At 35.9% G+C, this 94,123-nt stretch carries 91 protein-coding genes and 5 pseudogenes; 64 read left to right on the top strand and 32 right to left on the bottom strand.

Annotated features, from left to right (window positions below):
- Positions 1–216: 216 nt before the first annotated feature.
- From JEM65_RS00985 to JEM65_RS22295, 10 genes and pseudogenes are all read right to left on the bottom strand, one after another.
- Positions 217–1,419, bottom strand: coding sequence for an IS4 family transposase (locus JEM65_RS00985; protein ID WP_199596671.1), 1,203 nt, complete (start codon positions 1,417–1,419; stop codon positions 217–219).
- A gap of 103 nt (positions 1,420–1,522) precedes the next feature.
- A complete protein-coding gene (locus JEM65_RS00980; RefSeq protein WP_199596670.1) occupies positions 1,523–3,925 on the bottom strand; it encodes a DUF4874 domain-containing protein in 2,403 nt (800 codons plus the stop codon).
- An 18-nt stretch (positions 3,926–3,943) separates the two neighbouring features.
- Positions 3,944–5,617: a glycoside hydrolase family 31 protein gene (locus JEM65_RS00975; protein ID WP_233530463.1), complete on the bottom strand. Its 1,674-nt coding sequence runs from the start codon at positions 5,615–5,617 to the stop codon at positions 3,944–3,946.
- 60 nt (positions 5,618–5,677) lie between these two features.
- Positions 5,678–7,159 (bottom strand): hypothetical protein, encoded by a 1,482-nt coding sequence (locus JEM65_RS00970; RefSeq protein ID WP_199596669.1) that lies wholly within the window; start codon positions 7,157–7,159, stop codon positions 5,678–5,680.
- 51 nt (positions 7,160–7,210) lie between these two features.
- Positions 7,211–8,671: a hypothetical protein gene (locus tag JEM65_RS00965; protein ID WP_199596668.1), complete on the bottom strand. Its 1,461-nt coding sequence runs from the start codon at positions 8,669–8,671 to the stop codon at positions 7,211–7,213.
- A 497-nt stretch (positions 8,672–9,168) separates the two neighbouring features.
- Complete coding sequence (locus tag JEM65_RS00960; RefSeq protein ID WP_199596667.1) at positions 9,169–10,800, bottom strand: RagB/SusD family nutrient uptake outer membrane protein; 1,632 nt, start codon at positions 10,798–10,800, stop codon at positions 9,169–9,171.
- 12 nt (positions 10,801–10,812) lie between these two features.
- Complete coding sequence (locus JEM65_RS00955) at positions 10,813–14,286, bottom strand: SusC/RagA family TonB-linked outer membrane protein (protein ID WP_199596666.1); 3,474 nt, start codon at positions 14,284–14,286, stop codon at positions 10,813–10,815.
- 101 nt (positions 14,287–14,387) lie between these two features.
- The gene (locus tag JEM65_RS00950) at positions 14,388–15,548 is read right to left on the bottom strand and encodes a FecR family protein (protein ID WP_199596665.1); all 1,161 of its coding nucleotides are present in this window, start codon (positions 15,546–15,548) and stop codon (positions 14,388–14,390) included.
- A 363-nt stretch (positions 15,549–15,911) separates the two neighbouring features.
- Complete coding sequence (locus JEM65_RS00945; RefSeq protein ID WP_199596664.1) at positions 15,912–16,511, bottom strand: RNA polymerase sigma factor; 600 nt, start codon at positions 16,509–16,511, stop codon at positions 15,912–15,914.
- A 184-nt stretch (positions 16,512–16,695) separates the two neighbouring features.
- Positions 16,696–16,885: pseudogene (locus tag JEM65_RS22295) on the bottom strand (IS1595 family transposase); the annotation flags it as partial.
- A gap of 387 nt (positions 16,886–17,272) precedes the next feature.
- Here JEM65_RS22295 and tnpA point away from each other — a divergent pair.
- Positions 17,273–17,705: pseudogene (tnpA, locus tag JEM65_RS00935) on the top strand (IS200/IS605 family transposase).
- 59 nt (positions 17,706–17,764) lie between these two features.
- On the opposite strand, the gene JEM65_RS00930 reads toward tnpA, so the two are convergent.
- Positions 17,765–19,876 (bottom strand): thioredoxin domain-containing protein, encoded by a 2,112-nt coding sequence (locus tag JEM65_RS00930; RefSeq protein ID WP_199596663.1) that lies wholly within the window; start codon positions 19,874–19,876, stop codon positions 17,765–17,767.
- Between the two features lie 1,014 nt (positions 19,877–20,890).
- Here JEM65_RS00930 and JEM65_RS00925 point away from each other — a divergent pair.
- Positions 20,891–22,387 (top strand): acyl-CoA dehydrogenase family protein, encoded by a 1,497-nt coding sequence (locus tag JEM65_RS00925; RefSeq protein ID WP_199596662.1) that lies wholly within the window; start codon positions 20,891–20,893, stop codon positions 22,385–22,387.
- 646 nt (positions 22,388–23,033) lie between these two features.
- On the opposite strand, the gene JEM65_RS22815 is transcribed toward JEM65_RS00925, so the two are convergent.
- Positions 23,034–23,168, bottom strand: a complete 135-nt coding sequence (locus tag JEM65_RS22815; RefSeq protein ID WP_262895208.1) for a hypothetical protein — start codon at positions 23,166–23,168, stop codon at positions 23,034–23,036.
- A gap of 156 nt (positions 23,169–23,324) precedes the next feature.
- On the opposite strand from JEM65_RS22815, the gene JEM65_RS00920 reads away from it, so the two are divergent.
- The 6 genes and pseudogenes from JEM65_RS00920 to JEM65_RS00900 all read left to right on the top strand — a co-directional run.
- A complete protein-coding gene (locus JEM65_RS00920) occupies positions 23,325–23,492 on the top strand; it encodes a hypothetical protein (RefSeq protein WP_233530462.1) in 168 nt (55 codons plus the stop codon).
- A 10-nt stretch (positions 23,493–23,502) separates the two neighbouring features.
- Positions 23,503–23,856 (top strand): single-stranded DNA-binding protein, encoded by a 354-nt coding sequence (locus JEM65_RS00915; RefSeq protein ID WP_199596660.1) that lies wholly within the window; start codon positions 23,503–23,505, stop codon positions 23,854–23,856.
- A gap of 76 nt (positions 23,857–23,932) precedes the next feature.
- Positions 23,933–24,088, top strand: coding sequence for a hypothetical protein (locus JEM65_RS22290; protein WP_233530461.1), 156 nt, complete (start codon positions 23,933–23,935; stop codon positions 24,086–24,088).
- Positions 24,089–24,118: 30 nt separating this feature from the next.
- Positions 24,119–24,358: a DUF6876 family protein gene (locus JEM65_RS22285; RefSeq protein WP_368856055.1), complete on the top strand. Its 240-nt coding sequence runs from the start codon at positions 24,119–24,121 to the stop codon at positions 24,356–24,358.
- 11 nt (positions 24,359–24,369) lie between these two features.
- Entirely contained in the window at positions 24,370–24,567 is a 198-nt protein-coding gene (locus JEM65_RS00905; RefSeq protein ID WP_199596659.1) for a hypothetical protein, read from the top strand.
- Positions 24,568–25,020: 453 nt separating this feature from the next.
- Positions 25,021–25,197: pseudogene (locus tag JEM65_RS00900) on the top strand (BfmA/BtgA family mobilization protein); the annotation flags it as partial.
- A 123-nt stretch (positions 25,198–25,320) separates the two neighbouring features.
- Here the strand turns inward: JEM65_RS00900 and JEM65_RS00895 are convergent.
- Positions 25,321–25,779: pseudogene (locus JEM65_RS00895) on the bottom strand (DJ-1/PfpI family protein); the annotation flags it as partial.
- A 50-nt stretch (positions 25,780–25,829) separates the two neighbouring features.
- On the opposite strand from JEM65_RS00895, the gene JEM65_RS00890 reads away from it, so the two are divergent.
- The 10 genes and pseudogenes from JEM65_RS00890 (at position 25,830) to JEM65_RS00850 (ending at position 31,020) form a co-directional block, all read left to right on the top strand.
- The gene (locus JEM65_RS00890; RefSeq protein ID WP_199596658.1) at positions 25,830–26,204 is read left to right on the top strand and encodes an ArsR/SmtB family transcription factor; all 375 of its coding nucleotides are present in this window, start codon (positions 25,830–25,832) and stop codon (positions 26,202–26,204) included.
- Positions 26,205–26,290: 86 nt separating this feature from the next.
- A complete protein-coding gene (gene merTP / locus JEM65_RS00885; protein ID WP_199596657.1) occupies positions 26,291–26,920 on the top strand; it encodes a mercuric transport protein MerTP in 630 nt (209 codons plus the stop codon).
- A 1-nt stretch (position 26,921) separates the two neighbouring features.
- Positions 26,922–28,268 (top strand): dihydrolipoyl dehydrogenase family protein, encoded by a 1,347-nt coding sequence (locus JEM65_RS00880; RefSeq protein ID WP_199596656.1) that lies wholly within the window; start codon positions 26,922–26,924, stop codon positions 28,266–28,268.
- 13 nt (positions 28,269–28,281) lie between these two features.
- Complete coding sequence (locus JEM65_RS22280) at positions 28,282–28,488, top strand: GDCCVxC domain-containing (seleno)protein (protein ID WP_233530459.1); 207 nt, start codon at positions 28,282–28,284, stop codon at positions 28,486–28,488.
- A 302-nt stretch (positions 28,489–28,790) separates the two neighbouring features.
- Positions 28,791–29,111, top strand: coding sequence for an ArsR/SmtB family transcription factor (locus JEM65_RS00875; RefSeq protein ID WP_199596655.1), 321 nt, complete (start codon positions 28,791–28,793; stop codon positions 29,109–29,111).
- A 1-nt stretch (position 29,112) separates the two neighbouring features.
- On the top strand, positions 29,113–29,589 hold the full coding sequence (locus tag JEM65_RS00870) for an SRPBCC domain-containing protein (protein ID WP_199596654.1): 477 nt from the start codon (positions 29,113–29,115) through the stop codon (positions 29,587–29,589).
- Positions 29,586–29,981: a DoxX family protein gene (locus tag JEM65_RS00865; protein WP_199596653.1), complete on the top strand. Its 396-nt coding sequence runs from the start codon at positions 29,586–29,588 to the stop codon at positions 29,979–29,981. The genes JEM65_RS00870 and JEM65_RS00865 overlap by 4 nt, the downstream gene beginning before the upstream one ends.
- Positions 29,978–30,343 (top strand): iron chaperone, encoded by a 366-nt coding sequence (locus tag JEM65_RS00860; protein ID WP_199596652.1) that lies wholly within the window; start codon positions 29,978–29,980, stop codon positions 30,341–30,343. The genes JEM65_RS00865 and JEM65_RS00860 overlap by 4 nt, the downstream gene beginning before the upstream one ends.
- Positions 30,344–30,394: 51 nt before the next feature.
- A pseudogene (locus JEM65_RS00855) lies at positions 30,395–30,604 on the top strand (DUF1801 domain-containing protein); the annotation flags it as partial.
- 173 nt (positions 30,605–30,777) lie between these two features.
- Positions 30,778–31,020: a hypothetical protein gene (locus JEM65_RS00850; RefSeq protein WP_199596651.1), complete on the top strand. Its 243-nt coding sequence runs from the start codon at positions 30,778–30,780 to the stop codon at positions 31,018–31,020.
- Between the two features lie 507 nt (positions 31,021–31,527).
- On the opposite strand, the gene JEM65_RS00845 is transcribed toward JEM65_RS00850, so the two are convergent.
- Positions 31,528–31,953, bottom strand: a complete 426-nt coding sequence (locus tag JEM65_RS00845; RefSeq protein WP_199596650.1) for a response regulator — start codon at positions 31,951–31,953, stop codon at positions 31,528–31,530.
- Positions 31,954–32,427: 474 nt separating this feature from the next.
- Positions 32,428–32,712 (bottom strand): hypothetical protein, encoded by a 285-nt coding sequence (locus JEM65_RS00840; RefSeq protein WP_199596649.1) that lies wholly within the window; start codon positions 32,710–32,712, stop codon positions 32,428–32,430.
- A gap of 207 nt (positions 32,713–32,919) precedes the next feature.
- Here JEM65_RS00840 and JEM65_RS00835 point away from each other — a divergent pair, with 207 nt between their 5' ends.
- The gene (locus JEM65_RS00835; protein ID WP_199596648.1) at positions 32,920–33,489 is read left to right on the top strand and encodes an RNA polymerase sigma factor; all 570 of its coding nucleotides are present in this window, start codon (positions 32,920–32,922) and stop codon (positions 33,487–33,489) included.
- Positions 33,490–33,553: 64 nt separating this feature from the next.
- Here the strand turns inward: JEM65_RS00835 and JEM65_RS00830 are convergent, their stop codons facing one another.
- Positions 33,554–34,144: an RteC domain-containing protein gene (locus JEM65_RS00830; protein ID WP_307810536.1), complete on the bottom strand. Its 591-nt coding sequence runs from the start codon at positions 34,142–34,144 to the stop codon at positions 33,554–33,556.
- A gap of 5 nt (positions 34,145–34,149) precedes the next feature.
- Between JEM65_RS00830 and JEM65_RS22810 the strand changes: the two genes are divergently transcribed.
- Positions 34,150–34,275, top strand: coding sequence for a hypothetical protein (locus JEM65_RS22810; protein WP_262895207.1), 126 nt, complete (start codon positions 34,150–34,152; stop codon positions 34,273–34,275).
- A gap of 249 nt (positions 34,276–34,524) precedes the next feature.
- On the opposite strand, the gene JEM65_RS00825 is transcribed toward JEM65_RS22810, so the two are convergent.
- The 5 genes from JEM65_RS00825 to JEM65_RS00805 all read right to left on the bottom strand — a co-directional run bounded on the left by JEM65_RS00825 (position 34,525) and on the right by JEM65_RS00805 (position 36,742).
- Positions 34,525–35,007, bottom strand: a complete 483-nt coding sequence (locus JEM65_RS00825; protein WP_199596647.1) for a hypothetical protein — start codon at positions 35,005–35,007, stop codon at positions 34,525–34,527.
- Positions 35,008–35,009: 2 nt separating this feature from the next.
- Positions 35,010–35,408 carry a hypothetical protein gene (locus JEM65_RS00820; protein ID WP_199596646.1) on the bottom strand — a complete coding sequence of 133 codons (399 nt, stop codon included), beginning with the start codon at positions 35,406–35,408 and terminating at the stop codon, positions 35,010–35,012.
- Positions 35,409–35,642: 234 nt separating this feature from the next.
- Complete coding sequence (locus JEM65_RS00815) at positions 35,643–35,819, bottom strand: hypothetical protein (protein ID WP_199596645.1); 177 nt, start codon at positions 35,817–35,819, stop codon at positions 35,643–35,645.
- Between the two features lie 6 nt (positions 35,820–35,825).
- Positions 35,826–36,467, bottom strand: coding sequence for a hypothetical protein (locus tag JEM65_RS00810; RefSeq protein WP_199596644.1), 642 nt, complete (start codon positions 36,465–36,467; stop codon positions 35,826–35,828).
- Between the two features lie 71 nt (positions 36,468–36,538).
- A complete protein-coding gene (locus JEM65_RS00805) occupies positions 36,539–36,742 on the bottom strand; it encodes a hypothetical protein (protein WP_199596643.1) in 204 nt (67 codons plus the stop codon).
- Between the two features lie 410 nt (positions 36,743–37,152).
- Here JEM65_RS00805 and JEM65_RS00800 point away from each other — a divergent pair, with 410 nt between their 5' ends.
- The gene (locus JEM65_RS00800) at positions 37,153–37,455 is read left to right on the top strand and encodes a PIN domain-containing protein (RefSeq protein WP_199596642.1); all 303 of its coding nucleotides are present in this window, start codon (positions 37,153–37,155) and stop codon (positions 37,453–37,455) included.
- A 379-nt stretch (positions 37,456–37,834) separates the two neighbouring features.
- On the opposite strand, the gene JEM65_RS00795 is transcribed toward JEM65_RS00800, so the two are convergent.
- The 8 genes from JEM65_RS00795 to JEM65_RS00760 form a co-directional block, all read right to left on the bottom strand.
- Positions 37,835–38,053, bottom strand: coding sequence for a hypothetical protein (locus JEM65_RS00795; protein ID WP_199596641.1), 219 nt, complete (start codon positions 38,051–38,053; stop codon positions 37,835–37,837).
- A gap of 7 nt (positions 38,054–38,060) precedes the next feature.
- Positions 38,061–38,375: a rhodanese-like domain-containing protein gene (locus tag JEM65_RS00790; RefSeq protein ID WP_199596640.1), complete on the bottom strand. Its 315-nt coding sequence runs from the start codon at positions 38,373–38,375 to the stop codon at positions 38,061–38,063.
- Position 38,376: 1 nt separating this feature from the next.
- Complete coding sequence (locus JEM65_RS00785) at positions 38,377–38,661, bottom strand: rhodanese-like domain-containing protein (RefSeq protein ID WP_199596639.1); 285 nt, start codon at positions 38,659–38,661, stop codon at positions 38,377–38,379.
- A 284-nt stretch (positions 38,662–38,945) separates the two neighbouring features.
- A complete protein-coding gene (locus JEM65_RS00780; protein WP_199596638.1) occupies positions 38,946–39,335 on the bottom strand; it encodes a DUF302 domain-containing protein in 390 nt (129 codons plus the stop codon).
- 417 nt (positions 39,336–39,752) lie between these two features.
- The gene (locus tag JEM65_RS00775; protein ID WP_199596637.1) at positions 39,753–40,310 is read right to left on the bottom strand and encodes a hypothetical protein; all 558 of its coding nucleotides are present in this window, start codon (positions 40,308–40,310) and stop codon (positions 39,753–39,755) included.
- 69 nt (positions 40,311–40,379) lie between these two features.
- Entirely contained in the window at positions 40,380–41,423 is a 1,044-nt protein-coding gene (locus tag JEM65_RS00770) for a nucleotidyltransferase family protein (RefSeq protein ID WP_199596636.1), read from the bottom strand.
- A gap of 53 nt (positions 41,424–41,476) precedes the next feature.
- The gene (locus tag JEM65_RS00765; protein ID WP_199596635.1) at positions 41,477–42,601 is read right to left on the bottom strand and encodes a hypothetical protein; all 1,125 of its coding nucleotides are present in this window, start codon (positions 42,599–42,601) and stop codon (positions 41,477–41,479) included.
- 59 nt (positions 42,602–42,660) lie between these two features.
- Positions 42,661–42,948 (bottom strand): hypothetical protein, encoded by a 288-nt coding sequence (locus tag JEM65_RS00760; protein WP_199596681.1) that lies wholly within the window; start codon positions 42,946–42,948, stop codon positions 42,661–42,663.
- 640 nt (positions 42,949–43,588) lie between these two features.
- Between JEM65_RS00760 and JEM65_RS00755 the strand changes: the two genes are divergently transcribed.
- The 43 genes from JEM65_RS00755 to JEM65_RS00545 all read left to right on the top strand — a co-directional run bounded on the left by JEM65_RS00755 (position 43,589) and on the right by JEM65_RS00545 (position 90,478).
- Positions 43,589–44,050, top strand: a complete 462-nt coding sequence (locus JEM65_RS00755) for a UpxY family transcription antiterminator (RefSeq protein WP_199596634.1) — start codon at positions 43,589–43,591, stop codon at positions 44,048–44,050.
- Between the two features lie 170 nt (positions 44,051–44,220).
- Positions 44,221–45,336 carry a GDP-mannose 4,6-dehydratase gene (gene gmd, locus JEM65_RS00750; protein ID WP_199596633.1) on the top strand — a complete coding sequence of 372 codons (1,116 nt, stop codon included), beginning with the start codon at positions 44,221–44,223 and terminating at the stop codon, positions 45,334–45,336.
- Positions 45,337–45,338: 2 nt separating this feature from the next.
- Positions 45,339–46,289, top strand: coding sequence for a GDP-L-fucose synthase family protein (locus tag JEM65_RS00745; RefSeq protein WP_199596632.1), 951 nt, complete (start codon positions 45,339–45,341; stop codon positions 46,287–46,289).
- 57 nt (positions 46,290–46,346) lie between these two features.
- Positions 46,347–47,738, top strand: a complete 1,392-nt coding sequence (locus JEM65_RS00740) for a UDP-glucose 6-dehydrogenase (protein WP_199596631.1) — start codon at positions 46,347–46,349, stop codon at positions 47,736–47,738.
- Positions 47,722–48,765, top strand: coding sequence for an NAD-dependent epimerase (locus JEM65_RS00735; RefSeq protein WP_199596630.1), 1,044 nt, complete (start codon positions 47,722–47,724; stop codon positions 48,763–48,765). The genes JEM65_RS00740 and JEM65_RS00735 overlap by 17 nt, the downstream gene beginning before the upstream one ends.
- A 463-nt stretch (positions 48,766–49,228) precedes the next feature.
- Complete coding sequence (locus JEM65_RS00730; RefSeq protein ID WP_199596629.1) at positions 49,229–50,185, top strand: Gfo/Idh/MocA family oxidoreductase; 957 nt, start codon at positions 49,229–49,231, stop codon at positions 50,183–50,185.
- Between the two features lie 56 nt (positions 50,186–50,241).
- Positions 50,242–50,817, top strand: coding sequence for an acyltransferase (locus tag JEM65_RS00725; RefSeq protein ID WP_199596628.1), 576 nt, complete (start codon positions 50,242–50,244; stop codon positions 50,815–50,817).
- A gap of 69 nt (positions 50,818–50,886) precedes the next feature.
- Positions 50,887–51,936, top strand: a complete 1,050-nt coding sequence (gene rfbB, locus JEM65_RS00720) for a dTDP-glucose 4,6-dehydratase (protein WP_199596627.1) — start codon at positions 50,887–50,889, stop codon at positions 51,934–51,936.
- Positions 51,937–52,485, top strand: coding sequence for a dTDP-4-dehydrorhamnose 3,5-epimerase (gene rfbC / locus JEM65_RS00715; RefSeq protein WP_199596626.1), 549 nt, complete (start codon positions 51,937–51,939; stop codon positions 52,483–52,485).
- Position 52,486: 1 nt separating this feature from the next.
- The gene (gene rfbD, locus JEM65_RS00710; protein ID WP_199596625.1) at positions 52,487–53,341 is read left to right on the top strand and encodes a dTDP-4-dehydrorhamnose reductase; all 855 of its coding nucleotides are present in this window, start codon (positions 52,487–52,489) and stop codon (positions 53,339–53,341) included.
- Between the two features lie 213 nt (positions 53,342–53,554).
- A complete protein-coding gene (gene rfbA, locus JEM65_RS00705) occupies positions 53,555–54,427 on the top strand; it encodes a glucose-1-phosphate thymidylyltransferase RfbA (RefSeq protein WP_199596624.1) in 873 nt (290 codons plus the stop codon).
- 393 nt (positions 54,428–54,820) lie between these two features.
- Entirely contained in the window at positions 54,821–55,684 is an 864-nt protein-coding gene (locus tag JEM65_RS00700) for an ABC transporter permease (RefSeq protein ID WP_199596623.1), read from the top strand.
- A 29-nt stretch (positions 55,685–55,713) separates the two neighbouring features.
- A complete protein-coding gene (locus tag JEM65_RS00695) occupies positions 55,714–56,976 on the top strand; it encodes an ABC transporter ATP-binding protein (RefSeq protein WP_199596622.1) in 1,263 nt (420 codons plus the stop codon).
- 83 nt (positions 56,977–57,059) lie between these two features.
- Positions 57,060–58,013, top strand: a complete 954-nt coding sequence (locus tag JEM65_RS00690; protein ID WP_199596621.1) for a glycosyltransferase family 10 domain-containing protein — start codon at positions 57,060–57,062, stop codon at positions 58,011–58,013.
- The gene (locus JEM65_RS00685; RefSeq protein WP_199596620.1) at positions 58,006–59,166 is read left to right on the top strand and encodes a glycosyltransferase family 2 protein; all 1,161 of its coding nucleotides are present in this window, start codon (positions 58,006–58,008) and stop codon (positions 59,164–59,166) included. Before JEM65_RS00690 ends, JEM65_RS00685 begins: the two co-directional genes overlap by 8 nt.
- A gap of 6 nt (positions 59,167–59,172) precedes the next feature.
- Positions 59,173–59,994, top strand: coding sequence for a hypothetical protein (locus JEM65_RS00680; RefSeq protein WP_199596619.1), 822 nt, complete (start codon positions 59,173–59,175; stop codon positions 59,992–59,994).
- Positions 59,994–60,938: a glycosyltransferase family A protein gene (locus JEM65_RS00675; RefSeq protein ID WP_199596618.1), complete on the top strand. Its 945-nt coding sequence runs from the start codon at positions 59,994–59,996 to the stop codon at positions 60,936–60,938. The genes JEM65_RS00680 and JEM65_RS00675 overlap by 1 nt, the downstream gene beginning before the upstream one ends.
- Positions 60,935–62,176 carry a glycosyltransferase gene (locus tag JEM65_RS00670; protein ID WP_199596617.1) on the top strand — a complete coding sequence of 414 codons (1,242 nt, stop codon included), beginning with the start codon at positions 60,935–60,937 and terminating at the stop codon, positions 62,174–62,176. Before JEM65_RS00675 ends, JEM65_RS00670 begins: the two co-directional genes overlap by 4 nt.
- A gap of 14 nt (positions 62,177–62,190) precedes the next feature.
- Complete coding sequence (locus JEM65_RS00665; RefSeq protein WP_199596616.1) at positions 62,191–62,928, top strand: glycosyltransferase family 2 protein; 738 nt, start codon at positions 62,191–62,193, stop codon at positions 62,926–62,928.
- The gene (locus JEM65_RS00660) at positions 62,921–63,892 is read left to right on the top strand and encodes a glycosyltransferase family 2 protein (RefSeq protein ID WP_199596615.1); all 972 of its coding nucleotides are present in this window, start codon (positions 62,921–62,923) and stop codon (positions 63,890–63,892) included. Before JEM65_RS00665 ends, JEM65_RS00660 begins: the two co-directional genes overlap by 8 nt.
- Positions 63,892–65,049, top strand: a complete 1,158-nt coding sequence (locus tag JEM65_RS00655) for a glycosyltransferase family 4 protein (protein ID WP_199596614.1) — start codon at positions 63,892–63,894, stop codon at positions 65,047–65,049. The genes JEM65_RS00660 and JEM65_RS00655 overlap by 1 nt, the downstream gene beginning before the upstream one ends.
- Complete coding sequence (locus JEM65_RS00650) at positions 65,046–65,870, top strand: glycosyltransferase (RefSeq protein WP_199596613.1); 825 nt, start codon at positions 65,046–65,048, stop codon at positions 65,868–65,870. The genes JEM65_RS00655 and JEM65_RS00650 overlap by 4 nt, the downstream gene beginning before the upstream one ends.
- The gene (locus JEM65_RS00645; protein WP_199596612.1) at positions 65,867–67,027 is read left to right on the top strand and encodes a glycosyltransferase family 4 protein; all 1,161 of its coding nucleotides are present in this window, start codon (positions 65,867–65,869) and stop codon (positions 67,025–67,027) included. The genes JEM65_RS00650 and JEM65_RS00645 overlap by 4 nt, the downstream gene beginning before the upstream one ends.
- Before the next feature lie 8 nt (positions 67,028–67,035).
- A complete protein-coding gene (locus JEM65_RS00640) occupies positions 67,036–67,908 on the top strand; it encodes a glycosyltransferase family 2 protein (protein WP_199596611.1) in 873 nt (290 codons plus the stop codon).
- A 152-nt stretch (positions 67,909–68,060) separates the two neighbouring features.
- Positions 68,061–68,711: an acyltransferase gene (locus JEM65_RS22935; protein ID WP_199596610.1), complete on the top strand. Its 651-nt coding sequence runs from the start codon at positions 68,061–68,063 to the stop codon at positions 68,709–68,711.
- The gene (locus tag JEM65_RS00630) at positions 68,711–69,682 is read left to right on the top strand and encodes a glycosyltransferase family 2 protein (RefSeq protein WP_199596609.1); all 972 of its coding nucleotides are present in this window, start codon (positions 68,711–68,713) and stop codon (positions 69,680–69,682) included. The genes JEM65_RS22935 and JEM65_RS00630 overlap by 1 nt, the downstream gene beginning before the upstream one ends.
- A 99-nt stretch (positions 69,683–69,781) precedes the next feature.
- Positions 69,782–70,702: a glycosyltransferase family 2 protein gene (locus tag JEM65_RS00625; protein ID WP_199596608.1), complete on the top strand. Its 921-nt coding sequence runs from the start codon at positions 69,782–69,784 to the stop codon at positions 70,700–70,702.
- The gene (locus tag JEM65_RS00620; RefSeq protein WP_199596607.1) at positions 70,703–72,004 is read left to right on the top strand and encodes a glycosyltransferase family 4 protein; all 1,302 of its coding nucleotides are present in this window, start codon (positions 70,703–70,705) and stop codon (positions 72,002–72,004) included. It begins immediately after the preceding gene.
- Positions 72,004–73,212, top strand: a complete 1,209-nt coding sequence (locus tag JEM65_RS00615; RefSeq protein WP_199596606.1) for a hypothetical protein — start codon at positions 72,004–72,006, stop codon at positions 73,210–73,212. Before JEM65_RS00620 ends, JEM65_RS00615 begins: the two co-directional genes overlap by 1 nt.
- 303 nt (positions 73,213–73,515) lie before the next feature.
- Positions 73,516–74,760, top strand: a complete 1,245-nt coding sequence (locus tag JEM65_RS00610) for a hypothetical protein (RefSeq protein WP_199596605.1) — start codon at positions 73,516–73,518, stop codon at positions 74,758–74,760.
- A gap of 21 nt (positions 74,761–74,781) precedes the next feature.
- Positions 74,782–75,969, top strand: a complete 1,188-nt coding sequence (locus tag JEM65_RS00605; protein WP_199596604.1) for a glycosyltransferase family 4 protein — start codon at positions 74,782–74,784, stop codon at positions 75,967–75,969.
- Positions 75,970–76,413: 444 nt separating this feature from the next.
- Entirely contained in the window at positions 76,414–77,685 is a 1,272-nt protein-coding gene (locus JEM65_RS00600) for a hypothetical protein (RefSeq protein WP_199596603.1), read from the top strand.
- The gene (locus JEM65_RS00595; protein WP_199596602.1) at positions 77,682–78,674 is read left to right on the top strand and encodes a glycosyltransferase family 4 protein; all 993 of its coding nucleotides are present in this window, start codon (positions 77,682–77,684) and stop codon (positions 78,672–78,674) included. The genes JEM65_RS00600 and JEM65_RS00595 overlap by 4 nt, the downstream gene beginning before the upstream one ends.
- Positions 78,671–79,807 carry a glycosyltransferase family 4 protein gene (locus tag JEM65_RS00590; protein WP_199596601.1) on the top strand — a complete coding sequence of 379 codons (1,137 nt, stop codon included), beginning with the start codon at positions 78,671–78,673 and terminating at the stop codon, positions 79,805–79,807. Before JEM65_RS00595 ends, JEM65_RS00590 begins: the two co-directional genes overlap by 4 nt.
- A 366-nt stretch (positions 79,808–80,173) precedes the next feature.
- Positions 80,174–81,121 carry a UDP-glucuronic acid decarboxylase family protein gene (locus JEM65_RS00585; protein ID WP_199596600.1) on the top strand — a complete coding sequence of 316 codons (948 nt, stop codon included), beginning with the start codon at positions 80,174–80,176 and terminating at the stop codon, positions 81,119–81,121.
- A gap of 296 nt (positions 81,122–81,417) precedes the next feature.
- Complete coding sequence (locus JEM65_RS00580; RefSeq protein ID WP_233530457.1) at positions 81,418–81,966, top strand: WcaF family extracellular polysaccharide biosynthesis acetyltransferase; 549 nt, start codon at positions 81,418–81,420, stop codon at positions 81,964–81,966.
- Entirely contained in the window at positions 81,967–82,722 is a 756-nt protein-coding gene (locus tag JEM65_RS00575) for a glycosyltransferase family 2 protein (RefSeq protein ID WP_199596599.1), read from the top strand.
- A gap of 200 nt (positions 82,723–82,922) precedes the next feature.
- Positions 82,923–84,047 carry an MraY family glycosyltransferase gene (locus JEM65_RS00570; protein ID WP_199596598.1) on the top strand — a complete coding sequence of 375 codons (1,125 nt, stop codon included), beginning with the start codon at positions 82,923–82,925 and terminating at the stop codon, positions 84,045–84,047.
- An 82-nt stretch (positions 84,048–84,129) separates the two neighbouring features.
- Positions 84,130–84,891 carry a polysaccharide biosynthesis/export family protein gene (locus JEM65_RS00565; RefSeq protein WP_199596597.1) on the top strand — a complete coding sequence of 254 codons (762 nt, stop codon included), beginning with the start codon at positions 84,130–84,132 and terminating at the stop codon, positions 84,889–84,891.
- Positions 84,892–84,893: 2 nt separating this feature from the next.
- Complete coding sequence (locus tag JEM65_RS00560; RefSeq protein ID WP_199596596.1) at positions 84,894–87,233, top strand: GumC family protein; 2,340 nt, start codon at positions 84,894–84,896, stop codon at positions 87,231–87,233.
- 309 nt (positions 87,234–87,542) lie between these two features.
- Positions 87,543–88,979 (top strand): MBOAT family O-acyltransferase, encoded by a 1,437-nt coding sequence (locus JEM65_RS00555; RefSeq protein ID WP_199596595.1) that lies wholly within the window; start codon positions 87,543–87,545, stop codon positions 88,977–88,979.
- Positions 88,980–88,981: 2 nt separating this feature from the next.
- Positions 88,982–89,941: a hypothetical protein gene (locus JEM65_RS00550; RefSeq protein ID WP_199596594.1), complete on the top strand. Its 960-nt coding sequence runs from the start codon at positions 88,982–88,984 to the stop codon at positions 89,939–89,941.
- 117 nt (positions 89,942–90,058) lie between these two features.
- Complete coding sequence (locus JEM65_RS00545; protein ID WP_199596593.1) at positions 90,059–90,478, top strand: CBS domain-containing protein; 420 nt, start codon at positions 90,059–90,061, stop codon at positions 90,476–90,478.
- A 166-nt stretch (positions 90,479–90,644) separates the two neighbouring features.
- On the opposite strand, the gene rpe is transcribed toward JEM65_RS00545, so the two are convergent.
- The 3 genes from rpe to JEM65_RS00530 form a co-directional block, all read right to left on the bottom strand.
- Positions 90,645–91,307, bottom strand: a complete 663-nt coding sequence (rpe, locus tag JEM65_RS00540; protein WP_199596592.1) for a ribulose-phosphate 3-epimerase — start codon at positions 91,305–91,307, stop codon at positions 90,645–90,647.
- 410 nt (positions 91,308–91,717) lie between these two features.
- The gene (locus JEM65_RS00535; RefSeq protein WP_066433750.1) at positions 91,718–92,581 is read right to left on the bottom strand and encodes a sigma-70 family RNA polymerase sigma factor; all 864 of its coding nucleotides are present in this window, start codon (positions 92,579–92,581) and stop codon (positions 91,718–91,720) included.
- Between the two features lie 101 nt (positions 92,582–92,682).
- The gene (locus tag JEM65_RS00530) at positions 92,683–93,057 is read right to left on the bottom strand and encodes a hypothetical protein (RefSeq protein WP_199596591.1); all 375 of its coding nucleotides are present in this window, start codon (positions 93,055–93,057) and stop codon (positions 92,683–92,685) included.
- Between the last annotated feature and the right edge of the window lie 1,066 nt (positions 93,058–94,123).

Here is a 94,123-nt window from a genome sequence, read left to right as displayed (position 1 = left end):
AGCCCCTTTTTAAGGGTCGACGAATTAGGAGAGTTGGGAAAATTCATGTTATAGAACCTGAAATAATTTATTTTGATTATTTATGTCATTTTTTAAACAGATATGAAATTCATTATCATTAATGTCCGATAAAAGATAAAACCATTTGGTTTTGATTTTTATCTATTTGATTATTAGTGTTTTAATTTTCGTTTTTTATACTTTTTCAAAAGCAGGCTACCAATTGAATGATAATTGTTCTTGTTCTGCTTTATCAATGATCCAGTCTTTTTCTGGATTTTCTAGAAATCTTATCAAATTGATGTAATTGAAAAGATGTATTTTACAGAAGCTGACTAAATTTGAAAATGCCCAACTGCGCTTTAGTTTCTTCTTTATCACAGCTAACAAAAGATTGACTATCAAAACGCAATAGATCTGTATTTTAATCGCATTTTCATTGTCTCCCAGAAAATATTTCAATGGAAAATTCTGTTTTAACTGTTTGAACAATAACTCTATTTGCCATCTTATTTTGTACAGGGCCGCAATCAAATCGGCGCGCAAGTCAAATAAATTAGTTATAAACTCGAATTCCCGTTTGTTTGCTCGGTCATAAAATGTTACTTTTCTCAATCTTAATTTTGATATTTCATTACCTTTTTTCACATCTATTTCAATGATTTCATCTTCTAAAACCCCATTATGAATTCGTTCTCCAACATCCAGTTTTTCAATACTTAGATAAGATGCATTATCTTTTATTCGGGTTACAAATCCTGTTTTTTGAATTGTAAAATGCTCAAAAGCCCTGTAATCATTATATCCTTTGTCAAAAACATAAATGGTGTTTTCATCGCATTTTAATTTTTCTAAAAAATTATGATCATGTGTTTTGGCTTCGCTGAACCAAACCAAACTAGGTACCATTTCATCCGCATTGACAACAGTATGAACTTTAATTCCTCCTTTTCTTTGTCCGCTCTTTGGATTTCTTCCTACGCAACCCATAATGTCTTTAAACAGGCTAATTGTTGAACTATCAAAAATTTTTACCTGCTTTTTTATGATATCCTTAATTCGGCTGTCCGATAAAAAACCACCATATTGTTTTAATAACTGATGATAAATATTTTCAAAAACCAGAACATCTCTTTTTTTGTTTGCATCCGATAATGTACTCCTTTTAGGGATGTGATTTAACTGAAAACTACTAGTTTTTCCTGATAAACCAAGCATTGCACCTGATGTTTCCCGAAGCGATGTACACTTTGAAAATGAACAAAAAAGCATACTTATCAAATGGTCTTTTGTTTTAAATCGCTTAGTGTAACGGTCTGAATCACATTTTTTGACTTCTTTTTTTATAATCGAATCGTCAATTAAAGAAATCAACTGTCCGAAAACAGATTTACTGGAAAAATAATTACTTTTACTCATCGTATTTTGAATTTTGCAACTCTAATTTACGATTCTTATCTAAGAAGCCATTTTTATGGCTTCTTTTTTATCGGACAACAATGAAACTAAATATGTAAACGTCTTATTTTTTAACGGCATTTAATAGAATGTTGAATTTTAAAATATTGATTTTTTGATTATCATTTTCAATGATTTTCATATCAGTTCTATTTGCTAGTTGTATGTCATACATTTTATTGTTTTTCAGAATAGGGTCAGCCAGCCAAATGCCAATTTTATAATCGGTTGATGTGGTTAGGTCTTTTGGAAGCATTAAACTTCCAGAAATAGTATGGGTCAATGTGGCATAGTTCTCATCTCCTGGTGCATAAGGTTGCCATGTTGACGGATTTGATGACGATAAATCAGAAGTAACAATATTATCATTTACATCTAATAATACGACGTGTACTTGTCTTGGATTATGTAATGCTGAAAACCCATAATTCTGGATGTCTATGACATAATTTAATTGATTAGAATTTTGACTAAAACTTTCATTTCCAGGTTTGAAATACAATCGGTAACCTAAATGGTCTCTGATAAATTCATAAGCTGTTCTGTTGGTTAGATTTCCCTTGTTATCATTAAAATATTCTGGATGATATGGAATATTCAAAGCGTCTAAATTTTCTTTACTTAATAAAAGACGTTTCCAGTAAGCGTTATTGGCATAATAGCCATGCGCCAAACTATAACTAGTATAATGATGGTCTAAAAACTGCTTTAAAATCTCATAAACGTCAAAAAGCTCACTCACTTGCCAGATGCAGCCATCCTCCGTATTGCAATCTCTTGACCAACCAGATTCGCCATCAATCATTAAAAGATGTGATTTGTGTTTTACAATTTCATAATCGTTGCCACCATAATATCCTGAACTGTTAGCAGCATAGGTGTTACGATCTCCAAAAAAATCATTGTGAAAACCAATGCGGGTGTCTTTAACAGCATCTGAAACCGATCTAATCGCAGCGCGATCGCTCACAAGTCGCATATGTGTTTGTCTGCTAGGAGGGAGGACTTCCAATACTTTGGTCACTAAATTATCTTTATCTTTTTGATTGTAAGCGTTACCGAAAGAATGCCACTCACCCCAAGCACCGATAAGTCCCATTTGATACACATGGATCACATCTACGTTAGCTGCTATCAATGGTTTCAATTGATCTAAATGCTCTAATATTCTGGAGGCAGTTGGAATAACATTCGTGTAAGGTGCTTGTGCTTCTGGTGCTTGATAGGTAAAACGCAATAACATTTTGTAGCCATTATTTCGGAAGGCATCAAAGCATTTTTGAATCGCATCTAAAGCTTCTTGAGAAAGCGGCGTGTCATTAAATTCTGACAAATAAATATACCATTGCGCCAGTCGAACATGGCCATCTGTGGCATCCATTTCTTTTTCCCAATCACTTAGGATCGTATCCATATCAAAATGTTTACTCAGGTTCCAAGGATCATTCAAGTCTGGCACTTGTACAATTTGTTCAAACCTAAAACCACGTTCAGGATTGCTCAACATGGTTTCTGTCGACACATGGCTTTCGTTAAGCGGTCCTAAATGTGATACTTCCGTAATGGTAAACGAATCAAAAAAAGCGGTGCCTGAAGCGAGCTCGAAAAATAGAGTCGCTTCATTTGGGAAAACTCCGGTTGTAAAAGGAACAGAGAGCTCTTTATAGGTGTTGCTCGAGGTATCGGCGCTTAATGTAGAAGACATAATGCCACCCGTAAAATTCTTAATCCCAATCGTAGCCACATGATCCGCATCCGTTTTAGCCCATGCTTTTAATACATAACTGGTGCCTGCTTTCAGATTTAACTGGGATTGCTCCAAAATGCCAGTTCCTGACGCCTTTACTGCATATTTGCCACTATGAACCTCCGACGCTTTCTTTGTGATTTCAATTGAATTGAAAGCTACCGTAGCGTTTAGCCAATGTTCTAAAGAACGCTCTTCAAAACCACCATTGGTTATAAAAATATTAGGTTTTATTGGAAGTGCTTCAAGAGCGAAATCATCACCATAAACGGCATCTTTCTGGTTTGTTGAAAAGATCACTTTAGCAGAGGTTGCCTTTTTCCCCGTTGTGAAATTTACGGTTAGAAATTCATAGCCTGAGGAGCTGTTTGCAGTAGTCACTTCGCCCGTAGTCGTGGTAAGAAAATCTTTAACCGCTAAATGTGCTTTATTAACACCCTTGGTATAAACCCAGCCAGAAAAGCGATATTCTGTATTTGGTTTTAAACCAGTAATCAATTGCTCTACAGATGCTGCACCGTCCATTAATTTAACCGCTTTTGGTTTTGAAACGGAATGTTCTGTTTCCCAGACGCCGGCATTACCAGAAGCTCTCCATGGTGCCAATGTGAAGGTCTTATCGCCTCCAGTATCAAAACTCGAATTGATTAATAGGTTCTGCGAGGTGCTGAAAGCACTCTGTAATATCACAGCTAAAAAAATTAAAAGTGTTCTTGTCATTATTCAATGATTTACTAATTAAATTTTTTCAAAATAAGGCAGCGTCGTTAGACTGGTTTCTACAGTAATGGTTCTTCCTCCTTTATAGGTTTTACCAGAAGCATCTTTCCATTTTCCATTAGGTAATTGGATCTCTTTTTTTGTGATATTTTTATTTAAAACGGGAGCGACTAGTAAATTGTCGCCAAGCATAAATTGATGTTTCATGGTTTCAAAGCTTTGATCAGGAAATACATATTCCATAGTGCGGACAATTGGTCTGCCAGTTTTTGCGGCTTCTTTTGTCAAGGACATAATGTATGGTGTGAACTTTTTTCGAAGTTCTACAGTTTCCTTTACAGCATCAAGGTGTTCGGTATCTAAAATACGCCATGGTGCCACTGAAAATTGCATCATCGGCATTAAGGCATGTACTTGCGCCGATCTGACAATAAGCTCTTGATCAATAGTTTTAGTATTTAAGAATGAAGAAAATTCACCGCCACCTATCATATCTGGACAGGAAAAGGCATAGCCCATAAGCCCTTGACCGGTAATGTTTGGAATAAGTGTTTGAAGATCTTTCCAATTATGACCTTTATCACTCAATCGTTGTGCTAGAGGTTTTCCAGCCATTTTCCACATAGCACGGTATTCATTTAAAGGAAAATCAAGTCCTATTTCACCAAACAAAGCAGATTGGTCGTTTGGACTTGTGCCTTCTTTATAGCTGATTAAATGGTCAGGGTAGAAATAAAAATCTCCTGCATCTAATTTGAAACCGTCCACTTTATATTCAGTGACCAATCTGTTCAATTCATCTTTAAACCAGGTTTCTGCTTTCGGATTTGATAAATCGAGTACGGCGCTTGCTCCATTCCACCAATAGATCATCGCTGGTTGGCTAGGTTCTATCCAAGGTGCTGCGGCGATTTTAGCATCTTTTGGATTCCTTAAGAACAGGTCGTCTTTAGCTAATTCCCGATACTCATCAGAGTCTGGACTTACAAAAGGGCAAACCCAAAGCATCACTTTAAAACCAAGACCATGCAATTCCGTCATCATCGCTTTTGGATCTGGAAAGCGTTCTGGATGAAAATTCCATTTTCCATAGTTTTCTTGCCAAGTGTCGTCAATCATCAATACACCAGGAGGGAAACCATTATCTATAATCGCATGGGCATACGCTAAAATGTCTTTTTGATTTTGATTGTACATGAGCTCAATCCAAGTGTTGTATTGAGGTGCTGTAAAAAGTAGCTCATGTGGTATTTTACCATCGGCAGGGAAGTAGTTGGAAGACGCAAAATCGAAGGCTTCCTTCAATGTTTTTCCTGCTGTAGATTGCAGAATCTCACCTTTTGCATCTTGTATCGCAATAGCGTTCTCTAAAAATGTAAATTGAAAGGGCTCTTCTGACCAAATCACTCTTCCTTTATTTGAAATCAATAGAGGCTGCACTTGATTTCCTTTGTTGTCCCCATACATATTGTATGAAAAACCTTCTTGGTACGGCATGGAATAGCCGTCATTAACGGCGCCTCCCCACCAAAGTTCATCTGGTAAAATAGGGATGGTTCTTGTTGGGCTTTTGTTTTCCATCTTCTCAGCAAGTAGAACTTTACTGGATTGAGAAATAACAGAAGAAGGGGTAGTCTGCCCAATTAAAAATAATGGCATTAATAGAATGAGGAAAATGTTTAACTGCTTCATTTGTTTGTGCATTTTGATGTTAATAGTTTTTAATCGGAACAAGTATTTGTGAAGTTATATCTATTTGATCTCTACTGTATTTATGATCGCCCAATCATTGATGATTGAATTATTCTTGATTGCTAATTTAATTGCAGGTTTTCCAGTTGTTGTGTCAATTATTGTTACTGCAAGTTGATAGTTACCGCGATTTACAGATTTAGGAATTGTAAAATTTAAATCAGGATAACCATAAAGCTCTCCCTGTATCCATTTTCCTGGATTGGCAATAGGATCTACATAGCTGTAAGCAACTTTTCCAGAATTTGGGTTTATTAAGGCAAATGCTACTTTGTATTTATTATTCCAATTGGGATGGTTGTTGGGCAGGACGCCGACACCAAAATTCCTCCAATAATGATCTATAGTCAACTGTCGATCATTTTGATGAACTGAAATGGAATCTGGATAAAGTCGATACCCACCATAAGTGATGAATTCTTGTACTTTATGGGGTAGTTTTTCTATCCAAGTTTTAGTTTCAAAAGGTGTCCTTAAATCGAAGGTGTTTGATCGGGAAGCTATAGCATCATCTACTGCTACTGAAAGTGCATCGTTCCAAGTTCGCATTCTTGGGAATCGTTTGTCATCAAAAAAAGCTGTTTTTGTTTGATAGGTTGTGTCTTTATCTCTTGCGCCAAACCAGTAACAACCTTCACCAATAAAAGCTTTTGAAGGAAATAAATCGGCCATGTACGCTCTTTCTGTATCATCATACCAGTGACTACCTACGCCGTCACGACGCGGTAAAAAACCTAATTTATCAAAAACTGCTGATTTACTGATATGCCAGTCACCACGGGATAGATTGTAAACGGTTAAAACGTTTTTGAAATGTCGGGCATAATCACCTGTGACTTTTTCAATAACTTTTTTATAATTTTTTTGATTTTTTAATGTCACTCCATGGCCCTCACCCCAACGCCCCAAACCATATGCATCAATAAAGTCAACCCTGTCTGGATTGTCATATTCTTCAGCAAACGCTTTGATAAAATTTTCTAATTTTGATAGAAAAATTGGATCGTCATAGTAAGGTTGTTTGTCATTTTTTAAGCTTAATGGTGGATCTAATGTAGATTCACTACCAGCTCCATACACCCAATCAGGAGTGCCATTATCAAAAAAAATCCGAAACGCTAATTTGAGACCTCTATCTTCAGCTTTCTTTATATACTCCTGATAGGCTTTATTATATTTCCATACATATTTACCTTCCTCGGGTTCCATGACTTTCCAGTGCACGCGGATGTATAATATGTTGGCATATTCCGCTGCATTCACTTCATCCATCTCTTCCCAAAATATAATGGGATCATAGTTTTTGTGTTCATCTTGAAATGAGGCTCCCTCCTCATAAAGCACCCATCCCATTGCTGGGTTTCGAAGATGGGAAACAGAATCCAGTTCAAAAGTCTTGTTATAGAGATTTGGACCATTACTTTGACCGCTAAGTTCTATAAAGCTTAAAAATAATATTATAAAAGTATAAAATGGTTTCATTATTTTGAGTTTTTGTTAGAGACTATCAAAAGATTTTTAGTGGCATCTTCCTTATTTAATGCTTATAAAATATATGTCATTCGCAGTGGCTTCCGGAATGGTTTTCTTATTGGTCTCTTGTGCTTTAAGACGGAGATTTTGATTGGATAACATTTTTCCGTCCTTAAATACTTGTATTGTATAAGTGCCAGTGGTGTTCGATTTAAAACTTAATGGTAAATCGAATTTGATCAACCCATCAGCTTTGTCGGCTTTGTCGGCTTTGTCGGCTTTGTCAATATCTGGAAAATAGATCATTGCCAGTGTTTTTTCGCCATTAACATTCAAATGGCTGACTTTGGCCGAAGCGTTTTGTGTGCTGCATTGTATATTTCCTGGACCAGGAAGCCCAGCATAAATCATATCTTCAACGGCACTTATGTTTTTGAACAAATCAACCATTGTTTTTCTAGCACTTAAAGTATCTGATAATTCTTTGCGTACCTCGCCATAGGCATAAACACCAAAGCCTTGAGCACCTCTTTCTAATGTATGCATGACAAAATTTTGATAATCGCGAGCTGAGTTGAATCTTCCGATTCCGATCTCTGAGGGAATAAGTATCGGTAAACTATAATTATAACTTCCTTCATTATATGCTTTATCAAGTCCTAATAATGCTTTATATCCCCAGTTTTTATAAAACATGGTTCCAATAGCATCCAGATTACCATCTCCGTAAGTTGCCGCACTTGTGCCTGACATGTTTTCTCGCTCTAGATCTCCGCCTTCTGCCTGACCTGCATCAAGATTAAAAGACACTAACTTATAGGGATCACCTTCGTGATAAGCCGAAGTAAATTGTTTCCACCACCAATTAATAGCCTCTCTTTTAAACTGTGAATAGTTGGTTTTGTTTGTCTTTAATTTCCATTCCTCATACAAAGCAATTGTTATAGGATTATAATCACTTTCGTCTAGAAAACTGAAACCTTCTTCGTTGCCTATCTGAACACCGATTACTGTAGTGCTTTCTTTATAGTGTACCGCCAAATTGTATAGCATGCGACGGATTCGAAAAAAAACTTCAGGATGACCATAAACGTGCAATGGGCGTATGCCTCCCTTAGAAACGACATCTTTGATTGTTTTATAAATTTCGTTGTTTTGTTTAGGCCATTGCATGGCATAATTTAGCGAATCCCTGTCGTCTAAATGGAAGGTCCAAGCTGTTTCAGGAGTGTGAGAGGGAACACCATTGTACTGTGCGTGTAAAAACAATATCCATTTCAATTTTATATCTTGACGCTTAGCGGCTGCCACTACAGAATCAGCAAATGTGAAATCAAATTTATTATCGGATGTTTCTATATCCTCCCAATGTAACATTACATACGCTGTATTGGCACCCATATGTTTCATGTCACCAAAAACAGAATCATAATTAGTGTTTGGTTCATAGCGGGTATCCCAATAGCCAGTTTCTATAGCTTTTATAAAAAAGGGTTGCATCACGCCGTCTTCTTTGTTCATGTAGGCTATCTTTTTATTAGGTAACCGGATAAGTGCAGCATGAGAACCAATGGTGTCTTTATATAAATAATCCGTTATGAGGGCAGACTGAGGTTCAGAATATTCTAAAAAGGGGAGAGGAGGGCTTAATTGAGCATTCGCTCCGCAAACAGAAAATAAAATAGATAATAGTGAAATGAATTTAAATCTATTCATGAGTTACTAAATTAAAAAATGCCTTGTAGGTAAAGTTTGTTGACAGATCCTATTATTGAATGGCTTCTGGTTAATAAATAAAGATATGATACATCAGTATTTTAGGACCTTAAGCTGTTACCTAAGACCACCCTGAAATTTTGATATATAATTAGACCGTTTACGTTTAGAAATCTGAAGACTGCCGTTATTAACGTATTGGGAATTCTTGTAATATCTTGTTTCAAATGGGATATAAAAACGAAGAGTGTAACCTTTGAACTTTACACTCTTTGTTAATTATTATATATATTTTTTATTAGTTAGTAACCAGGGTTTTGTTGTAAGTTTCCTTTGTACTCGTTAATATAGCCTACCGGAATTGGGAAAAGAAACTTGTTAGGATCAGCATTAAACTTTGCGTAGCCACCACCATTGGTCATTCTTTGGTAGCGTATTAGATCTGCTCTTCTAACACCTTCACAATACATTTCATGACCACGTTCTCTGAGTATGGCATCACGAAGTTGTGATTGTCCTAAGCCTTGCAAAGGTTGCAATCCTGATCTTGCTCTAATGGCATTCACAAAAGAGAACGCAGTAGTGCCACCATCGCTCGTTACAATTTGATTATCATTTGTTATTTGCGAGATTGCAGGTGCGCTAACAGTTGCAGATTCACCAATTTCGTTAAGTATTTCTGCCATTGCCAATATAACCTCGGCATAGCGATAGGCAATAAAATCGTGTTCTTGAAAATTACCTACCTGAGTATCATCAGTATCATATTTTACTGGTATAGCACCATCGCCAACACCATGACGATCGTCATTAGGGTGTGCTCTATCAATTAAAAGTCCGCCATCTGTGGTATATGAAGCAGCAATTGTTGATAAGCGTTGGTCATTCGCCTCGTAAGTATCATAAAATGACCAAAGCATTTTGTAGCCACCCCAAGATCCCGCACCACGATTTAATTCGCTAGGATAGTTGTTTGGTAAAGACTCAGAGTGCCACATGTTGACGTTGAAAGAGTAATCTGAAGGCGTGGCAAATACGATTTCATTGTTTTTTTGGTTACTCTTTTTAAATACATCGCTGTAATTGTCTTGTAATTCATATGCACCAGAAGCAATAATGGCCTCAGCACTTGTTTTTGCTTTTTTCCAGAAATTAGCATCTCCTGTTCTTGCGGCTTCAAGCATATACACACGCATCAAAATAAAATTGGCAATACCTTTATTCATCCTTCCAAAATTGTTGCCAAAATCAGTATCCGGTAATTTATCTTTTTTCGCAAATAAAGATTCTATAATTTCTACAAATGCTTCGTTGGATGGACGCTCTGGGTACTCAAGACTACCTGGGTTTGCTAACATCTCATCAGTTGGGTAAGGTACTGGTCCATAAAGATCATATAGAATGGCTGCTTTCCATCCTCCAACAGCCATTGCTTCTGCTTGTAATTGTTCTTTCATTTCTTCAGAAACGGTGGTCATTTGTCCAATTTGATTAGCAACAAGCCGTGCGTTGGAAATGTGATTGTAATAATGGAAAAAATTATTGGTGGCATACCCATTGCTCTCGGTCCATTCTTGATTTTTAAGAAAATCCCAAGGCTGAGCACCATAAGAACACATCATCATATCACCTGCAGAAATATCAGTAATTATTTGTACTGAATTTATACTTTGGACAAATAGACCAGGAGACCAAGTGCCTACTTTAGTTATAGAGTTATAGTATAAAGCTGCAATGGCTAAACGCGCATCTTTTTCTGTTTTATAGAAATTTTCGGGTGTTATTTTATTAAATTCTTCTTTCTCAAGCGTACACGCCTGTAGTAAGAAAAGAATTATCAAAATTGGTATAAACTTAATTTTCATAATATTATTTTTTAAGATGTTTAGAGTTCTTTCCACTTTAGTTTCGAGATTATAAATTATATTCTTCATGACTCTATGTTTTTAGAATTGAAGTTGAAGTCCTAATGAAAAAGTACGTTGGTTTGGATAAGCAGCAACATAACTGTCGGTCTCTGGATCCATTCCAGTATATGGTGTAAACAAGAACGGATTTAACAAATTACCGTAAACTCTCAATTTGCTTATTTTTAAATTATTGGTAAGGCTATTTGGGAAGTTATATCCAAGAGAGATATTTCTAACACGGATAAACCACGCTTTTTCTAAGAAGTAATCGCCTGTTCCGTATTTTGCATAATTTTGAAGTGCGGAAACTCCAGAGCTTTCTTGATTGTCGCTATTCCATCGGTCTTTTGTTTCTTCCAAAAGATTGGTTCCTATGGATACAATACCAAAAACATTAGCCCCTCCTAAGGAAGTTTTTGTTTCGTTAACTTTCCATCTGTTAAAAACACCATAAGTATCAATGGATAAATCAAAATTTTTGTACTTAAATGTATTGCTAAAACCAACTGTATATGGCGTGTTAACACCAACCTTCACTAAATCGGCAGCATCAATTTTTCCGTCAGGAGTACCTGAATACTGAGGTCGACCCTTCGCATCTACTACCCGGTCGCCGTTTCCATCTAATAAATATCCGTTGACATCATTAATTTTCACGGTTCCAGGAATGATATTTAGTGGATCTGTGCTACCTGGTTGAACTAACCCATCAGACTGATAAGCCCATATTTCACCGAAAAATTGTTTTTCAGATTGATTGATACCTAATACGGTACTAGGATCACGTTTCAACCATCTATCTCTGTAATAGGAGTAGGTAATTAAGGAATTCCATGTAAAATCTTTGCTGACAATATTTTTTGTTTTAAGAGTCACTTCAGCACCATAAGTTTGCTTTTCTGCATCTAGATTATAAAATATTCTATTGACAGGATTTGAACTAATCAGGTTTCGCTCTCCAAGAATACGACTAACCACACGATTAAAATATTCAACAGAGCCTACAACTCTATAATTGAGCAATGAGAAATCAACCCCAACGTTAACATCCACTTGTTTCTCCCATTTTAGATTTGGATTTCCTAATCCCGCTAATCGCACTCCTGAAATAACTGAACCGCCCCACATAGTATTGGCTCCAGGAGCATACCAATCAGAAAAAGCTGAACCAATATTATCATTTCCTGTTTCTCCGTAACCCGCTCTTAATTTTAATTGGTCTAACCAGTTTTCAGTATTTGTCATGAAGCCTTCTTTTGAAATATCCCAACCAATTGAAATCCCTGGAAAGAACCCATACTGAGCGTCAGGAGAGAAATTGGCAGATCCATCTAATCTAAAGTTTGCTGCTATAAAATACTTATAATCATAATCATAGCTTAGTTGTGAGAAATATGATGACGTTTCACTAGAGCCTCCGTTCGAATATACCGAAGGTCTGTTAGCTCCTAATGCTAAATTATTCCAAAGCACGCCGTCATAAGGGAAATTAGTTGCAGTGATATTTGTCCCTTCCCATTTATATTTCATGTACTCTGTCCCTAATAACGCAGAGACATTATGTTTATCGTTAAATGTTTTATTGTAATTGACTAAAAACTGAAACTGATAATTGGAATTCATATTTTCACCTCTGTCTGCACGTCCGTTATAGCTTTTTCCTGCAATGGTAGATGTTGGTAAGTAACCATAACTTCTGCTTTGACTTCTGTCAAAACCCACTTGAGTTTTGACATATAATTCTGGTAAAATATCATATTTTAAATGTGCTGTATTTAAAAATCGCTCAACGGTTGTCTCATTGCTGATATCAAGATACGATACTGGGTTAGGGAAATTGGATTGTCTCGTATTTACTTGAAATTCGCCGTCTGCATTACGTACAGGTAAAGTCGGATCAAATTGTAAAGCACTTAATAGGATTCCACTGTTTTCATACAAACCACCGTTTCCAATTTGGACGTTATTAGAGTTAATTTGGCTAAAGCTGAGGTTGATGCCACCACTAAGTTTATCACCAAAGTTTTGGTTGATATTTATACGACCGTTGAATTTACTTAAATCATTGTTTTTTATAATCCCTTTTTGGTCATAAGCACTGAAAGAAGAATAAAAGCGTGTGCTTTTACTGTTACCACTGATGGCTAGATTGACGTCCTTAATAGATCCAGCTCTAGTAACTTCATTAACAAAATCTGTTCCTTTCCGAGTGCCATTTTTAAATTCATTAATGTCAGTTTCACTATAATAAGGAGTAAACGCGCCAGGTGAAGTCCAGTTACCTGGTTTAGGAACTGTGCTATAAACACCATCTCTACTTTCGTACAACCATTGTTCTTTTCTTACTCGATTCGTTTCTGTCATATAATCGACAGCGTTTAACATATTTGGAATTTCATAAAATTTTTGTAAGCCAGTGCTTACGTTAAGATCGATACTATAGTCTTTTTCACCGTATTTTTTACCTTGTTTTGTTGTGATAAGAATTACACCACCTGCAGCTTTAGAACCGTAAATTGCAGTTGCAGAAGCATCTTTTAAGATGTCGATTGACTCAATGTCAGAAGGGTTCAATGTTCCTAAATTAGCATCAATGGAGCCATTACCAAATGTCCCTACAGACCCAGCATTAAAATCTGAAGTAGGCATCCCATCTATTACAATAAGGGGTTGACGACCTGTAGCCGACCCACGTATTTGAAAGGTGATATCACCTCCTGGTTGTGCGGAATTGAAATTCACGTTCAAACCAGCGGCTTTACCACTTAATGTTTGAGAAATTGATGACGCAGGTATTTCTTCCGTATTAGACATGTCAATTGAAGAAATGGCAGAAGTAACACTTCTTTTAGATCTTGTTCCATATCCAACTAAAACAACCTCGTCCAATGCAGATGCAGCTTCAGCTAAGGAAATGTTGAAATTTATTTGCCCATTCACGGCCACTTCCTTGGTTGTGAAACCAACATACGATATGATAAGAGTAGCAGCTTTATTGGATAATGAAAGCGTAAAGTTTCCATCAAAATCTGTTTGCGCTCCGTTGGTTGTGCCTTTCTCTAGAATATTAGCTCCTAACATTGGTGCTCCATTACTGTCAGTAACATTACCTTTTATTTCGTGTTGCTGACTGTCAATTGTTGTGATTTCTCTTATTATAACAGTGTTATTGTTCCGAAGTTCGAAATCAAAGTTTTTCGTAGAAAGAATTTTATTTAATAATTCATTCGCGCCAATTGTTCCTTTTTTTAGGTGAACCTTAGGTAGATTTTTAAATGCATCTTCTTGATAGATAAATGCAAAATTGGTTTGTTTTCTTAATATATCGAAAACTTCGTCGATCATCACAGTTTTATCTTTATCGATAACAACCTTTACGTTTTGCGAGAAAACACTCCCAGTAGAAAAACTAAAAACGGATGTGCAAAATAATAGTATAAACGTTCTCATGATAAATTGGATGAGCCTTTTCCGGTTAAAGAAAAGATTGTTGGTAGTCTTAAATTTCATAAATTTGCGTATTGATTGATTAAGTATTTAATTAATTAATAATATAATGGGGGAGAAAAGCACTATACTTCTCACGGTTAAGCTTTTTCTTCCCTTCTTTTTTATTTTATGATGATTATTTTGTCTGTTATTTCATAGGCGTTAATAAATTTGGTTTCTTTTATAATTATTAAAATTTCTTCTATACTTTGTTTTTTTAGCAATACACCATTAAACTTGACGTTTTCCAAATTCTCATTATCAAATTCAAATTCAATATCATACCATCTTGATAGCACGGTCACGATTTCTTTAAGAGGTTTTCCTTTAAAACTAAAAAGTCCATCTTTCCAGGATATTTCATTATAAACATCGATGTTGATTATAGCTAGTTCATTATCATCGCGGTTGAGTATGGATTGTTGATTTGGAGATAAATGTTGTACTTTATCCATCCTATTTATGGCCACCTTTCCTTCAACTAATGTGGTATAAATATTAGTGTCATTTTGATATGCTTTAATATTAAATTCCGTCCCCAAAACTTCTACATCCTGTAATTTTGTTTTCACATTAAACTTACTTCCGTTATGATTAGAGCTTGGAGAAACCTCAAAATAGGCTTCGCCATATAATAATTCTACTTGGCGCGTCTGTCCTTCTATAAATGCGATTGGATATTTTAATTTTGTTTCTGAGTTTAGCCACACTTTAGTGCCATCTGCCAATTTAAGCTGAAATTGGCCTCCTCTCGGAATGGTTAAATAGTTGTATGCTATTTCTGATGTTGTATTCTTTTGAGTATCGTAGATTAATTCTTCGCCATTACTGCTTGCATGAGCGGCCACATAGCTTTGTTCCTTTTCTAATGGAACCTCAATACCATTTTCTAAAGTAAGTATTGCTTTATCTGATCCTGTTTGGATGCTATTAATTACAATAATAGGTGGTATTTCTGACTGAGAATTAACCACGTTGTTAGTTAAGAAATAACTAGAAGCTAACGCAAGCAAAATTATTGATGCGGCCGCATATTTCCAGAAAGGAGATTTCTCTTTGGATGGTGTAGCAATCTCTAATATATTCTTAAAGATGATATCAGCTTGAGCAGCTTTCATATCTGGATATTCATCTAGCATGTCGTAAACTTCGGCAACTGTTGGAACTTCTTTTAAGTTTTTTGAATTTTTGACATAGCTCAAAATTCGTTGCACCTCTTCAGGTGAACATTTGCGCTCCATAAATTTTATAAATAAGTCTTTTATTTCTGTTGATTTATGCATTTCTCGAGTGATCTGTATATATAGTACCCCTGAGAATGCTTTTAGTACTACTCCAAATTGATTTTTTCTTAAATATTTCTTAAAACAAAAGATAATATGCCACAATCACTTGAAAATATGGCTATTAATAATATGTAAGGTGTTAAAAATTTTAAAATCATGAAGGTTGGAAAACGAATCCCACGATTAAATTAAACATCAAACATTAATATTTCTAAGTCTTAGTATGATTTTTATATCGTAACCTGCTAAAAGTGAATCGAAATTATGGTGTTTAAAAGTATGTATTGAGGAGTAAACTTGTTGAAACCTTAAGTTTTATGGTGTGATGACAAGAGATGTAGTTTTCGAAAAGTTTAATGATTACAGATAATTATTAAAAAAGAGAATAATAATAATGAAGGCGATGTCCTTGTTTTCTATTAGAGTAGTACGTAGAGTTTCTAAGGCTTTACTCATTTGATTTCTGACGGTATGAGGAGATATTCTTAATTCTTCAGCAATGGTGTCATAGCTTTTACCTTCATTTCGAGACATCTCAAAAATCAAGAGTCTTCTGGGAGGAAGTTTATTTAAGGCTTCGTTTTTTATAATTTCCAACTCAGATTCACGTATAGAATGTTCCGTGATATTTGTAATTTTTTGACTCGCATAATATACTTCCTCACGCAATTTTTGGTTATTGGCTGCTTTTTTGAGGAACTTTAAAGTTTTGTTTCTGGTGATGGTAAAAAGATAAGCTCTAAAGGACATGTCGGGGTTTAGAGATTCCCGCTTCAGCCAAACTTTCAAGAAAACATCTTGCACAATTTCTTCTGCATAAGGTGTTGAATGAACCATACTTAAACTGAATTTGTACAAATCGTTTCTATAAGTGTCAAAAAGTTTACGGAACGCTTTATGATTGCCAATCATAAGTTGATTGACTAATAATTTGTCGCTATGTAATTCTTTTTCCTCCATTGATTGAGAAACGATATTTTAAACAAACGTTTTATCTTTGGTTTTGTAGTAATGGATCAGCCTTTTTGAATTACTGCTAATTCACAATTACTAATAAAATATTTAAAAAATTGAGTGATATTAAGCAATAGTACAAAACAATATGGTTATTTACCAATAATTGAATATTTATTTGTATATCCCCTTAGTGTCCACCTTCTGAGATGCTTGCAACTACTAAACTATCGAATATTCTTTTTTCAATGTCGCTTTTGTTTAGATTTTTAGTTTGTATAGAGGTAATGTTGGAGGTATTTGGTTTTTATCTTTTGGTTTGATCCAAGAAAATTTCGCTTTAAATTACTTATCGCAATATGGAACCATTTGAAATTTTTAGGTAAAACAAGGATAGTGATGTGGAACGTTAAAACTTGTCTTCAAAAATTACTCAGCCCATTCCTCTCCATTTCGCGAAAAGCTCCATTACTGGCAAAGCGCTTCATTAAAAAAGTCTTGGACCCAATTCCAAAGTTTGGGATTTATCGTATAAATAGGTCGTAATAATATGTGCATTTTTTCGAGATTAACCATTGGTCTACTTTGGAATAGCGTCCGCTTAAACAAGGCATCACCCATTCCATTTCTTCACAAAGTTTAAAATTTAGCTCGAGACAGACTGCATAACTGGTCGTGCCTCCCTTTTATTGGTCTCAGAAATAGTTAAAACTATGCACTTTAGTGCATCTCGCTTTAGCTCCTAAAAATACCTACCTTTTTGTTTTATGACAGATCAAAGTGTAAATGGTCATACAGTCTCTAGGTTGACCGTACATATAGTTTGGAGCACGAAATATCGTTATCCTGTTCTGCTTGGTGATGTCCAGACGGGGGTGCCGTAAGCTTTTGATACAGGTTTGTGATGCCGAGGGCGTGAATATTTCGAAGGGTGTTGTCAGCAAGGATCACGTTCATATGCACATAGAATACCGTCCTTCCCAAGATATAAGCAGTCTTGTGAAAAAGTTAAAAGGGAGAAGCTCAAGAAGGTTACAGCAAGAATTTCCTAAGTTGAACAAGCGCTATTGGGGACGCCATTTTTGGGCGATTGGGTTTGGATGTTGGAGTACAGGAAACATTACTGACAAAATGGTGAATGAGTATTTGGAGCATCACAGAAAATCCGACAACGACACAGACGCTTTTATACTTGAGTAATCACGTACTGCTGACTTTAGTCAGATTTAAAAACCTATGGCACTTTAGTCCATAGTGATTTATTTTTTAAGTTGGCGGATGGCCTTTGTTACATCTGTTTCCGGTAGTTTACAGGATCCATTTACACAGACGTAACTATAGGTTTCGTCTGAGTCATATCTGTTTTTTAATAATGGCATCTCACTATCCTTAACAGATCCTGCAATTAATATATTGGGTAAATAGTAACTATTTAAAATCTTTAAATCCTGTTTTGCATTTTTTCCAGAAATGACAAACTCATAATACTTAAACGTATAGTTTGCCATCAGATCGAGCCAATTTGAATAAGCGGATGGTGATTCCAATATGTTCGGTTTTAAATTGTTCATCATTTGATACGCCATCTTTTTGTAGTCAAGATCATCATAATAATGACTTAATTTAAACAGGTTTTTTGCTAAAACAGAATTTGAAGATGGGGTTGCATTATCAATGGTCTCAGTTTTTCTCATGATTAAAGCATCATCCTGATCAGATGTAAAAAAGAACATCCCGCTCTCTTTGTTATAAAAATGATCTATCGTGTAATCCATTAACGCTTTCGCCGAATTCAGCCACTTTTCATCCAATGTTACTTGATATAAGGATATAAAGGCTTCAATAACATATGCGTAATCCTCGGAATAGCCATTGATCATACTTTGGCTGTCAATATGTGTTCGGTAAAGACTACCATCGGTTTTTAATTGCTGTTTTTTTAAAAATTGTGCATTTTTAATCGCGGCTTTCAGATACTCTGGATTATTAAAAACTCTATAAGCATCAACATATCCCTTTAACATTAAAGCATTCCATGACGTTAAGGCTTTTTTGTCCACCGTTGGCTTATGCCTTGCTTCTCTTGCGGTTAACAAGGTCTTATGCCAATCTCTAATTTGTAATTGCAAATCCTGAATCGTGATGTCGTTTGACTTCGCAAATAGAGAATCAGATTGATTCCTCAAAAGGACATAGTTGTCATTTTCCCAATAACCTGTGCTGTTGATGTTGTAATATTTTTCAAATAAATTATAATTGTTTGTAATGAGTTGCCTTAGTCCAGCTTTGGTCCAAATGTAATAATTCCCTTCTCCCAATTTGCCATTTTCATTCTCGCTAACAGCATTAAGGGATGAATAAAAGGCGCCATTTTCATGGGTTAAATAGCCCGCAACAAAATTTAGGGTTTCGCTTACAACGCGTTTGTACGCCTCATTTTTTGTGATGAGATAAGCGTCCGAATATACGCTAACTAGTTGTGCATTATCATAAAGCATTTTCTCGAAGTGAGGAATGTGCCAATCTCTATCCACAACATACCTAGAAAAACCCCCTCCAATTTGGTCATAAAGACCGCCATAGGACATTTTATTTAAACTGTTATTAATGTAGTTTTTTAGTACGGTATCATTTGTTTCATGGCTAAATCTTAGTAAGAAATTTAAATTATTCGATCTGGGGAATTTTTCAGTGCCCATATCGCCTCCATCCTGATAATCCAATAGCGTTTTCCAAAGGTTAACGGAGTTGTTGAGTTCAGAAAATTTAAGAGGTTCTAATTCCTTATTTACTTTGATGAGATCGGCATTTTTCATGCCTTCTTCCAGTTTGTCGGCATAGGCAATCATTTTTTCTGGATCTTCTCTATACAAACTTGAAAGCTTTTCTATAACCTGCATCCACTCGTCTTTAGTGAAATAGGTGCCTCCAAAAATTGGTCGTCCATCTGGCAAGCAAATGCAATTTAAAGGCCACCCACCACTACCAGTCATAAGTTCTAAAGCACCCATATAAATTTGATCAATATCTGGCCGTTCTTCACGATCAACTTTTATACTGACAAAGTTTTCATTCATAACTTTTGCAACGTCCTCATCTTGAAAACTTTCTTCTTCCATAACGTGGCACCAATGGCAAGAGGAATACCCAACAGAGACAATAATTAGTTTATTCTGTGCTTTAGCCTGTTCAAGAGACTCAGTATTCCAGGCCTTCCAATTTACAGGATTGTGTGCGTGTTGTAGAAGATATGGGCTTGTTTCATGAATTAAGGCGTTAGTGAATTCGAAATTCTCAGATGAAGATTCGTTTTTGCAATTAAATAAAAGAATTGAAATAAGAAAGAATAAAGAATTAAAACAATGTTTCATGATTTATTAAATGTTGTGAACTTCAATTTATAATAATGGCTAGGCCAGCCTGATTATCAGATTGAATGTGATACCCTCCCGATATTCGTGATATTCCGGCCATTTAAAATTAATGTTTATTTTTTAATTCTTTGCGCAAACATTCGCCCTTAATTTTATTCTATGTGGAGTATATACAAGACGTTCTAAAATGGCATCGGCAATAGTTTGTTCCCTTATAATTTCAAGTCATGCTTCCACAGGTAATTGAGAGACTATAATCATACTGTATTAACCGTGTCTGTCTTCAATGGTTTCTATAAAATCATGTCTGTTAATACTGTCTAGAGCTTTAAGTTCAATGTCCTCTAAAATGAGTAAATTCTGTTTTTTAGTTTATTGATCTGTTTTAAATAGGACCCATCAGCTTTAGATGTTTTGAGCATGGTAAACAATTTATCGGTGTTAGAATACATGACTTTATATCCCAACGAATTCAAGGGCTTGTTTTGCTTCATGCCTCATTCCTTCTAGTTGTATTCTTATACTTCTATTGTGTCAAGTATTATATAGCTACAGATAAAATGGTTTAAGGCAATTGCTTATAGCTCCTCTTGTTTCCGAGTCAATAATGGTCCCGATCTAAAATTGGGAATAGCATCTGCTAAACAGGTATTCAATTATACCATTAATTTTCTCTCTATTATTTCAGTTTAATCAATTTTCGGGTTTAATTCCTCTACGCTCTACGACGCATATGAACTTGAGCAGGATACTTTAATTCAAAGTTCAAGTTTCGCGTTCTATTTTAATATTTGCGACACTATCCTGTCAAGTGTGTAAAATAATAAGTTACTTATACATTCTAAATAATATTTAATATTTTTGTCGACGGAGAATCAACCACCAAATATCAGTTTTAGATTTCAAAGAAAAGAGTACCCCCCTTTAACGGTGTATTATCGTTGAATTTCTTTTGAAGTTTAATCCAAGAATTTAAAATAGTGACAATAATCTCTCCTTAAGCTAATTTTCATGGAAACAAAAATCCAATTTTCAGAATTTATTAAAGATTTTAAAACTACGCTACACGAATTATTTCACGAGGAAAATGATATTAACCAATTAAGTTTGGAGCGTGGCTTACCTGCTGATGTCTTGAATAAAATAATGTCTAAAAAACCATTATCCGTAGCAATTCCATTGGAATATGGCGGTCGTGGGGGACATGTAAAAGAATGTCTTGAAATTCTATCAGCTGCCTCTTATGAATCGCTCTCCCTTTCGTTAACTTTTGGGATTAACATTGCCTTGTTTTTAGAACCTGTTGCAAAATATGCTGAAGAATCAGTGAAGCCTGATATTTTCAATCGTTTTCTCAAAAACCAGAATATGGGTGGTCTTATGATCACTGAACCTGATTATGGTAGCGATGCTTTAAATATGAAAACCTTCAGTCAAGAAAATGACCATGGCTATTCCATTAAAGGCTCTAAGCATTGGCAAGGGCTTACAGGTATGGCAGACTATTGGTTGATTGCCGCCAGAAACAAGACGAATAATGGAGACCTTTCTCGGGATGTGGATTTTTATATTGCAGATAATTCAAAACCAAAACAGCATGTCATCGTTGAAGAAATTTATGATAACCCGGGTCTTTATATGATTCCCTATGGTTTAAATACCCTTGATCTTGAAATTCCGAAAAACCAACGACTGATTCCTGAAACAACAGGGATTAAAATGATGTTGGATATCCTACATAGAAGCAGATTACAATTTCCAGGAATGGCGACAGGTTTTATCAAGCGTATGCTCGACGAAGCCACGCAACACTGTAAAAATCGAATTGTTGGTGCCGGTAATTTATTGGCACTGGACCAGGTACAATTCCAATTAGCGAGAATTCAATCGGCGTTTACCATAAGTTCAGCCATGTGTTTACGGAGTACCAAGATCAGTGGTGTGGAACACAACGTGGCTACCAATGGTTTAGAAGCCAATAGCATGAAAACTGTAGTAACAGATTTAATGCATGAGTCCGCTCAGATCTTAACTCAGGTTTCTGGTGCCAATGGTTATAGGGTAAGCCATATTGGTGGACGGGGAATTATGGACAGCAGACCTTTTCAAATATTTGAGGGATCTAATGAAATGCTGTATTCTCAAATTTCTGACATGATTACGCGTTCCATGAAAAAGAAAAAGATGTCAAATCTTTTGGAATTTCTAAAATCCTTAGATCTTACAGCCGAAGCCTGTGAGTATTTCAAAAAAGACCTTAATTTTAATATTGCCAGCAACTTCCCACAACGGAAACTGGTAGATCTCGGTAGAATTATCGCCAGAATAGTTAGTGTCGGATACGTACTGGAACTTCAGGATAAAGGATTTAGGAAAGATTTAATTGATAATTGCATTACAATGGTCCAACAGGAAATATCCGGACTGTTCAGTGTTTTTCATTTTGATAATTCCGTGAAAGTAATTGAAGATTATTCCTCTAATAGCTCATGGTCAGAATTTGTATAATGCTTTGGTTATTCTGCGCTGGGTTTGGGTAGTATTAAAGTAAACCTGGCAAAAATTTAGCCGAAATAACAATTATTTTTATCAGAAAAGGTTTTGATACTCCAGAGTATTATAGCGAATGCAAAAATAAAATTAGAAGGAAATCGAATAAATAGAGGTATGACAAATAAATTTAAGTCAATCAATTTGAAAAAGTTTGACGCACTTAACACTGTGCTAAAGAATCTGCTAAACAAGAACCATCCGTTTTCATAACTCACTCAGCCCATTGCCCTGCATACCGCAGAAAAAACGCCATTCCCGGGCAAAGCGCTTCATTGAAAAGTCTTGGACACAACTCCAAAGCTTCCGATTTCCATTCCACTTGCCCGTTCGTTCCCGAAAAATATCGGGAAGCGGACAAACTCCATTCCAATCTACAACTTTGGAGTCAAGCCCGCTTAAACCCGGCTAAACTATAAAAACACATCTTCAGAATACACTCAGCAAATTGCCCTGCATGCCGCAAAAGCTTCATTCCGGGAATGAGCTTCCCTTAAAATCTTGGACACAGTCCCCAATTCCAGCTTTCCATTCCGTTAACCCTTCCCGCTCCGCCGGGCAGGAACACTTCACTTCGACGTGGCTCAGCACAGGCATTCCCGATCTATAATTGGGAACAGCGTCCACCAAATCGGAATTCCATTAAAGATTTGGTGCCACTTCCCATGTTTCTGTACTTCCCATAAGCCTTTAGAGCTACATCCGTACCCTCGCTGTTATACCCTTTTTTTGCCAGCAAAATACCAACATTTGGAACTTGACCGGACTGCATAAACCAGGCTCGTACCTCGCTCTTTTTTATAAGTCCTCAACAATTCCAAATGTTGAAACTATATCAGCAACAAAAAAAGAGGTAACAACGAGGGCTATGGGAAGTAAATCTAAAATGAATCTTATGAAATCTTACAAAAACATCAAAAAGGAAGCGGCACCAACAAAAAAGGAAAACACTCCAGATATAATAAGTAGATCACTTCAAAAAAACATAAATGCAAACTGTCTGAATGCCAGCCCGACAATTCATTTTGGTGGGGTTCAGATGGCAATTTTAATTAATTCTTAAATACTTTATTATGAGCACTTTAAAAAACAAAGTACAATTAATTGGAAACGTGGGAAACGTCCCCGAAGCCAAGACCCTGGAGAGCGGCAAGAAAGTCGCCAATTTTTCACTTGCAACCAATGAGTTCTATAAAAATTCAGATGGCGAAAAAGTGCAGAATACCCAATGGCACAGCATTGTTGCTTGGGGTAAGATTGCCGAAATCGTTGAGAAATATGTGGGCACGGGCAAGGAAGTTGCCATAGAGGGCAAATTGACTTCCCGTTCCTATGAAACTGGAGCAGGGGAGAAACGATACGTTACCGAAGTGGTAGCCGATGAAATCCTGTTACTTGGAACCAAGGACAACCAAAACGCTGAATAACCCTTAAAGTTTAAGAGGGCTACTACACGAAAGTTACGCCCACTTATCAATTATTAACTCTGTAAATCAAATTAAAATGAAATCGAATATTCCCCAATACCAAAATAATTATTTACCATTGAGTAAAGCACAAGTTGACGAAATCAAAGAAGGATTGCAACATTTTCACGGCACGAAAATGTTCTATCAGATCCCTTTATTGAAAACACGTTATACGGATGGACTGAAATAGCTTGCCAACGTAGCAAATTGCTACTGGCTCATTACGGACACTTCCGTAATTGCAAAAAGTCTGATGAATCGGAACGAATTTATAAGCATAGACTTTAAAATATTGTCCAAGGAGAAACAGGAAATTATGGGTTATGAAGCTGAAATTACCTACACCGATGGCATTGATCATATTTTAGAAACACAAAGGTATCGCGCCACTGATTTTCCACTGGATGAACTGCGGTTGTTTTTTGTAAATGACACGCTGATGCTACCAAGCGAATACTAAAATTTAAAGCTATGGTATATCTCAATTTCACAGACCTGAGCGAAGAAGCTCAAAACCGACTTTTAGAACTTTCCAAAAAGGACGTGGAACGAAAATTTGGTGATAGTATTCGTAAATACATAAGGGAAAATTATACCTGTTTTGAAACGATGATTGAAGAAGAAACATTGCGGAATTTATATTCCCATACCTTCAAATTCAGTATCTAGTTTTTATTAAGTAATGAACAAGCACCTCTAAATTTTGGAGGTGTTTTTGTGTCTAATTAATTTCAGTTCAACAAAAAAACGTATCTTTATTTGGCTGAAATTCAGCAACTATAATTTTATATGGTTATCCCATTTTGACTTTCGCTGATAACTGTATCCATCTAAAATTACATATCGGAATTTGAATAATTCCGAAAAAGGCAATTGGTTCCTGATAGCTCGGGATTAGCCAGATTGTATGAAATTTTGTCCCGCTGGGCGGGACGAAAAGGGGAGTAGCAAGAGGATAACACGCTACGCGATGTTAAGCACTTCTTTTTATTTTTAAAATACTGATAATCAGCATGTTTGATATAATATAATTTCGTGATGCTCAGCAATTTGCGTCAAATGCCTCGAAAATGCCTGTAAAATGGGATGGATTTGCGTCAAATGCACAAAAAAGTGAAATAAATGGACTCTTTTATCACTATCAGGATTAAGCGGGATACCGCCAAACGTTTTCAGGAATTTTCAAAAACACATTTCAAATCACACACTGAAGCATTGGCGACGATGCTTGATTTTTTCTTCTATAATGATATCTCGCCAAAGGAGAAATTTGGCCCGACGGGACGAACAATGGAGGCTAATTTTGAGCGGATTTATGAAGAGGCAAAATCTATTTTCGCGTAAGCTCTAAATTGGCCTATAGTTTGCTTTGGAAAATCAAAAAATTTTTCAAAGCTGAAAGTATTAAACTTCAGAACAGTTTTATTCCTTCCAATTTTGAAGTCGGTACAGATATAAATAACTTTCCACAAACTTCCTATGTTCAAAACTCGTCATTTTTTCCAATAAGTTTAAAGCCGAAATATAGTTTGCTAAATTACCATTTGAAGAACTGAATTTTCCATCTTCGACAAAAGTTACTAAACTGTCATTTTGGACTTTTAAATTTGGATAATCCTTTTGAAGTTGTTCGCCGCCACCGATCCAGGTCACTATCTTATGACCGTCAGCTATTACAGATTTTCCGATGAGTTGCGCTCCAGCACAATTGCTAACCGTAAATGTGGTTTCTTTATTTTTCTCTTTTATAAAACTTACAATTTTTTCATTGTGGACTTGGGCAAACATATCATAGGCACTTGGAACAAATAAAGCCGTCAATTTTGGGCAGTTCTCAAATGTATAATCAGGAACAAAATGTATTCCTTCCTCCGTTGTTATTGTATTATTTAAGTATTTGCTTAAATAATAAATAAATGTAACTTTACGTTATGGAAAATAATTCGTGCATAAGACAACAAGCAGATATTAAACAAATAAATCGTTGCAAAGACACTGTTTCGGAATTAAGTGAATCGTTTGATCATTTAGCAAATGGACTTTCGTTAGTTGGTAACAGCGTAAGACTCAAAATACTTTACCTAATATTTGAGGAAAAAAGACTTTGTGTTTGTGATTTAAGCGATATTCTTGGGATGAACATTTCTGCTATTTCTCAACACTTGCGGAAAATGAAAGATAGAAATCTATTGACCACAGAACGGGAAGCCCAAACGATTTTTTATTCATTGACGACTGAATATTCAACATTACTGAATCCGTTTTTTGAGATACTTGATAAAAACAAAATTTTAGCAACGACATGAAATGAGCCATCTCGATTTTTGATGCTAACTCAGACACAAAATGGCGAATTACATTTGACCGATAAAAAACAATATAAGTTTAACAAATGAAAAGTGAAAACAAATTAATCGGAACAGGTTTGTTAACTGCAATTACAGCTTCTTTATGCTGTATTACGCCTGTTTTGGCACTAATTGCAGGAACAAGTGGGATTGCCTCAACATTCTCTTGGATAGAACCTTTTCGACCTTATTTGATCGGAATCACGGTTTTGGTGTTGGCCTTTGCCTGGTATCAAAAACTAAAACCAAAAACTCAAGAAGAAATAGACTGCGCTTGTGATACAGGCGACTTGCCCGCCGGCAAGGCAGGGAAACCAAAATTCATACAGTCCAAATCTTTTTTGGGAATTGTAACCGCATTTACTATAGTAATGTTGGCTTTCCCTTATTATTCGGGAATTTTTTACCCGAAAACAGAAAGGCAAATAATCGTAGTTGACGAATCGGACATTAAAACAACAGAATTTAAAATCAGCGGAATGACCTGTGCAGGCTGCGAAGAACACGTCAACCACGAAGTAAATAAACTTAACGGAATTGTAAACTCAAAAGCGTCCTACGAAAATGGAAATGCAATCATAGAATTTGACAGAACCAAATCCAATGAAATTGAAATTGAGAAAGCGATAAATTCAACAGGATATAAAGTAACTGACAAAAAAGAAATCAATTAAGATGAAAGAATATGATGTTTTTATAATTGGTTCAGGAATGGCAGGAATGACCATCGCCAATAAATGTGCCTCAAAAGGGCTAACAGTTGGTATTACGGACGAATTACCTTATGGTGGTACTTGTGCATTGAGAGGTTGCGACCCAAAAAAAGTCATTATTGGCGCTACGGAAGTCCGAGATTTTGCAAAAAGACTTAAGGGTAGTGGTATAGATACTATTCCTAAAGTCAATTGGAAGGACATAATGGCCTTCAAACAATCTTTTGTAGATGAAATGCCGCCAAAGGTTGAAAAAGGATATAAAAGAAACGGAATTGACACCTTTCATAGTTCAGCAAAATTTCTCTCACAAAACACATTAGAGATAGGAAATGAGAAGATAAAGGCTAAAAAAATAGTGATCGCATCGGGTTCCAAGCCAAGGGTTTTAGAATTTGAAGGTGGTCATTTTGCCAAAACCAGTGCCGATTTTTTAAATTTAGATGAATTGCCCAAATCTTTATTATTCATCGGTGGTGGATATATTGCGTTTGAATTCGCACATATTGCAGCCAGATGTGGTGCAGAGGTTACTATAGTACATCGTGGAAATAATCCCTTGGAAAATTTTGAACAAGATATTGTAAAACACCTTGTTTCTGCCACAAAAAAATTAGGTGTAAAACTCATTCTTAATACAGATGTAACGGCTATTGAAAAAGCGGATAAAAAGTTTCGAGTGAAAGGTAAATCTGCGGAGAAAACAGAGTATTTTGAAGCCGAAGCTGTTTTTAATTCTGCCGGTCGACCACCTGCAATATTTGATTTGGAATTGGAAAAAGCGGGTATATCCTTTACAAAAAAAGGTGTTTCGGTGAACGAACACCTTCAAAATACATCGAACCCAATTGTTTATGCAGCAGGAGATGCAGCAGATTCGGAGGGTTTGCCTTTAACGCCTGTTGCAGTATTGGAAGGTCATACCGTAGCGTCAAATATCATCAAGGGCAATCATAAAAAAATAAGTTATCCACCAATGCCCACGGTAGTTTTCACATTGCCTACTATGGCTTCTGTGGGTTATACAGAATCTAGAGCAAGAGAGTTGAATTACAATATTCAAGTAAATTATAAAGAGGTTGGCGATTGGTTTAATGCCAAACGATTAAACGTCGCCGAATATGCATTCAAAACTATAATTGACGAAGAAACTCAAACAATTTTGGGAGCACATTTAATAGGGCCACATACAGAAGAAACAATAAATCTCTTTGCGATGGCCATAAAAACAAAGATGAAGGTTAATGATATTAGAACAATGATTTTCTCATATCCAACATTGGCATCGGACATACCGCATATGCTTTAATAAAAAAATTTGAATGGAAACTATATTAAAATCAGAAATTACCTGTCCAAACTGCGGACATAAAATAGTAGAAGATATGCCAACAAACGCATGTCAATTCTTTTACGAGTGTGAGAATTGTAAAACGGTTCTGAAACCAAACGAAGGTGATTGTTGTGTTTATTGCTCCTACGGAACTGTACCTTGTCCACCAATTCAAGAAAATAAGAATTGCTGTTAAAATTTTCTAGCTCACACTAGAATTGAGCAATCCATAGAAGTTTATGAACTAATAAAGTTTTCATTTAAAAGGACTGTTTTCAAATTTATTCCCCCTTTTATCTCCTGCTTTTTCATCAAAAGCAATCAAATTAAATAATTTCCGCATTCGGCTACGAACACCAATTCTATAGAATTCTTTTAATTCTTCGTTATTAAGGCTGACATCAGTTTAGATTTTAAAATCAAAATCTTAAGAAAAAAGTTCAAAAGTTTGCGCAGTTAAATGATTGCATATATATTAGCAGTCAAATAACTGCATAAATGGAATTAAGAAGAGATGTGTTTCAGGCCATAGCCGATCCTACACGACGCATGATCATATCTATGGTTGCCTTTCAAGCAATGACACCTACCGCTATTGCCGAGAATTTTGATTCATCGAGACAGACCATCTCTAAGCATATTCAAATTCTCACGGAATGCGAAATATTGGAACAAGAACAGAAAGGTAGAGAAATCTACTATCAGCTAAATCCGAACGGAATGAAAGAAATCGCTCAATTTATTGAACCTTTTAGAAAATTATGGGATGATAGATTTAACAAACTGGAATCTATAATGAAAAAACACCGACCAAAATAATATGGAACAAAAAACACAAGTCTTCGCCAAGGACACCGAACAGGACCTATTAATTACCAGAGAATTTGACTTACCGGTCAAGACACTTTTCAAAGCTTATATAGAAAAGGATCTGTTTGAAGAATGGATGGGGTGCGACCTATTGGAATTTGAATTTAAAGAATACGGTAAGTACCATTTTGAAAAGCGCAACCCAAAGGGAGATGTAATCTTTAGTGGCAAAGGTGCATTTCACAGCTTTATCCCAAATGAAATGATTGTTCGAACCTTCGAAATGGATGTGTTTTCGCTTCCTGCACAGTTGGAGTTTCTGAATTTTGAAACGATCACGAATGAGACAAGCAAACTGACTATGCACATCATTTTTAAATCGGTCGACATACGAAATGAGCTTTTGAAAAAACCTTTTGTACAAGGTCTAAATATGGCACATAACCGATTGCAGGACATCGCGAGTAAACTAAATAGAATCTTATGAGAAAGACCAAAAGAAATAAAATCATCTATTGGGTCGCTACTATCTGGCTGGCATTGGGGATGCTTTCAACAGGAATAGTCCAATTAATTCAAATGAAGGAAGAAGTTGAGAACTTCACAAATTTGGGATATCCGCTTTACTTAATGACTGTATTAGGTATATGGAAAATCTTAGGAGTTATTGCAATTTTAATACCCAACTTCACTTTATTAAAGGAATGGGCATACGCCGGTTTTTTCTTCGTAATGACTGGAGCGCTAGCCTCGCACATTTTTTCAGGTAATTCGATAGCTGAAATATTTCCACCATTGCTACTTCTATTCTTGACAGGTATATCTTGGTATTTTAGACCAATTAATAGAAAGGTAGTCTTTAAGAATTTACCATTATGAGGAAAGCTAAAAATGTAAACGAATATATCCAAAGTTCGCCCGAAGCAGCGCAACCAGTTATGGAGGAACTTCAAAGAATAATTAAAGAAACAGTTCCAGAAGCTAAAGAACGAATTGCTTGGAATGTGCCTAATTACAAACTTAATGGAGTTTTAACCGGATTTGCTGTATATTCAAAGCACATAAGCCTTGGATTTAGTGAAGGTGGGTTAAGTGATGAAGAACGTAAATCTTTTGAAGATAAGGGATATGAAATTGGAAAAGGAACTGTACAAATTAAGTTTGGGCAACAAGTTCCTGTCGATATAATAAAGAGAGCTCTCAAGTCCCACGCTAAATTAAACGAATTAAAAAAGAAATAGATCCAAGCAACTGCTTAATCAGTTGTCTAATGACTACCAATATAACATCTTATGGAGAAAAGTATCGAATCCTTCTTCGGGGAAAGCAAAAAATGGAAGGCAGCATATGCTTATTTGAGGAGGTTAATTCTTGAAACAGGGCTACACGAAGAATTCAAATGGGGAAAACCCTGTTATACCTTCCAAGGTAATAATATTGTTCTTATTCACGGATTTAAGGACTATTGTGCTTTACTGTTTCATAAAGGTGTTTTACTAAAGCATACTGGATGATGGTAGAAAAGTGGATATTGCTTTCACGAAAGCTGATAATATAATTGCGATCACAGAAACTTTTGAGCCTGAGAATCAAAACCCTGTGGATGTGCAAAGACAAGGTTGGCAGGCCATTTTGGATAATTTCAAAAAATATGTAGAATCAAGTCAAAGCTAAAATGACAAAAATTAATATACCCTTTGATTGTGGCAATTTGCCCAAAAGAGAATTTATTAAGCAATTCAATATAGCTTTTGCCATGGAAAATTCAGATTTTATCATTGATCATGTTAGTGAAGATATCGTGTGGATAATACATGGGGATAAGAGAATTGAAGGTGTCGATGGTGCAGGTGTGGGGAGAACAAGAAAAAATGAGTCTATAATTTTATATAATGCTCCCAAAGATTATAATGAATAACCAAGGTCCTCTATTTCAAATAAAATCACAATTATAAAAGAGAGTTTTTTTTAATGAGTTTTTTTTGCAATACAACTATAATATTTATCTTTAAATATTATACCCCTCGGGATATATAGAAATGGAGGAAGGCAGGTAACAGCGTTTTCCTCCATTTTGACATCAGCTAAGTCTGAAAATTATAAATCCCTTGCAAGAATAAGAACTTGAGAGTTCTTATTCTTGCAAATAATTTAAAATAAACCACTATGGATTTNNAGCTATCGGGAGCAGGGTTTTAATCTTTAACTAGATAATAAAGTATTTCTTAAGGGAGATCATGAATACTAGAAATTAGGCACATTGACCGTCATAAGAACCGCTTAATAGAGACTTGACTTTTTGATGCTGCCGAATATAAATATGATGCAGTTGACCAGTTTTACACCCCCAAAAAATATTTTGGAGTTGCTTGTGGACATATTCAAATTTATCTATTAATTATACAAAAGCTTCGGATTCATGTTATCATCGTGAAATTTTAAAAGTTTGAATTTTGCGCTTCAAATCAAGACAGTGCTCCTCTGAAATTGGTTTATTGTAATAACCTTTAACTTCAGGATAGTCTTTAAGGCTTTTTCTTATCCTTGGATCAATGGAGGAACTCACAATAAACACCAAGAAATCTAATGTTTTAAAATTTTTCAAGCGTTTTAATTCCCGCAAGAATTGGATTCCATTTAAATAGGGCATCTGAAGATCCAATAAAATAACATTTGTGATTTTTTGGATATAACAATTAGAAAAGTAAGCAAGGGCATCCCTCGGATCATTGAAAATTATCGGAGTTGCAGTAAGCATTTTATGTCGAGCCATTTTTTTGTGATGGATCACGGTAGTCAAATAATCATCGTCAATAATTATAAATTGTATATTAGGGGGCTGATTTTTCATCAATTGATAGTTTGGGGGGGTAGTCAAAGTTTTGATTTTTTTATTGGTTAGTTTAGATATCTCAAAATAATTTTTAATAAATGTTTGTTTGTTAATCATTGAAAAATTTGCAATAGCTTGTAAAAGAGGTAGCTTCTATCAGGACTTTCAGAAATTAGCGCTATAAAACAGCTCGGCCGTTCAAAGAAATCTATTTCAAGATGCTCCAAATTTTTCTGTAGGGATTTGTTTTGAAAAACAAAAAAATTTAGGCTAAAACCCAATAAAAACTACCATATATCATTTTAACTGAAACTATTGACGCTATAAAGTATTAACACCTGACATAAGAAAAATTTAAGCGGTAAAATCTATCCCACATTGTCGTGCTATTATTGCCCTATCTCTATATGTTGACAATTGTTTTTTATTACATTAACGAATTCATCTGTCTCTATTTAATTACTATTCTAATATTTAGGGTCTTCATTATAATCAATAAATTTTTTTCCGCTTATGCCTGGAGGCCATGAACTTCGGTTGTAAGTCAAGCTTTTTCGACCTAATCATTAGTTCTTCCTGCACCTGGATTGCCTTCCTTAATTCCTGAAAAGCCTTATCTACATCTATCTCCCTCCATAAAAGATTCACACAATAATCATCCACGATATATTTCTTGAACATCACACCATAAGCCTTCTGTTTTATTAACAAAGCTAAGTCCATCTCTTCTTTCTCGGAAAGGGAATCGGTCAAATATTTTGAAACCAGTTTTATCAAAATGGGATTGTTTTTCACGGTTTTTTATAGATAATACCCAAAAAATGTAAAAAACCCTTACTACTAATTATTTTTTTTTCATATTTGAAACTTTATCCAAGATTTAAGGATGCATTAAAAGGAAATTTTATTCAGAACCATAAAAAAACATTCAGATAAACTTAGAAATCCCTATCGTTCTATGTTGCTCACCCCAAATTACTCCCCATGGAAGATTTATTATTAGTACCCGCCATTAAAAAAGGAGACGATTCAGCTTTCAAAAAACTTTTTTATAACAATTATGAGAACCTAATAGGCTATATCAGAACTTTTTCTAATAATCATGAGGAAGCTGCGGACGTCGTACAGGAAGCTTTTCTTAGTTTATGGGAAAATCGTGCCCTCTTAGATGCAGAGCGTTGCCCCAAGAATTACCTTTACAAAATTGCGTACAACTGCTATATGGACCGATATAGCAAGCGGAAGAAGGAAGAATGTTTTTTTAAAGCCTTGAAGAAAGAGGCATTGGAAGAACAAATTTTTGATGATACACAATTACTGGAACGCCGATTGGAAAGATTGACGGTAATCATAAACAACCTTCCTCCTCGCTGCAAAGAGATTTTAAAACTCAACAAAATTCAAGGCTATACCCAAAAAGCAATAGCCGAAAATTTGAATATATCTGTAAAGACCGTAGAGGCGCATATAGGCAAAGCTTACAAAAAAATAAGAGGAGGATTTAAGGATGATGAATTGTTCTTAATGATTATCATCAAAATTTTAAAGATGTAACCCTTAAAGTCACTAGTGTGAATAATTAGCCATATTTCAATAGATCACAAATCTTTATAAATCCTTATTTTCTTTTATCCCCAACTCCTTCGTCAAAAGCAATCAGGTTAAACAATTCCCGCATTCGGCTGCGAACACGATTTCCATAGAATTCTTCCAACTCATCTGCACCAAAATTGGTGGTGGCGTGCGTTTTTGTTCTTCGTTTTGATTGCAGATAAAGATCATATCGGGATAAAAGAAGTTCACCCATCACGTTGAGATCCTTTCCATAAAATCTTCCCGGTGACTCTATTCCAAGATCATCAAAGCAGAATGATTTTGTGTTTCCATAATCCTCGATGGTTTTAAAACCGAGATGGTTAAAGTTTAAAACTATGGTCCTGCAGGCCAACTCTTTGATGTCAGCAGTGCCACTGTGGATGGCACCGCTGCTGTGAAGGGCGTAGATCAATTCAATTAATTCCGTTTTGTTTCCTGTCCAAAAAAGTTTTGAGGATGATTGTTTCATTGAATTTTGATTATAATTGTTGTTGGATTCCAATTTTTCAATTTCTTGCTGTAAATACACGATGAGCATATCATAGGCCATAATCATGGCGACTGAGGAGTCCTGCGACGTAGCGAATTGATCGTCTACAAAAAAACGATGAATGTATAGTGAAATTTTCTGATGACCTATTTTATACAGATTATAGGGTTTATGACGAAAAAGATGTCACCAAACCATCGGACGGAAATGGACAGGCCACTGTAATAGATGGTGCAGTTCCTATGCCTGATTAATGTAAGTTTAAACAGGGAGTATGCATAGATGTACTCCCTGTTATATTAGTTTTCCTCTTGTCTCTTAGTAAAAGTAATAACTACTTAATAAAGAGATAAATTAAAGATAAACGTTGGCAAACATTCAAGAAAAACAACATCGTAAAAACAAAGAAAGAGAAGGATGACAACAATTGGAATAGTAGTATAAGTAATAGCAATTACATTATTAATTGTAGGATGAGTAGGAATAATTATAGTTATTTTTTTTTAGTTCAGTTTTTGAAAGTACCCCAAAAATTTTAAAATCTCAAGAATATAATACACAGCCGTCACTCCCGTCAGAACGACCAAAATTATTGAAAGTACCACCTGCTGTTTTTGTATTTTGCCAGTATTACGTGCGATAATAATTTGCTCATTTTCTAATTTTAGTAAACGCTTTTTCTCTTCGTGCTTTTCAAGATATTCTCCTGTATAACCTCCTTGGAATAAAAAGAAATTTCCTTCCCAAGTAAGTTCATAAGTAAATATATCTGTAGAATCTTTAGTTAGAGTTTCGGAGGCTATCTTAACAACATAATTATCTGAAATAAGTTTTCCCAAAGATTTTTCTATCATCAGATGTGTTAGTTTATCCTTAAAAAGAATATTTTGATAGAGGAGTATTTCTATAGATTTAAAATATTTCTTATGTGCTGTCTCTTTATGAAAAGATGCAAGAATAGAATCTAAAACTTCAAGTGTGAACATAATTATTTTAGTTTTACAAGTTCAATTTCAGTGGAACCATTGCTTACCCACAGAATTTTTGACGAAGATATTTTTTGAAACTTCATAATAATTGTAGTTCCACCAACGCTACCAAACTTAGCTTCATAAATAGTGTCGGAACTACTATCTGAACCCGAATGAATTTCCGGAAAGTCTAAAACTGACTCCTTCCAACAAAGTGAAGAAACTTCAATTAATTGACAAACATTATCGGAAGTAAATCTATAAAAAGAATTTTCTGGAGAGAAATCAGTTTGTGCGAGACCCCAAGTCCCATGAATCCAAATTGGAGGATTATAAGGAGAGTTATTTGAAGAGCTGTCATCAGAGGAACAGGAAATAAAAGTGATAATAAAAAATATTAAAAATAGCTTTTTCATACAAAGTTGATTTTAGGAAATAACGATAAATATAAACAAAATAGCCTTGATGACAACGCCGAATTGGGTTCCAAAAGAAGTTTTAGAATATCCTTCCGAAAACCAAAAACCAAACTATGAACATTTTTTGTTTGCGAGTTTTTGAAAAAACAAAATACGCCAAAAGCAAGGAGGCTTCTTGCTGAGATGGAGAAAATTGATAACAATGATGAATATCTATATCAAAGACTTGATTTAAGGTTCAAGGCTTTTTTGAAAAATTATTAATTGCTCATCAAGACCATCAAATTTTTCCTGATAGAAATCCTTTTCAGGCTTTGAAACAAAATTGAAATTATTCTTTAATCGCTTCAAAATTTCAGTCTGTAGATTCAAGACTTTAACAAGTTCGTTTGATTGATGTGAATTCATAGCCTCTTATTTTGCATCAATTTCATTTAAAAAACCAGCTATAAAATTGGATGTCTCTGATAATAAATTATTAAAAATTATATTTGAGTGCTCTTTTATCATATCTGGACGAGCATTATAAAGAATATCGTCATAATTCAAAGAGGGTAAAGGATGAATAAAGCAGTTAATATAAAATTGATCGGGTAACATTTTTGAGGGGTTACCAAAGAGTGGATTAGTAAACCTCACAATTTCCTCGTAGGAATCCTGAATTAGGGTCTGAATAATATATTTTGATTTGTTCACATCCTCTGAGAGTCTTATATAATCTTGAACGATAAAACCTCTTAATTTTTCACTGTGTAAATTACCATGAGGATTTCCGAGTAGTAAAGTCCATGGGTCTGATACGGCATCTTTAATTTTATTAATATTAGAAGTGTAAATGTGGTTGAGAACAGCATTTTTGGTATCCACATCGAATAAATTTTCTTTATAGAAACCTTCAGAATAGTACATTAAATGTCCCACTAAAACACTATCTATCGCCATATCAAAATGCGCAGGTGGATCTAAAAGATAGATATAATCATTAAGAACTTGATCAAAGACCTCTCTAAAGGATTGACTCATTGCAATAGCTAATTTGCTGTTGTTAGTTAGCATAAATATAAATTTTAAAGTAATAATGGAAAATCCACTTAAAGTATTAGCTACTATATCTGATATGGTAGAAACTACCCCAGAAAACCTCGAAGTACTTCGTCGGCTTGTTCGGGAGATAATAACAGCCTAATATCAGGCTCTAAAATTTTAACTTTATCCAAGACATAGTTATTATAAACTTCGAGTTGATTATCAGATAAAACTTCTTTGAAGGCATTTAGTTTAACACCAATCATCAGCAAATTAAAGTTGACTTGTTTTTCTAATTCGGACATAATAAAAATTTTACCTAATTTAACAAAATTAAACAGAATAACATCATTTAGGATAAAAAGACGATTTGCCAATAACTAAGAAGTATTCGGCTCGCCAATAGAGCCAGGGCTGAATACTGTGTTGACGAATCCGGATGGTTTGATGGCTATGGGTAATACGATGGATTTTGGGAAGGATAATGAGAGGTTGAACTGTTAGCTGTGTGGTTAAGTGTGTACATACGTAGTGGTTACTTATGGAAAAGTATCTTTTTTCATTTTGCTCGCATCATAAAATAAAAAGTGCTTTGGTTAAATTGTATCCTATTCTTAAAAGTAATATGTTTGATAAGGACATATAATAAATATAGGCGCAACTGGTTGCGTCTATACATCTTGTTTGTTGGCAGCAAGTGTAAAACAAATCGATAATGAGAAAGATAATTCTTGACACAAATATTTTACTTCGACAGCCAAGAATATTAGGGCTCGAGATTCCCAATACAGAATTTCTTATTCCGCTTGACGTAATTGAAGAATTGAATATTAGAGCTCAAAATCGTGGAGCAAAGTTCGACAGACGTATAGACCTAATTGAAAAAGCAAACCTTCAAGGAACAATAACGATAATAAATGTTGATTCTCCTACGATTCAACAATATCGTAAACTTCTCAAATCAAATAAATTAAGCGGTACTGACCTTTCGATTATTGCAATCTATAATCCCATTTAAGAAAAAACGCCAATTTTACTTGAGTGTTTTTTCGTTTAAAGTGTTTTCATCTCGAAGTGTCGGGAGGAGCTTTACGGGATCTTCAACCCCTCTTTGCCAAGTTTGCTTGAGCGTTTTCCATTTGGACTAATTTTAAGGCGGAGTTTTGAGGCGTCTTCAATCCCTCCGTAGTCCCTTATACTATCTGCAAAAGGTACCAAAACCAAGCAAGTTTTAGGATTTGCTTGGTTTTTAGGTTATGTTGCTTCTGATAGCTAATTGCTAGTTCCTTTTTTAAAAGGTCTTGGTTAACGGATAGTTACAGGTGTCAAAAAACATTTTCCATCCGATTTCGAGCCTATGAAAATGTAGACCAATTTTTCAAATGTAAATAATAGTTTTACTGTTTGGGATTTGCATCAGTTTTTACTTCACAAGCTCCCGTACTGCAATTTCCTCCCGCACAAGCAAGACCGAAAAACCCCATAACTGTTGGCCAGGCACCAAGCATGATTCCAATCCACTCGCCTTCCAACGCGCTTTGTACAATTATCCACAATCCTATACATAAATATGCCGCCCGCATCCATGTCCAGCCGGTAAAAATTCTGTTTAACATCTTGTAATTAGATTTTGATATTAAGTGAAGACCAGCCTCCGCCGTTGTATACCTGTGTGAATCCCTTCGATTTTAGCTGACTTTTTGCTGAAGCGCTTCGCATACCGGAGGCACAACAGGTAATTATTGGTGTGTCTTTATTTTTCAGGATATTGGTGTTCCCATTTAATGTCTGTAAGGGAATATTTTTTGAGCCTTTAATATGACCACCAGCGAATTCTGCCTTACTTCTTACGTCTATAATAATGCCACCTTCTTTTAGAAGTTGCTTATAATTTGGAGCTGGTTTTATTCCTAAGAACTCCTTAAGTTTCGAAATCATATTAAGCTTTTTGTGAGGTTAAATTGTTTACTTCGAGCCAAGAGCCACCGTTGAGACAGATCACGCCCTGACGGCTTAAGAAATCCTCAGCTTGGCCACTTCTGTTTCCAGTGGCACAGCATAATATCAACGGTGCTTTCATTTCCTTAAGTTCGTCAATTCTATGCGGAATTTCATTAAGGGGAATATTTACAGCGTCAGAAACACTTCCACCCATAAATTCCATGGGTGTACGCACATCTACAATAGTGCCTGCGCTAGTTTTAATTATTTCTTCTCTATTCATAAATTTGTTTCTTGATTGAATTTATTTGAAATCAGCGAGAAATACCCTACTGATTTATGTTTGCAAAATTAAACCTAAAGAGCTCTACCCACAGTTACTTGTGTTACATAAGAATCTGCCACTGTGCAAAAGGTGGTTTTCTAAAGAAGAGATGATAGGATTCAAGCCCCACATAGCAGTGTTAATAAATGTTTTGAAATTTTATAGGAATGAAATTTTAATTCAACAAAACCAGAAAAGCAATCTTAATTTTCATTTTTTTTGTCTATCAGAAAGCGAATAATCTAAGAGAGTTTATCGATTATTGCCTTCAACTTGGCCCTCACCTCTTGGGCAATAGTCTCCAGCTCCTTATTCTCTACTGCGGTCATGGAGGCCGCAGGATCTACTGCAGACACTTCTATTTTACCATCTTCTCTTTCTTGTACAATTACATTACAAGGTAGCATCGTGCCAATTTTGTTTTCGGCCGAAATTGCTTGGTGCGCCAATTTTGGATTACAAGCTCCTAGGATCTTATATTTCCTGAAATTAACATTCAATTTCTTTTTGAAAGTTTCCTTTAGATCTATTTCGGTAAGAATCCCAAAACCTTCTTCTTTCAATTCTTTGGTGATTTTATCTACTGCCCCTTCAAACGAATCGTCGAGGACTTTTGAAAAGTAATAGTTCATAATTTATGTTTTTTTAGTTTCCTTAAAATTAATCTTTTTACTTCATCCACCGAAATCTGAAATATTAATCTTATGTGAATTCTACAAACCTTCTAATGCTCATGATCTCCCACACTAAAATCGGCGGCCATTGGTCCATAAAGTTGTGTAGCGTTAGTAGCATGATCAAAATCTTAATACTCGGTAAGCATAGGCAGTTCTGTACAGCCCAGGATGATCTCTTCTGTCCCTTTGACTGTAGCATCAGTAAACCATAACTAATTCATAGTTGCTTCCAGATACAAATAGGGGCATTGAAGGCACTTTAATACACCTCAAAATTTCGTAAACAAAGAGACCTTAGCAATGCTAAGGTCTCTTTATTTGTTTATTATATGATGCAGCAACTACTAGTAAAACTGCTGATTAAAGAATGGATTATAATCTATAAACAACCTGTAACGCATGTTGCCAATGGTTATTAGCATATTGACGGTCTTTATGGTTGACCGCAAATTTTCCAATAGATTGTAAGCGTATCCCTAAATTGTCATTGATCCAATATTGAATACCTCCTGATAAATTACCCGAAGTATTTAATTCGTCCATATGAAATAGGCCTACGCCGGCACCTACATAAAGTTCTAACGCTTCCAAGTTATAAAGGTTGTCGGAAAAAAACCATTTCACTGTGGTGTTGGTTGAGAAATAAGTCAAATTCTCCGTAAGAATTCCATCGTTCAAATAGACACCTTTATTAAAACCATTAAGACTAATATCCTGTTCTATAGAGAACTCTTGTCTCCATCTATTTTCTATGCCTATCATGAAAGGACTTTTAAATCCAAATTCATCAAGTCTTTCCACTGGATTTTGTGTTCCAAGATTGCCTACAGCATTAAATCCTGCATTAATCTGCCAACCTTCTTCAAATCTTTGTGCATGGGCATTGTAACCAAATGTGGTAACGAGCAAAATAATAAGTAATTTCTTCATAATAATTCTTTGGTCAAAAATAATGCTTTACTTCAATATGACAAAGTATTTACATTAAGTTTTTAAATATTAAGGTCTTTTGTGGCTCAATTTATTTTTAAGCACATGAGCCCTATAACTCTTGTTATTATATAGCAATGTTATGCGTTCTGTGAGTTCATGCAAATAATAAACTGTGTTTTGGGAAATCCTGCCAAGCCTTGGGTTATCTAATTTAAAATAATAGTAAGACTTTATAATTTGTGAGCTTTTGGTCGTATGGTTGGGTTTAAATTCCGGAAAATAGATACTCAATAATTCCAAGAATGAATTGGCTTGTTTTACGTCTGCTATCTTATGAAGAAATGATATCTTATTTTGAAGACCAAATACTAAGCAATCAAAGACCGGTTTAAGATTTAAAGTTCCAAACAAGTGGCCGTGGTCATTTATTTGCGTGGTATAAATGCCAATTTGGATGGAGTCTTCTTCTGATGGGATATGTATTCCACTTGTAAAAAGCTTGTTGTTTAAAAGATCAGTAACTTTAATAAGAAAGCGGTATTTGTAGAGTAAAACTTCCGAGTGGAGTTCAATAGCACCCATTTTTTTTGGATTAATTTGTCTGGGGAGGTGGCGGAAGTTCTCCGTGGTATAATTAAACTCAATTGTTTCAGTGTAGCCGTGTTTCTGCAATAATTCAAAAGCTTCATGTAATTGGTGAGGCGCAATAACAATATCCAAATCGCCCACCATTCGAGCTCCAATATCTTTTGGTGCTATATGGGCAATAACCGCAAGACCCTTAATGTAGACATGATCAATACTTGCCTCTCTGAATAGAGCAGAGACCTCCTGGGCTTCTTTTAATAAGATTTTGTTTCTGTTGCTGTTGATATTAGAAATTTCTTCTAGGTAAAGTTCTAAGTCTGGAGGAATGTGGGTCAGTAAATCTTTGCGTTTGAGTTGGTAATATAGCGCTGGCAACATCAAATGTTGGCTTGCAAGCATTACTACGGTATCCCAATCTACAGCCAAGGCATCAAATGTGTTTGCCAACAGCTTTCTATTGTCCTTAAAATTCAAGATGTTGGCAATGTGTTGTAAAGTGGCGTGTGTTGGAGTATGCGTCAAAATGTTGTATTAATCAATTCCAAATGTAGTTAACTGGAGTGGAAAGAAAGCATCTAGGCCTTAAATAACTCCTTAAATTTTGAGACTGCCATAGCATTATCAGAGTAAATTAGCTCATAACACTTAAGATCTTTGAGCCATTCTAAAAATAATTCGGCGTTTGATGCCACAGGAGACAGCCATGATTCTGGGATCAATGTTTCTAAAATCTTTTCAGTAGTAATTTCCTGCAAGCTCGATTTTGCATTAGGATCATACTTAACATACACAATTTTTTTACAGGGTACATGAGGGACGCCTTCATTAAGCGTTTTAATAGGAGGGATATATTTTATATTCACATCTTTGGAGGTACTCTTGTGCAATGGGTAGTGCTCAAAATCAGGAAAAAGTAGTTCCAACATTTTGAAAGCTCCTTGCTTAACCGAAATTCCGGAAGGAAATCGATAAACCTCCTTGTTTTTAGCTGATAAAGGCGTAAAATCATCAGCCAGAACGTCGATACCGGACGCCATTAAGACAGCAGATAGGGTGCTTTTACCATTGCCAGAAGCCCCAATAATCATGATGGCTTCCTGATCATTACACACCGTTGAGGCATGAAATGTAGCAATCCAATCAGATTCCACTTTATTATAAATTGAATTGATGAGTTGAAATGAGAATTGACCTTGTAACAAATGGTACTCTGTGTCTATATAGTCGCCAATATATGCTCCATTTTTAAAAAGATACAATTGACCTTCTTCTTGAAACAGGTCGAAGGCTGTAGGGGGGGCGTTATTATGGTTAATTGCTGCATGCGCCCATTGCGGATGGATTAAATTTTCAATTACTGAAGAACCGTAGTTGACTGAAAGAGCATAGTCGCCAAATTGATACCGTTTGACAATATTAGGTTGAGAAATGGAGGCCGTACAATTATTGGTAGTTGGAGGCTCAACATTCGTATTCGCGTTTTCTAATAAGCGTTTAATATCCTTGTAAAATGATGTCGCCTGCTCTTCCAACATCTGTTGCTGAACCAAAACCTCAATAAAAGTAGATTTGCTGGGGAATAGCAAAAATACTTCTAACAAATCTTTTATCATTTCTGAAACAACAATGTATTGGTTGGAATTTTCAAACCATAAAACATAATTGCTCCCTAATTGAACTGTATATCTTGGAGTTCCCATAATCCTCAATATACTATAATTATCTATATTCTGGGATTAGCAGGAAGTATTTGCCTCAATTAATTCCATATTTCACTGGAATTATAACCTTGTCCCTTATTGTGGCCGTAGCCGTTTCCTTTTCCATTTCCTTTGTTACCGTTGCCAGTATTGCTAGTAAAGCCCTGATCTTTATTACCCTTATTAGCGCTACTATTTTGAACTCTGTTGCTGCCTATTGACTGTGCCTGAGCGGTCTTAGGATTTAAAATTAAAAAAGTACCAACAGCTGTTAAGGCAGCATATTTACCCATACGTTGCATGGCTTCTTTTCTGCTGATGACTTCTTTATGGTGTTCTGTATTCATGGACAAGTAGGTTCTTAGGGGATAAGTTTAACTGTGCGATGCGAAAGTAGAAGTACTCCTTGATCTGGTATAACTTTGATGCCATAACGGTTAATTACTCGTTGAAATACAGATTTTGTTAAATTACCCATCTTTTTGTGCGAAAAAATGAATTAAATTATCCAATAACTTTCTTTTTTGTTTTTTTTTAATTTCAGGTAAGATTACAGTACAAGTGTTGCATGAGCATTATTTGTACTGTAGATTGGAGCTTGCTTTTAAATGCGTTATCCAAAAATGCGCTATCTGAATTTTTCTTTAAGCACGTTTAGTGTGTCCTAACAAAAGCCTCCTTTATTATAAGAAATTGCTCAGATTTGGTACATCTTAAAGGTGTTCAGAATGTTTTGGATTGTGACAGGATGATGCTAATGTAATTTAAAAACCAAGTCGGTATAGAGGACGGTATAGAAGTTCCATTGTTGGGGTTTTCCGCGATAAAATATTACCATCAAAACTGTCGTAAGTTGTACGCAAAATCGCCTGTAAAATAAGACGTAGGGTTTATAATGAAACTTAAAGTTTTGTAGCTTTTAATTGGCTATTTTAAAGGGATTGATTTACTTTGTGGTCTCAAATCTAGAAAGAACCCTCACATTCTATGGCCTGGCACGTTTTAATTACAAAACCTAAGTTTGAACTTAAAGTTGCAGAACGGCTTTCTCAAATGAACTTTATAGTGTGTTGTCCTACCCGTATTGAAGTCCGCCAATGGAGCGATAGAAAAAAGAAAGTCAGTGTGCCTTTATTGCCTTCAATGATTCTTATTAATATTCCTGAAAAGCAACGAGCCGATGTGTTTGTGGTTAATGGTGCCCTACGGTATCTGTTTTGGCTGGGAAAACCTGCAATTGTACCTACTGATGAGGTCGAGCTACTTCAAGACATTGCCAAAAATGAACAGCAGATACTATCCACAGAAAGAATTGGTGTAGGTCAGGAAATTGATTTAGAAGCATTTGGAATGAAAGAAAAAAAAGGGACCGTTAAATATGTATCCGGTAATCAATGTTGGGTTGTGCTCCATAAATTGGGCTATGTTGTGAAGTTGAAAATCAGTTAGAATGCTTAAAGATTTTAAAATTTAGTTGTATTTTTGCTTCTTTTTGTGCTTAACCTACACGCAATCGTGTTGCGATTTAGATGTTTAAAAATCAGGCAGTTCTATTAAATGGTGGGACTGGCAACGGCGAAGCCATGGCTTAGCTTAAAACGTTATAAATATATATTGAAATGAAAAAAATTGCACTTATTACGGGAATTACGGGGCAAGATGGTGCTTATCTAGCCGAGTTTTTATTGAACAAAAATTATGAAGTTCATGGGGTAAAAAGACGTTCGTCTCTTCTTAATACTGATAGGATAGATCATCTGTATCAGGATCCACATGAGACAGATCGTAATTTTTTCCTTCATTATGGTGATCTTACTGATAGTACAAACTTAATAAGATTGATTAAGGAAGTTCAACCGGATGAAATTTACAATTTAGCGGCTATGAGTCACGTTAGTGTATCCTTCGAAATTCCAGAATATACTGGAAATACGGATGGTTTGGGCACCTTAAGAATTTTGGAGGCTGTCCGTTTATTGGGAATGGAGAAAAAAACCAGAATTTACCAAGCCTCTACTTCAGAATTATATGGCAAGGTTCAAGAAGTACCACAAACTGAAACCACTCCTTTTTACCCACGTTCACCTTATGCCGTAGCTAAAATGTATGCGTATTGGATTACGGTCAATTACCGTGAAGCTTATAATTTATTTGCCTGCAACGGAATTTTATTTAATCATGAATCGCCTATCAGAGGAGAAACTTTTGTGACTCGAAAAATTACAAGAGCAGTATCTCGAATTGCGTTAGGCATGCAGGATAAAGTGTATCTCGGAAATTTGGATGCTAAAAGAGACTGGGGCCACGCCAAGGACTATGTGAGAATGATGTGGATGATCCTTCAGGCAGACGAAGCAGAAGATTGGGTGATTGCTACAGGTAAAACGACTACCGTGCGCGACTTCATAAAAATGGCATTTGCTGAAGTAGGCATGGACCTTGAGTTTAAAGGTGATGGTGTAGAAGAAAAAGCGTTCGTAACCGCTTGTCATAACGACAAATTTCAATTGCCAATTGGAACAGAGGTCGTAAATGTGGATCCTAAATATTTTAGACCAACAGAAGTTGACCTTTTAATTGGTGATGCATCTAAGGCTAAGAATAAGTTGGGTTGGGTGCCACAAATGGATTTACAGGATTTGGTAAAGGATATGATGAAGGGCGATGTGAAATTAATGCAAAAGGAGCATTATTTAAAAGAAGGTGGTCATAAAACACTTAATTATTTTGAATAATTATGGATAAAACGACTAAAATATATATTGCTGGCCACAACGGAATGGTGGGGTCTGCTGTGTGGAGGGCATTAAATGCTTTAGGCTATACAAATCTTATTGGTAAAAGCAGTAAGGAACTCAATTTACGCAATCAAGCAGAGGTAAATGCGTTTTTTATAGCTGAAAAACCGGAAGTTGTAGTAGATGCGGCGGCTAAAGTTGGTGGGATTTTGGCTAATAATGAAAATCCCTATCCTTTTTTGATGGAGAATCTTCAGATTCAAAATAATTTGATTGATGCAGCGCACAACCATGAAGTTGGGAAATTTATATTTTTAGGCAGTTCTTGTATCTATCCAAAATTTGCCCCTCAACCATTAAAGGAGGAGTATTTGTTGACCGATAGTTTAGAACCTACCAACCAATGGTATGCTATAGCAAAAATAGCTGGTGTTAAAGCTTGTGAGGCTATTAGAAAGCAGTACAACAAAGATTTTGTAAGTTTAATGCCTACAAATTTATACGGGTCCAACGATAATTTCGACCTGAAATCTTCACATGTTTTGCCAGCCATGATTCGTAAATTTCATGAAGCAAAGAAAGACAATGCCTCTGTAGAACTTTGGGGCAGCGGCACCCCTATGCGAGAATTTCTTCATGTAGATGATATGGCTAAAGCGGTGGTATATGCGCTTGAAAATAAGTTGGAAGACAATCTCTATAATGTTGGCACTGGCGTGGATGTCACTATCAAAGAATTAGCACATACCATCCAGGAAATTGTGGGACACACAGGAAATATTGTTTGGGATAGTTCTAAGCCGGACGGTACGCCACGTAAGTTGATGGATGTAAGCAAACTCAAAAAAGAAGGGTGGCAAGCAGAAATTGATTTGAAATCAGGAATTGCCAGTACGTACCAATGGTTTCTAGAAAACCAGGACTCTTTTAAAGGTATGAAAGTTTCATAGCGGTATATTTTAAGAGGATAAATTAATAAGATAAACAAGTTTAAAAAAATAAATAAAATGAAAATTACAAATATTTGCTGTATCGGGGCAGGTTACGTAGGAGGTCCTACTATGGCAGTCATTGCCCAAAAAAACCCGAATATTAAAGTAACAGTGGTCGATTTGAATGAAGCGCGTATTGCAGCTTGGAACCATGACGATTTGGAGCAACTACCCATTTATGAGCCAGGCTTAGATGCCGTAGTTGCTGAGGCCAGAAATCGGAATCTGTTTTTTAGTACAGATGTAGATGGGGCTATCGAAGCTGCGGAGATGGTTTTTATTTCTGTGAATACACCAACCAAAACCTATGGAAAAGGAAAAGGTATGGCAGCAGATTTGAAGTATATTGAATTGTGTGCAAGACAAATTGCCAGAGTCGCTACAACGGATAAGATTATTGTCGAAAAATCGACGCTTCCCGTAAGGACGGCTCAAGCAATCAAAAGTATCTTGGACAACACCGGAAATGGAGTCAAATACCAAATTTTATCAAATCCAGAGTTTTTAGCAGAGGGTACGGCTGTTCAGGATTTAATGGCGCCAGACCGTGTGCTTATTGGAGGCGAACAAACAGAAGAAGGACTTAAGGCTATTCAAGCATTGGTAGATGTTTATTCAACTTGGGTACCTGACGAAAATATTCTGACCACAAACTTGTGGTCTTCTGAATTGTCAAAATTAACTGCTAATGCATTTTTGGCACAACGTGTTTCTTCAATCAATGCCCTTTCAGAATTGTGCGAGGTAACTGGAGCAGATGTTAACGAAGTTGCAAATGCAATAGGGAAGGATAGTCGTATCGGACCTAAGTTTTTAAAAGCTTCTGTAGGTTTTGGAGGTTCATGTTTTCAAAAGGATATTTTAAACTTGGTCTATATTTCAAAATCTTATGGGTTAAATGAAGTGGCTGATTACTGGGAACAAGTTATTATTATGAACGACTATCAAAAGCATCGTTTTGCCTCTAAAATTATTCAAACACTTTACAATACTATTTCAGGTAAGAAAATCGCCTTTTTAGGTTGGGCTTTTAAAAAGGACACCAATGATACCCGAGAGTCAGCTGCCATTTATGTAGCAGATCAGCTCATCGACGAACAAGCCACTATCGCTGTTTACGACCCTAAAGTGACTGCACAACAAATGGAAAGTGATCTGAATTATTTAGGTACGCGGGCAGAAGAGGAGAACGAGCGTTTTTTAATGTCCATTAAGGATCCTTATGAGGCCTGTAAAGACGCACATGCCATAGCGGTGCTTACGGAATGGGATGAGTTTAAAACCTATGACTGGCAAAAAATTTATGACAACATGCTAAAACCGGCATTTGTATTTGATGGACGGGGTATTTTAGATCATCAAAAATTAGAAACTATAGGATTTCAAGTGTATGTCATTGGAAAATAATAATACCTCAAAAACCATATTGGTTACCGGCGCTGCTGGCTTTATAGGATTTCATTTGTCTAAATCGCTGTTGGCTTTGGGCCATACAGTGATTGGTATAGATAATCTTAATGATTATTACGATGTTAACTTAAAGTTGGCACGATTGTCTGAATTGGGAATTGATAAAGCAGAAGCTAATCAAGATCTCAATGAAGCATCGAGCGCTACATACGGTGACCACATGATCTTTGTGAAAATGAATTTGGAAGACAGGAATGCGCTTCCAAAACTTTTTGAAGCGCATCAAATTGATAGTGTCTGTAACTTAGCAGCCCAGGCAGGAGTGCGTTATTCGTTGGAAAACCCGGAAGCCTATGCAGACAGTAATTTAACGGGCTTCTTAAATGTTCTCGAGTGCTGCCGTAATTTTAAAATTAAAAAATTAGTCTACGCCAGCAGTTCAAGTGTCTATGGTAACAGTGACGCCGTTCCTTTTGAAGAAACGGCTAATGTAGATCATCCCGTCAGTCTTTATGCTGCCACCAAAAAGGCGAATGAACTGATGGCACATGCCTACAGTCATTTATATGGTTTTGAATGCATCGGTTTACGGTTCTTTACCGTTTATGGACCTTGGGGAAGACCTGATATGGCCATGTTTTTATTTACGGATGCCATTATCAACAATCAGCCCGTAAAGGTATTTAACAATGGTAATCTCTCTCGTGATTTTACCTTTATAGACGATATTGTTTCCGGAATTATGGCAACGCTTTTAGAAACTTCCGATAATACCTCACATTATAAACTATATAATATAGGTAACAGCCAACCAGTCCAACTATTAGAATATATAGAGGCTATTGAAGATGCATTAAATAAAAAAGCGATCAAACAGATGATGCCCATGCAACCTGGAGATGTCAAGCAAACGTACGCCAATGTGAGCTTGTTGAAAAAGGATTTTAACTATCAACCTAAAACTGAAGTGAAAGAAGGAATTGCGGCCTTCGTGGATTGGTATAAGGGGTTCTATACACTATAGAATAAAGACCGCTGCGCTGTTAGAATTAAGTATTAAGAATAGAGAATAGAGAATAGAGAATAGAGAATAGAGAATAGAGAACCTGCCCGTACCGAAAAGGAACGTTCGGGCGGGTCGAGAATAGAGAGTCACGAATTACGAATAACTATTCACGAATCACGAACAAGGGATCACGACTCACGATTAGCTTTTCACGATTCACGTATAAAGAATAACTAATCACGAATAACGATTCACCATTCACGTTTCACCATTCACGTTTCACCATTCACGTTTCACCATTCACGTTTCACCATTTACGTTTCACCATTTACGTTTCACCATTTACGTTTCACCATTTACCAACTTGCCCGTACCGAAAAGGAACGTTCGGGCGGGTCAACACTCCCACATTTAGCCCTCTGGGGCATTTTAAAATTCTGCCCGACGGTGGAAACCTCAAACGCATGATACTATAGTTCTAATGAAAAATTTCGCATTGATTGGTGCTGCGGGTTATATTGCACCACGACATATGAAAGCTATTAAGGATACAGGCAACACTTTGGTAGCAGCTCTTGATCCGTATGATGGGATAGGGGTGATGGATAGTTTTTTTCCGCAGGCCAGCTTTTTTACGGAATTTGAACGTTTCGACCGGTTTGTAGATAAATGGCGTAGGGATAGTGGCAATAAAATTGATTATGTGTCTATTTGTTCACCTAATTACTTACATGATTCGCATATCCGATTCGCTTTAAGAAGTGGTGCGGACGCCATCTCAGAAAAACCATTGGTGCTCAACCCGTGGAATGTGGATCAATTGAAAGTTATTGAAAATGAAACGGGTAAAAAAATCTATAACATACTTCAGTTACGCCTTCATCCAGCTATCATTGCCTTAAGAGAAAAAGTCTCAAAGGAATTAGAAATTAATCCCAATAAGGTATATGATATTGACCTTACGTATTTGACCTCCAGGGGCAAATGGTACTTTGTCTCTTGGAAGGGCGATCAAGCAAAATCAGGAGGGATTGCATCAAATATCGGGGTTCATTTTTTTGATATGCTGTGTTGGATTTTTGGTGAGGTTCAAGAAAATAGTGTCCATTTAAAAACTCTAGATACCAATGCAGGTTTTTTGAAATTGAAACATGCTAACGTCAAATGGTTTTTATCTGTAAACTATGCGTATATCCCCAAGGCTATAAAAACTGAACATCTTACAACCTATCGGTCCATAACCGTCAATGGTGAAGCAATTGAATTTAGTGGCGGCTTTACGGATTTGCACACAAAAAGTTATGAAGAGATTTTAAAAGGAAATGGTTTTGGTCTTGATGAAGCTTATGGCTCTATAAACACCGTTTCCACCATAAGAAATTTAGATCCTATAGGCTTAAAAGGAGAGTATCATCCGTTTTGCAAACTAATACCATAATATTTTGAATGCAACGAGTTAGTTTTTTAATTTTCACCTAACACCTAACACCTATTATGAGCAATTTTTTTGTACATGAATCCAGTTATATAGACGCTGATGTATGGATAGGTACAAACACTAAGATTTGGCATTTTAGTCACATCCTATCAAATACAAAAGTAGGTGACAACTGTTCCTTTGGTCAAAATTGTATGGTAGGACCAAACGTTACCATTGGCAATAATGTTAAAGTTCAGAACAACATTTCCATTTATGAAGGTGTAGAGATAGAAGATGATGTGTTTATTGGTCCCTCGGTAGTGTTTACCAATGTCATGAATCCCCGAAGTTTTATTGTAAGAAAACAAGAGTTTAAAAAAACGTTGATAAAAAAGGGCGCATCTATTGGTGCCAATGCCACCATTATTTGTGGAAATACAATCGGAGAGTATGCATTTATCGGAGCAGGAACCGTGCTAACTAGAGATGTACCTGATTTTGCATTAGTGGTTGGGAATCCTTCACGTCAAATAGGCTGGGTTAGTAGAGCAGGTCATACATTGGTGTTTAATTCTGACAATTTCGCGACCTGTATAGAAACAGATGAAGTATATCAATTGAAAGATAACAATGTTTATAGCTCTCAATAAAATTAACATACAAATACAATAAGAGTTTATCAAATCTTAAAACGATTCTCTTAAAACAAAAATTTAGTTATGTCAAAAAAAATTTTAATAACCGGTGGGGCTGGTTTTATTGGGTCTCATGTGGTGCGGCTTTTTGTGAACACCTATCCAGAGTATCAAATTATAAATTTGGATAAACTCACGTATGCGGGTAATCTGATGAATCTCAAGGATATTGAGGATAAACCGAATTATAAATTTATAAAAGGCGATATTACTGATGCCCAATTTATAGATGATCTCTTTGAAAAAGAACAGCCAGATGGTGTTATCCATTTAGCAGCCGAATCTCATGTTGACCGATCTATTAGCAATCCTCTAGAGTTTGTAATGACCAATGTTATTGGTACAGTTAATCTTTTAAATGCTGCAAAGCAGTGTTGGAAAGGCAACTATGACCAACACCGTTTTTATCACGTGTCTACAGATGAGGTATATGGTGCATTGGGTAAAGAAGGGATGTTTACAGAAACAACCTCTTATGATCCACATTCTCCATATTCAGCATCTAAAGCGAGCTCCGATCACTTTGTAAGAGCGTATCAAGATACCTACGGCTTGCAAACTGTCATTTCTAATTGTTCAAACAATTATGGGTCGCATCATTTCCCTGAAAAGCTCATACCACTAGCCATTAATAATATTAAGAACAATTTACCAATACCTGTTTACGGAGCGGGTGAGAATGTGCGCGATTGGTTATGGGTGGAAGATCATGCAAGAGCTATTGATATTATTTTTCATCAAGGCAAAACTGGTGACACCTACAATATTGGCGGCCATAATGAATGGACAAATATTGATTTAATTTATTTGTTATGTAAGCTGTTAGATAAAAAATTAAATCGCCCTGAAGGAGAATCCAAAAAGCTCATCACTTTTGTTAAAGACCGTGCGGGTCATGATTTACGTTACGCCATTGACGCAACTAAGCTAGAAAAAGAACTCGGATGGAAACCTAGCTTGCAATTTGAGGAAGGCTTAGAGAAAACCGTGGATTGGTATTTAGAAAATGAAACTTGGTTAGAAAATGTAACTAGCGGTCAATACAAGGATTATTATTCACAACAATATAATTAAATGAAGAAAATAGAAACAGATATTGAAGGTTGTTTTATTCTCGAACCTACGCTATTTAATGATGAAAGAGGCTATTTCTTTGAAAGTTTTAATGAAGATCATTTCCATAGCCTTACCAATACGGAGATTCATTTTGTACAAGACAATCAGTCGTTTTCCAAGTTTGGAGTTCTAAGAGGCCTACACGCACAAAGTGGAACACATGCCCAAGCAAAGTTGGTTCGGGTATTACAAGGTGAAGTTTTAGATGTAGCGGTAGATGCTCGTAAAGGATCTTCTACGTTTGGGCAACATGTGGCAGTACGTTTGAGTGCAGAAAATCAACGACAATTTTTTGTTCCAAGAGGATTTCTACATGGTTTTGTGGTATTATCTGAAACTGCAGAATTTTTCTATAAATGTGATAATTACTATAATAAAGAATCTGAAGGGGGAATTAGCTATGATGATGAGACCTTAAATATAGATTGGTTATTGAATAAGGATCAATTATGTGTTTCTGAAAAAGATTTAATATTACCAAAATTTAATGACGTTTTTCAAAAATAGAATGCAAAAAATACTAGTTACAGGAGCAGGAGGACAATTGGGTCTAGAACTGCAAGCTATTGCGAAGCAGCATCCTCAGTTTGAATTTATCTTTACAGATCGTGAAGAGCTGCCTTTAAATGATCTTGACACCATAGCAACAGGTCTGAATAATATTAGACCAGACATTATTATCAGCGCAGGGGCCTATACTGCCGTTGACAAGGCGGAGACTGAAAAAGAACTAGTCGATGTTGTCAACCATCTGGCGGTAGCTGAGTTGGCTAAATGGGCGGCGATCCATACGGCCAAGTTAATCCATATTTCTACGGATTATGTGTTTGACGGAACAAGTAAAACGCCACTGTCTGAAATGGAAGCCACCGCACCCATCAACTGGTATGGAGAAACCAAATTAAGAGGAGAGCAAGCACTACTGCGCTATCTCCCAGAAGGTATCATTATTAGGACGGCGTGGGTGTATTCTGAATTTGGCACAAATTTTGTAAAAACCATGTTGCGTTTAATGAATGAAAAAGATACCATTAGTGTGGTCAATGACCAAATAGGTTCGCCTACCTACGCTTCAGACTTAGCAGAGGTGATTATGGCCATTATTGTGTCAGAAAAATGGGAGCCTGGTATATTTCATTATTCAAATAATGGAGAGATTTCGTGGTATGATTTTGCAAAGGCAATTCAAGAGATTTCAGGTTTAGGGTGCGAAGTCTATGGCGTGACGTCAGATCAGTTTCCTACGCTTGCTAAACGACCAAAATACTCATTGCTCAATAAAACAAAAATTCAAGAAACCTATCATGTAGTCATACCGCATTGGAAAGACAGTTTAGAAAGGATGTTGACCACGTATATATAAAAGATATGACCCCCAAAAATAAGGGTCGGAGAATCAAAATGGATTGATTTTTTTATATTTCGACTCAAAGCGTCAAAATATTCAACCAATTATCCCGCTAATCCCGAAAGGTCGGGAGGGATTATCCCGATAGCTATCGGGACAACTTACAATTTCGAATTCATCGCTTCGCTATTTTTCGAAATTGAGTTTCACTAATAAAAACCAACAAAAATGAAAGGAATTATTTTGGCAGGTGGCTCAGGAACACGACTCCACCCTTTAACCTTAGCCGTAAGTAAACAGTTATTGCCCATCTATGATAAACCGATGATTTATTATCCTTTATCGGTTTTGATGTTGGCGGGCATACAGGATATTCTCATAATTTCTACACCACACGATCTTCCAAATTTCAAGCAACTATTGGGGGATGGTAAAAAAATCGGCATTAATTTAAGCTATATAGAGCAACCGAGTCCTGATGGATTGGCGCAGGCATTTATCTTAGGAGAAGATTTTATAGGTGATGACGATGTATGTTTAGTATTGGGTGATAATATTTTTCACGGTTCTGGACTACAGAAGATACTGAGAGATTCGGTTAATACGGTAAAGGATGAAGGAAAGGCCATTATTTTCGGTAATTATGTAAAGGACCCAGAACGTTATGGCGTTGCCGAGTTTGATGCCGATCATAATGTGGTGCATATTGAAGAAAAGCCTACAAACCCAAAATCAAACTATGCTGTGGTTGGTTTGTATTTTTATCCCAACTCAGTTGTGGACATTGCCAAAAAAGTAAAACCTTCCCACCGTGGGGAGTTAGAAATAACGTCGGTCAACCAAGCCTACCTGGAACAGGAGAATTTAAAACTTCAAATATTAAGTAGAGGTTTTGCCTGGTTAGATACGGGAACACACGAAGCACTTACTGAGGCTACAGAATTTGTTAAGGCGGTAGAAAAACGTACAGGACTTAAAATTGCCTGTTTGGAAGAAATTGCCATGAATTTTTCTTGGGTAAGCAAAGAGACGATGTCTGCACAAATTGAGAATATGAAAGGTGATTATTTTGATTATCTCAAGTCGATCATCTCAAAATAAGATAGTAGATTAAAATCGTCTTATCAGCGTTAATTTGGGCTGATCTTTCTAATTCGGGATCTATGTTGTAATTGCGAAATTGTTAGAGATATTGGTAGATGGGTTAATCTGTTCAAAGGAATAATTGTATTTTCGCGGCTTCGTAAAAAAAAACAACTAAATTGTTTAAGAGGTTGAAGCTCATAATGATTTGTTTTTCAGTAAGTTATTAATTATAATGTGACTGATAAGGGCGAAGCCGTGTTCAGTAGAGTTGTTTTTGACATAGAGAAATCAATAATAAACCTGTACAAGACGTATTGAATCATCAAAACAAATTTTCCATAGATAGCCCAATATCAATGTTGATAAGGATACAGGATTCAAACTGTGTAATCCTAAAATAAAAATTAAATGCGAGAAACAATACACAATGACGACTGGACTTTAGAGATCTATCCAAAGGCAAGTCTGTTTAAATTAAATTTAAAGGAAGTTTGGCGTTATAGAGATCTTTTGATTTTGTTTGTTCGACGGGACTTCGTATCGGTCTATAAACAAACAGTTCTAGGACCTTTATGGTTTATTATTCAACCTATATTTACGTCTTTAGTACAGCTTTTTGTTTTTACAAATATTGCGCAAATATCAACCGATGGTATTCCACCAATATTGTTTTACCTTTCTGGTAATGTGATGTGGCAATATTTTTCCGGTTGTTTGACCTTAACTTCAAATACCTTTCAAAATAACGCAGGAATTTTTGGTAAAGTTTATTTTCCACGTTTAATAACCCCCATTTCTTTAATAACGTCGCAATTATTAAAATTTGCAGTGCAATTTGGACTTTTCCTTGCGATTTGGCTGTATTTCTTTTATGATGATTCTGCAGGAGTAATAAACCCCAATTGGACTATTGCACTTTTACCGATTCTTGTGATTATAATGGCAGGTCTGGCATTAGGCTCGGGTATGATCATTTCGGCCCTAACCACAAAATATCGTGATTTTAGTTTTCTATTATCTTTTGCCGTACAATTATTGATGTATTCAACTGTAGTTATCTATCCACTTTCAGTGGCACCTTTAGAATACCGGAAATTTATTGTTGCAAATCCTATGACGCCTTTAATAGAAACATTTAGATATGCTTTTACTGGCTCCGGAACTTTTAGTTGGTTGTACCTTGGGTATAGTTTTGTCTTCATGGTTGTTTTAATGCTTGTCGGGATAGTGGTGTTCAATAAAGTTGAGAGAACATTTATGGACACTGTATAATTAGACTTCAAATTTATTCATAAAAGATTATGTCAGAACCCGTTATAAAAATTGAGAATTTAAGCAAGCAATACCGTTTGGGAACAATTGGTACAGGTACAATTGCACACGATTTAAACCGATGGTGGAGTACAGCCATACTAAATAAGGAGGACCCTTATTTAAAAGTAGGTGATAAGAATGATAGAGGCATTTTAGGAGACAGTGAGTATATCTGGGCTTTACAAAATATAAATTTGGAAATTCATGAAGGCGATGTTGTTGGAATTATAGGTAGAAACGGGGCTGGTAAAAGCACCTTACTTAAACTTTTATCTCGCATTACAGCTCCTACCACGGGAAGTATAAAAATAAAAGGCCGTTTGGCCTCTTTATTGGAAGTTGGCACTGGCTTTCATCCGGAATTGACGGGACGAGAAAATATCTATTTAAACGGTGCTATATTAGGAATGACCAAGGCGGAGGTATCTGCTAAACTAGATGAGATAATCGAATTTTCCGGGTGTGCAAGATACATTGATACGCCTGTAAAACGCTACTCTTCAGGGATGACTGTGCGGGTTGGGTTTGCCGTAGCGGCCTTTTTAGAACCAGAAATTTTGGTTGTAGATGAAGTTTTGGCTGTTGGAGATGCTGAATTTCAAAAGAAAGCAATTGGTAAAATGAAATCTGTATCTGAAGAAGGTAGAACGGTTTTATTTGTAAGTCACAACATGGCTTCTATCAAAAATTTATGTACCTCCGGCATTTTGTTAAACCAAGGAGGAGTTGAATTTATAGGGACGGCTGAAGAAACAGTAGAACGGTATTTACAGGATGATCTTCTGGCTTATGAATCAGGAGAAGTTATAGATAAGGGCGGCAATAAGCATGTTGAAATTGTTGATTATCAAACATTTCGTGGGCCAAATAAGAGCATTTCATTTTTTACTGGTGATAAGTTGACTTTGGAAGTAACCTTGAAATTTAATGAATACATTGGCAATGTTGACCTAGGGGTTAATTTTAAGACAACCGGTCTGGAGCTTATATCTCACATAAATAATTTCGATGAACATGTATCCATCAGTGGTAATAAAGGTGATGTAAAGAAAGTTCGAATTATTATTGAAAGCATCAATTTTGCACCGGGTACATATGTCATAGATATTGGGATGGTAGCTGTGGGTGAAATGCTACACTCTTTAGAAAATTGTTTTGAGATTGACATTCAAAAGGGACCAAATATTGGGCGTCCCAATATATTTCCAAAAAACGCAAAAGTTTTTACCCCTACGCGATGGGAATTTTAACATTGTTTTCAACAAATATTTTTTAAATGAATACGGTTTACTTTGAGAACCTGTTCTATGAAATTTATAAACTTTAGTCATTAATGATTGTCAGAATAATTAAAGATTGGGATTATCCAGATGTTTTTAGGCAAACACCAGGGGGTAAAAAAAAATGGAGAAATGTTGAATTTACGACAGATAATATCTTGGAATTTGATTATCTCGTTGTTTTAAATAGATCCAAAAAGGAAGTAACATTCAAATGCCGTAAAAACGGGAGGTTTCTATTTACTCAAGAGCCACCAATTGATTCATATGATTGGCAAAAAAGGTTATTTAAATACTTTGATAAAGTATACACATCTTGGGATGTAAATGCACCCAATATTGTCCATGGTCAAGGATGTTTACCGTGGCATGTAGATAAAACTTACGACGAATTGATTAACCTATCCTCTAATGAAGGTTCAATTAAACAAGATAAAATTTCTTGGATTACTAGTAATGCACGTAACAAACCTGGACAGATCTTAAGAATGGATTTTAAAGATCAAATTGAGAATGTATTAGATTTTGATTTATATGGTAGAGGATTTCGTCAAATAGATGATAAATTTGAAGTGCTCTATCCTTATAAATATAGTTTCGCTTTAGAGAATAATAGTTGTAATGACTATTGGACCGAAAAAATTTCGGATTGTTTTTTATCGTGGACAATTCCTATCTATTCTGGCTGTCAAAATATTACCGACTATTTTCCAAAGAATTCGATGATTCAAATTGATCCCACTAGACCTCAAGAAGCCATAGAAAAAATTCAACGAGCAATTAATGAGGGCTTTTGGGAAAAAAATCTTTCCAGTTTGGCAGAAGCCAGAGACTTAGTTCTCAACAAATATCAATTGTTCCCATTTGTAGTAGATAATTTAAATACGAATATTGAAAAAAAGAAGTGGCATTATTTACCTTCAAATAATCCAGATGAGTCAATTGATGGTAAAAAGGTTTTAATAAACACTTTAAAAATGGGAATTAAAAACGTTCTCAATGTCTAGTGTTATTTCGGTTGTTGTTGGTTTCCGAAATCGTGATTTGGAAAGAGTAAAACGTTATTTGGACTCGTTGGCATCACAATTATTTAAAGATTTTGAACTCATTTTTGTGGACTATGGAAGCGAAGAATCAATTGCTAAAAGTGTCGAACAGCTTGTAAATAGTTACCCCTTTACACGATATGTTTATAACCATACAATAGGGCTTCCTTGGAATAGGTCTCACGCCTTAAATACAGGAATCCGATTAGCAAGTGGAGAGTATGTTTTATTTAGTGACATAGACTTAATTTACTTTGAAGACTTTTTACATAGTATTAACATTAAAGCAGATGCAACTATACAATTGTATCAACAGGTGTATTGGTTACCAGAAAATTATGAAAATTGGGATAATCTAAAAAATAAACCAAATAACTTTGACTTTAGTTTAGACGGGGCTAGAGGGGGAATACACGTTGTAAAAAGGACCATTTTAGAAAAAATTAATGGATACGACGAGTATTTCTGTTTTTGGGGATTAGAGGATAATGATTTATTTATGAGGCTTAAAAGAGAGGGACTAAAGGAAGAATGGCTCTCTCTTAATCAATCCCCAGTTTATCACCAATGGCACCCGGTTGTATCCAATACCAAAAAGAATTTTTTTCCGGATAGGTGGTACGATGATATGATTATTTACTATGCAGTTAACCAATCTGTATTGAAAAGAAATTTAAATAATTGGGGTAAATTATATGAGCAAGCTGATCGCCCTATTCTGCAAGTTAAACAGTATGAAACGGTTCAAATTCCTGAAGTTATAGATCTAAATACCAAAGGACTTTTTGTTAATGAATTTATCCAAAAAATAAGGAATTTAACCAGAGAACAGGGTCTTATCATTACTATTCCATTTCAAAAAGAACTTTTAAAATACGACGGCTCAAAATTGTATACTCTTTTAAGCAAATTCACATCTATTTTTGGTTTGAAAACAGTGCTCGTTAAAGATTCTTATATAAAAAACTTAGAACATTTAAATGGAAACGGTGCCTATCTCATTCCAGAAAAGGACCTCTATTACTTGATTTGGAAACTGATAAAAACCACCGACGTTGTAAGGGATTATCATATGACACTGGAATCCGAACAGGTGGTTTTTAAAATATGCTAAATAGTAATGGAACTCTTTGATCAAATTACCAATAAACTTGTACACGAAGCATATAACAATCTAGACAATTATAAAATAATTGAAGGAGACACTAATTCTGACATCATTTATATTTATTTCACTAGTAATGGCCTTTACTACCCAAATACGGAGGAAAATTTTAAAGAAACAATTGAGAGCGATAAATACGAATGGAAAGGGAATTTGGTAAAAGATGCGAGAAAACATATTTTGTTACGTGATGTTTACAAACAGTGGTATGTAAAAGGAATTAATAGTAGAATCAATACTATCGAAAATGTGGTCGACTTCCTGTTGAACGAAACAAGAGGATATAAAACTATCACATTGGGCAGCTCTTCAGGGGGATATATGGCGATGTTAGTAGGCAGAAAACTAAAATCCCTAAAAATCTATAGTTTTAATGGTCAGTTTAACATAGAAGATCAATTAATCGGTTTAAATAATAGAAACAAAAATCCATTATTAGTGAAACTGGAAAACAATAGTTCATTCTCAAACTACTATAATATTGTTCCTTACTTAAAAAATGGAACTGCACCAATTTTCTATTTCTCCTCAACCCACTCTCAATGGGATACCGAACAAGGTGAAATCGCGAAAGACATAAATGACCTCTATCCCTTATTTATAAAGAGCGATATACACGGAATAGCGTTTTACAAACAAAATCTAATTAAAGTTCTATCTGCTAGTAAGAAAGAACTTGTGTCTTGGTCGAGATACAAAGCATATTCACAATTTTCTTTCTCATTAAAAGTTGTTGGGTTAATTAAAACACTAAAAATTCTAAAGCAAAACAGATAATGAATCTTGCTCCTATTGTACTCTTTGTCTATAACCGATTAGATCATACGCGGCAAACCATTGAAGCCTTGCAAAAAAATGATTTGGCAAACCAATCTGAACTCTATATTTACTCAGATGCCGCCAAAGACAAACACGCTGAAACTGAAGTAGGCAAAATAAGAGATTATATCAATACGGTTTCTGGATTTAAAAAGGTACATATTGTAGAGCGGACTAAGAATTGGGGCTTGGCCAACAGCATCATTGACGGCGTAACCCATATAGTAAATCAATATGGTAAAATAATTGTAATAGAGGATGATATTGTTACTTCGTCGGGATTCCTCAATTATATGAATGATGCATTAACCTTGTATAAAGACGATAAAGAAGTCATGCATATTGCAGGATATCTTCCGGAGGCCAGTGGGCAAGAGGCACTTCCAAACTCTTTTTTCTTACGCTTTATGAGTTGCTGGGGATGGGCTACATGGAAGGATTCATGGAGTAATGCAAATTGGGATGCTCAATATTTATACGATAAAATTAACAACAAAAAAGAATTAAAAAAATTCAACTTAAATAATGCTATAAGTTTCCATAAACAATTAGAGGATAATATTAATGGATCCATTTCTACCTGGGCAATAAAATGGTTTTCGACAATTTTTATTTATGATGGGTTATGTTTATACCCCCATAAATCTTTGGTTAAAAATATAGGACTTGACGGCTCTGGTGTTCATTCTGCAATAGATGCCAACAATACCATTGAAAAGCTTTTATACTCTATTGATTTAACCAAAATAGAACTTAAGGAATCTAGTATTGGTAAAAAATACCTAATGCACTTTTATAAATACGGTAAGCATTCATCCATTAAAATCCGAACCCGACACAGGCTCAATTATCTTAAGAATTACAGATTACGGACGTTGAGAAGATTACTGAGAAAATTATGAAAGTCTTACACATAGCCACGTCTGATTCTGGTGGTGCAGGAATTGCTGCACTACGGCTGCACTTAGGACTACTTGATGCAGGTGTGGCGTCTAATATGTTATGTCTTGATGTGGCAAACAGCAATAATCCCAATGTTTTTAAATTTAACAGACTTGATTCACCAATACTCACAAGACTATTAAGCAAAGTAGGGCTTCATAAGACTGCAAAGCAAAAAAACAAAGAGATCTTTGAATCGCTTAAGGATAGTGAATATGATATTTATTCTCCGCCATACTCTGATATAAATTTAAATACGCATCAATTAATCTTAGAAGCTGATCTTATTCATTTACATTGGATCAGTGGTTTTATTGATTATAATACTTTTTTCCGGACAATAAATAAACCGATAATTTGGTATTTACACGATTTTAACCCTTTAATGGGTGGGTTTCATTTAATCCAGGATCTAGCTAAGAATAAACAGAAGTCAATCACCAACGTTGAAGATGCTCTTCTTAACATGAAGAGAGATTTGTATAGACCACACAACATTACATTTATAGCCAACAGCAATTCTACGTTCAGTTTGGCTCGCAAGCTTACTCAAGATCATCCTATTCAATTAGAGTGTATCCCCTTAAGTGTAGACAGCAATAAATTCCGTGCTCTTGATAAAGATGCGTGTAAGAAAGTTCTTGATATAGATACGTCTAAGATTTGGATAAGTTTTGGTGCCGCCGGGGTATTAAATAAAAATAAAGGCATATTATTATTAATAGAAGCCTTAAAATCTATTCAGAGTAAGGGCTATTCGGTTGGGATTATTTGTTTTGGGGGCAACTCAGCTGAAATATCAAAACAGTTGACCGGGATTGATTTTAAACTCTTTCCGCCTATTAAATCTGAAGAATTTCTCAATATCATATACGCGGCCTCTGACCTGTACGTTTTACCTTCTTTAGAAGAAACTTACGGTATGGTGGCTGTTGAAGCGATGTCTTCTGGCACCCCAGTGGTTGGGTTTCCAGTAGGCATATTACCCGAACTCATAATAGAAGGCAAAAACGGTTACCTTGCTAAATTGGGTGATGTCTCTGATTTAGCATTAAAAATCACAGATTTTATCAACAGTAAAGACCAAGTAAGAATGGGAGAGTATGCCAGAAATACGGTAGTTGAAAAATGTAGTGTGAGTGCACAAGCTACTAAGTTCATCGCGTTGTATAAGGAGGTTTTAAATCTTAAACAATAAGCTATTTAACTACTATGATATCTATTATTATCCCTTCCTTTAATGCGGAGAGCACCATAAAAAAAACGATTCTATCCATAACTGACCAAAGTGTTGATAAGGTACAGTATGAAATTATTGTTATTGATGGTCAAAGTACCGATAGTACTATGGATGTCCTTAAAGCCTACAAAGATGAAATTGACGTATTAGTTAGTGAACCAGATGCCGGTATTTACGATGCAATGAATAAAGGAATTAAAGTGGCAAAAGGGGAATGGATCTATTTTTTAGGAGCCGATGACGTATTATATAACACTTCAGTGTTAAGTGAAGTTAGTGAAAAATTGAATACCACAAATGCTGATATTATTTATGGCGATGTTGTAAAAACACCCTCTCAGACAGTATATGATGGTAAGTTTAATGCTTATAAAATGGTGTTCAAAAATATATGTCATCAAGCTATCTTCTACCATAAATCAGTTTTTGCTAATCATGGAACATATATAGCTGACTACACGATCAATGCCGATTGGGAATTTAATTTTAAAACCATGCTAAGTGGCGTTCGGTTTCAATATATCCCACTCACCGTTGCATATTTTAATGAAAACGGGGCCAGTGGCACAAGACAGGACATAGCATACGAAATTAGACGAAAAGAATTTTTTGGTCAATTGCCATTATGGGCAAAGTTCTGTTTTAAATTCCGCAAAACCTTTTGGATGAAGTGGTATTCGAAAAACTTTTTAAATTTTGAATATGCCTAAGGTAAGTATTATAGTCCCTAATTATAATCACGAAAAATTTTTAAAGGGCAGATTAGATTCTATAGTCCATCAAACGTTTACAGACTTTGAATTAATAATTTTAGACGATCACTCCTCAGACGATAGTGTAAGTATTATAAGTACATACCAAACACAATATCCTAATTTAATAAGGTTTGTACCGTCAACTAAAAATTCTGGCTCTCCATTTAAGCAATGGGATAGAGGCATCGCTTTAGCAAAAGGGGAGTTGATATGGATTGCTGAAAGTGACGATTTGTCTTCTATATCCTTTTTGGAGTACAGTGTTCCTTTTTTTGAGCGTAATGAAAACTTGGGTATGGTCGTAGTAAAATCTAATGCTATAGATGCTACAGGCGGCCAAATTTCTGAATTCCATCCAATGTTTAACGGCTATGAATCTAAATTATTCAAAGCCACCTCAAGCGGATTGAATTATTTTAATGGGGATGAATTTGTAAAGGATTATTTAGCTTATAAATGTTTAATACCCAATGTCAGTGGTACCTTATTTAGAAAGAGCGCCTATCTAAACGCTGGCGGTTTAAATCTGAATTTTAAAAGAAATGGCGATTACGATTTGTATTTTAGAATGTTATATCAATCTGATATAGGATTTTTAAATAAAAGTTTAAATAGTACGCGGTATCATGATGACAAATTAACAGCTTCTAATAACGCACAATCTTTTAAAGAAGTGTCGACTATATTAAAGCCTGTTTTTGATAAATTAAAACTATCCGCATCTAAAAGATTAGAAATAATGTCTTTTTATTTTACCGTTTATAAGTATGATATCTTCTTAAATGATGCATTTACGTTCAAAGAAAAAGTGACTATTTTTCAAAATTTATCAAATTTAAGTGGCTTGTTACATTTCAAATTTTTGAAGCTTCTCCTCCAAAGAGGTAGAATAAATCTGTCAAAAATAATAAAATCTTGATGAACAATAGGAAACTCATACTTTTTGTGGTCCATGAATCTAAAAAATCTGGAGCCCCTTTATTACTGCTTCAACTGTTAAAAGAATTTAAAGCACAAGGTTGTTTTTCTATTGATATTCTTATAAATAAAACGGGCGAGTTGGATGTCGCTTTTGAAGCCATTGGTACGACGTATTTTTATTATCCAAAATATCTTTTAGAATTAAATTTAAAATCCAAACTACTTCGCAGGGTTTTACACCAGGAAACATCAATTAAAAACCATCAACAAAAATTATATAAAACCTTAACCCATAAGAGATACGATGTTATTTATTTTAATTCTTTAGGGTCTCAATCCATGTTCACTTATTTAGAAAATTATCCCGCAAAGAAAGTAACGCATATACATGAATTACATGCTGTTGTTGCAGGAATGGACCAGGTTGTAGTAAAAAGCATGTTACACAACTCTAATCTGTTAATTTCCAGTTGTAAAACAATTACTGAGTTTTTGAGCAACACCTATACTATTGATACCAATAAATTGTTAGAAAATTCTGTATTTCTATTTAAAGATAGAAAAAAGGCTATTGATAATTTAGGAAAACCAGATCAACCATCAAACCCTATATTCAGGATTGGTGGCTGTGGCGGTGTTGAAGCGCGGAAAGGCACGGATCTCTTTGTAGATTTTGCCATAAAGACCATTAAGGAAATTCCAGATGTTGCATTTGAATTTATCTGGGTGGGGAATGATCAAACAGCAATGGCCACACAATTAACGACAGACATTAAAACAGCGGGATTACAGGAGCAGATAAAATTTGTGGGCAGTACAGCACATCCAGAGGTGCATTTTAACACCCTAAATTTATTTTTTCTCTCTTCAAGAGAAGAAGCGTTTGGCTTAGTGGGTTTAGAAAACGCGTATTGCCAGAATCCTTTGGTTAGTTTTGATATTAACGGCGATCTGCCACTGTTTATCAATCAATACAATAGTGGGAAGGTGATACCTGAATTTGAGTTCGCTGTTTTTAAAACATTTATTTTGAAGTTGATGAAAGACAAATCTTATGCCAAATCCTTAGGTGAAAATGGTAAGGCAGCAGTGGTTAAGGATTTTAACAGTGCAGCGCAAGCAACCATCATACAGGAAGCCCTCAATAAATTATGATTTCGATCATTATACCCTCCAGAAGCGCCGTTGCCTTAGCTGCCATTTCTGAGAATATTGCTACAACTATAGGCGTACCCTTTGAAATTATTGATTACGATAATACTAAAGACGGATTTGGCATTTGTAAAATCTACAATCTGTGTGCCCAAAAGGCGCAATTTGATAATTTGGTGTTTTGCCATGATGATATCGTGTTTCATACTGCGCATTGGGGAGAAAAATTAGTGGACATACTTAAGAATAACACTATTGGATTGGTAGGGATAACAGGTGCCACCTATAAATCTAAATATCCGGCACCATGGGTTTCAATTCCAACCCAATACTACAGATCAAATCTTTATAAAGGACATACAGCAAAAGAGATTCCCCATGATAAAATATATGAAGAAGTGGCTGTTATTGATGGCTGTTTCATAAGTATGAGAAAGACTGTATGGAAGCAGTTTAAATTTAACGAAACTCAATTACACGGATTTCATATGTATGATATTGATATTTCAGTTCGAGTAGGTAAAGAATTTGATATCGTGGTTGCAAGGTCGTTTGAAATAGAACATTTGTCAGACGGTGTTTTTAATCATGTTTGGTATAAGGAGTCTCTCCACTATCATAAAAACAATGAATCCTTATTTCCTGGCATTATGGGAGCAGAGGAACCAGATCAAAAATGTTTTGATGGCCATGCCTTAAAAGCTTTGATTTTTAGAAGTCGTATATTAAAAATGAAAAGAACGGAAAGACTAAGATATATTTTTGATTTATTACAGATCTATCCCAAGCTTTTTGCTTTTGGAATGTTAAAGACTTTGAGATGAAAGAGATCATATATTTTTTGCCAGATACTGATGCAGGAGTCACCTCTATAGTCCGTAATTTGCTTAAATACAGGCCAGAAAGCAATCTGCATTACAAGGTGATTTTTACAAGACAACTAGAAAGAGAAGCCGTTTATATTGAAGATCAGTTTAATGTAGATGAACAAATTGTATTTTCCTACAGTAAATATGAGAATCTATATACGGTAAGTAAGCGTTTAAAAGCACATATTTCTAATTCAGAAGCTATACTTGTATCTAATGATGGTTTAGAATTGCATATGGTACAATTGTTAAAATTGCCGAATCCTTTGGTTTATATCCTTCATGGCGATTTCAAATATTATTATGGTTTGGTTGATCATAATCAGGGTGTTATAGATCAGTATATTGCTTACAGTCAATTTACAGAAAAGCAGTTGTACACTAAGATGGATGCCAATAATCATGATAAAATAAAATTATTATATTATCCAGTTCCCGAAACGAAACTACAACAGGACCCTAACAAAAAAACAGATGTATTATTTGTAGGTTCCTTTAACGAGCGTAAAGGCGTACAGTTTTTGCATCAAATTTATAAATCCATACAAAACACGATTTCAAATGTCAATTTGGCGCTTGTTGGAAGTGGGGAACTGGATGCGCAATTACGAGCACAATTTAGTTCAGAAGCCAATGTGGTTTTCAAAGGTCAACTTAAAAATGATGACGTGGTACAAGAAATGCACAACGCAAAAGTATTGTTGTTTCCATCATTGTCAGAAGGTTTGCCTAATGTGGTAGTGGAGGCCATGAAAGCAAAATGTGTGCCTGTATGTAGCAATATAGATAGCGGCATACCTGATCTTATAGATGATAACATTACAGGATTTAGAGTTCCCGTAGGAGATATCAGGCTGTTTAGCGAATCGGCAATCATTTTATTAAAAAACGAGGATGTACGGGAAAAAATAGCCTTAAATGGTTTTGGCAAAGCATGCCAGATGTTTCAACCCTATCAAAATGCAGAAGCCTACGAGACATTAATTGTAAGTACAAAACCACAGCTAAAAGTATATCGTACTAAAGCGTTAGGTGGTTTTTTAAACAGACCTTATTTACCCAATAAAGTAGTGACATTTATTAGAAAATTAAATATATCACCAAAATTATAAAGTCCAATATGAATTTTGAACCTCTAGTTTCCGTCTTAATGACGGTTTATAACCGTGAAAAATATATTTCTGAGGCTATAGAAAGTGTACTGTTATCGACTTATACCAATTTCGAATTGATTATAGTAGATGATAGAAGTAAGGATAACTCTTTGAGCATTGCGAAATCTTATGAGAGTAAGGATCAGAGGATAAAGGTCTATCTCAATGAACAAAATCTTGGTGATTATCCAAACCGTAATCAAGCCGCCTCTTTTGCTAAAGGTAAATATTTAAAATATGTTGATGCTGATGATATGATTTATCCTCATGGTTTGGAAGTGTTGGTATATTACATGGAGCAATTTCCTGAAGCTGGCTATGGTCTGTGTTCATTGCCTCAGGACAAGCTTCAAAAATATCCGTTCCTGCTCTTACCGAAACAGGCCTACCAACGTCATTATTTCCAACAGCAATTATTTCATAAAGCACCCTTGTCTGCTATCATTAACCGCGAGGTGTTTAACAAGATGGGAGGGTTTACAGGTAAACGTATGCTCGGCGATTTTGAAATGTGGAATTTGTTGTCGCAAAAACATGCTGTCGTTTTAATGCCACAAGGAGTAGTCTGGTATCGTGAACATGATGAACAGGAAATGACAGACCATAGAAACAACCCTATGGAGCCATTTAAATATATACTATTGGCAGAAGAATTAATTGCGAAGGAAGGTTGTCCACTAAATGAGGAGGAAAAGAGGAAAGCCCTTAATAATTTAAAAAGCATAAAATCTAGCGCCGTCCTCTCTGCCTTTAAACATTATGGTTTTAAAAAAGGTCAGGAGTTAAAGGCTGCAAGCGGTATGTCAATCATTTCCATCTTTAATTTTAAGTTGAAATAAATTCTAAAATGTTGCACTACATATGAAAACATTTTGATTTTTTTTTATAAAATTTCCAAGGATTCCACTTCGTTTTAAAAAAAATGTCAATACTGGAAGTCCAGAATATTTATTTTGACGAAATTAGGATAATATTAAAAAAATTGTTTTGCATGACTATAACAAAAGAAAAGATCATACATGTTATTAGAAATCCTTTTAGAATCTTTATATGGATAGTTACAAGGCTACCATATTTCGATTTTTTAAAAGCAACCGAAAACGGCATAGAAAAAATTAATTTTAATATGTGGTACAATCAGAAAGTACTCGGAAATAATAAAAATGCTTACTGGCCAGTTCATAAAAGTAGTAGGATTGTAGGTGAACAAAATATTTATATAGGTTTAGGCACCTTTCCTGGTTTTCAAAGAAATATTTATATCCAAGGTACTGGTAAACTTTATTTCGGTAATTATACAATCGTAGGACAAAACTCTGGAGTGCTTAGTGGGAACCATGATCTATATGATTATAGAAAACTTGCCCCTCGCGATACCAAAATAGGTTCTTACTGTTGGATTGGTATGAATTCAACTGTTTTAGGTGGAGTTGTTCTAGGAGACCATACAATTGTATCAGCGGGGTCAGTTGTAACTAAGTCCTTTCCTGAAGGATTTTGTGTTATTGGAGGTGTTCCCGCTAAAATAATTAAAAAAATTGATCCTAATGAGGTTGTTAAATACGAATATGAGATAAAATATCATGGATATATTAGGCAAGAAAAATTTGAGGGATTTCGAAGAAAAAATTTAAACATTTGATGTTGTCACCTAAAGTATCAGTCATTATCCCAATCTATAACGGCATAAAGTTTATTGAAGAAACTTTGGAGGCTGTGTTTGGTCAAACCCACCAAAATATTGAGATAATTATTGTAGATGACGGCTCAACGGACGGCTCTTTTGAATATATAAAGAGTCTCGATAATAAAAAAATAGTACTCAAGACAAGTAATGGAAATGGAGCATGTGCTGCCAGAAACCTTGGGTTACGTTCAGCCACGGGCGAGTTTATTCAGTTTCTGGATGCAGATGACTTGTTGAGTCCTAATAAATTGGAGCTGCAAATTACCGCCTTAGAAAACAAACCAGATGCCATTGCGGTTTGCAGTACCATGCATTTTTATGATTCAATTAATCAAGGTGTGATTACTGATAGAGATTTTTTATATTCCACTTCAGATACAGAGTCATTTTTATTAAATCTTTACGGTGCAAGTGGTTCGCATAATATGGTCCAAACTAGTGCTTGGCTAACACCAAAAACCCTATTGGATAAAGTTGAACCATGGGACGAAACATTAAGTAAAGATCAGGATGGCGAATACTTTTGTAGAGTTGTAACCAAAGCAGACCGCGTAATATATGTGCCTGAAGCTATAAATTACTATAGAAAACACATCAAGGGCTCTAATATCGCAAATCAAAAGGAAATCAAACATCTTGAAAGTCAATTGCGGGCCTTAGATTCCAAAAGTGAGCAGTTTTCAAAATTAGAAGGCACAAAGGCTTATAAAAAGGCGATGGCCTTACAGTATAAAATTATCGCTATAGACGCTTATCCTGAATATAAAACCATCTATAAAACCGCCATAAATAGAATGGATAACTTTGGTGGCAGCTCCTATGAACCGGTGTTGGGAGGAACCATTATCGAGATTATCAAGTCTGTTTTTGGGTGGCGTGCAGCAAAAGCATTTCGAATGTTTGTCAAAAATATATTCAACCATTAATGAGCCCACTTTTATTAAAGGCATCGGGCTTAACCCTAAATTAGTGAAGGTGGCTTTGATACCTAAGAATTCAGAATGCTCTTATTTTAGGAAATTAGTATGAAAACAGAACCTTTACTAAGTGTTTTAATGACCACCTATAATAGGGCGGAATATGTTGAGGCCTCCATTGCGAGTGTTCTCAAATCTACCTACACTAATTGGGAACTCATAATTGTGGATGATTGTTCTACTGATAACACCCCTGATTTAGTGGAGAAGTATCTCCATGATAAGCGGATCAGGTTTTTTAAAAATGAAAAAAATTTAGGCGATTATCCTAATAGAAATAAGGCGGCATCTTTGGCCAAAGGGAAATATATTAAATATCTCGATTCCGATGATCTTATTTATCCGTATGGTTTAGAAGGCATGGTGACAGCAATGGAAGCTTATCCTGAAGCTGGGATAGGCTTAACTTATAACAGTTATGATAACCATGAGCCCTTTCCGATTTGTCTTAGAAACGAAAAAACATTCTACACACATTTTTTTAAAAAGGGTATTCTGTTTATAGGCCCAAGTGGTTGTATATACAATAGAGCCTATTTTGAAGCCATAGGTGGGTTTAATCCTGAATTTAAAGTGGCTTCAGATTATGATTTTAATATGCGTGCCGCTCTTCATAAACCGATTGTTTTATTTCACAGGGATTTATTTTGGTGGCGTGAGCATGCTGGGCAGGAAATTGTAAACAGTAGTAAAAATAATGAGTACATTATATTTAACTATTTGATCAATAAACAAACGGTTGAAAAATCATCACTAAATAACACATTAAAATTGACCATTCTTAAAAATAACGATATTTTAATGGGTAGGCGCTTGTTAAAATTATTGCCCAAAACACCGCTGACTGAATTTCTCCGGATCTTAAAACTGACGAAGTATCCAAAAATATATTTTTTGAGGTGTTTATTACCTACCATAAAGCATAATCCTGCTATGGTTATGTTTTTTATCAGTTGTTACGTTTTTTAAATGAAACAACAAGCCATCCTTTTTGTCTTAGAATCCTTCTTGCCCGATCATCGCGCAGGAACAGAAATATATGTGCTCAACCTGTGTCGCTATTTTAAAAACAAAGGTTGGCGTGTTGGCGTTTTAATTGCCACAATTAACCAACAAAAGGATTACAGCTACGAGGGTATACCCGTTTACACCTTTCCAATTCCAGAAAAGCCAAATTCACGGGAGTTAAACGGACTCATGCCACCTAGGGGAATAGAGGATTTTATTGATCGGGTAGAAGAACTAAAACCAGATGTGGTGCATTTTCATTCGTTTGGTAGAGCTATCAATGGGCTCCATCTCAAAAGAACAAAAGAATTGGGCTATATAACTGCATTTACCCCTCATTTAGCCAATCTCTTTTGCATCAAAGGCAATATGCGTCTTTTTGAGCAAACCAATTGTGACGGACGTGTCATACCATCCAGATGTATGAGCTGTTTGTTGCACAGCAAAGGTTATAATTATACGGTTTCAAAAGCCTTGGGTTCTGGCTTGAGTGTGGCCATTAAAATGAAATTTCTACAAAAAGCCATGGTGCCTTCTTGGCATCAAGCAAAGCATCGTTCAGAAGAGCTACAACGCATTTCAACATATGCTGATGTGATCTTTGCAATCGCGCCTTGGGTTCAAAATGCTTTTCGTGCCAATGGTATTACTGACAGTATTCTTATTCCACAGGGGATTAGTCCGGTTTTTTTTGAAGATTTGAATCATCAGCAATCCTTGAATCCTTCAGGTATTAATTTTATTTTTATTGGTAGAATGCATCCAGTCAAAGGCTTCCATTTTTTAAAACAGGCTTGGGAAAATTTAAAAACGAAGACACACAAATTGCATATTATAACCAATCCTTCAAGGGATGAAAATGACTATTTTAAAACTTATAAAACTTGGGCAGATCAAGACAGCTCAATCATTTGGAACGAGGGTTTTTCGCAGTCTCAAGTAGCGTCCTATTTAGACGCAATGGATGTTTTGATTTTACCGTCAATCTCGGAAGTCGCTCCGCTAGTCATGTTAGAGGCAGCCACCAGAAGAATTCCGGTTATTGCGTCGGATTTTGTGGCCATGAAAGATATGATTGACCCTAATGTCAATGGGTTGCTGTTTAAAAATGGCGATTGGCAAGATCTATTGCTGCAATTGAATAAAATCTCAGACAAGCCGGAACTTATAAGCAAACTAGGGGAGAACATTCAAATGCCAGCAACTATGACGCATGTTGCAGCCCTTATAGAGCATGAAATTTTAAAACGCGTTAGCACTTAATGAATAATATTTTGAAGCAGACACAACTTCTTTTTATAACAACTTCAAGTTTAGCCTCAAACCCAAGATTAGTCAAGGAGTTTGAAGCGCTTAAACACGACTTCTCTTGTCATGTGCTGTGTTTTAAGCATCAAGATTGGAGTTTGGAACTTTCCGAAACTATTAAATCGAATAACCCCGAAGTTAAATTTATCGAGATAGACAGAAAGACAGCCTTTATTGAAACCATTTTCTGCAAGTTTATTCATAAAGCTGCCATTAGTGTGAACAGTAGGTTTCCTAAACACTTTAACGTCTGTGCATTTGCCAACAGCGATAAAGCCTTGCAATTGTGGCTCAGGGCAAAGGTATTACAGAAAAAAACAAAGTTTTCTCGTGTGATTGCACACAATCTCGGTGCTTTTTATCCTGCCGTAAAAGTTGCAGATAAAAAGGACACGGTCTTACAACTAGATATAGAGGACTATTATCCAGGGGAAGCCCTCTATTTCAATAAAACGCTCGAGAAGCAAAACAGGATGCAGCTGATGGCACATAGTTTTTTAAGAGCAGAAAGCATCACTTATGCCTCTAAAGGCATCCAATTGGAGTGTGAAAAGCATTTTAAAGTGGGCAGCCAAACAAAACAATTGACCATCATCAATGCCTTTAAGGTTGAGGACTTTGTGGAACCAAAAGCGACATCATTAAAACCGTTGAAATGCGTTTGGTTTTCCCAACATATCGGTCCCAATCGCGGACTCGAACAAGTGTTTCAGGCCGCAAGAAGATTAGATCACATAGAATTCCATCTTATTGGCAATCGCAATCAAGACTTTCTGAGTATGGTTGATTTAAGTGAAAATGTAAAGCTGCACGATATTATGAAGCAGGAATATTTACACGACTTATTAAGTGGTATGGACGTTGGACTTGCACTTGAAGATGTGGGAGCTGACCATAATCGTAATATTTGTTTGACTAATAAATTTTTGGCTTACGCCCAGGCAGGACTATATATCTTAGCAACGAATACCTTTGGACAAACCGAATTTTTAAAATCCTTAGATTACAATGCGGGGGTGATTATGACAACTTCATTAGAAAATACCCTACAAAATTTAGACAGCAACCTACTAAATACCACTACAAAAATTGAGAGATGGCAAAAAGCGAAAGCCTTTTCTTGGGAGAATGAACAACTCAAATTAAAGCAATTAATATCGTAAACCTTCGATTAAAAAATTTTTTGATTGTCCGGAAGACATCGTAATGCTATAAATTGATTCATTATACTAACATGTATATGTCATCAAAAAAACAACAAATATTTGTTTTTGTACAGCGTAAATCTGAGGGGTCTGCGGGATAATTTTTCCAAACGCCAATTTTTGTTTCCAGCTGATTAGGGAGGTGTTCGCGGATTTTTTACTAGTATGATAAAAAATGGAGATACAATTATATTTTTTCCTAGGTTAGTTTTATAGGGCAGCAATAGCTGCCCCTTCTAAAATAATAATAACAATAAACACATGAAAACCGTATTAATCATCTATCCGCATTGGGTGCCGGCAAACTTGGCAGGGGTTCAGCGTCCACGATTAATTGGCAATTATCTGCAGCAATTTGGTTGGCAGCCATTATTGCTTACTGTAGACGCTGCTTATTACGAGGAAGCCCCTGATCTGTTGATGGAAAAAACGGTTTCTGATACTATAGAGGTGGTGTACACAAAAGCGTATAAGGTAACCAAGCCGCGACTCATAGGCGACATCGGTCTACGGGCGTTTCCATTTTTAAAAAAGGAAGCTTTGCGTTTGTGTAAGGAGCGAAACATTGATTTTATTTGGATTCCTATCCCGTCATTTTACACGGCACTTTTAGGCAGAATTATTCATGATAAAACCGGCATCCCGTACGGAATTGATTATATTGATCCTTGGGTAAGGGATATTACCAACCAAAGTGATTTGAGAGCTAAACTTAGCCAAGCGGTGGCGCGAACCTTAGAGCCTTATGCGGTTAAAAAAGCGGCGTTAATTACGGGGGTCTCTACGCCTTATTACCAACCGGTTATTGATCGAAACTTTAAAACACCTCCGGTGCATGCGGGTATGCCCTATGGTTTTGACCCTAAGGACCATGACATTGAACTGGAAGGTTTGAAATTGCCTTGGGATGACCAGCCCAATTGTAAACCGTGGCTTTATGCCGGTGCATTTTTGCCCAATTCACATTTGTTTGTGGCGTCGTTTTTTGAAACGGTGGCGGCGTTAAAGGCAGAAGGGAAATGGGATGAGTCCATCAGGCTCTACTTTGTAGGTACAGGACCCTATCCAGCAAAACGAATTACTGCCTACGCTAAGGATCATGGGCTTGAAGATATTGTTGTAGAACATAGAGAACGATTTCCGTTTTTACACATTCTCAATTTCCTGTCTAAAGCAGATCGCGTCATGCTTTTTGGAAGTACAGAGAAACATTATACAGCCTCCAAAACCTTTCAGTGCCTGTTGAGTAAAAGACCTTTGATGGCTATGTTACATGCCGAAAGTTCGGCAATACAAGTTATTAATGAATGTAATGCGGGTAGTTTTTTAATTCCTTATCATGAAGGGAATACGAAAACGTATATCATAGAACAATTGAAACCAATTCTCATTTCTATTCAAAAAGAAGTGACTTGGAGTCTCAATATAAAACCTCTTGATGCCTACACTTCCAAACAATCGGCCAAGGTTTTGGCTGAAGCAATGGATGCCGTAGTCTCATCTTAAAATGACAGTTCATTTAGGAGCATGAAAAAATTAGCCATCATCAGTACACATCCCATCCAGTACAATGCGCCGTGGTTTAAACTAATGGCCACACGTGGGAATGTAGAGTTAAAAGTATTTTACACTTGGTCTCAAGCAGCTGATACAGTTAAAGATAAAACCTTTGGACAGGACATTAAATGGGACATCCCGCTATTGGAGGGGTATGACTACGAATTTGTGGAAAATGTCTCAAAGAAACCTGGATCACATCACTTTTTCGGGATAGATAATCCCGCTTTGATTACACAGGTAAAAGCATTTACTCCCGACGCCCTTTTGTGTTTTGGATGGAGTTTTAAGAGCCACTTCAAAGCCATGCGTTACTTTCACGGTAAAATTCCCGTTTGGTTTAGGGGCGACTCCACCTTATTGGATGAAACTGGAGGTATTAAAACCAGTTTAAGACGTTTGATCCTTAAAACCGTCTATCGCTATGTGGACAAAGCATTCTATGTGGGCCAAGCCAATAAAGCGTATTTTTTAAAACATGGTTTAAAGGAACATCAATTGGTATATGCACCGCATGCGGTCAATAACGCTCACTTTGAAGATACTGATGCCCGTAATTATGAACACCGTGCATTACAATGGAAAAGAGAACTAGGCATTCCAGAACAGCAAACCACGGTCATATTTGCAGGTAAATTTGAGAAAAAGAAGCAACCTGATGTGTTGATAGACGCTATTATAGCAGCAAATAAAAATAGGCAACAGCCTATTGCACTAGTCATGATAGGGAGTGGTCCGATGGATCAGGTTATTAAAGAAAAAGCAAAGAGGCAAGACAATATTTGGATGTTACCATTTCAAAATCAAACGATGATGCCATTGGTGTATCGCTTAGGGTCTGTTTTCTGTTTGCCGTCCCAAGGACCAGGAGAAACTTGGGGGTTGGCCATGAATGAAGCTATGGCGTCTTCAAGACCTGTAATCGCTACGGATAAGGTGGGGGGAGTAAAAGATATGGTCCTTCAAGATGTCAATAGCTATTGCTTTCAACATGATCAAGTGTCAGCGTTAGTAGAGATACTAGAAACATTATCATCCGAAACTTTAAAGGTGATGGGTTTGAACGCCAAGGAACATTCCAATAAGTTTACATTAGAGCGCATCGTAATGGCGGTAGAATCTACAATAGGGGGAAGCCAAATTAAGGAAGTGCAGTAAAACGTCAGAATCCTGTGCTTTTTGTACCCAGAATTAAGATTTAACAGTAACTAAAAGAATGTTCTCTGAGAGAATTTTTATTAAAATTCATTAATGCCCAATTAAAATGTTTTCTTTATACACTAAACCATAGTTTTATAAGGGATTTCACAACTTTTTTAAAGTTAAATTTATCTTTTTTTAAAATGGTTTTATGGAGGTAGAGCTGTCAACGCGTCACCTTTATATAATGTTTATCAGTTAGTTAAACTTAAATCTCTGCTCTAGATTCTATGAGCGCAGCGGTCTTAATTCTTTAGCGGACAATACTGATTTTAGAATTTGGATAAAGAAGCAAACTATAAAATTTAAATTAAGCACGAAACGTGCTAAAACAGCTCTTATTAGAACTTGTACAAGCTTCCATGAGACACCACTGTAACTAGATAACGACATGAGATTTTAATGGGGATTTGGACAATTATTGGTATTGCATTTGTAATCTTTATTGCCTATACGTTTATCAAGCGTTTGGGTAAAGGATTGCCAGTACTTGAGCTAATGTTATTGATAGCCGGTCTGCAATGGATCATTGGACCAATCATTGAATATGCGTCACCTGGCTTACACTATAAATACTACATGTATGTAGAGCAACCTGTATATATGTCATTTGTGGTGCCTGCTTATCTCCTGTTCTCGATTGCGGTGTTATGGATGATTAAAGAAACCACTAAGTTCCATTTAGATATCGAACGGTTAAAATTTTACAGTCATTATGGACTGACGATTTTTATAATTGGTGTTGTTTTTGATTTGTTTGGAGGTTTTTTACCGGGCGCGCTTGGTTTCTTTGCATTTATTTTGGCAAATTTTAAATTTGTAGGGGCTATTATTTTATTCTATTCTGAAAACAAAAAGCTCAAGAAAATTTTTTATGGTGCTATTCTTTACTTATTAGTTATTGCTTTATCAAAGGCATTATTCCACGATTTTATCATATGGACGGTGTTTTTTTATATGTTTTATGCTTTAAAATATAAACCCAGCTTCTCTAAAATTCTGCTCACCATTGTGGTAGGTGTTATTGCCGCCTCAACACTGCAAACCATAAAAGCCGCCTATCGTACGCAAATTTGGAATAATTACTCCGGTAATAAAATAGAGTTGTTCGTAGGGTTGATGTTCGATTCTTTGTTAGTAGATGAAACAGCAAACCCTACTCTTGACGCCGATATCGATACAAATGTGAGGCTCAATCAGGGCTGGATCATCAGCGCCATCATAGATCATATCCCTAATAACCAACCTTATTTTGACGGTGCTACCATTAAAAATGCTGTATTTTCTTCCATTTTACCTCGATTCCTTAATCCTAATAAAGCTGAAGCTGGAGGACGAGAGAATTTTCGGCAATTTACGGGTCTTTATATTGGAGATGGCACCTCTATGGGTATCAGTATTGTGGGGGAGGCTTATGGTAACTATGCTGTTGCAGGCGGCATCCTATTTATGGGTATTTGGGGCTTGTTTTTGGGTGGTATCTGGAGGTTCTTATTTAAAAAAATTACCGTTAATATTGTTTTTATTGCTTTTATACCGCTTATATTCCTTCAGGTCATTAAAGCGGAGACAGAGCTTTTGGTGGTATTAAACCATTTAATTAAATCCATGATCGTGATCTTTTTCTTTTTATGGTTTGTTAAGAACAATTTGAACTGGCGTTTTGAGAAATGAAAAATAGGATTAGCTATATTTTTAGAAAACCAGACCCAAAATACAAGAGTATTGAAGCCTTGTTTGGGGTGATAGCAAGACATTTAAAAGAAGATGTTCAAACCGATGCCATTATGATGTCTTATGCGGGGGGCGGTCTAAGTACCCTATGGAAGAATCTTGCAAATTTCCAAAAAAAGGCATATCATATTTATCACATCACTGGAGATGTACACTATATGGCATTACGAACGGGAAGGAAAACCGTGTTGACCATACACGATGTGCAGTCCATCTTAAAAACATCTGTTGTCAAGCGTTTATATCTAAAATTGTTCTGGTTTTGGTTGCCTGCTATTTGTGTCTCTCGCATCACGGTAATTTCAGAATTTACAAAAAACGAGTTGTCAGAGGTGATTCCATTTGCAAAGAAAAAAATTAGAGTGGTCTACAATCCAGTAAATCCGAGTTTCCAACATGTTGCGTATACATTTAATAAAATTAAACCAACGCTGTTATTAATTGGTACCAAATCAAATAAAAATTTAGAACGAACTTTACGGGCATTGGAGGACATTAGCTGTACAGTAGTTATTATTGGAAAGCTTTTGGAAGAACAGTTGACCTTATTGAAACAATTGAATATTAATTATGTTAATGAGTATGACATTTCTTTTGAAGCGTTACAGCACCATTACAGATGCTGCGATATGGTTTGTTTTGCATCCACTTATGAAGGTTTTGGGATGCCCATCATTGAAGCACAGGCGGTAGGTCGCCCTGTTCTAACCTCAAATTTGGGAGCAATGAAAGAGGTGGCTCGCGAATCTGCTTGTCTCGTAGATCCCTATAAAGTCGATTCGATTAGGGAGGGTATTCTAAGATTGATCAACAATGACCACTACCGTGAGGATTTAATATCAAAAGGCTCTTTAAATATTCAACGTTTTCAAGCCTCAACAATTGCTCAAGACTATCTAAAGGTGTATAATGAAATTTCAAATACATGATGGCTAAAAAAATACTCATTACGATTGATTGGTTTCTTCCTGGAACAAATTCGGGTGGACCTGTACGCTCTTATGCCAATTTAATAGCCCATCTTGATGAAGGTTTTGAATTTTTAATTGTAACACGGAATACTGATTTTGGATCCACTGAGCCATATAAAGACATAAGCCCCAATGTATGGACCATTTTTAACGCGTATACCAAAGTCTTTTATTGTTCTGCGGATTATCTCACAAAGTCTAATTTAAAACACCTCTTTGATACGACTCAATTTGATGTTGCTTATATTAATGGTATTTATAGTTGGTACTTTTCCATATTGCCTATATTATTGATAAAGAATAAAGATGTTATTGTTTCGGCAAGGGGGATGTTAAATCCACAAGCGTTTTCCGTAAAGGGTTTTAAAAAGAAAGGCTTTATCAAATTTGCCAATCTTTTTAATTTTTACAAAAAGGTTCGTTTTCACGCTACCAATACAGAAGAAGCTAACTATATAAAAAGTTTAATTGGTACGCATAAACTAGTTTCTGTAGCACCCAACTTGCCAAGGAAAATTGACAATTCAAACAAAACTCAAGCGTTTAAGCAACATCCAGTACGCTTTGTGAATCTGGCCAGAGTGTCCGTAGAAAAGGGCACACTTACGATGCTCAAAGCTTTTTATCATATCACAGAGCCTGCTGTTCTGGATTTATATGGGCCAATTTATGATGAAGCCTATTGGGCAAAATGCCAGAGTGCAATATTAAAATTGCCCGCACATATTGAAGTGAATTACAAAGGGATTATTGATAGTGAGCAAGTTCCTGCAACACTTTCTAAATATGACTTTTTTGTTCTGCTCTCAGAAGGCGAAAATTTTGGACATGCTATTTTAGAGGCGCTCTCTGTAGGTTTGCCCGTTTTGATTTCAGATCAGACGCCGTGGCGCGGATTAACCGCAGCTAAGGTAGGTTGGGATTTTAGTTTAAAAAATGAGGACGCACTTATTACTGCATTTCAAGCGGCAGTGCACATGAGTGATACCGATTATAAAAATTGGTCTGAAGCGGCATTTATGTATGCTAAAACATTTATTGAAAATCCAAAAGTATTAGAACAAAATAAAGCCTTATTTTTGGACGCTTAAATTAATTGAAACCTTAAATATGCTAAAGCGTTGTAATCAAAGAAATGAGGAATAGCGAACGGCATAAAATAATTCATTAGTGTTCGATAAAAATACAAAGTAAATTAACAAACCCATTTTAAAGCAATAGACATTACGAGATTTTCAAAATGAGACCTTGCTTTTTCGAACCTATTGCCACCGAGAATAATTGGGTGATTTTAATTTCAATGTTGGTTCTCTATCAGTTAGTTACAAGCAAGTCTTTATTCTTTCCCGATAGCAATCGGGACTAAAAGCGCAGCGCCTGCCTGCCGTATTTTAGGCAGGGTCTTGATTCTTTATCGGATAACAACGAAAACAATTATAAAACTAAATAAAACACACATGAAACGAATATTAATCACTGGAGGTGCCGGATTTGTTGGCTCCCACTTATGTGAACGCCTATTAAATGAAGGTAATGAAGTCATCTGTTTAGATAACTACTTTACGGGTTCAAAAAAGAACATCGAGCATTTAATGGATAACAAATACTTTGAATTGGTGCGTCACGATGTCATCAACCCTTATATGATTGAAGTAGATGAGATTTACAACATGGCTTGTCCAGCGTCTCCTGTACATTACCAATACAATCCCATAAAAACGATCAAAACCTCAGTAATGGGCGCCATCAATATGTTAGGGTTGGCAAAACGCGTCGATGCTAAAATATTACAAGCTTCTACAAGTGAGGTTTATGGCGATCCTGCAGTACATCCACAACCGGAAACCTATTGGGGAAATGTAAACCCTATTGGTTTGCGCTCTTGCTACGATGAAGGCAAACGCTGTGCTGAAACCTTATTTATGGATTACCATATTCAAAACGAAGTAAAGATTAAAATCATTAGAATTTTCAATACCTACGGCCCTAATATGAATCCGAATGATGGACGTGTGGTTTCAAATTTTATTGTACAAGCCTTAAAAGGCGAAGATATTACTATATTTGGAGAGGGCACGCAAACTCGGAGTTTCCAATACGTAGATGATCTGGTAGAGGGTACCATTAGAATGATGAACAGCAGAGACGGTTTTGTGGGGCCTGTAAATATTGGGAATCCTACGGAATTCACCATGCTGGAACTGGCGGAAAAAATTATTAAACTGACCAATTCTAAATCAAAATTGATCCATCTTCCTTTACCACAGGATGATCCATTACAACGCAAACCTATCATCGACTTGGCGAAAAAAGAGCTAAATGGGTGGGAGCCCAAAGTGCAGCTGGAGGAAGGTTTGATAAAAACAATTGGTTATTTCGACACGTTGTTGCAGGACAATAAATAGGATTATAGTTGTATAGAGAATAGAGAACCTGCCCGTACCAAAAAGGAACGTTCGGGCGGGTAGAGAATAGAGAATAGAGAGAAGAGAAAAGAGAGAAGAGAATGGCTTTAGGAGGGGATGGCATGAGAAAAGGAGATGGAAGTCTCTTTATGTTTAGTTTTGTATAGAACTTTCCCTCATACCTCATACCTCATACCTCATACCTCATACCTCAAACCTCAACCCTCAACCCTCAATCCCGAATTCCAAAGAGAATATAAACATAAACAGGTCATACACTACTTATAACTATAATTTTGAAAGTCAATTTGTCATCATACGATAATAGTTGGTATCAACCAGGATCAACAGCAAAACGCCTGTTATGGTATTTTGTTAATGCCTTGTTTTTGAAGTCTTATCTTAACCCCTCTTCTGCACTCAAGATTTTTTGTTTAAAATCATTTGGGGCTAAAATAGGAACAGGGGTCGTTATTAAGCCGGGTGTCAACATAAAGTATCCTTGGAAATTGAGTATAGGCGATCATTGTTGGATTGGTGAAGAGGTTTGGATTGATAATTTGGATCAGGTTACTATAGAAGATCATGTGTGTGTGTCTCAAGGCGCCCTATTGATTTGCGGCAACCATAATTATAAAAAGACAGGTTTTAATCTAATGGTCGCTCCTATTGTTCTTAGAGAGGGCAGTTGGGTAGGCGCCAAAAGTATTGTGGGCCCTGGCGTTGTATTAGAAAGTCATGCCGTATTGGCATTGGGATCTGTGGCCACCGTCAGTTTACAGGCCTATGGCATTTATCGGGGTAATCCTGCAACTAAGATTAAAGAACGTATATTAAAAGAATAGATGAAGATCTCTATAATAACAGCCACCTATAATAGTGCCAAAACCTTGGAGCTTTGTATGGATTCCGTTCTGCAACAAACGTATAGCAATATAGAATATATCATTGTTGATGGGGGGTCAACCGATGAAACGCTCAATCTTATCAAATTAAAATCAGATAACCATCCTAACATCATCTATAGTTCTGAACCGGACAAGGGCATTTACGATGCTTTAAATAAGGGGATTTCTAAAGCCACAGGAGATGTCATTGGTTTTGTCCATTCTGATGACTTTCTTGCAGATCCTGCTGTGATAGCAACAATAGCGACAGCCTTTAACGAGGCGGCCATTGATGGTGTGTATGGAAACCTCCATTATGTTCAATTTGATGATCCTGAAAAAATTGTGCGCAATTGGACCAGTCAGCCTTTTGCGCCAAAACTTCTAAAGCGGGGTTGGATGCCTGCACATCCTACCCTGTTTTTAACAAAAAAAGTTTATGATACCCATGGACAATTTAATTTAAACTATACAATTGCAGCAGATTATGATTTTATTCTGCGCATATTCAAACACGACCAATACAGCTTCAAATACCTTCCTCACACGATTATGAAAATGCGAGTTGGAGGTGCCAGTAATAGAAGCCTGACCAACCTTGTACACAAAACGAAAGAAGATTACAAGGCGGCTAAAACCAATAAAATCAACTTCCCTGTTTTGGTAATTCTTCAAAAAAACCTATCCAAAATTCCACAATGGCTTGTTAAATAAGGCGTTAGGTTAATCAAATGTTTTTTGCATTCGAGTTAATAGGTTCTGAACCACTGTGCTATTTTTGTGTGCAATACTGCATCAAAACGCAAGATAGGTTTGTTTATTGAATGATTTCTTGTGATGATTAACTCTTTAAATGTATCTTTGCCAAAATTTACGGGTATATATTAGCCCAAAGATTTTAAACCTATGTTGTTATGATTCAAGAACTTCTCGCTTATTTTAATCCTTTTGATTATTTAGTCATTTGGTTATTTGCGGCATTTGCAATTGCACTTTTTGTCTCGTTAAACACATTTCCCGCTATTTTTATGATATCTGTGAAGAAGCAGCTCATGGATGAGCCCGGCTCAAGGAGTGCACACTCTAAAAGGACACCTACACTAGGCGGTATTGCAATCTTTATGAGCTTAGTTGTGGTTATTACCACTATGGGTGGTTTTTTAGATACAAAAGTGCTACTGTTGCTGTTGGGAGGAATGACCATCTTGTTTTTTTTAGGGCTTAAGGATGATTTGCTGGTACTATCACCTAGAAAAAAGTTTTTGGGACAACTTATGGCAGCCTTAGTGTTGATAATTTTTACCGACACACGCATCATAGGGTTTTCCGGAATATTCGGGATTACGACCATGCCGTATTGGGTGTCCGTAATTTTTACATTATTTGTCTATATACTCATCATTAATGCTTATAATCTTATCGATGGGATAGATGGTTTGGCTGGAAGTTTGGCGTTGTTTGCCTGTGTTGCGTTTACCTATGTTTTTCTCATTACTGAAGAGGTAAGCCTGGCCACCATATCAGTAGCCACCATAGGTTCTTTAATCCCCTTTTTAAAATTAAACTTCGCTAAAAAACGAAAGATCTTTATGGGAGACACGGGATCCATGATTATTGGTTTTTTACTTTCCTTTTTTGTTGTACGCTTTATTAGCGAAGCACAAACCTACCAAACTTCAGTTTTTTATAATTCAGCACCCGTGTTAGCGCTTTCTATTGTGTTTTTCCCGCTTTTGGATACACTGCGTATTTTCTTTATCCGTGTCGTTATCCATAAGAAGAGCCCTTTTGCCGCGGACCAGAACCATTTACACCACAATTTGCTTAAATTGGGCTATTCACACAAACAAATTACTGCATGGGTCGTTATTATAAATATGATATTGTTTGTATTGGCGCTTTTGTTTAAGGACTTTGAAATTCATTTGCAATTTGTTCTTTTGCTTTCTATCGGGACCATATTGTATTCTGCTGTTTTTATATACCATTGGATGTTAACTCAAAAATCCAAGTCTAAAATCGCAGAACATACACGTTGAATCGATAACTTTATAAAAAACGCCTTATTTTTGCACTTCAGAAGTATAACGCGTGATGTTTAATCCTCTCAAGACAACTTTAATGAAATACCCCTTATTGCTAGTGTTGGCATTGTTTTTTCTAAATTCATGTGCTACCAAGAAAGAAATTCTTTATTTTCAAGACGCTGCTCAATATAACAATACGCCTATCTCCTATGTAAAGCCCATTCTGCAACCAAACGATATTTTGAAAATCACGGTAGGTGCACTCCTTGAGGAAACCGCCAAGCCTTATAACAGAGTCACTTCTGGTGGTTCTGGGGGGGGTAGTTCTGACTTAATGAAGCTTGACGGCTATTTGGTTTCTGAGCAGCATACCATAAGTTTTCCTCAGTTAGGGACACTTTCCACAGCAAATAAGACGACACGTCAAATGGAAGAAGAGATAACGTTGCTTTTAGAAAATGGGGGTCATCTTAAAAATCCTACGGTAAATGTGAGGTTACTGAATCCTAAGGTAACTGTATTAGGTGAAGTAGGAGGACCCGGAACTTATAGTTTTACAGAGGAAAGCATTACCCTCTTGCAGGCTTTGGGCATGGCCGGCGATTTGACCATTAATGGCAGGCGGGAAGATATTTTAGTGATTCGAGAAACGGATGGTGTGTATAAAACCACAACTATTGATGTTACTTCAGCGGATCTTCTGACCAGTCCCTATTACTTTATAAAACCCAATGATGTGATTATTGTCAATCCTAATGGTCCGACTGTAAAGAGTGCTGGTTATATTGGGAATTTAGGTTCATTATTTTCAGTCATTTCTATTGTGTTAAGTACTGTGATTTTAATAACGAGATAATAATGGATCCACAAAAAAACACCCATATTACTGGAAAACCTGATCAGGGAGAACGGATCAAGCACGAAGTCAAAAAATATTTGAGATATTGGATCTGGTTTGTATTGGGGACTGTTATTGCGCTCAGTATCGCCTTTCTGAAATTACGCTATACCACACATATTTACAACACAACTGCTAAACTTCAAATTTTAAAGGAGGATAAAGGGTTGGAATTGGCTTCTTTTGGCTTTGGTAACGCTTCCATCAATTTGGAAAATGAAATACAAGTATTGAAATCTTCGAGGATTAGTGAGCGCGTGGCTCGCAATCTCGATCTCACCATGAGGTTTTATGAAGAGGGCACAGTCCGAACAACTGAAATTAACGACTTCCCATTTCAATTGACCAAAACAATTGCCAATGACAGTATTACGTATGGTCAGACCTTTAAAATACTAGTCAAAAATACCGGTTTTGAAGTTTTTCAAGGCAATTCAGAGCAACCCATTATCTTCCCAAATTATAGCTCTTATGGGGTGTCCCATCAATTGCCGTTTGAATTGGAAGCCCAAAGTCTGCAGACCATTAAAGAAAACGTTGGTAAAACATTTTTATTTAAACTCATCCCAGTAAGCTGGGCGGCAAGTGATGTAAAAAACCGGTTGGACATTTATGTTTTGGGAAAATCGAGTGATCTTTTGGTGTTGAGCTTGAATGGTCAAAATATGGCCAAATCAGAATTAATATTGAATGAAGTGATGTCTGTTTTTAATATGGACGGAATTATTGATCGACAGGAAGTATCAAAGAGAACGATTAATTTTATTGATGACCGCTTTGCACTATTGGCGGGGGAGTTAGATTCTATAGAAGGCCATAAGCGCGACTATAAGCAGAATAATAATTTCTTTGATATTGAATCCGATGCCCAGTTAGGAATGTCGCAGCGGACAGCAGCTGAGCAAGCCGTTTTTGACATTGAAACTCAAATTTTACTCTCGAATATGTTGGCTGAATCCCTAAATGTCAATAACAGAGGTTCAGAGTTATTGCCTGTTAATTTAGGGATTGCAAGTGGAAGTATTAATAATTTAGTCGGTTCTTTCAACAGCCTGGTCTTTGAACGCGATCATTTATTGACCAGTGGTGGGACAAACAATCCTATGGTACAAACCTTAAATGAAAAGTTGAATGAATTACAAGCTAATATCAACGCCTCTTTAAATTCTTACAAAGCACAACTACAGGCCTCAAAAAATCAGTTAATAAATAGAAATAACAAATTTTCGGCTCAGGTTTCAACAATTCCCAACAAAGAGAAAATTTTGCGGTCTATTGAACGTCAACAAGGGATTAAGGAAACCTTATACCTATACCTGCTTCAACAACGTGAAGAGGCGGCCATTAACTTGGCCATTACAGAACCCTCCATTAAAGTGGTAGAATATGCCTCTTCAAGCGGTGTACCACTATCGTCTAATAGTAAAAACACCTATCTTATGGCGCTAATGGCTGGATTACTCATTCCTTTTGGAGTCATTTATGGTAAAAATTTGCTGGACACTAAAATTAAGGGCAAAAAAGATGTGCAGTTACGAGTGGATTCGGTTCCAATTCTGGCTGAGATCCCTAGAGTTGTAGGGGCTAATCAATTGTTTTTAGATCCGTCAGCGAGAACGGTACAGGCGGAAGCTTTTCGTATCTTAAGTTCAAACGTTAATTATATCCTGCCGCCAGAATCCAAGTCAAAAGGGAAAGTCGTATATATCACCTCCACTATCAAAGGTGAGGGAAAAACCTATGTGGGACTTAATTTGTCGCTCGCCCTTTCTAGTTTGAACAAAAAAGTATTGCTTATTGGCGCCGATTTAAGAAATCCACAAGTTCATAATTACACGCAACCAGCCGCCAGTAAAGATGTGGTAGGATTGTCTAATTATTTACATGATGCCAGTCTTGATTGGCGGACTGCACTCTTAAACGGTTTTCCATTGCATACCAATCACGATATTTTGTTGGCAGGAAGTATTCCGCCTAATCCAGCACATTTACTCACTAATGGTCGATTCGAATTGTTGTTAAATGAAGCTAAGGAAGAATACGATTATATCATTGTGGATACTGCACCCACCATATTGGTTACGGATACATTACTGATTTCTGAATTTGCGGACGCCACCTTGTATATCGTAAGGGCTGATGTTACGGAAAAGGCATTACTGGATTTTTCTAAAGACTTGAATGATTCGGGCCGATTAAAGAATATGGCGTATATCGTAAATGGTGTAGGAGCAAGTAAATCTTACGGGTATAGTTATAATTATGGATATGGCTACGGTTATGGGAGTGATGAATCTTAACAACGATTAGAAATTCTTAATGGCTTATATTAATTATAGCGTGTTTCGACGGTAAGATTATTTTTACGTTATTCATAAACTGAAAGCCATGAAAAACAGCCTGCGAGTAAGTATCGCCTGGAATGTCAGTGATAAAAATCTCTATATTGAAAAAATAATGATTCAGAAATAGCTGAACATTCATTTGTAAACACACAATAAGTTATATTCCAATAGTCAGAGGAGACACAATCCAAAGGATGGTGAGCTTTGCCGTTATTGCACGTTATGAGAAAAAACGGAACAAACATTAAACATTAGAATAAAAGAATGTTATTTAACTCCATTGACTTTGCTTTATTCTTACCAATTATTTTCATTTTATATTGGTTCGTAACAAACAAAAACTTAAAACTACAAAATTTATTAATAGTATTTTCAAGCTACGTATTCTATGGCTGGTGGGATTGGCGTTTTCTATCCCTGATCCTTTTTAGTACGATAATAGATTATTTAATTGGGATTAGTTTAACAAAGCAAGAAAATCTAACTAAAAGAAAGATATTGTTGTGGACAAGTATTATAGTAAATCTTGGATTCCTTGGTTTTTTTAAATACTATAACTTCTTTCTTGATAATTTCATTAATGCTTTTTCATTTTTTGGTAATACAATAAATGCAAATTCCTTAAATATTATTTTACCGGTTGGTATTAGTTTTTATACGTTCCAAACATTAAGTTATTCAATAGATATTTATAAACGCAAACTAGAACCTACTAAAGACTTTATCGCTTTTTCCGCATTCGTAAGTTTCTTTCCTCAATTAGTGGCTGGCCCTATTGAACGCGCCTCAAATTTACTGCCTCAATTCTACACCAAGCGGCATTTTGATTACACAAAAGCAGTTGACGGAATTCGACAAATACTGTGGGGGTTATTTAAAAAAGTTGTTATAGCAGATAATTGTGCCCAATATGCAAATATGATTTTTAATAATTCAAGCGAATATTCGGGAAGTACTTTAGTTATGGGGGCTATCTTTTTTACCTTTCAAATCTATGGAGATTTTTCAGGCTATTCAGATATTGCAATTGGAACATCGCGGCTGTTTGGTTTTAATTTAAGACAGAATTTTGCATTTCCGTATTTCTCGAGGGACATTGCAGAATTCTGGAGACGTTGGCACATATCACTTTCCACATGGTTTAGAGATTATCTTTATATTCCTTTAGGTGGCAGTCGTGGAGGAACTTGGAATAAAATTCGGAATGTTTTTATTATATTCCTTGTTAGTGGATTTTGGCATGGTGCAAATTGGACTTTTATAATTTGGGGAGGCTTAAATGCTCTGTATTTCTTGCCTGTTTTTATTACGAATAATAATAGAAATAATTTAAACATTGTTGCCCAAGACAAATATCTACCGAGCGCTAAAGAATTTTTATCGATATTGCTAACGTTTGCCTTAACCGTATTTGCTTGGATCTTCTTTAGAGCCAACAATGTTGAACATGCAATAGATTATATCATTGGAATATTCTCAAATTCTTTTTTCACCATCCCTGATATAATGCCTAAATCCATTTTTTTATTATTGGCTTTTTTCATTTCTATTGAATGGTGTGGTCGTTCAGGAGAACATGCTTTATCAAATATATTTAAAATAAAAAAACGTTTTTATAGATGGTTCTTTTATCTTTTTATATTTCTATTAATTTTTATATATCAAGGTCAACAGCAGGAATTTATATATTTTCAATTTTAGGTATGGGAACTTTTATTAAATTTTTCTTTTTTTTTATTGTTATTTTTATAGGCTTAATTGCTTTTGTATCAATTAGCACATCCTTTATAGAAAGAAGGTATTCGAATTTTAAGATAGAAAACAATACGACATCCATCGTTATTGGTCATTCGCATCCGGAATGTGCTTTTAATGATTCTCTTATTCCTAACTTAAAAAATTTATCGCAATCTGGGGAATCCTATTTTTATAACTATTTTAAAACAAAACGGGTTATAATGCAAAACGCTTCTATAAACGTCGTTTTTGTAGAGTTTACTAATAATCAAATAGATGAAAGTATGGATGACTGGATTTGGGGAGATAAGTTTTTATCTAATTCATACCCGAAGTATTCTTCTTTTATGAATGCTGATGATAACTTAGTACTGTTTCAAAATAACCCTTCGGCATTCATCAATGCGCTATCACTGTCTTTAAAAACGAAAATCACTAAAATTTTTGAAAATAAGTTAAAACGTTCACATATATCTGGAGGATACCTCCATTTAGAAAAAAAATTGACTGATTCAATTATAAAGAATACGGAAAGGTTAAAGCACGAAGCTATTGCAGCGCAAAAGGATATTTCTGAAGCAAACTTATCTTACCTCGATGCTTTAATTGAATTTTGCACGGCAAATAACAAAAGGGTTATTTTAATAAGAAGTCCACAGCATGAAAAATATCCTGGGTATGAAAATGAAAATAAGTATGTAGAAATACTTCAAACAAGATATGCGAATATTGAATATATGGACTTTTCAAATTTCCCTCTTACAAATAATGAATATGCAGATTTGGATCATCTCAATTATAAAGGAGCAAAAGTGTTTTCTGAATGGTTTGCCGATTTATTATCTAACGGATTATTAGAAAAGAAAAATAAACAGGATTACATTGATGAGAGGATAATGACGAAATCTCTGGAAAGCCGTATATAACCTATTGGAGATTATGAGTAATACGCGACTATATAATGCTTAAGGTGGTCTGATAATTATCATTGGTTGTAAAGAATTTATTAATTACTTTAAAGGTGAATTATAAAGCCAATAATCATGAAAAGCATACCACCAGTATCCACTATAATGTCTGTCAAAATCATCACATTGAAGAAAGATGATGATTTAGAAAAGGCTGAACATTTATTCAAAAAGCACAAGATCAGACATATCCCTGTAGTTAAAGGCGATGCCATTATTGGGATGCTGAGTTACACCGATTTGCTTCGCATCAGTTTTGCCGATGCTGTTGACGATACGGAAGATGAAATAGAGAGCCTCGTTTATAATATGTTTACCATAGAGCAGGTGATGGTAAAAAATGTGGTTACTGTGACCTCAGATACGAGTATAAAAGATGTAGCTAAAATATTGGCAAAAGAGGAATTTCACGCCTTGCCAATAGTCGATGACGGAAGTTTGGTGGGCATCGTTACTACCACGGATTTGATTAATTTTCTATTGATTCAGCTTTAAAAAATCATCTTTGCTCTGAGGGAATGGTCGGAGAAAAACACCAACAATGGCCTCGCATTAAAACTTCAGACAATGCTGAGGTGTACTTAGTAACAAATTTAAAAATCAAAAAAATCCCCGAGGGCATTGCCTCGGGGATTTTTGTTTAAGTTTTATTAATGCCGTATTATGAATTTGCTAAAATCTTTAAAGTCTTAATGGTATCGATTGGATTATCACTCTTAAACACATGGCTTCCTGCCACAAATGCATCAGCCCCTGCTGCAACCAATTGCTGAATGTTTTGGTCTGTAACGCCACCGTCAATTTCGATTCGCGTGTCCAAATCTTGTTCTGTAATCATTTGACGAAGATTTTTGATGCGCTTATAGGTCACCTCTTCAAACTTCTGACCTCCAAAGCCTGGGTTAATGGACATTAAAAGCACCATATAACATTCCGGTAGGATATCTTCTAAAACAACGAGAGGCGTCGTGATATTAAGCACAACTCCTGCCTTACAGCCCGCGTCCTTAATTTGTCTCAAGGTTCTATGTAAATGCACTGTCGATTCATAATGTACAGTGATGATATCCGCGCCTACCTTTGCGAATTCTTCAATAAAACGCTCGGGTTTTTCAATCATCAGGTGCACATCCAATGGCTTTGTAGCATGCTTTTTAATTGCTGAAATGACTGGCATCCCGTAAGAGATGTTTGGAACAAATTGCCCGTCCATAACGTCAATATGAAACCAATCGGCATCACTGTTGTTGACCATCTCAACATCGCGTTGAAGGTTGCCAAAATCTGCTGCTAACATGGAAGGGGCGATAAGTTTTGAAGACATATTTATGTGTTGTAAAGTTTTGGCAAAGATAAATAAAATAAGTTAGCAGTCTTCAGTTGGTAGTCTTCGGTCTTTAGTTGGCAGTCTTCAGTTCACAGCCTTTGAAATTCAATAGTTTGTTATGGGGTAATCATGGTTTTTTTTTATTGTTTCTATTGTTTCAGGTTTCTGTTGTTGCATTCACGTCGAGTTTATTTTTCTCGGTTTTCCAGGAGCAAATTCAGTTTCAAATTCAAATTCAAATTCACCTTCAAAGTCAATTTCAATTTCAATTCCATTTTAAAAAAATGAACCCCCGGTAATCAGCCGAGGGTTCTTTCATCAATCAAAAAACGAACAGTAAGATTCCCGCGAAAGCGGGAACCTGTAACTGTTTGTTATCGTAATTTAGGTGTCATCTCTAATGATGACTATCCTAAATAGGTTTTTAATATTTTGCTTCGTGAGGTATGTTTCAGCCTACGAATGGCTTTTTCTTTAATTTGACGGACACGTTCACGAGTTAAATCGAAGGTTTCTCCAATCTCTTCCAAGGTCATTGGGTGTTGATCTCCCAAACCAAAGTATAAACGGATCACATCTGCCTCGCGAGGGGTCAAGGTTTCTAAAGCTCGTTCAATTTCCGTACGCAAAGATTCATGTAGTAAATCTTTATCAGGGTTTGGTGACTCTCCAGAACGTAAAACGTCGTATAAGTTAGAATCTTCACCTTCCACCAAAGGTGCATCCATAGAGACGTGACGGCCAGAATTTTTCATGGACTCCTTCACATCATTGATAGTCATGTCCAATTCTTTTGCAATTTCTTCTGCACTAGGTGGACGTTCATGACTTTGCTCTAAAAAGGCAAATGTTTTATTGATCTTATTGATCGATCCAATCTTGTTCAATGGCAAACGAACAATACGCGATTGCTCAGCCAAAGCTTGTAAGATAGATTGACGAATCCACCATACAGCATACGAAATAAATTTGAAACCACGGGTCTCGTCAAAACGTTGAGCTGCTTTAATAAGACCTAAATTACCTTCATTGATTAAATCAGGTAGGGTAAGACCTTGGTTTTGATATTGTTTTGCTACCGAAACAACAAAACGTAAATTGGCTTTAGTCAGTTTTTCCAAAGCAAGTTGATCTCCTGCTTTAATGCGCTGCGCCAATTCTACTTCCTCGTCTGCGGTAATTAAGTCAACTTTTCCAATTTCTTGAAGGTACTTGTCTAGCGAAGCGGTCTCCCTATTGGTAACTTGCTTCGTAATTTTGAGTTGTCTCATTTAAGTGTGTCTCTCTAATTTATAATGGTGAATAATCCTTTGGTAAGTAGTTATACGTAAAGACCATTAAAAATGTTACAAGAAAGTGAAGATTAATTCTTTTAAATTTTAATTAATTTCTTATCCGCTAAATTAATGTCTTCAAGCATCTCATTGGTGAACTTGTAATGCCCGCGTGTAGTGATAATTTTAAATCGGGAAGACGTCATTGTACTTAAGGTATTTAAAAATAACCATTTTGATTTTAACAAGCGTGGCTGGTCTGACTTCAAACTCAGTTCGAAATAGTGTTTTCTCCCTTCCTTCTCTGCAACAATATCTGGGGTAACATCAATATCACTACCTTTTTTGTGATACGATTTTGGGGTTTCGTAACCCTCTGCGTCCGCTTTGATGTTTTCAAAACCACTGTTCTCTAAGTACGTCAAGGACGTGCTTAAAATCTCCGAATATTTCTCTTTATCTGTGTAAACCATAACCTAAAATATAATCAAATTATTGACAATTACAAATTTTTGTGAATGTTTAACTTATGTCTGCAGTCTTCAGTTAGCAGTCTCCAGTTGGCAGTCAGCAGTCTTCAGTGATTTTCTGTTCTCTACTCTCTACACTCCATTCAACATTCAAACCTGCTTATAATCAAAACAAAAACCACCTCGTCTTCTGCTTCTCTTGGGAAGCAGAATCCACTCCTCCTTCACGAGGAGGAGAATTTAAAACGGTAGTTAATATTAAAATAAAGCAAACAGAATAATAATCAATCAATGTCACCTTGCTTCGCTATTAACTTTCATTATTCGTGATTTGATATTCGATATTCGTAATTTTTATTTCTCTGTTCTCTACTCTCTATTCAATATTCAATCCTAATTATAATCAACCAAAAAACCACCTCGTCTTTCTTCTGCTTTTCTTGGGAAGCAGAATCCACTCCTCCTTCACGAGGAGGAGAATTTAAAACGGTAGTTAATATTAAAATAAAGCAAAAAGAATAATAATCAATCAAGGTCACCTTACTTCACTATTAACTTTCATTATTAGTAATTTGATATTCGATATTCGTAATTTTTATTTCTCTGTTCTTTACTCTCCATTCAACCTTCAATCCTGCTTATAATCAAAACAAAAACCACCTCGTCTTCTGCTTCTCTTGGGAAGCAGAATCCACTCCTCCTTCACGAGGAGGAGAATTTAAAATGGGAGTTACTATTAAAATAAAGCAGACAAAATAATAATCAATCAATGTCACCTTGCTTCGCTATTAACTTTCATTATTCGTGATTTGATATTCGATATTTTTATTTCTCTGTTCTTTATTCCTTATTCAACATTCGTTATTCATTATTGGATATTCGATATTTTTCTCTCTCTACTCTCTACTCTCTACTCTCTACTCTCTATTCAATATTCAATCCTAATTATAATCAACCAAAACACCACCTCGTCTTCTGCTTCTCTTGGGAAGCAGAATCCACTCCTCCTTCACGAGGAGGAGAATTTAAAATGGGAGTTACTATTAAAATAAAGCAGACAGAATAATAA

It is taken from the genome of Gelidibacter salicanalis (assembly GCF_016469035.1).
GTDB classification, from domain to species: Bacteria; Bacteroidota; Bacteroidia; order Flavobacteriales; family Flavobacteriaceae; genus Gelidibacter; species Gelidibacter salicanalis_A.
Note: the sequence above shows the minus strand (reverse complement) of the source record. Positions and strands in the feature narration are given on the sequence as shown.

Coding starts and splice junctions, on each gene's coding strand:
- JEM65_RS00985 (WP_199596671.1), bottom strand. CDS start 1,419: ATGAGTAAAAGTAATTATTTTTCCAGTAAATCTGTTTTCGGACAGTTG.
- JEM65_RS00980 (WP_199596670.1), bottom strand. CDS start 3,925: ATGACAAGAACACTTTTAATTTTTTTAGCTGTGATATTACAGAGTGCT.
- JEM65_RS00975 (WP_233530463.1), bottom strand. CDS start 5,617: ATGAAGCAGTTAAACATTTTCCTCATTCTATTAATGCCATTATTTTTA.
- JEM65_RS00970 (WP_199596669.1), bottom strand. CDS start 7,159: ATGAAACCATTTTATACTTTTATAATATTATTTTTAAGCTTTATAGAA.
- JEM65_RS00965 (WP_199596668.1), bottom strand. CDS start 8,671: ATGAACAAAGAAGACGGCGTGATGCAACCCTTTTTTATAAAAGCTATA.
- JEM65_RS00960 (WP_199596667.1), bottom strand. CDS start 10,800: ATGAAGAATATAATTTATAATCTCGAAACTAAAGTGGAAAGAACTCTA.
- JEM65_RS00955 (WP_199596666.1), bottom strand. CDS start 14,286: ATGAAATTTAAGACTACCAACAATCTTTTCTTTAACCGGAAAAGGCTC.
- JEM65_RS00950 (WP_199596665.1), bottom strand. CDS start 15,548: ATGCATAAATCAACAGAAATAAAAGACTTATTTATAAAATTTATGGAG.
- JEM65_RS00945 (WP_199596664.1), bottom strand. CDS start 16,511: ATGGAGGAAAAAGAATTACATAGCGACAAATTATTAGTCAATCAACTT.
- JEM65_RS00930 (WP_199596663.1), bottom strand. CDS start 19,876: ATGAAACATTGTTTTAATTCTTTATTCTTTCTTATTTCAATTCTTTTA.
- JEM65_RS00925 (WP_199596662.1), top strand. CDS start 20,891: ATGGAAACAAAAATCCAATTTTCAGAATTTATTAAAGATTTTAAAACT.
- JEM65_RS00920 (WP_233530462.1), top strand. CDS start 23,325: ATGAAATCTTACAAAAACATCAAAAAGGAAGCGGCACCAACAAAAAAG.
- JEM65_RS00915 (WP_199596660.1), top strand. CDS start 23,503: ATGAGCACTTTAAAAAACAAAGTACAATTAATTGGAAACGTGGGAAAC.
- JEM65_RS22290 (WP_233530461.1), top strand. CDS start 23,933: ATGAAATCGAATATTCCCCAATACCAAAATAATTATTTACCATTGAGT.
- JEM65_RS00905 (WP_199596659.1), top strand. CDS start 24,370: ATGGTATATCTCAATTTCACAGACCTGAGCGAAGAAGCTCAAAACCGA.
- JEM65_RS00890 (WP_199596658.1), top strand. CDS start 25,830: ATGGAAAATAATTCGTGCATAAGACAACAAGCAGATATTAAACAAATA.
- merTP (WP_199596657.1), top strand. CDS start 26,291: ATGAAAAGTGAAAACAAATTAATCGGAACAGGTTTGTTAACTGCAATT.
- JEM65_RS00880 (WP_199596656.1), top strand. CDS start 26,922: ATGAAAGAATATGATGTTTTTATAATTGGTTCAGGAATGGCAGGAATG.
- JEM65_RS22280 (WP_233530459.1), top strand. CDS start 28,282: ATGGAAACTATATTAAAATCAGAAATTACCTGTCCAAACTGCGGACAT.
- JEM65_RS00875 (WP_199596655.1), top strand. CDS start 28,791: ATGGAATTAAGAAGAGATGTGTTTCAGGCCATAGCCGATCCTACACGA.
- JEM65_RS00870 (WP_199596654.1), top strand. CDS start 29,113: ATGGAACAAAAAACACAAGTCTTCGCCAAGGACACCGAACAGGACCTA.
- JEM65_RS00865 (WP_199596653.1), top strand. CDS start 29,586: ATGAGAAAGACCAAAAGAAATAAAATCATCTATTGGGTCGCTACTATC.
- JEM65_RS00860 (WP_199596652.1), top strand. CDS start 29,978: ATGAGGAAAGCTAAAAATGTAAACGAATATATCCAAAGTTCGCCCGAA.
- JEM65_RS00850 (WP_199596651.1), top strand. CDS start 30,778: ATGACAAAAATTAATATACCCTTTGATTGTGGCAATTTGCCCAAAAGA.
- JEM65_RS00845 (WP_199596650.1), bottom strand. CDS start 31,953: ATGAAAAATCAGCCCCCTAATATACAATTTATAATTATTGACGATGAT.
- JEM65_RS00835 (WP_199596648.1), top strand. CDS start 32,920: ATGGAAGATTTATTATTAGTACCCGCCATTAAAAAAGGAGACGATTCA.
- JEM65_RS00825 (WP_199596647.1), bottom strand. CDS start 35,007: ATGTTCACACTTGAAGTTTTAGATTCTATTCTTGCATCTTTTCATAAA.
- JEM65_RS00820 (WP_199596646.1), bottom strand. CDS start 35,408: ATGAAAAAGCTATTTTTAATATTTTTTATTATCACTTTTATTTCCTGT.
- JEM65_RS00815 (WP_199596645.1), bottom strand. CDS start 35,819: ATGAATTCACATCAATCAAACGAACTTGTTAAAGTCTTGAATCTACAG.
- JEM65_RS00810 (WP_199596644.1), bottom strand. CDS start 36,467: ATGCTAACTAACAACAGCAAATTAGCTATTGCAATGAGTCAATCCTTT.
- JEM65_RS00805 (WP_199596643.1), bottom strand. CDS start 36,742: ATGTCCGAATTAGAAAAACAAGTCAACTTTAATTTGCTGATGATTGGT.
- JEM65_RS00800 (WP_199596642.1), top strand. CDS start 37,153: ATGAGAAAGATAATTCTTGACACAAATATTTTACTTCGACAGCCAAGA.
- JEM65_RS00795 (WP_199596641.1), bottom strand. CDS start 38,053: ATGTTAAACAGAATTTTTACCGGCTGGACATGGATGCGGGCGGCATAT.
- JEM65_RS00790 (WP_199596640.1), bottom strand. CDS start 38,375: ATGATTTCGAAACTTAAGGAGTTCTTAGGAATAAAACCAGCTCCAAAT.
- JEM65_RS00785 (WP_199596639.1), bottom strand. CDS start 38,661: ATGAATAGAGAAGAAATAATTAAAACTAGCGCAGGCACTATTGTAGAT.
- JEM65_RS00780 (WP_199596638.1), bottom strand. CDS start 39,335: ATGAACTATTACTTTTCAAAAGTCCTCGACGATTCGTTTGAAGGGGCA.
- JEM65_RS00775 (WP_199596637.1), bottom strand. CDS start 40,310: ATGAAGAAATTACTTATTATTTTGCTCGTTACCACATTTGGTTACAAT.
- JEM65_RS00765 (WP_199596635.1), bottom strand. CDS start 42,601: ATGGGAACTCCAAGATATACAGTTCAATTAGGGAGCAATTATGTTTTA.
- JEM65_RS00760 (WP_199596681.1), bottom strand. CDS start 42,948: ATGAATACAGAACACCATAAAGAAGTCATCAGCAGAAAAGAAGCCATG.
- JEM65_RS00755 (WP_199596634.1), top strand. CDS start 43,589: ATGGCCTGGCACGTTTTAATTACAAAACCTAAGTTTGAACTTAAAGTT.
- gmd (WP_199596633.1), top strand. CDS start 44,221: ATGAAAAAAATTGCACTTATTACGGGAATTACGGGGCAAGATGGTGCT.
- JEM65_RS00745 (WP_199596632.1), top strand. CDS start 45,339: ATGGATAAAACGACTAAAATATATATTGCTGGCCACAACGGAATGGTG.
- JEM65_RS00740 (WP_199596631.1), top strand. CDS start 46,347: ATGAAAATTACAAATATTTGCTGTATCGGGGCAGGTTACGTAGGAGGT.
- JEM65_RS00735 (WP_199596630.1), top strand. CDS start 47,722: ATGTCATTGGAAAATAATAATACCTCAAAAACCATATTGGTTACCGGC.
- JEM65_RS00730 (WP_199596629.1), top strand. CDS start 49,229: ATGAAAAATTTCGCATTGATTGGTGCTGCGGGTTATATTGCACCACGA.
- JEM65_RS00725 (WP_199596628.1), top strand. CDS start 50,242: ATGAGCAATTTTTTTGTACATGAATCCAGTTATATAGACGCTGATGTA.
- rfbB (WP_199596627.1), top strand. CDS start 50,887: ATGTCAAAAAAAATTTTAATAACCGGTGGGGCTGGTTTTATTGGGTCT.
- rfbC (WP_199596626.1), top strand. CDS start 51,937: ATGAAGAAAATAGAAACAGATATTGAAGGTTGTTTTATTCTCGAACCT.
- rfbD (WP_199596625.1), top strand. CDS start 52,487: ATGCAAAAAATACTAGTTACAGGAGCAGGAGGACAATTGGGTCTAGAA.
- rfbA (WP_199596624.1), top strand. CDS start 53,555: ATGAAAGGAATTATTTTGGCAGGTGGCTCAGGAACACGACTCCACCCT.
- JEM65_RS00700 (WP_199596623.1), top strand. CDS start 54,821: ATGCGAGAAACAATACACAATGACGACTGGACTTTAGAGATCTATCCA.
- JEM65_RS00695 (WP_199596622.1), top strand. CDS start 55,714: ATGTCAGAACCCGTTATAAAAATTGAGAATTTAAGCAAGCAATACCGT.
- JEM65_RS00690 (WP_199596621.1), top strand. CDS start 57,060: ATGATTGTCAGAATAATTAAAGATTGGGATTATCCAGATGTTTTTAGG.
- JEM65_RS00685 (WP_199596620.1), top strand. CDS start 58,006: ATGTCTAGTGTTATTTCGGTTGTTGTTGGTTTCCGAAATCGTGATTTG.
- JEM65_RS00680 (WP_199596619.1), top strand. CDS start 59,173: ATGGAACTCTTTGATCAAATTACCAATAAACTTGTACACGAAGCATAT.
- JEM65_RS00675 (WP_199596618.1), top strand. CDS start 59,994: ATGAATCTTGCTCCTATTGTACTCTTTGTCTATAACCGATTAGATCAT.
- JEM65_RS00670 (WP_199596617.1), top strand. CDS start 60,935: ATGAAAGTCTTACACATAGCCACGTCTGATTCTGGTGGTGCAGGAATT.
- JEM65_RS00665 (WP_199596616.1), top strand. CDS start 62,191: ATGATATCTATTATTATCCCTTCCTTTAATGCGGAGAGCACCATAAAA.
- JEM65_RS00660 (WP_199596615.1), top strand. CDS start 62,921: ATGCCTAAGGTAAGTATTATAGTCCCTAATTATAATCACGAAAAATTT.
- JEM65_RS00655 (WP_199596614.1), top strand. CDS start 63,892: ATGAACAATAGGAAACTCATACTTTTTGTGGTCCATGAATCTAAAAAA.
- JEM65_RS00650 (WP_199596613.1), top strand. CDS start 65,046: ATGATTTCGATCATTATACCCTCCAGAAGCGCCGTTGCCTTAGCTGCC.
- JEM65_RS00645 (WP_199596612.1), top strand. CDS start 65,867: ATGAAAGAGATCATATATTTTTTGCCAGATACTGATGCAGGAGTCACC.
- JEM65_RS00640 (WP_199596611.1), top strand. CDS start 67,036: ATGAATTTTGAACCTCTAGTTTCCGTCTTAATGACGGTTTATAACCGT.
- JEM65_RS22935 (WP_199596610.1), top strand. CDS start 68,061: ATGACTATAACAAAAGAAAAGATCATACATGTTATTAGAAATCCTTTT.
- JEM65_RS00630 (WP_199596609.1), top strand. CDS start 68,711: ATGTTGTCACCTAAAGTATCAGTCATTATCCCAATCTATAACGGCATA.
- JEM65_RS00625 (WP_199596608.1), top strand. CDS start 69,782: ATGAAAACAGAACCTTTACTAAGTGTTTTAATGACCACCTATAATAGG.
- JEM65_RS00620 (WP_199596607.1), top strand. CDS start 70,703: ATGAAACAACAAGCCATCCTTTTTGTCTTAGAATCCTTCTTGCCCGAT.
- JEM65_RS00615 (WP_199596606.1), top strand. CDS start 72,004: ATGAATAATATTTTGAAGCAGACACAACTTCTTTTTATAACAACTTCA.
- JEM65_RS00610 (WP_199596605.1), top strand. CDS start 73,516: ATGAAAACCGTATTAATCATCTATCCGCATTGGGTGCCGGCAAACTTG.
- JEM65_RS00605 (WP_199596604.1), top strand. CDS start 74,782: ATGAAAAAATTAGCCATCATCAGTACACATCCCATCCAGTACAATGCG.
- JEM65_RS00600 (WP_199596603.1), top strand. CDS start 76,414: ATGGGGATTTGGACAATTATTGGTATTGCATTTGTAATCTTTATTGCC.
- JEM65_RS00595 (WP_199596602.1), top strand. CDS start 77,682: ATGAAAAATAGGATTAGCTATATTTTTAGAAAACCAGACCCAAAATAC.
- JEM65_RS00590 (WP_199596601.1), top strand. CDS start 78,671: ATGATGGCTAAAAAAATACTCATTACGATTGATTGGTTTCTTCCTGGA.
- JEM65_RS00585 (WP_199596600.1), top strand. CDS start 80,174: ATGAAACGAATATTAATCACTGGAGGTGCCGGATTTGTTGGCTCCCAC.
- JEM65_RS00575 (WP_199596599.1), top strand. CDS start 81,967: ATGAAGATCTCTATAATAACAGCCACCTATAATAGTGCCAAAACCTTG.
- JEM65_RS00570 (WP_199596598.1), top strand. CDS start 82,923: ATGATTCAAGAACTTCTCGCTTATTTTAATCCTTTTGATTATTTAGTC.
- JEM65_RS00565 (WP_199596597.1), top strand. CDS start 84,130: ATGAAATACCCCTTATTGCTAGTGTTGGCATTGTTTTTTCTAAATTCA.
- JEM65_RS00560 (WP_199596596.1), top strand. CDS start 84,894: ATGGATCCACAAAAAAACACCCATATTACTGGAAAACCTGATCAGGGA.
- JEM65_RS00555 (WP_199596595.1), top strand. CDS start 87,543: ATGTTATTTAACTCCATTGACTTTGCTTTATTCTTACCAATTATTTTC.
- JEM65_RS00550 (WP_199596594.1), top strand. CDS start 88,982: ATGGGAACTTTTATTAAATTTTTCTTTTTTTTTATTGTTATTTTTATA.
- JEM65_RS00545 (WP_199596593.1), top strand. CDS start 90,059: ATGAAAAGCATACCACCAGTATCCACTATAATGTCTGTCAAAATCATC.
- rpe (WP_199596592.1), bottom strand. CDS start 91,307: ATGTCTTCAAAACTTATCGCCCCTTCCATGTTAGCAGCAGATTTTGGC.
- JEM65_RS00535 (WP_066433750.1), bottom strand. CDS start 92,581: ATGAGACAACTCAAAATTACGAAGCAAGTTACCAATAGGGAGACCGCT.
- JEM65_RS00530 (WP_199596591.1), bottom strand. CDS start 93,057: ATGGTTTACACAGATAAAGAGAAATATTCGGAGATTTTAAGCACGTCC.